A 112,954-nucleotide genomic window follows, 5' to 3' on the forward strand; every position below is an offset into this window, starting at 1 on the left:
TACCCGGAAGCTGGGTGTAGTGGTGGTGCCCAGCCCGCACCGCGCGCACGCAGGCCTCAACAGTTTCGGCCGGAGTATGGAAATCGTGGTCGCCGACAGACAGCATGATGATCGGCTCGCCGGCCTGATGGCGTGTCATCGCCTCGAAATGCACCTCCCAGCCATCCTTGCCGGAAGGTGTGATGCCGGAAACGCGCGATGAGGGTGTGGGCATGGGGAGTCCAGTCTATGTTTCAGTTTTTCAGGCGCAGGTTCTGTGGGTCCCAGAGCGGTCCGTCGCCATGCACGGTCGCAGCGAAGCGCTCGCCGAATATCTCGACCTCGATCGCCTGTCCCGGCACGGCAAGTTCGCTGCGCAGCATGCCGAGCGCAATCGACTTGTCCACCCTGTGGCCATAGCCTCCTGACAGCGTCTCCCCGACGATCTGCCCGTCATGCCACAACGTCGACATGTAAGGCACATCGCAGGGCCCCGGCGCGTCTAGGGTCAGCACCGCAAAGCGCTTCATCACGCCGACCTGCTTCTCCTTGAGAAGCGCCGCCTTGCCGATGAAATCCGGCTTGTCCCAGCGCACGAACCGCTCGAGCCCGCCTTGAAGCACGGTGTAGTCCGTCGAAAGCTCCGCCTTCCAGGCACGGTAGCCCTTTTCCAGCCGCAGCGAATCCAGCGCGAACATGCCGAACGGTTTCAGCCCGTGCTTCTGCCCGGCCTGCCAGATAGCATCGAAGATCGCGGCAGTGTCCTCCACCTTGGTGTGGATTTCCCAGCCGAGTTCACCCGCGAACGACACGCGCACGAGTTGGCACCAGCGCTCGCCGATCTGCTCCGACTGATGCGTCAGCCACGGTTGCGTCAGATCAGCTTGCGTCACCTCCCGCAGGATCGCGCGCGATGCCGGCCCGGTGAGGATCTGGCACGAAAACGCATCGGTGACGTTCTGAATCGAAATCTCAGCATCAGCCGGCAAGTGATTCTGCAGCCATTCGAAATCGTGCTGCTCGGCCACCGCGGCGGTGATAAGAAAAAGAAATCCTCGGCCAGCGCCATCACCGACATCTCGGTCTGGATGCGTCCCTTGTCGTCCGCGAAATAAGCGAGCCCGATCCGCCTCGGTTTCGGCACCGCGCCGGTAATCAGCGAGGAGAGCCAGTCGCGCGCGCCGTCGCCCTGCACCCTGAACCGCGAGAACCCCGGAAGGTCGAGGATGCCTGCCGCGTCGCGCACCGCATGGCATTCCTCGCGGATGCGGGCGAACCACGGCCCGTCGCGGTCGAATGTCTGGGTGGCCTCCTCCGAGATGTCGTCGCCCTCATGCGCATACCAGTTGGCGCGCTCCCAGCCATTGTAGGCCCCGAACTGCGCGCCGAGCGCGGCGATCCGGTCGTGGATCGGCGACAGCTTCCGCCCGCGTCCCGCCGGCCATGCGTGGCGCGGGAAGTGGATCGCATATTCGTGGCCATAAACCTCCATGCCCTTCGCCACCGCATAGTCGCGGTCGGCAGCAAAGGACGTGAAGCGGCGCGGGTCGCACGACCACATATCCCATTCGGTAGCACCTTCCGTCACCCATTCGGCCAGCACCTTGCCCGCGCCGCCCGCCTGCGCGATGCCGAAGGTGAAAACGCAAGCCTCGAACGCGTCCGGTACGCCGGGCATCGGCCCGATCAGCGGGTTGCCGTCCGGCGCGTAGGGGATCGGCCCGTTGATCACCTTCGACAGCCCGGCCGTGCCGAGGATCGGCACTCGCGCAACCGCGTCGTTCAGATACCATTCCAGCCGCTCCAGATCGTCCGGATAGAGCTGGAACGAAAAATCCTCCGGCATCGGGTCGTCGGGCGTTGCCCAGTGCGCGCGGCAGTTGCGCTCGTAGGGGCCGAGATTCATGCCGTATTTTTCCTGCCGCAGATAATACGACGTGTCGACGTCGCGCACCAGCGGCAGCTTGCGGCCGGCGCCTTCGGACCACGCCTTCAGCTCGGGGATCTCGTCGAACAGGATATACTGGTGGCTCATCACCATCATCGGCACGTCGCGGCCGAACAGCCTGCCGACCTCGGCTGCGCGGTAGCCGGCGGCGTTCACCACCTTCTCGCAGCGGATTTCGCCCTTTTCGGTGGTCACGACCCATTCGCCGCGCTCGCGCCGCACCGCCGTCACCGGGCAGAAGCGTACGATCGTCGCGCCCATGTCGCGCGCGCCTTTGGCCAGCGCTTGCGTGAGCTGCGCGGGGTCGATGTCGCCGTCATTCGGGTCGTAGAGCGCGCCTTCCAGCTCGTGCGTCTCTATGAACGGGTAGCGCGACCGGATCTCGTCAGGGCCGATAGTGTCGAGCTCCATGCCCTGATAGCGGCCCATACCTTTCGCGCGCTGGAACTCCCGCATCCGTTCGCGCCCATGCGCAAGGCGGATCGAGCCGGTCACGTGGTAGTTCATCGGGTAGCCGACTTCTTCCGCCAGCCCGCGATACAGCTCCGCCGAATAGCGCTGCATGTTCATCAGTGACCACGACGAGGAGAAGGTCGGGACGTTGCCGGCCGCGTGCCATGTCGAGCCGGAGGTCAGCTCGTTCTTCTCCAGAAGCACGCAGTCGGTCCACCCGGCCTTCGCCAGATGATAGAGCGACGAGACACCGACAGCGCCGCCACCAATGATCACCACGCGCGCCTGTCCCGGCAGTTCGGCCATCGTTTCCCCTCTTTTTGTTCTTTTCAGCGAGCTTTTCACGATGCAGGCCCGGGGTGGAGAGACAAACGGATGCACGCATTTGTGCCAAAGAATTTGATTGCGGGCCGCGATTCGCCTATTCCGGGCGAAAATTTGGCGGGCTCGCGCACGGTTCCGCCGCACCGCATACCGAAAGGCTGGGCATGCTGGCACCCGACAACAACAGGCAGGACATCGACGAGCAGGAAATCGTGGACGAGGCGCTGACGTCGCGCCGCTCGGTCCGCGCCTTCCTTCCGACCCCCGTAGACGACGAGACGGTCAAGGACATCCTGCGCGTCGCGGCACGCGCGCCGTCTGGTACCAACATGCAGCCCTGGAAGGTCTATGTCGTCACCGGCGACAAGAAGCAGGCGCTCAGCGACGCGATCCTGAACTCGGGCGTGCGTGCCGAAAAGGCCACATGGGACGAATACCGCTACTATCCTGACCAGTTCTTTGAGCCATACCTGACCCGTCGGCGCGCCGTTGGCTTCGCGCTCTATAGCCTGCTCGGCATCGGCCGCCGCGACACCGACCGGATGCGCGCCCAGCACGACCGCAACTTCGTCTTCTTCGATGCGCCCGTGGGCATGATCTTCACCATCGACCGCCGGCTCAACCAGGGCTCGTGGATCGACCACGGCATGTTCCTGCAGTCGATCATGATCGCGGCGCGGGGCAGGGGCCTGCACACCTGCCCGCAGGCGGCGTTCGCACCCTACCATCGTCAGATCAGGCCGCTTCTGGGCATTCCCGACGAGGAGATCGTCGTCTGCGGCATGGCGCTCGGCTACGAGGACGCCTCGAAGCCTGAAAATTCGCTGCGCAGCGAACGCGCGCCGCTGGACGAATTCGTCACCTTCGTCCGCTGACCCGCCTCAAACCTCCACGAAACGCTCCGGCGCCGCGCGCAGCCGATCGATGTCGCGCCGGGGCGGCGCGCCGAACAGGCGGCTGTATTCGCGGCTGAACTGCGACGGGCTGTCATAGCCGACCCGATGGCCGGCCGACGCCGCGTCCAGCGCCTCGGCGAGGATCAGCCGCCGCGCCTCCTGCAGCCGAAGCTGCTTCTGGTATTGCAGCGGGCTCAGCCCCGTCACCTCCTTGAAGTGGAAATGCAGCGACGACAGGCTCATGCGCGACTCGGTTGCCAGCACTTCCGCGCGGAATGGCTCGGTGAAATTGGCCTGCAGCCAGCCGATGGCGCGGCTCACCTGCTGCGCTCGGCTTTCGCCGGTTGCGATCTCGCGCAGCCTTCCCGCCTGCGGCCCGGTCAAAAGCCGGTAGAGGATTTCGCGCTCGATCAGAGGTGCCAGCATGGCGATGTCATCCGGCGCGCCCAGCAGCCTGACGAGGCGAAGCGCTGCGTCCGCGAGGCTCGGTGCGGCCTCCGACACGGCGATTGCCAACGGATCGCGCGAGCGGTCGACAGGCGGCAGCCTCATCTCGAAGATCAGGCTCGCCAGCATAGCCGGGTCGAGTTCCAGCTTGAAGCATAGATACGGCGCGTCCGGCGTCGCCTCGACCACCTGGCCTGCCATCGGCACGCCGACCGAGATCACCAGACACTGCCCGATGCCGTAGGTGAGCATGTCCTCGCCCAGCAGCACCTGCTTGCGGCCCTGTGCCACGATGCAGAGCGCGGGATGCTGCACGCCGTGCACCGGCGCGGTCGCCTGCGATGTCCTAAAAAGCGAAAGACGCGGCACCCGCGTTGTATGACAACCATCTACGGGCGCGAATCGGGCAATTTCTTTCGCCAGCTCACCGATCGGCGCAAAAGCATTTTCTTGCATGATGTGCCTCCTTTCCCATGAAGTACTAGCACTTTGTGTTGCCCGCTATGTATCAGCGGCCATCGCGCGTGAATAGACTCTTTCACGGACATTCGGAGGATCGTGCAATCATCGCGGAGAGCTGTTCTACCGTAATGGCGCCTTGATGCGGCATGTTGCACCCATCGCAGCGTCAGAGGCTGCGTCGAGCCGGAAAGGAGATCCACGATGACAAGAAGACACGACACCCGCCGCCGCCTGCCGCGGTCGCTCGACACCGGACCCCGCATCGTCGTCACCATGCCGCTGCTCGCCTCGCTGGCGCGACTGTTCCGTTCCTCGAAGCCCTCACGGTGGATGAATGGCTAGGTGCTGCAAGTCCGCCGCGCCCGCGCTGATCCTTTTGCGGCATCATTTCTTTCGATCGCCGCCATGACCGTCGGCGCCTTCGGCAATCCCGCAAACGAGACGAACATGACAACGCAAGAAACCACGCATCCCTATGTCGGCATGTGGGCGACGGAAGACGGCCGCATCCGCCACGAGCTTCTGCCCAACGGCCGCTATGACGAAGCCCGCGGCAATCGCGAAAGCGCCTATCAGGGGCAATACTGGGTAAAGGGCAACCGCATCGAATATCTCGACGACACCGGCTTCCGGGCCGATGGCGAGTTCCGCGATGGTGTGCTCTATCATGCCGGCATGGTCATGCGGCGCAGATAAGCCTCATGCGGCCAATCAGGCCGCACTGCGTGACAGCGCGGCCCAGCGGCCCGGCGTCATGCCGAATGCCTTCTTGAAATGGCGGTTCATGTGGCTCTGGTCGACGAAGCCCGAGGAGATGGCTGCGTCGGCCAGGCCTTGTCCTTCACCGATGAGGCGCTTTGCCCGGTCCAACCGGCGCATCACCAGATAGCGGTGCGGGCTCGTGCCGAGCGCACGGCGAAATTGCCGGGCGAGCGTGAAGCGGTCCAGCCCGCTCACGTGCTCCATCTCAGCCGAGCCGATCCCCGCCTCATGGTGTTCCGTCAGATAGGCGCAGCAGCGGGCGATGGCGTCCCGCGCGATGGTGCCCGCATGTGCGCGCTCCTGGCCGGCGTGAAGGGCCAACGCGTCGGCCAGCAGCACCATGCGGTCGTCGAGCGCCATGTCCACGATCTCGTTGTCGAGGTCGGCAAGCATCGATGCGACGATCGCGCTTAGCCGCGCATCCGCGACCACGCCGGCCGGCACGAAGGGCAAGCCCGCATGACTGCCGCCGGCCTCGAGCAGCCTCGCGGGGTCGAGATAGAGCATGCGATAGCGCAGCCCATGCGCCGTTCCCGCGCCGCCGTCATGGATTTCGTCCGGGTGCAGCACGACGACTTCGCCCGGCAGGCTGTGCCACGAGACCCCGCGATAGCGGAACGTCTGCACGCCCTCCATGGTTACGCCGATCGCGTAGGTGTCGTGCCGGTGCGGCTCATAGCCTTCGCCGGCAAAGCGCGCCTCAATCCGCTCGAGCCCCCGCACCGGTTGGCCGGAACGGATCCAGTCGCGCGCGCCGTCGCCGCACAAACGTCCAAGACCGAGCATCTCGCCGTCGGGTAGGGGGCGGATCATGAGGTTTCATCCGTTTGAGAGGTCAAAAGCATGTTCGACACCAAGATAGCGATCGTGGTCCGCGAGGATCTGGCAATGTGGCAGAAGCTCAACGTCACGGCCTTCCTGTCCACCGGCATCGCGTCGCAATCACCTGAGGTAATCGGCGAACCCTACCGCGACAAGGCGGGCAATGTCTTCAACGCGATGTCCATCCAGCCGATTGTCGTGATGGCGGCCGACCTCGCGACGATGGCGAGGATACATGGCCGCGCCATCGAGCGCGGCGTGCAGGCTTCGGCCTATGTGGACGCGATGTTTGCGACCGGCCACGACGCCGCCAATCGCGCGGTCTTCGCCGAAACCGGGCCGGACGACGCCCGTATCGCCGGTCTCGCGCTGCGCGCCGACAGGAAGCTGGTCGACAAGATCGTCAAGGGCGCGGAGCTGCATCCGTAGTGGAGCCGCGCGTGGACGTGCCGCCCGTCAGCCCGTCCCATGCGGCCATCGCGCCGTCCGCGACCGCTAGCAGCGTTTCGCGGCTTGCGCCGTCGCGGGCCTGGATCGACATGCCCTGTTGCACGGTCACGTAGAACGCGGCCACGCCGTCGCAGTCGGTGCCTGCCGGCAATTCTCCGTCGTCCACGGCCCGGCGTAGCCGCGCGGCAAGATCGGTGACGTTGTCCGCGCGCATCTTGCGCAGGGCCGCGCAGACGGCCTCGCTGCCGGTGTCGTCGGCATGCAGCGCGCCGAGCACGATCAGGCAACCGCGCGGCTTGTCTGGCTGTGTGAACGAAAACGCGGTCGCGCGCAGGAAACCATCGAAAGCTTCACGGGCGGTAGGCGCTTCTTCCATGGCAAGCCAGATCTCGGGCGACTCCGTGCGACCGTAAAGCGATACTGCCTCATGAAACAGTGCCTCCTTGGAGCCGAAGGCCGCATAAAGGCTTGGCGGATTGATGGCCATCGCCGCCGTCAGCTCCGAAAGCGACGCACCGGCAAAGCCCTTTTGCCAGAAAAGCTCCAGTGCGCGTCCAAGCGCTTCTTCGCGGTCGAACTTTCGCGGCCTGCCTCTCTCGGCCATGCCTCGCTCCTTTTTTATCGATCAATACATAAATCGCTTGACGCGTGACCGCAAGGTGAAGAGAGATATGTATCGATTGATACATAAAAGGAGATTCCAATGGCCAATCTGGCAGGCAAGAAAGCGTTCGTTACTGGCGGCAGCCGCGGCATCGGGGCTGCAATCGTCAAGCGGCTCGCTGCGGAAGGCGCCGACGTTGCCTTCACTTACGCGCGGTCAGGGGAAAGGGCGGGCGAAGTCGCGAGTGCAGTCGAAGCTGAAGGCCGCCGCGCCATGTCGATACAGGCCGACAACCGCGATCCGGATTCGGTGCGTACCGCCGTCGAAAAGGCAGCGAAGACGTTCGGCGGGCTCGACATCCTCGTCAACAGCGCCGGCATCTACGAGGAGGCCTCGATCGACGAACTCACGCTGGAGGATTTCGACCGCACGCTCGACGTCAATCTCCGCGCGGCTTTCATTGCCTCGCGCGCCGCCGTCGACCACATGCCCGATGGCGGCCGCATCGTCGCCATAGGCAGCAATCTTGCCGTTCGCGTGCCGTTTCCGGGCATCAGTCTCTACGCGATGAGCAAGTCGGCCCTGATCGGTCTCACCAAGGGTCTTGCCCGCGATCTCGGCTCGCGCGGCATCACCGCCAACGTGGTTCACCCCGGCTCGACCGACACCGACATGAACCCGGCGACCGGCGAGGGCGCGGATGTCCAGCGTTCGATCATGGCCATCCCGCGTTTCGGCGATCCGGCGGAAGTCGCAGGGCTTGTCGCCTGGCTGGCGGGGCCGCAGGCGAGGGGCGTTACAGGCGCCGAATTCACCATCGACGGTGGCGCGAACGCCTGATCGCGTGCTCGGTATAATCTTCATTGTCGACTAGCTGTCTGATCAGGGCTAGTGGACCGAACACGGCATGCCTCCGCAGTCTACTCTGACCCGAGCCTGTGCGCCAGCCTACAGGCTGCATTCGCAGATTATCGCTTAAGCCGGCTGGTGCGAGGCGTCCCGGATACGGGAGTCGTCGTTGGCGGCGTGTCTGTGCGCTACGAGTATGAGACGAAGCCGAAGAATTCGCTGTGCACCGAATGCGCACGGTGGATGGTTTCATCTTATGAAGTGATTGGTTGCGGAACCGCAGAAATTCAGTCGTTCATCAATATTGACTTGCCGCTTTCTTGAAGCCGCAAGGCTAATCTGTGATGAACATCCATGACTACGCCGCGAATTTTTCGGACGGATTTAGTGAATTCATTTATTTCAAAATCATCTAAAGACATGTCGGTGCTTCGTTCGATCCATTCACCTCTATTGAATGCAGGAGATAGTACAAATCCGTCAACCATCACGATTCCGTTTGTTTTCGAGCGGTGTCGGCTGCAATGCCCGTGCGCAATTTTGTTGCGTGCATCAACGAGACCGTGAAGTTCGCTTAGTGCCGTCATAAGTTTGTCGGCTTCATCAGCAAACAAAATGGAAGGACCCTTTATGAGGAGTGAATTCAGTGTTTTGGCTCGTCTAGCACGCGTTCCTTCAATGAATTTTGAACCGCTCCGGGTTTGCCGGAGGCTCCAACTCCTGAGAAGGTGGAGCCATCATGAGCAAGACGACGAACAAGTTTTCCCCGGAAGTGCGCCAGCGAGCCGTGCGGCTGGTGCTGGATCACGAACATGAACATCCCTCCCGGTGGGCTGCGGTCATGTCGATCGCGTCCAAGATCGGCTGCACGGGCCAGACGCTGAACGAGTGGGTGAAGAAGTCCGAGGTAGACGCCGGCAAGCGCGCCGGTGTGCCGACGGACATGGCGGCAAAGCTGAAGGCGCTAGAGAGGGAGAACCGGGAGCTTCGGCAGGCCAACGAGATCCTGCGCAAGGCTTCCGCTTATTTTGCCCAGGCGGAGCTCGACCGCCCGTTCAAACGATGATCGGGTTCATAGACGATCACCGCGGGGTCCATGGGGTCGAGCCGATCTGCAAGGTTCTGCCGATCGCCCCGTCGACCTACCACGACCACGTCGCCAAGCGCGTCGATCCGGAGAAGCTGTCGGCGCGGGCGAAGCGGGACGGTGTCCTGAGGCCTGAGATCGAGCGCGTCTTCGCCGAGAACTTCGAGGTCTATGGCGCGCGCAAGGTCTGGCGGCAGATGCTGCGTGAAGGCTTCGCCGTCGCGCGCTGCACGGTCGAGCGGCTGATGGCCGACCTCGGCCTTCAGGGCGTCATCCGCGGCAAGCCGATCCGCACCACGGTGCAGGACAAGGCCGCCCCGTGCCCGCTCGACCATGTGAACCGGGTCTTCCATGCCCCCGCGCCGAACAGGCTGTGGCTGTCGGACTTCACCTACGTCAGCACCTGGTCCGGCTTCGTTTACGTGGCCTTCGTCATCGATGCCTATGCCCGCCGCATCGTCGGCTGGCGGGTGAGCAGGACCGCCCATGCGGGCTTTGTCCTCGATGCTCTCGAACAGGCCCTGCACGAACGGCGGCCCATCCACCGCGGCGGCCTGGTGCACCATTCCGACAGGGGGTCTCAATATGTCAGCATCCGCTACACCGAGCGACTGGCCGAAGCCGGCATCGAACCCTCCGTCGGCAGTGTGGGCGATTCCTACGACAATGCTCTCGCCGAGACGATCAACGGCCTCTACAAGGCCGAGGTCATTCATCGGCGCGGGCCATGGCGTAGCTTCGAGGCCGTAGAGTTCGCCACGCTGACCTGGGTCGACTGGTTCAACAATCGCCGGCTGCTGGAGCCCATCGGCAACATCCCGCCGGCGGAAGCCGAGGAACGCTACTACGCCATGCTGGAAGAACCAGCCATGGCCGCGTGACTCAAAAGAAACGGCCTCCGGCAAACCCGGGGCGGTTCAGAGCGCTAAGCCGACAGCTAAATAAATTGCTTCGGCGGAGGATGCGCCCTTTGGAACCCGCAAAGGGTTTTCAATATCTGACATTTTCTCAAATCCTATTTCCATCGCCCATAGCAAAGAGTGACCCATAGCGAGCGCGCGACGGTGACGAATTCACCATCGACGGCGGCGCGAACGGCTGATCGCCCGCTACCTGATCTCGTAGCCGACCTCTTCGGCGCTGTGGCAGAGTACCTTCCAGAAACTGCGCGCGAACGAGCGGAAGACATAGATGTCGAAGCGCTGCGCATCCGTTCGCTGGATCGCGGCGGAGATGTCGTGATGCGCTGTGGCTCGCCCGTCGCCGACAGGAAAGCCGGCGAGGGAAAAGTCGATGGCGAAAAGCTTTGAGAGCACCCATTCCGCCCGCTCACCCTCGATGAGGATCGCCGTGCGCCCGTGCGACAGGTCGGTGACGGTCCCGGTTTCGATGCCGATCGCGGTGGCCAGCGTTTGCGCCAGGCCCTCGGCGCCGTCGGCAAGCAGGAAACGGCCGGGTCCGATGCCGAAGCCGCTCCGTCCTTCGTGCGTCGCTCCGGCCCCCGGCCTGTCCCCGAGGTCGAGCGAAACCGCAGCGCGGATCGCCTCGAGCAGCGCGGCTCGCTGCCCTGGCCACGCCGCCACTTCGACGAGCGAGCCGGGGCGTGTCTCGGTGATGACGACGCCGGCACCGTCGACGAAATTGCCGTGCGAGCCCGGACGATACGCGTCGCCCAGCGGTGAAGCCTGTTCAACCATGCATGCGGCTCCCTTCGGGATCGAACATGTGGTGACTGACGATCTCCACCGGCCCAAAGCTTTTCCTCAGGGGGTCGGAAAGCCAGGCGCGGCTGCCGTGCCGTGCCTTGCCGCCCTTCACCAGCGCCAGCCCGACATAGCGGCCGAGCGCCGGTGAAAAGCAGTTGGCGGTCACATGGCCGATCGAGCCGTGCGGGTCGGCCGGGTCCTGTTGCGCGTCCACGAGATGTGCGCCGTTGCCGAAGGCGCGATTGTCGAGCGCGACGACGCCGACGAGTTGCAGCCGTTCGGGCGCGGTCAGGCCCTCGCGATCCATCATCGCCGAGCCGACGAACGGCTTCTTCTTGGACAGCATCCAGTCAAGATGCAGGTCGCGCGCCGTTGTCCGCCCGTCTATCTCCGAGCCCGTGACGTGGCCTTTCTCGATCCGCAGCGTACCCAGCGCCTCCAGCCCGTAAGGCACGATGCCGAATGGCTTGCCGGCCTCCATCAGCGCTTCCCACGCCTGCAACCCGTGCCCGGCGCCGCAATAGACCTCGAAGGCCATCTCGCCGGAAAACGAGAGGCGGCAGATCGTCACCGGCGCGTCGTCGATCTCTCCGCGCACGATACCCATGAAGGGCAGCGTTTCGTTGTCCACCGCCGTTCCGGTCACGCAGGCCGCCAGTACCGCGCGCGCTTTCGGCCCCGCCACGGCCGCGCCGGCCCACTGGTCGGTGACGGAGGTCAGGTGCACGCGCAGCACCGGCCAGACGATGTCGAGCAGATACTCCAGATGCTGCATCACCTTGCCGGCGTTGGCCGTCGTCGTGGTCATCAGGAATTCGTGTTCGCCAAGCCGCCACGTCGTCCCGTCGTCGAAGGCAAGCCCGTCCTCGCGCAGCATCAGCCCGTAACGCGCCTTGCCTACCGGCAGTGTCGAGAACATGTTGGTATAGACGCGGTCGAGGAATTCGCCCGCATCCGGCCCTGTACGGCAATCTTGCCTAGTGTCGACACGTCCACGATGCCGACGCTGTCGCGCACGGCGGCTGCCTCGCGCACATAGGCCTGTTCCACCGTTTCGCCCGGCAGTCCGTAGATCTGCGGGCGGAACCACAGCCCGGCTGCAAGCATCCGCGCGCCGTGCTCGGCGTGCCAGTCGTGCATCGGGGTCAGCCGTTCCGGTCGGAGGTCGCCATGCCGTTCCGCCGCGAGCGAACCCAGCGACACAGGCGAGAAGGGCGGGCGGAACCGCGTCGTGCCCACCTCCGGGATCGCCTTGCCGGCAGCCTGCGCCATGATCGCAAGGCCGGGCACGTTGGAGGTCTTGCCCTGGTCTGTCGCCATGCCGAGCGTCGTGTAGCGCTTCAGATGCTCGACCGAGACGAACCCCTCACGATGCGCGAGCCGAACATCTTCGGAAGTTACGTCGTGCTGCAAATCGACGAAGGCCTTGCCCTTGGCGCCGATCTCGAACACGGGCGCCGGCGCCACGTCCAGATCGTCGGTCTCGACCTGCGGCGGCTTCCTGCGCGATGGCTTCTGCCCGGCCGCCGCGGCCCCGGCCGCCAGCCCCTCCACGATCGCCTCCTGCGTGGTAAAGGCGCCTGTGAACGCGCCGGCTCCAAGCCATGGCTGCAACGGCTCTGGCGGCAGGAATGCCTGCAAGCGGTCATCCCAGCGCGCCGCACCGCCGGCCTGGCTTGCGAGATGGATCGCCGGCGACCAGCCACCCGAAACGGCGAGGCAGTCGGCCTCGATGCGCCGCGTTTCGCCCGAAAGCGCGCCGGTAGCAGCGTCGAACCGCTGTACCGAAATGTCCTTCAGCGCGTTGCCACCCGAGGTCGCGACCACCGCATGGCCGGCTAGGTGCTCGGCTCCGGTCTCCCGCGCCAGCTCCAGTGCCGCCGCCGAGACTTCACGGCGCACGTCGACGATTGCCGCGATCCGCGCGCCCGCGCGATGAAGCGCTGCGGCTGCCCGGTAGGCGGTGTCGTTGTTGACGAAGATTGCGATCTTCTCGCCCGGCAGCACGCCGAAAGCGCCGGCATAGTGTTGCGCGGCACCGGCGAGCATGACACCGGGTCGGTCGTTGCCCGGAAACACCAGCGGCCGCTCGAATGCGCCGGTCGAAAGCACGACACGCCCCGCCCGGATCACCCAGTGCCGGTGGCGCGGCTCGCCTTTACCCGCCGGTCGGTGGTCTGCCACGCGTTCGAGCGCCGCCAGCACATTGCCATCGTAATAGCCCCAGACGGTGGTGCGCGGCAGGATGCGCACATTCTCCATCGTCGCCAGTTCGGCGACGGCCCGCTTGGCCCATTCGGCGGCGGGCATGCCGTCGATCGTCTCGCCGCTCCATCGTGCAGAGCCGCCCGGCAGCGCGTCCTGCTCGGCAAGCATTACCTGTTTGCCACTCGCCGCAGCCGCGCGCGCCGCCATCAGGCCTGCCGGGCCGGAGCCCACCACCAGCACGTCGCAGAATGCGTTCATGCGTTCGTAGCGTGCGTGGTCCGTCGCATGGCCGGCGCGGCCGAGGCCAGCCGCGCGGCGGATGAACCACTCACACAGCATCCAGAACCGCGTCCCCTTCAGCGGCCCGACCACCGGCCCCATGAAGGTCTTGTAGTAGAAGCCGGCAGAGAACAGCCCGCCGAACAGCCCGTTCACCGCACCGATGTCGAAGCCGAGCGAGGGAAACCGGTTCTGACTTTCCACGACCAGCCCGTCGAAAATCTCGATCGTCGTGGCCGGCACGTTCGGCTCGCGCACCGCGCCGTTGACGACGGTCACCAGCGCCGAGGGTTCGTCCACGCCGGCCGAAAAGATGCCGCGCGGCCGGTGGTATTTGAACGACCGGCCAACCACCGAGACACCGCGGGCGAGCAGCGCCGAGGCAAGCGTGTCGCCCGCATGGCCCGTCATCGGCTTCCCGTCAAAGGTGAAGCGGATCGTGCGTGTCCGGTCGACCTGCCCGCCGGCATTGGCGCGGCGCCCGCTCATGCGTCGTCCCCGCGCACCAGCGTCACCGAGGAGATGGCGTGCGTCACCGTGTTGCGTGTCACGACCAGATGCGCCCGGCACCCGCCGGAATGCTGCCAGTATTCGCGATGCTCCCCGGCGGCGTTGGTTCGGTCATAGACATAGCGCTCCCATTCCGCGCCGGCGGGCGAGGCAGGGTCCGGCCGCTTGCGGTTGGCGTCGCCCTGATAGGTGAACTCGCCGACATCGCGCGGGCCGCAATAGGGGCAGGCGATCAGCATATGCTGCTCCCTGAAGTGCGGAACCGCCGTGTTCCTTCGCGCCCCCTCTGTCCTGCCGGACATCTCCCCCACGAGGGGGAGATCACCTCTCGCAACGGTTTTCGCCCATCTCCAAAATCGCAAAAGGAGTGCCGGCAGCGGTGCAAGCCGATCTCCCCCTCGTGGGGAGATGTCCGGCAGGACAGAGGGGGCAACGTAGAGCGAAATCATCCGGAAGGTCCCTGCTAATGCAGCCGCGGTGTCGCGCCGACACCCTTTTCGTCGATCAATATACCGCGCCGGAACCGGTCGAGCGTGAACGCGGCACTGAGCGCATGCGGCTCGTCGCGGGCGATGGTGTGGGCAAAGCACCAGCCCGAAGCGGGCGTCGCCTTGAAGCCGCCGTAGCACCAGCCGCAATTGAGATACATGCCCGGCAGCGGCCCGGTGGTGATGATCGGCGAGCCGTCCATCGACATGTCCATGATGCCGCCCCACGAGCGCAGCAGCCGCACCCGCGAAAAGCCCGGAAACATTGCCACGAACTCGCTGGCGACATCCTCCACCACGGGCAGGTTGCCCCGCTGCGCATAGGAATTGTAGCCGTCGATGTCGCCGCCGAAGACCAGCCCGCCCTTGTCGGATTGCGAGGCGTAGAGATGGCCCGCGCCGAAGGTGACGACCGTGTGCAGCACCGGCTTGAGCGATTCCGACACGAAAGCCTGCAGCACATGGCTCTCGATCGGCATCTCGTCGACACCCGCGAGCTTCACCACCCGGCCCGTGGAGCCGGCAACGGCGACCGCCACCTTGCGCGCGCGAATGTCGCCACGCGTCGTCGTCACGCCCACCACGCGGTCGCCTTCGCGCAGGAAACCGGTCACCTCGCAATTTTCCAGTATGTCGACGCCGCGCCGGTCGGCCGCGCGCGCATAACCCCAGGCAACCGCGTCGTGCCGCGCGGTGCCTGCGCGCGGCTGCATCAGCCCGCCGACGATCGGAAACCGTGCATTGGCTGAAACGTCCAGTCCCGGCACCATGCGGCCCACGGCTTCCGCGCCGACCACAAGCTCGGCATCGATGCCCTCATGCCGCATTGCGTTGCCACGCCGGGCGAAATCGTCGAGCTGGCCGGGCGTGTGGGCAAGGTTGAGGATGCCGCGCTGCGAGAACATGACATTGTAGTTCAGGTCGTGGGAAAGCCCTTCCCACAGCTTCATCGAATGCTCGTAGAAGCGCGAGTTCTCAGGCAGCAGATAGTTCGAACGCACGATGGTCGTGTTGCGGCCGATATTGCCGGAGCCAAGCCATCCCTTTTCAAGAACGGCCACGTTGGTGAGCCCGTGTTCCTTGGCAAGGTAATAGGCCGTCGAGAGCCCATGTCCGCCGCCGCCGACGATCACCACGTCGTATTCCGGCTTCGGGTCTGGCTTGCGCCACGCCGGTTTCCAGTCGCGATTGCCGGAAAAACTGTTCTTGAGGAGAGAGAAGACGGAGTATTCAGCCATGGTCCCCAGCCGGGTCTGCAAGCCGCAGGTCTTGCCAAGCTATAGGCGGTTGCTCGGGTCCAAGGCAAATATTCCGCCATCGGCTTTCGTTCCGCCGACTCCACGGCGGGTGGCAAGCTTGCCGCTGCCGCGACGCTCGCCTATCAATGCCGCCCTGACTCCGTCTTTGGAACGCCGTTGCGCATGAAATTGCCGTCTCTCTTTTCCCGCCTGATCGCAATGCTTGCATTGCTGGTGGCGATGATGAGCTTCGCGCCTGCGGTTTTTGCGCAGAACGGGGCGGCGCCGGCGCAATCGGGCCAGACGGTTTCGGCCTCGCCGGCCGTCGGCCCCGGTGTCGTCGCCGAACAGCGCGACAAGCTCGACCGCTACGGAGCGACTGCCGACCAGTACCAGACGCAGATGCGGGCCAACGCCCACAACGACTCCGCCCTTGTCGACGTTCGCGGCGGGCTGGAGGAGCTGTCGCGCGACCTGATTGCAAGCGGCGTGGCGTTTCGGCCCCGGTTGAATACGATCAACACGAGGCTGGACGAGATCGGCCCGCCCGCGGTGAGGATGAACCGCCTGAGCCGCCGGCGTTGACGGCGGAGCGGCAGACGCTGATCGACGAGAAGGCCGAGATCAATGCGCTGATCGGCCGGGCGGAGTCGCTGTCGCTGCGCGTCAACGGCATGATAGAGGAAATCAACCAGACCCGGCGCGACCTGTTCACCAACACGCTGTCGCGCCGTTATGACATCTCGTCCGCGCTCAACGGCGAGGTGCTCGGCGATCTCGCGGCCGAAACCCGCAGGCTTTCCGCCGCCGTCTCCTCGTGGATGCGATTTGTCCTCAATTTCAAGCTGCAGGCGGTTCTGCTCGCGACCTTCTACGCGCTTGTAGCCGCCGGCATCCTGATGATCGGGGGCGGCGGCTCTTCGGCAATCTCTTCGATGCCGACCCGGCCATCGAGAATCCGTCCTATCTCAGTAGGCTCTCCGTCGCCTTCTGGTCGACGCTGCTGCCGTCTGCCGCGCTCGGCGTGTTCCTCGCAGGAACCTATTTTTTCTACAACTACTACGGGGTCCTGCGCTACGACATCGCGCAGCTCATGGTGACGCTTTTCAACGTCATCGCCATTGTCTTCTTCGTCTATCGCCTTGCGCGGGCGGTCTTCGCACCACGCCTTCCGAACTGGCGCCTGCTGCCCATGCAGACGGGCGCTGCCCGCGCGCTTTTCTGGGTCAGCCTTCTCGCCGCGATCGTCACCGGTGCGGACTTCTTCGCCAGCAAGATCAACGAGGTGATGCAGTCGCCGCTGTCGCTGACCGTCGCCAAGAGCCTGCTGGCGACCGTCATCGTCGGCCTGCTGGTGATCGTGTTTGGTCTGGTGCGGCCCTACGTCAATGAAGATGGCACGTCGCGCGGCTGGAACTCCTACTTCAAGGCGCTGATCCTGCTGCTGGGCGCCGGCACGATCCTCGCTGCGTTCCTGGGTTATATCGGGCTTGCGCGCTTCATCTCGCAGCAGGTGGTCATCACAGGCGCAATCCTGTCGACGATGTATATCGGCTATCTGTCCGCCGGTGCGATCTCTGAGATCGGCGGTTTCATGAACACGAGCTTCGGCCGCCGGCTCGATCGCAAGTATCACTTCGACGAAACGACGGAAGACCAGATCGGTCTTCTGCTTTCCGTCGTCATAAACGTGCTGGTGCTGGCCGTCGGCATCCCGCTGATCCTGCTGCAATGGGGTTTCCAGTGGGGCGATATCCGCCTCTGGACCTACAACATCGCCAACGAGATACGCATCGGCTCGATTTCCATCTCGCTGATCGGCATCCTGACGGGCTTCCTGCTTTTTCTCCTCGGATATCTCGGCACGCGCGGCTTTCAGCGCTGGCTCGATGGCAAGGTTATGGCGCGCGGCAAGGTCGATGCCGGCGTGCGCAACTCCATCAAGACGGCGGTGGGTTATGCCGGTATCGCCCTTGCGGCCCTGGTCGGCATATCGGCGGCGGGCATCGACCTTTCCAACCTCGCACTCGTTGCCGGTGCGCTGTCGCTGGGCATCGGTTTCGGCCTGCAGAACATCGTCAACAATTTCGTCTCAGGCCTGATCCTGCTTGCGGAGCGGCCCTTCAAGGTCGGCGACTGGATCGTGGCCGGCGGCATCTCCGGCACCGTCAAGAAGATCAGCGTCCGTGCCACCGAGATCGAAACGTTCCAGCGCCAGTCGGTGATCCTGCCCAATTCCGAACTCATCAACGCGGCGGTTGGCAACTGGACCCATCGCAACCGGCTCGGCCGCGTCGACATCGCGGTCGGCGTTGCCTATCAGAGTGACCCGCGTCAGGTTCAGCAGATCCTTTTGGAAATCATCCGCGCCCAGCCTCAGGCGATGAAGAATCCCGAGCCGATGGTGGTCTTCATAGGGTTCGGCGCATCCTCGCTGGATTTCGAAGTGCGCGCCTTCCTGTCCGACGTCACCACGCAGGTGGGCTTCATGAACGAGGTCCGCTTCCAGATTTTCGAGCGGTTCCGGGAAGAAGGCATCGAGATTCCGTTCCCGCAGCAGGATGTCTACATCAAGGAAATGCCGAAAGTGGCGGTGGAACAGGCTTTGCCACCCGCACCTGCGGAAGCTGCAAAACCTGCAAAACGCTCGACCCCGCAGGTGCGCCGCAAGGCCGCGCCAGAATAGCGTTCAGTTGGCGTTCAGCTTCAGGCCGCTATAAAGGAACGCGAAAAGGGCGAAAGCCCGAATGCGAACAGAGGCGGTGGACACACCGAAATGCCGATGAAGAACATGCTGATCATGACCGTGCTTGCTGGTGCACTCGTTGCCCCGACGGCAGCTTTCTCCGCGACGGTCACCAACCGAGACGGCTCCGCCCACACGCTGGTCGTCAGCGAAGGTGGCAGCCAGGTCGAGGTGAGCATCGGCGCAGGCGAGACGATCGAGATCTGTCCGCAGGGCTGCTTCGTCACCATGCCCAACGGTGACCGCGAGGTCCTCACAGGCCCCGAGACGCTGGAGATCGAGGGCGGTCGCGGCAAGATCCTCTAAGCCAAGCAATAGTGGTTGCGTGACGGCCGGGCCAGCCCCGGCCGTTTGCATTTTGCGATTGCGGCGGCAGGTCGTCGCGCCGCGTTTCGGCGATGTCGCAAACAGGCTGCAAACCGCCTGCTGCGCCGCCCTATAGTCTGCGCCGAAAACCATCTTGGAGTCGCGGGCAATGGCAGGGTTTCCGAAAAAGGCTAAGGTCGTCATCATCGGGCTCGGCGGCATCGTCGGCGCATCGATCGCGCACCACCTCATCGAGCGCGGCTGGGACGACATCGTCGGCATCGACAAGTCCGGCATCCCGACGGACATCGGCTCGACGGCGCACGCCTCGGACTTCTGCTACACGACCAGCCACGACTATCTCTCGGTCTGGACGACCCAGTATTCCATCGATTTCTTCGAAAAGATGGGTCACTACGCCCGCGTCGGCGGGCTGGAAGTTGCGCGCACCGGCGACGATACCTGGATGGACGAGATCAAGCGCAAGGTCTCGTCCGCCAAGGCTTTTGGCACCCGCGCGCACCTCGTCACGCCGGAAGAAATCAAGAAGCTGTTCCCCCTGATCGAGCAGGACCAGGTCATGGGCGGCATGTTCGATCCCGACGCCGGCCTCGTCGTGCCGCGGTCGCAGACGGTTGCCGGCAAGCTGGTCGACGCGGCGGAAAAGTCCGGCAAGCTTAAAGCCTTCGCCAACACGCCTGCCCAGTCGCTGATCGTCGAGAATGGCCGTATCAAGGGTGTGGTCACCCATCGAGGCACCATTTACGCCGATCACGTCGTCGTCTGTGCCGGCATCTGGGGCCGTCTCATCGCGGAAATGATCGGCGAGGATCTGCCGGTCATGCCGGTCGATCACCCGCTCACCTTCTTCGGTCCCTTCAACGAATTCGAGGGCACGGGCAAGGACATCGGCTATCCGCTGCTGCGCGACCAGGGCAATTCCGCCTACATGCGCGACACCGGCGACCCGAAGACCACCGAGGGCGGCCAGATCGAGTGGGGCTACTACGAGACCGACAATCCGCGCCTCTGCCATCCGCGCGACATCCTGGAGAAGGATCAGGCGCGCCTGTCGCCCTCCCAGCGCGACCTCGACATGGAGCAGATCATCGAGCCTCTGGAGCGCGCCATCGAGCTGACGCCCATCCTCGGCGAACTCGGCTACAACGAAAGCCATTCCTTCAACGGCCTGCTGCAGGTGTCGGCCGCCGGCGGCCCGTCCTGCGGCGAAAGCCAGAAGGTGAGGGGGCTCTGGTACTGCGTCGCCATCTGGGTCAAGGACGGCCCCGGCTACGGCAAGCTTATCGCCGACTGGATGACGGACGGCCGCACCGAGATCGACCACAATTCGATCGACTACGCCCGCTTCTATCCGCATCAGCTTGAGGAAGGCTTCATCGAGGGCCGCACCCGCGAGGCCGCGCAGAAGATCTATTTCCCCGCCATCCACCCGCGCGAGCCCTATGCGACGGGCCGCAACGTCAAGCGTTCGCCCTTCTACGAGCGCGAGGTCGAGCTTGGCGGCTATTTCATGGAACTCGGCGGCTGGGAGCGCGCGCACGGCTACGCCGCCAACGAGCACCTGCTCGAAAAGTATGGCAACCGCGTTCCGGTTCGCGCAAACGAGTGGGACAACCGCCATTTCTGGCGCGTCTCCAACGCCGAGCATCTGGCGATGAGCGAGGATTGCGGCATCGTCAATCTGTCGCATTTCCACATGGTCGACATAGAGGGCCCCGACCACGTCGCGCTGCTCGAATGGCTGTGCGCTGCCAAGATCGGCGGCGACGGCAATGTCGGCAAGGGCATCTACACCCACTTCCTCGATGACGAGGGCATGGTGCGCGCCGACTTCACCGTCTTCCGCATGGAAGACCGCTGCCGCCTTGTCAACGGCGCGGACGCCGGCCCGCGCGACTTCCACTACATGAAGCGCGTCGCCGAGGATCGCGGCCTCGACGTCACTATCACCGACGTCTCGGAGAAATTCGTGACCATCGGCATCTGGGGGCCCAACGCCCGCCAGACGCTGAAGAAGGTGGTTGCGGACCCGGCCAGCCTCGATCCAGGAAACTTCCCCTTCGCCGCCATCAAGCCCATCGAGATCGCCGGCAAGCGTGTGACCGCCTTCCGCATCTCCTATGTCGGCGAGCAGGGCTGGGAGCTGCACATGCGCTACGAGGATGGCCTTGCCGTCTGGGACGCGCTGCGCACCACCGGCGTCATGGCCTTCGGCGTCGAGACCTACGCCAATTCGCGCCGCATGGAAAAGTCGCTGCGCCTGCAGAACGCCGACCTTTTGACCCAGTATAATTTGCTGGAGGCCGACCTTGCCCGCCCGAAGGTCAAGGAGGCCGATTTCGCGGCAAGGCGAAGCATCTGGAATACAGGGCGCGTGACCACCAGCCGGCCATGCTCTGCACGCTGGTGATGAGGGAGAATACCGACAAGGCCGGCGTCGCCCGTTATCCCGTCGGCACCATGCCGGTGCTTGATCCCGAGACGGGCGAGACGCTGGTCGACGAAGTTGGCCGCCGCTCCTACACCACCTCGGTGGCCTATGGCCCGACCATCGGCAACAACATCGCGCTCGCTTATCTGCCCTGGGCGTACTGCCAGCAGGGCCGCAAGCTGGCGGTCGAATATTTCGGCGAGACCTACCCGGTCGAGGTCGCAGCCGTCGGTTACCGACCGCTCTACGACCCCGAAAACCTCAAGCCGCGGAGCTGACCGGTTCCTTAGCCGGTCGCGAAAACGTGAAGGGAAAAGGCCCGGCAGTCCGGGCCTTTTTCTTTCCAACGGCAACGCTTCACCTATCCTGTCGCTATGTCACATGCTGCGCGACTCAAGCTTGCGTTGCAGGCTTGTCTTCCTCTGGCGATGGCTTCCGCCGCACCCACGGCGGCCCGCGCCGACATCGTCGACGTCGAGCTGATCCTTGCGGTCGACGTCTCGCTCTCCATGTCTCCCGGCGAACTCGCCATCCAGCGTGACGGCTACGCGGCCGCGCTCACCAGTCAGCAGGTCATCGACGCCATCCGCGACGGCGTCCACGGCAAGATCGCGATCACCTATGTGGAGTGGGCGGGCGCCACCGTGCAGCACATCGTGGTTCCATGGACCATCGTCAGCAATCATGAGGAAGCGCAGGCCTTCGCCGAGAAGCTGACGCTGCACCCGCCAAACAGCGCACGGCGCACCTCGATCTCCGGCGCGCTGACTTTCGCCGGCGACATGTTCGCCGAAAGCCCCCATCGCGGCATGAAGCGCGTGGTCGACATCTCCGGCGACGGCCCCAACAATCAGGGCGGGCTGGTCGTCCCCGCCCGCGACGCGCTGGTCGAGCAGGGCATCACCATCAACGGCCTGCCGCTGATGACCACCGGCGGATATTCCAGCGTCTACGATCTCGCCAATCTCGATCTCTACTACGAGAACTGCGTCATCGGCGGCCCGGGCGCCTTCATGATCCCGGTCAACGACTGGGACCAGTTCCCCGAGGCCGTGCGCCGCAAGCTGGTTCTCGAGCTCGCAGGCGGCCAGCCGACTCACGCTCACATCGTCCCCGCCGTCACGCGGGATTCGACCGACTGCGAGGTCGGCGAGAAGATGTGGCGCGACCGCTCCTGGATGTGGGATAACCGCTAGCTTCGCGTCCGGCAGTGCGCGCCACCCGTCATTACCTTGACAAATCGCGCCTCCCATGCGCTTTTCCGCGCGAATTTCAGGGCGCGTGATGCGCCTGTTGCAAGCTTCTGACAATCGAAAGACTTTCCCCATGCATCGTTACCGCAGCCACACCTGCGCACAGTTGAGAAAGGCCGATGTCGGCCAGACCGTCCGCCTGTCGGGCTGGGTCCATCGCGTGCGCGACCACGGCGGCCTGCTGTTCATCGACCTGCGCGACCATTACGGCCTTACCCAGGTCGTCGCCGATCCGGATTCGCCGGCATTCTCGATTGCCGAGACCGTGCGCGGCGAGTGGGTCATCCGCGTCGACGGCGAGGTCAAGGCGCGCACCGCCGAGACCGTCAACGCCAACCTGCCGACCGGCGAGATCGAGATTTTCGCGCGCGACATGGAGGTCCTCTCCGGCGCCAAGGAGCTGCCGCTGCCGGTCTTCGGCGAGCCGGATTATCCGGAAGACATCCGCCTCAAATATCGCTTCCTCGACCTGCGCCGCGACACGCTGCACCGCAACCTCGTCCAGCGCACGAAGATCATCGCCGAGATGCGCAGGCGCATGGCCGATGTCGGCTTCACCGAATATTCGACGCCGATCCTCACGGCTTCCAGCCCCGAGGGCGCGCGCGACTTCCTGGTGCCGAGCCGCATCCACGAGGGCAAGTTCTACGCGCTGCCGCAGGCGCCGCAGATCTATAAGCAGCTCATCATGGTCTCAGGCTTCGACCGCTATTTCCAGATCGCGCCCTGCTTCCGCGACGAGGACCCGCGCGCCGACCGCCTGCCGGGCGAGTTCTACCAGCTCGACCTCGAGATGAGCTTCGTCGAGCAGGACGACGTTCTGGCAACCATGGAGCCGGTCCTGCGTGGCGTGTTCGAGACCTTCGCCAACGGCAAGCCGGTCACGCAGTCCTTCCCGCGCATCGCCTATGACGAGGCCATGCGCAAATACGGCTCCGACAAGCCGGACCTGCGCAACCCGATCGTCATGGAAGACGTGTCGGAGCATTTCCGCGGCTCGGGCTTCAAGGTCTTCGCCAACATCCTCGCCAACGATGCGAAGGCGCAAGTATGGGCGATCCCGGCGAAGACCGGCGGCAGCCGCGCCTTCTGCGACCGCATGAACTCGTGGGCGCAGGGCGAAGGCCAGCCGGGGCTGGGCTACATCTTCTGGCGCAAGGAAGGCGAGGCGCTGGAAGGGGCCGGCCCGCTGGCCAAGAACATCGGCGAGGAGCGCACCGAAGCGATCCGCCAGCAGCTCGGGCTCGATGACGGTGACGCCTGCTTCTTCGTTGCCGGCGACCCGAAGAAGTTCGTCGCATTTGCCGGTGCCGCGCGCACCCGGGCCGGCGAGGAGCTGAACCTTGTCGACCGCGACCGCTTCGAGCTCTGCTGGATCGTCGATTTCCCCTTCTACGAATGGAACGAGGACGAGAAGAAGGTCGATTTCGGCCACAATCCGTTCTCCATGCCTCAGGGCGGCATCGAAGCGCTGGAGGGGCAAGATCCGCTCACGATCAAGGCGTTCCAGTACGACATGGTCTGCAACGGCTTCGAGATCGCATCGGGCGGCATCCGCAACCATCTGCCGGAGACGATGGTGAAAGCGTTCGAGATCGTCGGCCTCGACAGGCAGACGGTCGAGGATCGCTTCGGCGGCCTCTACCGCGCCTTCCAGTACGGCGCACCGCCCCATGGCGGCATGGCGGCCGGCGTCGACCGCATCGTCATGTTGCTCACCGGGGCAAAGAACCTGCGCGAGATCACCATGTTCCCGATGAACCAGCAGGCGCAGGACCTGCTGATGAACGCACCGGCGGAAGCCTCACCCGCGCAGCTTCGCGAACTGCACCTGCGCACGGTCGTCTCGAAGAAAGACGAGTAGGTCTGTCGCGCCTAATCCGCTCTGGAGGCGTGTGATCGACCGCTCGCGCTGCTCCCTCATCCTGAGGTGCGAGCGAAGCGAGCCTCGAAGGACGCACGGCCACAGTCCGTTGTAGGTCGCGGAACGCTTTTGAGAATACGCTCCGGCGAAGTAGCCGGCGTGGCTTTCGAAAGCCGGTTATCACCGGCCCGCAGCAACGGGGGTGTTTTAGGTTCTCATGGTGGATTGGTGAAAAAGAAAATTTTGTTTCCGAGATTATCAACGCTGAGACTAGGGGCTTATTTGTAAGTTACGCAAAAAGATCCCCAGAATCCGGGTTCGTTATTTCTGCAGCAAATGGCCCTTCCGAGGATCCGGTATGGAAAATCAACGCCATCGCGGTCGATTGGATTTTCTACAAGGAGAAGTCGTTTGCCGGAGACTGTGATAGCGATAGAGTCAAAATAGACGATATAATGAACGATTTGCTCGGAAGTAAAATTATAGCATTTCGAGTATCGGATAATGGAAGGATTCGCATTATTTTCTCGGAAGATCGATATGTCGATATCACTATACCTAATGCAGATGATGATCTGTATTGGGTAATAGGACGTGTCGAGCGGTGGATTTTGCATTTGGCCGGGATGGCATGAGATTCACGGATCTCGGACGGGTGCGTGGGTTGTAGCCCGCGTGAGTTTTCTTGGGGCGCGCGAGGTTGTCAGTCCGGAAGCATGGAAAGCCGCGTCAGGTGTCCACCGCCACCCTTCTGCCCACCCCCGCACCGCGCTCGTCGGCGCGCAACGTCAGCACCGACACGCCGGAAGCTGTCACCGCCACGGTGTGCTCGAACTGCGCGGAGAGCGAGCCGTCCCGCGTCACCACCGTCCAGCCGTCGTCCTGCGTCTTCACGCTTCGCCGGCCGCGGTTGAGCATCGGCTCGATGGTGAAGACCATGCCCTCGCGCAGCACCGTGCCGGTTCCGGGCTTGCCGAAATGCGGCACCTGCGGTTCCTCGTGCATCTCCCGCCCGATACCGTGCCCGCAGAACTCGCGCACCACCGAATAGCCGTTTCGCTTGGCGTGCCGCTCGATCGCCCAGCCGACATCGCCGAGCGTCGCGCTCGGCCGCACCGCGCCGATGCCCAACCACAGCGCCTCGTAGGTGGTTTGCACCAGCCGTCTGGCCGCCGGGTTCACGTCGCCGACGAGGTATGTCTTGCTGGAATCGGCGATATAGCCGTCCTTTTCCAGCGTGATGTCGAGATTGACGATGTCACCATCCCGAAGCACGTCCGCCTGCGAAGGCACCCCGTGGCAGACCACCTCGTTGATCGAGGAATTCAGCACGAAGCCGTAGCCATATTGTCCCTTGCTCGCAGGGCGCGCCTTGAGGTCGTCGACGATGAAGTGCTCGACCATATCGTTGATATCGAGCGTCGATTTGCCGGCCAGCGGCGTGCGGTCCAGCAGCTCGAACACCGACGCCAGCAGCCGGCCGGACGCGGCCAGCAGCACCATTTCCTTCGGCGTCTTGATCACGCGTCACCCATAGCCAGCGCCGGCGCCGAAACGCCCGCCGAGTTCATCTCGCGCTGGATGATCTCCGAGAAGCTGAGCGTCGGGTTGGTCTCGCACAGCATGCCGATCTTGATCCAGAAAACGGCCTGCGCGTTGATCGACCGGCACGATACCTTGCTGGCCCTGCGCAATTGCTCATGCAGGTCGTCGTCAATGTTCACGATGCCCACTGAAGTCTCCATATATGATTCGTATATGAAGCATATATTAAATCCGGCCTGGAAAGCCAAGACCGCCGGCGGGTCTTCCGGCAGTAAATGGCGCCGGTCGCAGGCCGTTCGAACCCAGCGCAAATTTGATTGGCTTTGGTTGCGTGCAGGCTATAGTGGCTCGTGTTCACGCGCCCGCCACGCATCCTCGTCACAGGTTTCTCGGTGTTTCCCGGCGCGCCGGTCAACCCGACCGAGGCGCTTGCCGGCATTCTTAATGACGAGCCGCCGGCAGGCGTCGATGCGTTTCGCGCCGATGTGCTGGCCGTCGAGTACGCGACGATCGCGGACCGCCTGTCGGCGATCGGCCGCGAGTTCCTGCCGGACATCGCTATCCATTTCGGGCTCGCGCGGGAGTGCAGCGGTTTCCGGCTGGAGCGCGTTGCCCGCAACAGCCATGACGGCGCGCGCCCCGACCAGTCGGGTGCGCTGCCTTCGGCCGTGCGCGTCTGTGCCGGTCCGGACCGGCTCGCCTCGACCCTGCCGCTCGAGCTCATCGCCGAGCATCTCGAAGGGGCCGGCCTGCCTGTCGAATGGTCCGACGATGCCGGCGGCTATCTCTGCAACACCGTCTTCACGCTGTCTGCCGCCCACGCCTGCGATGGCCTGCGGCCCGTCATGGCGGGTTTCGTGCACGTGCCGCCGCTGAAGGAAGCGGAACCGGACCACGCGGCCGCAATGGCCATCGACGATCTCGTCGCTGGCGCCCACATCGTCATCGCCGCCTGCATCGACGAATGGAACGTCCGCGCCTGAAAATGAAAGGCCCGGTCTGAACCGGGCCTTTTTCGTCAGTCGTTGGCGGTGACGGTCACGCCCAGCGTCTTCGTCAGCTCTTTCGGCGCGCTCATGGCGCCGGCTGCGATCAGCGCGAAAGGCACCGGGGCAGGCGGGGCGGCGGTGATGCGCAGGCTCTGCGGGTCATCGAGGAAGGCGGAGACCGCCTGCGTGATCTTGGCCGTCAGGTCCGGGTCGCCGAGCTGGGCCAGCACGAAGGGCAGGATCGCCTTTGCCTGGTTGGCGACGTCGCTTGCGCTCATGTTCTGCTGCGCGGCGACAAAGTCCAGCACCTTGCCGGTGAGCGAGTCGTCGTCGAACGCGATCTCGGCGCGGTTGAACGAGAGCTGCTGCGCCAGCCCCAGCATGGCCATGCCCTGGGCCGATTTGTCGCCGTCGGGGTTGGCGAGCGTCTGCTGCTGGAGTTCGCGCAGCGACGCGATGAAATCGGGCGTGTAGCCGGCCAGGTCGAACGACAGGCCGAATGTGCCTGCACCGTCCACGGTTACGTCGTATTGCGAAAGCTCGATGCGGCCGTCCGTCGGCCGCCAGCTTCCCTCCATCTCCAGATAGCCCTGCAGTTCCTCGTAGCCTAGCGCCTGCATGATGGCGCGCTGCTGCGGCTCCAGGAACGAAAGGTTGACGGTGAACCCATCGGCCCCGCCGGTGAACGACATCGGCTCACCGGCCTCGCCCGCGGTGACTTCCGCCTGGAGGTCGGTGAGGCTGAAAATCTCGTTGCCCTGCGCGGCGACGCTCATCGAAGCGACGGCGATCGTCTCGTAGAACAGGAAACCGCCATAGGCGTCGCGGTCTTCCTCGCTGGGCAGCAGCAGGCCGGTCATCTCGACGCCTTCGACCGCCACCGAGCCGCCGTCGTTCGACATCGAATATTCGTCCGCCTCCAGGCGCTCGATCCTGTAGCCCGTATCGACTTCCGAGATGCCGCTGAGCGTGATGTCGCTGATCGGGGTCGACTTGCCGTCGACCGTGACCGTGACGCCCGAGAGCACGGCGTCGTCGCCGCTGATGTCGGCACTCGCCCAGTCGAGCGTCACGCCCTGGTCGGTCGGCGCTCAGCGCCTTCAGCCGGTCCAGCGCCTCCTCGACCGCCTGCGCGGATGCGCCGGTCACGGCGAGGCCGCCGAACAGGGTGGAGAGCGCAAGTGCCCGCAATTGCTTATGGATTATCGACATGGATCATTCCTTGAAAAAACCGTGTTGCCCGGCGCCGCACCCAACCGGGTGCCGCGAAGCGTGACATCGCGGCAAGATTGACTTATTTCGCCTGGAACGCAAATCAAAGCGGCCCGGCTCGCGTTTCTGTGTAAACGGTCGGTTTCGTCTCCTGCCGCCGCCTGCGGCGCGAGGCGATTGCGGCTTGCCCCGAATCACCCGCTCAAGTAACCGGATTTCATGGGAAAAGACCTTATTCCGCCCGGCTCCGACGGGGGCGATCACATCGAGCCGGTCGATCTGCGCAAGGCGCTCGAGGAACGCTACCTTGCCTATGCGCTCTCGACCATCATGCACCGTGCGTTGCCGGATGTGCGCGACGGGCTGAAGCCCGTCCATAGACGCATCATGCACGCCATGCGCCTGCTGCGCCTCAACCCCGAGCAGGGCTTCGCCAAGTGCGCCCGCATCGTCGGCGAGGTTATGGGCAAGTTCCACCCGCATGGCGACCAGTCGATCTACGACGCGCTGGTGCGTTTGGCGCAGTCCTTCTCCGTGCGTTACCCGCTGGTCGACGGGCAGGGGAATTTCGGCAATATCGACGGCGATAACGCGGCCGCCATGCGCTACACCGAGGCGCGCATGACCGAGGTCGCCACCCAGCTTCTGGAAGGCATCACCGAGGACGCGGTCGACTTCCGCCTCACCTACAACGAGGAGGACGAGGAGCCGGTCGTGCTCCCCGGCGCCTTCCCGAACCTGCTCGCCAATGGCTCGTCCGGCATCGCCGTCGGCATGGCGACCTCGATCCCGCCGCACAACGCCGCCGAACTCTGCAAGGCCGCCCTCCACCTGATCGACCACCCGGAGGCGGAGGTCGAGGACCTGATGACCCGCGATCCGGCCGACGATCCGGACGAGAACAAGGTCCGCGGCCCCGACTTCCCGACCGGCGGTATCGTGGTCGATTCCTTCGACGCGATCCTCGAGGCCTATAAGACCGGCCGCGGCTCGTTCCGTGTCCGCTCGAAATGGCACACGGAGGATCAGGGCAGGGGCGTCTGGCAGATCGTCGTCACCGAGATCCCCTATGGCGTCCAGAAATCGCGGATGATCGAGAAGATCGCCGAGCTGCTTCTGGCCCGCCGCCTGCCGCTGCTCGACGACGTGCGCGACGAGAGCGCCGAGGATATCCGCCTCGTGCTGGTGCCCAAGAGCCGTACGGTGGACCCGGCCATCCTGATGGAATCGCTGTTCAAGCTCACGGAGCTCGAAAGCCGCTTCCCGCTCAACATGAACGTGCTCTCGCGCGGCAAGGTGCCGGGCGTCATGTCGCTCAAGCAGGTGCTGCAGGAGTGGCTGGAGCACCGCAAGGACGTGCTCGTCCGCCGCTCCCGCCATCGCCTCGCCGAGATCGTCCGCCGGCTGGAAATCCTCGGCGGCTACCTGATCGCCTATCTCAATATCGACGAGGTCATCCGCATCATCCGCGAGGAGGATGAGCCCAAGCCGGTGATGATGGCCCGCTGGGACCTGACCGATCTGCAGGCCGAATCGATCCTCAACATGCGCCTGCGCTCGCTGCGCAAGCTGGAGGAATTCGAGATCCGCAAGGAGTTCGACGCGCTCACCGCCGAGAAAGAGCAGATCGAGGCGCTGCTCGCCTCCGACGCCAAGCAGTGGAAGACGATCCGCTGGCAGGTGGAGAAGCTGCGCGACCAGTTTGGCTCCCACACTGAGCTCGGCCGCCGCCGCACCCAGTTCGCCGACGCGCCCGAGCATGACGAGCAGCACATCGCCCACGCGATGATCGAGCGCGAGCCCGTTACCGTCATCGTGTCGGAAAAGGGCTGGCTGCGCGCGATGAAGGGGCATCTGGCCGATTTCGAGGGCCTGTCCTTCAAGGAGGGCGACAAGCTCAAGCTCGCCTTCCACGCCCAGACCACCGACAAGATCCTCGTCTTCACCACCGGCGGCAAGTTCTACACCATCGGTGCCGACCGGCTGCCCGGCGGGCGCGGCCATGGCGAGCCGATCCGCATCATGGTCGACATGGACAACGAGCAGGACATCGTCACCGCCTTCGTGCATGACCCGTCGCGCAAGCTTCTCCTCGTGTCGCATCAGGGCAACGGCTTCGTGGTGCCCGAGGGCGAGGTGGTGGCCAACACCCGCAAGGGCAAGCAGGTTATGAACGTCAAGTCGCCCGACGAGGCCAAGATCTGCGCGCCGGTTTCGGGCGACCATCTCGCCATCGTGGGCGAGAACCGCAAGCTCATTGTCTTTCCGCTCGCCGACGTACCGGAGATGACGCGCGGCAAGGGCGTGCGCCTGCAGAAATATAAGGACGGCGGCGTCTCCGACGCAAAGAGCTTCGCGATGGAAACCGGCCTGTCATGGACGGATTCCGCCGACCGCACCTTTGTGAAGACGCGCGAGGAGCTGGCCGAATGGATCGGCGCCCGCGCCGGCGCTGGCCGCATGGTGCCGAAGGGTTTCCCGAGGACGGGTCGGTTCTAGCGCGCCTCGCGCAGCAGCCGAAACGACCGCAAGAAAAAACCCCGCCGGCGCTAACCGGCGGGGTTTTTCGTATAACGCTGATATGTCTATCAGAACGTCATGATCTGCGAGCAGAGCGCCGTGCCTTCAGTGCCACGGTTCTCTTCCGCCTCGCACTGCGTGCGCAGCGTCTCGCGCTGCTCCTCGGTCAGTGCACCGTAGGCGGAGCGCATCTCGTCGACCGAGCGCATCTCGGTCATGGTGTCGTCGGTGTAGAAACCGCCAACCAGTTCGCGATCCATCATGATCGGGCTGTTGCCCTGGCTTTCAGTCGCTGCGTCCGTTGCAGTCTGTGCAAAGGCCGAACCGGCAAAGGCGGCACACAGGGCGGTGGCGAGAAGAATACGTTTCATCTTTAGGGCTCCTTCGTTGTTTTCATGATCGAGTCCTGACGATCGGTGAAGCAACGTATGCTTGCGGAAAATAGTTCCGCGCAATTTTGTTGCGAATCGCAACTGCGCGTTCACGGCTGAGTGATCGATGCACCGGAAGCGAGGTGGACTGCTGGGGAGCTGACGGCGCAGAGCACATGAATTTGCAGGCTTGGGCCTCGCGTGCATTTCGCTTCGGTATTTGCGATGCGGAATATTTGGTCCGCTGCTCATGGCACAAGCTGCGATTGTGCTCTAAATGAGGTTGACACTTTTCCCACGCCTGTAGCCGAGGTCGCTTGAAGCACCAAACTCGACTCAACGATGAATCGCGCCGTTCGGCAGCTCTTCACAGCTACAACGTGATGGATTCACCACGTGAGGCAGAGTTCGACGATATAGCCAGGCTGGCAGCGGAGGTTTGTGCAACACCGATTGCTGTCGTCAATCTCGTCGACACGCACCGGCAGTTTTTCAAGGCCGAAGTCGGTCTCGGTGTGCGGGAGACGCCGCTTGAGACATCATTCTGCGGGCACGCGATTCTCTCCGAAGACATGATGGTGGTGAACGACGCGTCCAAGGACCCGCGCTTCGACGGCAATCCACTGGTGCACTCCGAGGGTGGATTGCGCTTTTATGCGGGCGCACTCCTGAAAGCGCCTGGGGGACTCCCAATCGGTACGGTCTGCGTTCTTGATACCGTCCCCCGCGACCTCGATGCCCATCAGATACGCACGCTGAAGCTCCTTGCGCGCCAGGTGATGACGCAGTTGGAACTAAGGCGCTCAATAGCCGATCAGGCCTCGGCCGTGGAGCGCCTTTCGGCGCTGATGGAACTCGGAGATCGTCTGCGGCCGTTGGACACTTATGCCGACATGGCCAGGATTGCAGGCGAGATTGTCACGCGGACTCTCAGAATTTCGCGAGCTGGCTTCGGTCGTTTGAGCAATGGCTTTGAAACAATCACGATTGATGGCGATTGGGCGATCGAGGGCCAGGTGAGTGTCGCTGGCATACACAACCTCGACGATTATGGCCTGTTCAGTGCAGCTCTCAACGATGGTCGAAACATTATTCTGAATGACGTCAGAAGCGATGCCCTGACCAAGGACGACACGGCTCTGCTGGAAGCGATCGACGTAAGGTCGATGATCAACGTTCCCCTTGTCGTTCACGGGAAGGCCATTGCGTTGTTTTTTGCGCATGACCGGCTGCCGCGCCTCTGGAGCGACAGCGACATCGACTTTGTTCGATCCGTTGCGGACGGCGTTCAGGTAAATATGGACAGGCTGAGCGCCCAGAAAGAGCAGAAGATCCTCAATCAGGAACTGAGCCATCGCCTCAAGAACACGTTGGCTATGGTGCAGGCGATCGCAACGCAGACACTGCGACAGGTTACCGATCGACAGGCCGTGGAGGCATTCACCCAACGCATCGGCGCGCTCTCGCGCGCACACGATGTGCTGGTGAACCAGAGTTGGTCCGAGGCAATCGTGCGGGACATAGTCGTCGCGGTGCTCTCAACCTTTGATCGGATGGACCGGTTCGATCTTGTGGGTCCTAACCTGCGCATAGGCCCAAGAGCCACCCTGTCACTCTCGTTGATCCTCCACGAACTCGCGACCAACGCAATCAAATATGGCGCCCTCTCGGTTCCTGAAGGGCGTGTCGCTGTGGAATGGCGGGTCGAACGCGACGAGACCGGGGATATTTTGATTTTTAGCTGGATAGAGAGGGATGGCCCCCTGTCGTCGAGCCCTCAGGCCGTGGATTTGGGTCTCGGCTTATTAATATGGGTTTGATTGGAACCGGCGGTGTTGAGGCAAGTTACCGTCATTCAGGCCTGATGGTTCTCATGCAGGCAAAGCTGCAGCAGATGCAGCAGACATAGGCGGCATAGGTTTGTCCCAAATTTCAGGCGTCCGAACGATCGTCCTCGTTGTAGAGGACGAGCCGCTTCTTCGCATGGCCGCGGTGGACATGGTGGAAGACGCAGGCTTCGAGGCACTCGAGGCGTGCAACGCTGCCGAAGCAGTCGCGATTTTGGAAGGCCGCACCGACATACATATTGTTTTTACTGACATTGATATGCCGGGAGACATGGATGGCATGAGGTTGGCGGCGATTATCCGAGATCGTTGGCCGCCTATCCATCTTATCGTGACATCCGGACACGTAGCCTCTCGCGACCTTCGCCTGCCTCCCGACGCCGTATTTTTCGGAAAGCCTTACGACGAACGGCAGGTGACGAAGGAGATGCTCAAAAGGTCCTTGAACAGCGGGGCCGGTCCCACCGGCGCCTGACAAGGGACAGCAAGCGTCGGGTTCCTGAAAGCTCGAATCCGATAGTCGGTCTTGGCCGGTTGCCTACGGGCGGTTGCCGCTGCAACTCGATATGAAATCCGTAATCCGGCAACTTTTATCCATATCTTGGTCATCGCGGCGACGGTGCCGCGGGCACGGCGTCGATCTTTGCCAGAGGAGCGCAACCGCCCGGATCTATTCAGCACGCGACTGTAGTGGGGAGCCCGCTGCATTGGAGGTCCATCAACCCACCGCCCTCATCCCGAGGTGCGAGCGTAGCGAGCCTCGAAGGACGCACAGCCCCCAAAAATCCTACAAAAAACACGCCTTCGTGATGTAACATTTCATGTCGTTCGACCGAAACTATGTTCGTGTGCGCAACGTGACTGGTCATTGAAAAGCGGGCTCCGGCCCGCAGGCCGAAAGCAGGAGATCATGCCCATGGCTTCATATCGTTATCCGAATGTGGCGGCGTCCGAGATAACGCCGCGGTCCGTCTGGCTCGACCGTCGCCGTTTCCTGGCTGGTGTCGGCACGGCGGCTGCATTGCCGCTCATCGGCGGCGGTGTAGCTCATGCGGCGGCATTGAAGACCACCCCTGGTCCCTTCACCATCGACGAGGAGCCGACCGCCAAGTCGGACGTGACCAGCTACAACAATTTCTACGAGTTCGGCACCGGCAAGGCCGACCCTTCGGCCAACTCCGGCGACTTCAGGCCGGAACCGTGGACGCTTGAGGTCGACGGCCTTGTCGGCAAGCCGCAAAAGTTCGATCTCGACAGCCTGCACGCTTTCCCTCTGGAGGATCGCACCTATCGCATGCGCTGCGTGGAAGCATGGTCGATGGTCATCCCGTGGGTGGGCTTTCCGCTCGCAGCCCTGCTTGACCGCGTCGAGCCGCTGGGCAGCGCGAAATACGTTGCATTTGAAACGGTCGTGCGGCCGGAGGAGATGCCCGGTCAGCGCGGGCTGTTCCAGCCGCTGGAATGGCCCTATGTGGAGGGCCTGCGCCTCGACGAGGCGCGCCATCCGCTCACCATTCTTTCCGTCGGCCTTTATGGCGAGACCCTGCCGAAACAGAACGGCGCGCCGGTCCGCCTCGTCGTGCCGTGGAAATACGGCTTCAAGGGCATCAAGTCGATCGTGCGCATGACGCTGGTGGAAGAGGAACCGGTGACGAGCTGGTCGCGTCTTGCGCCGCAGGAATACGGTTTCTATGCAAACGTGAATCCTGAGGTCGACCATCCGCGCTGGAGCCAGGCGAGCGAGACGCGCGTCGGAGAGGGCGGGTTCTTCAACGCCGCCCGGCGCCCGACGCTGCCTTTCAACGGTTATGCCGATGAGGTTGCCAGCCTCTACGCCGGCATGGATCTCAGGAAGAATTACTGACCATGGCACAGGTAGAAGCCAGATCGGTGCAAGCGAAACCGGCCCAAGGCCGAACGGCGCGGGCGAAGCCCTGGAACTGGCGGCCCGCCAGCATATGGGCGCTCTACGCTGTGGGTTTCGTGCCTGCCGTCTGGTATTTCTACCTCGGCGCGACGGGGCAGATAGCGGGCAACGCGGTCAAGGAGTTCGAGCATCTGCTGGGCATCTGGGCGCTGCGCTTCCTCATTGCCGCGCTCACCGTCACGCCGCTGCGCGATCTCGCCGGCGTCAACCTGCTACGCTATAGGCGCGCGCTCGGCCTTCTCGCCTTCTGGTATGTGCTCATGCATTTCCTCACCTACATGGTGCTCGACCAGAACCTCAACCTTGGAACGATCCTGGCCGACATCGCCAAACGGCCGTTCATTACCATCGGCATGGCCTGCCTCGTGCTGCTCATACCGCTGGCGGCGACCTCGAATGCGTGGTCGATCCGCAGGCTCGGCCCCAACTGGCAGCGCCTGCACAAGCTCAGCTACCTGATCGTTCTTGGCGCTGCGACCCATTTCGCCATGTCGGTGAAGGTCGTCACGGCCGAGCCGTTCATCTACCTGCTGATCGCCTTCGTGCTCGTCGGCTACCGCGCCCTGCGGCCGCGCATCATGCGCTGGAAAAAGGCCCGCCGCCTCGCGGAGAGTGCCCGTTAACCCATTCGGATAAGCGCAATTTAACCGAATTCCTTGGTCGTTGCTCAACATACCCATGCTAGTCTGAGGATGGGGAAAACGATCGGCGGGGGCCGAGATGGATACGGCGAGCTTCGGAGCAATCCGGGCCAGAGGCGGCCGCAATACGCGGCCTCGGGGCAGGGCGCTCAACGTCCTCATTGGCATGGCGTTGGCCATCGTATCCTTCGCATTGCTGGCAAGCGTGCCCTGGCGGCAGGCGGCCACGCATATGGAGGCACGAGCCTGGCCAACGGCCGAGGCGACCATCGTCTCCGCAACGCTCTTCGAGGATCGACTGCCGCGCGGCGAAGGCTTCGTCAGTGAGCTCGTTCTGTCGGTCGCTTACGAATTCGAAGCCGATGGCGAGCGGCGCACCGGCCATTCGGCCAGCCTTTCCGACCGTGCCGAACCCGGCGACCGCCGCCTCCGCCGGCTCTACCATCGGCTGGTCTTCGCCAGCGTAACGGGCCGGACGGTGCCGGCCCATTACGATCCCGACAATCCGGACCGCGCCTATCTGGAGACCTCCTTCGCCTGGCGCCCGGCAATCCTGAAGGGTCTCCTGGGACTGGTGGGCATGATTGCTGGGCTGCTTCTCATGGCTGCGCCCCTGCGATTGCTCGGCCGGCCTGCGCCTCTCTTGTGAATTGCGACCGCCGACCCGCGCAATGTGTTGCCGGGGATGATATGCCTGCCGCATTGCAACACGCGTCGAGGCATGAATGAAGGTCGGTATCGATCTGGGAACGGGCGCGGGCGGCGCGCCGGCATCCGTCGACCTTGAGGAACTGCTCGCCACGCGCCTGCTCGTCCAGGGCAATTCGGGTTCTGGCAAGTCGCACCTGCTGCGCCGGCTGCTGGAGCAGTCGGCTCCCTGGGTGCAGCAATGCGTGATCGACCCCGAGGGCGATTTCGTGACGCTGGCCGACAGGTTCGGCCATGTGGTGGTCGACGCTGCGCGCACCGAGACGGAACTCACGCGCATCGCCGGCCGCATCCGCCAGCATCGCGTCTCCGTGGTGCTCAACCTCGAGGGGCTCGACGTCGAGCAGCAGATGCGGGCGGCCGCCGCCTTCCTCGGCGGCATGTTCGATGCCGAGCGCGACCACTGGTACCCGGTGCTTGTTGTGGTAGACGAGGCCCAGCTCTTCGCGCCCGCCGCAGCCGGGGAAGTCTCCGACGAGGCCCGCAAACTGTCTCTGGGCGCGATGACCAACCTGATGTGCCGCGGCCGCAAGCGCGGCCTCGCCGGCGTCATCGCTACCCAGCGCCTCGCCAAACTTGCGAAGAATGTCGCTGCGGAAGCTTCCAACTTCCTCATGGGGCGTACCTTTCTCGACATCGACATGGCGCGCGCAGCCGACCTGCTCGGCATGGATCGCCGTCAGGCGGAGCAATTCCGAGACCTCGATCGCGGTCGGTTCGTGGCGCTCGGCCCGGCGATCGCGCGCCGGCCTCTGCCGGTGGCGATCGGTGCGGTCGAGACGTCCGCGCGCTCCGTCAGCCCCAAGCTGATGCCGCTGCCGGAAACGGCGCCGGAGGATGCTGCCGAGCTGATCTTCAAGATGGACCCGATCGAGCTGCGCCAACCGGTTCGTCGACCACCACCGCCGCCTCCGCCCACACCCACGGCGGAAATCCTGGCCCAGCTCGTCCGGTCCAAGCCGGAGCCGGCCGCAGCCGACGCGGGGTCGCTTTTCCCCGAGATCGACGAGGCCGAACGAGACGCCGCTCTCGATGCCGTATTGCGCGAGATCGTGGCCGATGCCGACGCCGCGTTCCGCACGGTCGCCGTGCTCTACCAAGATTTTCTCGTCCGCTGCCGCATCCACAGGGTGCCGGGCCAGCCGCTGGACCTCGCTGCGTTCAAGCGCAGGCTGGCGATCGCGCGGGCCGGCGTCGACGAGGCAATGGCCGGCGACGATGCCTGGCAGGAGGCGCTGCGCATTTCGGAGAGCCTGACTGACGACATTCAGGGTGTTTTCCTGATCGTCGCGCAGGCGGCCCTGGCCGGCGCGCCGTGCCCGTCCGATGCGACGCTGGCGCGGGCCTACGGCACCCACTCGCTGTCGCGCGCGCGTCGGCTGCTCACCTATTTCGAGGAGCGGGGCCTGCTGGTGGTTCGCACGGATTTCCATGGCCAGCGCATCGTCGTCTTTCCTGACCTCGGCGCCGAGAGCGCACCAGGTGATCCCAACGCGCCGAACGACCTGGCGGAGAGCCGCGACGCTGCCGAGTAATCAGGGGGCGTGGCGGACCGCCTGTGCGGCCCGGCGTCGCCGGCCTTGATGAAGCTGCCATAGCGAATGAGAGAGCAGGGCGGTAATCAGGATTGCCCCGCCGATAAGCGTCTGCGGCGTTGGCGTCTCCAGGAAGATCAGCCACACCCAGATCGGCGCCAGAACGGTTTCCAGCAGGTAGAACATCGCGACCTCCGGCCCGGAGATGTATTTCGGGCCGGTCGCCAGCAGGAAAAAGGCGATCGGCATCACCACCGCGCCGTTAAGGACGATCCACCCCGGCGCCTCGATCCTGTAGCCAACCTGCGCGACCATGGCGACGGCGACCAGCAGCGGCAGACTGACCGCGACCAGCGAGGTGAATCCCATGTCTTGCCCGGTTGCCCTCGTGATCGTGATGGCCGAGGCGATGCACAGCGACGAGCACATCGCCAGCACATTGCCGAAAAGGCTGCCGGCGGAGATGCCGTCGCTGACGATGATGGCGACACCCACCAGCATGGCAGCCATGGCCGCCAGCGTCGCGGGACGCGGCCGCTCCTTCAGGAAGAGCCATGAAAGCACCGCCGCGAAGACCGTGTTGAAGGCCAGCAGGAATACGAGATTGGCCGTCGGGATATGGTAGACGGCGCTCAGAAAGCAGATCGAGCCGATGCCGTAGCATGCGGCAACCGCCAGGCCGGCCTTGCCGGGCAAAAGCGCGGGCGCGCGCGGCGAAAGCGCCCGCCAGACCGCCCACACTATGGCGGTGACCGCCAGCGTGGTGGCGCAGCGCACCATCAGCACCGACCAGACGTCGCCGTTGGCGAGCTTGATGAGCGGAATGTCGACGGTCAGCGTCAGCCCGCCGATGGCGGTCAGCAGCAGACCCTTGGAATGGTCGGAAATGGGTGCGGACATGGAAACTGGCTCCGGCGGAACGCCGAGGAAGGCAACGGGCGAAAGGCGGAAGAACCGGATACCGTCAGACGGATTCGTGGTCGTAGCGTTCCCAGCCCTTGGGACCGAGATGCTCCTGCGGTCCGAAGCGTACCTTATAAGCCATCTTGCGGGACCCGTTGACCCAGTAACCGAGATAGACGTGGGGCAGCCCCGCCGCGCGCGCGCGCGCGATGTGATCGAGGATCATGAAGGTGCCGAGCGAGCGATCCTCGAACTCAGGATTGAAGAACGAATAGACCATCGACAGCCCGTCGCCCATGCGATCGGTCAGCGCGACCGCGATGAGCTCGCCTTCGCCCCGGCCGGTGATGAAGGAGTCCGGGCCGCGCCTGCGATATTCGATGATCTTGGTATCAACATGTGTATCTTCGACCATCATCGCATAGTCGAGCACGGTCATGTCTGACATCCCGCCGCGGCGGTGACGCGCATCGAGATAGGTGCGGAAGAGGGAATATTGTTCGGTCGACGGCTCCGCGTCATGCTCCACGCCGATCAAGTCGGCATTGGTGGCCGCAACGCGCTTCATGCTGCGCGACGGCTTGAATTCGTCGACGAGGATGCGCACCGAAACACAGGCCCGGCAGGTTTCGCAGGCGGGGCGATAAGCGATGTTCTGCGAGCGGCGGAAGCCGCCCTGCGTCAGGAGGTCGTTGAGTTCGGCCGCGCGCTCGCCGACGAGATGCGTAAAAACCTTCCGCTCGAACTGTCCTTCGACATAAGGACAGGGCGAAGGCGCTGTCAGGAAGAACTGCGGCGATTGCGTCGGTTGGTGCTTCATGAGCCGTTGCTGCGATTCAGGTTTCTAGGCTTGTCACGCCCGCAGCAAACGTCAACTGTAAAATATTGAATATGACGTAACGCAAACCTTGGAGCACAAGGCGTTCAGCGGTCGTCGCGGGTCACCACCGTGCCGAGCAACAGATCGTGAACCGTGCGCTTGCGGTCCAGGAAGAGTGTCGCGAGCAGGATCAGGGGCGTCAGGATGACGTTTCCGGCCCAGAACAGCACCGTGTGGACCACGGCGATCAGGCCGTCGACGGGACGACCGTCTAGCCGGTCTAGGCGGATGCCCATCATCTTCATGCCGACCGTCGCCTGGTTGGCGCCGCCTAGCGTGTTCCACACGTAAAGCAGGGCAACTGCAGGACCGAGGATGGAAAAGAGCATCCATCCCAGCCCCAGCGTGAGGACGCCGAGGATCGCGACCAGGATGGCAAACGGGATCAGCAACAGCGCGATGATGCAGTAGTCGATGATGAAGGCGAATATGCGCCGTGTCCGCACACCCTCATAGACACGCGTGTCTTCGAGGCGTGACGAGATGATCTCACCGTCGAGAACCCGTGTGTTCATGATGCGCGCTGCTCCTTGTGCTTCGATTGATTGCTGTCCGTTGCAGATGGGAATTGTGCTACCGAATTCAAGATGGCACTTCCCTTCCAGTCGTGTATCCGATGCTGTATATACGGATAGATACAAGTCGCTAGATAGAGTGTGAGATGGCCTTTCATATCAGGAATTCTGAGACTGAGGCCTTGGCGCGGCGGCTCGCTGCCCTGAGGAAGGCGGGTTTGACAGAGGTGGTGCACGACGCGCTCCGCCACGAGCTCGATCGAGAACTGGGCAAACCGTCACTGGTCGAAAAGGGGCTTGCGTTCACCCGTGCTCTTCGGGCGAAGGGAAACCCTGAACATGGCCTGCCGGCCGACAAGGCATTTATCGACAGCCTTTATGAGAAAGACTGATGTTCATTGACGCTTCCGCGCTGACAGCGCTCCTCACCGACGAGGACGATGCGCGCGAGCTGCTGGCCCGCATGCAGGGGGCGACGACGCGCATCACTTCGCCGATGGCGGTGTGGGAGGCAGCCATCGCTGTCGCTCGCGAGCTCGACTTGAGTGTGAAGGAAGTCGCTTCTGCGCTGGAGGCGTATTTCGAAGAGATGGGAATCGAGGTCGTCGCCGTTCCGCCTTCGACCGCCAGAATTGCGATCGACGCCTATGAACGTTACGGCAAGGGACGGCACCCAGCGCGACTGAACTTCGGCGACTGCTTTGCCTATGCCTGTGCGAGGCATTTCGGCATGCCTTTGATGTTCAAGGGTGCGGATTTCCCCCTGACGGACATCGAAGCGGCCTAGGTACTATCCCTTCAGCAACTCCGCCACGCGCGGCGCGAAATAGGTCAGGATGCCGTCGCAGCCGGCCCTCTTGAAGGCCAGCAGGCTTTCCAGCATCGCCCTTTCGCCGTCGAGCCAGCCATTGGCGCTTGCGGCCTCGATCATCGCGTATTCGCCGGACACCTGATAGGCGAAGGTCGGCATCTGGAACTCGTCCTTTAGCCGCCGCACGATGTCGAGATAGGGCAGGCCGGGCTTGACCATGATCATGTCCGCACCCTCGGCGATGTCCTGCTCGGTCTCGCGTACTGCCTCGTCGGAATTGGCGTGGTCCAGATAATAGGTCTTCTTGTCCCCCTTCAGCAGGCCCTGCGTGCCGATCGCCTCGCGATAGGGGCCGTAGAATGCGGAAGCGAACTTCGTCGCATAGGACATGATCGCCACATCCTGAAAGCCCGCCGCATCCAGCGCATCGCGGATCGCGCCGATGCGTCCGTCCATCATGTCGGATGGCGCGATGATGTCCGAGCCGGCGGCCGCCTGAAGCACCGCGGCAGCCGCGACCTGATCGACGGTCTCGTCGTTGACGATGATGCCGTTGTCGAGAACGCCGTCATGGCCATGGCTGGTGAAGGGGTCGAGCGCGGCGTCGGTGATGATGCCGATTTCCGGCACTGCGGCCTTGATCGCCCGTGTGGCGCGGTTGATGAGATTGTCAGGGTTCAGAATCTCGGAGCCGGTGCGGTCGCGCAGCGCGAGATCCACATTGGGGAAGGTGGCGAGCGCCGGAATGCCAAGCTTCGCCGCCCGTTCGGCTTCCTTCACTGCCAGATCGACTGATAGGCGGAACACACCCGGCATGGCCGCGACTTCCTCGCGGCGGTTTTCGCCATCGACCAGGAAGATCGGCCAGATCAGGTCGTTCACCGTCAGGTGGTTTTCCTGAACCAGCCTGCGCGACCAATCTGCCTTGCGCATGCGGCGCAACCTGCGTGATCCGGTGATCTCGTCGACGCTGCGCGACGGCTTCAGGCGGGCAGGGCTGTTCATGGCATTCACTCCGGTTCGCCGGCTTCTATCACGGTCAGGGCGAGCGAACAAAGCATGCAATGGCAGGCCAAAATGCCGCTGGACAGTAATTTTAGAATGTGTATTTTAAAATGAGAATTCTAATTAGAGAGTCAGATGGGACGCAACCGCTCTTTCGATGAGACCCAAGTGCTGGAAAGCGCGATGCACGCCTTTCGCCGCCACGGTTACGCCGGCATCTCGATCAAGCAGTTGGAGGAAGCGACGGGTCTCAGTTCCGGCAGCCTCTACAACGCCTATGGCGACAAGGAGGGGTTGTTCCGCGCCGCGATGGCGTTTTACGTCGACGGTTATGTAGCTGGCCGCATCGAGGCGCATGCGGGGCCAGTGGCGACGCTCGAAGACCTTGAGCAACTGTTCCTCACCTTGTTCAGGGAGCCCATGACCGACGGCAATGGCTGCCTGGTCGTCAATTCCACGATGGAGTTTGGAACGCAGGGTTCCCCGGCCGAGGAGGCCATGGCGCGGTCGTTCGATCTGGTGACCGCAGGCATTCACGGGGTGCTGCGGCGCGAGATCGAGCCGGAGCGCTCCGCCGCCGAAGCCGACAAGCTGCTTCTTCTCTACCACGGCATCCTCGTCTTCTCCCGGGCAGGGCGGTTCGACGAAGGCTTCGAGGATGCGGTTCGATCACAGTTCGACATCCTGCGACAATCGCGAGACCGCTTCCGGTCCCGCCAGCAGACAACCCAGAAGGAGGAATGAGATATGACCAGGAAGTTCAACCCGGAAGGAATGACCCCGCCGCCTTTCTACAGCCACGGCGTTGAAGTGCAGGCCGGTGCGCGCATGGTATTCGTCTCCGGGCAGGTCGGTGTCCGGCGCGACGGGACGGTTGCCGAGGACATCGGGGCGCAGGCCGCCGTCGCGATCGAAAACCTCACCGCCGTGCTTGCCGCTGCCGGCATGACGCCCGCCGACATCGTGAAGTCCACGATCTACCTTACCGACGAGGCCAATTTCGAGGGGTTCACCGCCGCTGCGGCTCCGCTGCTCGTTCAGCCGCCGGCAGCGACTACGCTCGTCTATGTGAAGGCGCTGGCTTCGCCGTCGTTGTTGGTGGAGATCGAAGCCGTCGCGGCGAAGTAGGAAGTGCTCGATCCTGCCGTGCTGTGATTCCGTGTGCAAGGCGGCGCCGTTCAGTGGCTACGCTTTGCCCCGATCACCATCGCGGATGTCTTTGCCCAACCGCGCGGCAAAAACTATGCTTAACGAATCGCAACGATCCGGGAGCAGTCATCCGCAATGCAGCAGGTCTTTGAACGCGCGCCCCTGCACGCGACCACGCTGGAACTCATCTGGCAGTGGTTCCACAGGATCGTCGCCGTCTACTGCCTGCTGTTCGGGGTTCTCTACTGGGTGCGGCTGGTGGGTATATATGAAGGCGCCAACTGGCGCTTCGATCTGATGCCGGTTCACTGGCAGGTGGTTTCGGTGACGCTTGCGGTCTTGTTTCCGTTTGCCGCGAGCGGCCTCTGGATGCTGGCCTCCTGGGGCTTCGTCATCTGGTTCATCTGCGCGGTGATCGAGACGACGATGTATGCGGGCTTTCCCGATCTTTACGGCTGGCGCATCGAGGTGATCGTGTCCCATGCGCTCGTCGCCCTCATCTATGCCGCCTTCAGATTGGTCTTCTATATCCGCTCGCGCAAACAGGAGGATTAACCATTTTTAGGCCTCTTTGCAGCTCGGCCCCTGGTAAGCCCTTGTTAAGCCTGCGGTTTAAGTCGAATTTTATAGGCATTCGATAAGGTCGGGCCAAGGTGAGAACAAAAAACAAAATCACCGGGCGTCAAAACGAGAGGCTAGACCATGATGACTTCGCGCCAGGCGGCGAAGCCCGCTGAAAACAACGATCGCTATGACTCGATCCGTTCGCTTTATCTTGAATCGCTTCAGCTCGTCGAGCGGCTGCACCGCCGGTTGCTTGATGTGATCAAGGATGAATTTGACCGTGCGGGTCGCAGCGACATCAATTCCATCCAGGCACTGCTGCTCTTCAATATCGGTTCGGCTGAGCTGACCGCCGGCGAGCTGCGTTCGCGGGGCTACTATCTCGGCTCGAACGTGTCCTACAACCTCAAGAAGCTGGTCGATCTGGGCTTTATCAACCACCAGCGTTCGCGTGTCGACCGCCGCTCGGTGCGGGTGAGCCTCACGCCGAAGGGGCAGGAGGTCGCCGAGGTCGTCGCACGCCTCTATGACCGTCACGTCGGTTCGATCGAGCAGGTCGGTGGCATCAATTCGGAAGAGTTCCAGCAGATGAACCGCGCCCTGCAGCGCCTGGACCGCTTCTGGAATGACACCATCGCCTACCGCATGTAGGACCCACTCTCCGTATCGGGCCACCGGGGTCCGATTCTATCCGAACCGCAAGCGGCCCGCCGCTTGCGGTTCGCCGTTTTCAGAGTTCCGCGGCGCTGCGCCGCACCTTGGTCACGATCCTGCCATAAAGGAATGAAACCCAAACGGATAACTTCCGTTAAGGAGTGTGGCAGCCGGGCGGGTTTGGCGATTCTTAACGTTAACCGCTCACTATGCCGGATGAAGTCGCGACTTTTCGCGGCAGACGAGAACAATGTCGGGAAAATCCATGAAGACATCTCGCCGTATCTTCCTTGCCGGTGCGGGTGCGACAGCAGCCAGCGCCTTGTCTGGAAGCGCGTTCGCGCAAAGCGCCATCGATGACATCCTCGCGTCAACCCAGCGCGGCAACTGGGACGACCAGTTCGACGCGCGCGCCACGACGCAGCCGGGCACCGTGGTCTCGACGACGCCGGTGTTCAGCCCATTCACCGTTGCCTATATCGAGCAGACGCTCGGCCAGTATCGCGACATCGTCTCGCGCGGCGGCTGGCCGATGGTGCCGGACACCAAGGCCCTCAAGGTCGGCGTTGTCGACCCCGACGTGCAGGTGCTGCGCCGCCGCCTGATGATCTCGGGTGACCTTTCGGAACAGGCGGGCATCTCGTCTTCATTCGACACCTACGTTGACGCCGCGCTCAAACGCTTCCAGATCCGCCACGGCATTCCCGCCGACGGAGCCACCGGCCGCTTCACCTATGGCGCCATGAACGTTTCCGCGCAGGTGCGGCTCGGCCAGCTCGAGACCAATCTCGTGCGTCTGCGCTCGATGTCCGGTTTCCTCGGCGATCGTTACGTGATGGTGAACATTCCCGCCATTCAGATCGAGGCGGTCGAAGGGGACCGCGTTGTCTCGCGTCATGCCGCCGTGGTCGGCAAGATCGACCGCCAGACGCCGATCCTGAATTCCAAGATCCACGAGATCATCATCAATCCGTACTGGAACGCGCCTGAGTCGATCGTGCGCCGCGACATCATTCCGCTGATGCGCAAGAATCCGCAGTATCTGACCGAAAACAACATCCGCATCCTCGGGCCAAACGGCGAAGTCGATCCGATGAGCATCGACTGGTCGACGGAAGAGGCGGCAAAGCTGCGCTTCCGGCAGGATCCGGGCAAGATCAACGCCATGGCTTCGGTGAAGATCAACTTCCCCAACCCGCATGCCGTCTACATGCACGACACGCCGCAGCAGAGCCTGTTCAACCAGCTCGAACGCTTCCACTCGTCGGGCTGCGTGCGCGTCCAGAACGTGCGCGACCTCGTCACCTGGCTGCTTCGTGACACGCCCGGCTGGGACAGGCGCCATATCGAGCAGACGATCCAGAACGATTCGGACGTCCCGGTTGCTCTGACTAATCCGGTACCGGTGTATTTCACCTATATTTCGGCCTGGGCAAGCGACGGTGGTGTGGCGCATTTCCGCGACGACATCTACGGCCGCGACGGGGTGGAGGAGCTTCAGCTCTCCACGCTCTGATTGCCAGACACGCTGCAAAATTGAAGGCCGCCTCCAGGGCGGCCTTTTCTTTTTCGGAACGGCGCAAAAGGGCGATCAAAATTCGCGTGCCGAACATGGAAGGGCCTCGGGAAGTGTGTTAATGCGCCGCCATCTCCCGACGAGTAAAGGACTGAGCCATGGCCCTCGACCCCGCAGCAGCGACGGATGCGTCCGCATTCTTCACCGAGACGCTCGAATCGCGCGACCCGGAAATCTTTGGGGCCATCCGCAAGGAGCTCGGTCGCCAGCGTGATGAAATCGAGCTGATCGCCTCGGAGAACATCGTCTCCCGCGCCGTTCTCGAGGCGCAGGGCTCGATCATGACCAACAAATATGCGGAAGGGTATCCGGGCAAGCGCTACTATGGCGGCTGCCAGTTCGTGGACATCGCCGAGGAACTGGCCATTGAGCGCGCCAAGAAGCTGTTTTCCTGCAACTTCGCCAATGTGCAGCCGAATTCGGGCTCGCAGATGAACCAGGCGGTGTTCCTGGCGCTGCTGCAGCCGGGCGACACCTTCATGGGGCTGGACCTCAACTCGGGCGGCCACCTGACGCATGGATCGCCGGTCAACATGTCCGGCAAGTGGTTCAACGTCGTGTCTTACGGGGTGCGCGAGGACGATCATCTGCTCGACATGGACGCCATCGAAAAGCAGGCGCACGAGACGAAGCCGAAGCTGATCCTTGCCGGCGGCACCGCCTATTCGCGCATCTGGGACTGGAAACGCTTCCGCGAGATCGCGGACAGCGTCGGCGCATGGCTGATGGTCGATATGGCCCATATCGCAGGCCTCGTTGCCGGCGGCGTGCATCCGTCGCCGATCCCGCACGCCCACGTCGTCACCACCACGACCCACAAGTCGCTGCGCGGCCGCGCGGCGGCATGATCCTCACCAATGACGAGGATATCGCCAAGAAGATTAACTCCGCTGTCTTCCCCGGCCTCCAGGGAGGGCCGCTGATGCATGTCATCGCCGCCAAGGCGGTCGCCTTCCGTGAAGCGCTTCAGCCGGAGTTCCGCGCCTATGCGCAGAACGTCGTCACCAACGCCAAGGCGCTGGCCGCGAGCCTGCAGGAGACCGGGCTCGACATCGTCTCGGGTGGCACCGACAACCATTTGATGCTGGTCGACTTGAGGCCGAAGAACGCGACCGGCAAGCGCGCCGAGGCAGCACTCGGCCGTGCCCACGTCACCTGCAACAAGAACGGCATTCCGTTCGACCCCGAAAAGCCGTTCGTCACCTCGGGCGTGCGCCTCGGCACCCCGGCCGGCACCACGCGCGGTTTCGGCGCGGCCGAGTTCCGCGAGATCGGCAAGCTGATCGCCGAGGTGCTGGATGGGCTCAAGGTCGCAAACTCGGACGAGGGCAACGCCTCGGTCGAGGCCGCGGTGCGCAAGAAGGTGGAAGCACTGTGCGAGCGCTTCCCGCTCTACCCCTATCTGGGGTAAGCAGTCCGGCGAGACAGATTCGCCGGATCGATAAGCTATGCGCTGCCCCTACTGCCAGTCCGAAGATACGCAGGTGAAGGATTCCCGCCCCGCCGAAGACGGGGCGGCGATCCGCCGCCGCCGCGTCTGCCCGGATTGCGGCGGCCGTTTCACCACCTTCGAGCGCGTGCAGTTGCGCGATCTCGTGGTGCTGAAGAAATCGGGCCGCAAGGTCCCGTTCGACCGCGACAAGCTGCTGCGCTCCGTCGAAATCGCCGTGCGCAAGCGCAATGTCGACCCGGAGCGCATTGACCGGGCCGTCAGCGGCATCGTCCGCCAGCTCGAAAGTTCCGGCGAGAGCGAGGTGGTTTCCGGCGAGATCGGCCGTCTCGTCATGGAGGCCTTGAAGTCGATAGACGACGTTGCCTATGTGCGCTTCGCATCGGTCTACCGCAATTTCCGCGAGGCCAAGGATTTCCACGACGTGCTCGGCGAGTTGCGGGGCGACGAAGACGAGGAGTAGGTGGCGATGGCGGCACAGGACGCTGCCCGGCAGGCGGAGACTGACCGCCGCTTCATGGCCGCCGCCATCCGGCTTTCGCGCAGGCATCTTGGCCTGACGGCCACAAACCCTTCCGTGGCAACCCTCATCGTGCGCGACGGCGTGATCGTCGGGCGCGGTGTGACGGCCATCGGCGGCCGGCCGCATGCCGAGACGCAGGCGCTGGCCGAGGCCGGCGATCGCGCGCGCGGCGCGACCGCCTACGTCACCCTCGAACCCTGCGCCCATCATGGCCGCACGCCGCCTTGCGCCGACGCGCTCGTCACCGCGGGCGTGGCGCGGGTGGTGGGCGCTGCCAGCGATCCGGACGAACGCGTTTCGGGCAAGGGATATGCAATCCTGCGTGCCGGCGGCATCGAGGTTACGGAGGGCGTGCTGGCCGAAGCCGCCGCCGATATGCTGGCCGGCTACCTGAATCGGTCCCTGAAAAAACGGCCGGAAGTGATTCTCAAGCTTGCGATTTCGGCCGACGGCATGATCGGCCGGCGGGGAGAAGGCCAGGTCGCAATTACCGGCACGCAGTCGAGGCTTCAGGTGCATATGATGCGCGCCGAATGCGATGCAATCCTGATTGGTGTTGGCACTGCCGTTGACGACGACCCAGAGCTGACATGCCGGCTTCCGGGGCTGGAAGCGCGCTCCCCGACGCGCATCGTGCTCGACCGGAGCCTGCGGCTGCCGCCTTCTTCAAAGCTTGCTCAAAGCGCTCGCGAGGTGCCGGTGCTGGTGGCCGCCGCCGGCGACGCGGATGCGGGCCGCCGCGCCGCGCTGGCAGCGCAAGGCGTCGGTTTCCTGGCAACCGAGATCGACGAGACCGGACGGATCGCGCTGCCCGAACTGCTTGAAGACCTTGCCGCGCAGGGCACGATGACGGTGATGGTCGAAGGCGGCGCGGAAACGGCCGCTCATTTCCTCGACGAGGGTCTCGTCGACCGCATTGCGCTCTATGTCGGGCCGGGCACGGTGGGACAGGGCGGCGTCGCTTCGCCGCTCGATCCGGCCGGACCGCCGGAAGGTTTCCGTCTCGTGCGGGAAGCCACGTTCGGAAAGGACCTCTATCGCGAATATGTAAGGACACGCTGATGTTTACCGGGATTGTCACCGACGTTGGCAGCGTCGCATCCGTCTCGCCGCTGCCGGAAGGGATCCGGCTCCGGATCGAGACGGCCTATGATCCAGAGACGATCGCGATCGGGGCGTCGATCGCGTGTGCCGGCGTCTGCCTGACGGTCGTGGCGCTTCCCGAGCAGGGCTCGAACCAGCGCTGGTTCGAGGTCGAGGCTTGGGAGGAAGCGCTGCGCCTGACGACGGCGGCGAACTGGGGTGAGGGCACCGCGATCAACCTCGAACGCGCGCTGAAGATCGGCGATGAACTGGGCGGCCACATCGTCTCCGGCCATGTCGACGGCACGGCCGAGATCGTCGAGCGCAAGGAGGAGGGCGACGCCGTGCGCTTCACCATCGAGGCGCCGAAGGAACTGGCCCGCTTCATCGCCCCGAAAGGGTCGGTGGCGCTGGACGGCACGTCGCTGACCGTCAATCACGTCGAAGGCAGGCGTTTCGACGTGCTCCTGATCCACCACTCGCTTTCCGTGACGACGTGGGGCGAGCGCCAGCCCGGCGACCGCGTCAACCTCGAAGTCGACACCATGGCCCGCTATGCCGCGCGACTGAGCGAGGCTGCTGCGGAGGGGTTGTAGCTCCATTTTGCAAGCCTTGCGTCCCGCGCAGGGCCGCTACCCGCAACGAACCGCTTGCTAAGGTGTCGGCTTCGGCCTAAGTCACCGGCGACTTCGGAGACGACCATGGCAAGCAAAAACAACTCAAACTTCTCATCGTCGAGGCGCGTTTCTACGACGACCTTTCCGATGCGCTGCTTGCTGGCGCCAAGGCTGCGCTGGATGCCGCCGGCGCGCGTTACGACGTGGTGACCGTGCCTGGCGCGCTTGAAGTGCCGGCCGCAATCTCGTTTGCGCTCGACGGCGGCGAGGCCGACGGGACGGAGTATGACGGCTTCGTCGCGCTCGGCTGCGTGATCCGTGGCGAGACTTATCATTTCGACATCGTGGCCAACGAATCCTGCCGTGCGCTGATGGACCTCGCCGTCGATGAATCGGCTGCGATCGGCAACGGCATCCTGACCGTCGAGAACGAGGCGCAGGCCTGGGCGCGCGCCAAGGTGGACGAGGGCGACAAGGGCGGTTTCGCCGCGCGCGCCGCGCTCACCATGATCGAACTGCGCGACCGTCTGGGAGCGTGATCGTGTCGGAGAAATCCCCAGCGGGCAAAGCGGCAGGACCGCGCCAGGCCAACAAGCGCGGTGCCGCGCGCCTCGCCGCTGTGCAGGCGCTGTACCAGATGGACGTCGCCGGCAGCGGCATTCTGGAGATCACCGCGGAGTACGAGCAGTTCCGCCTCGGCAAGGAGGTGGACGGCGCGCAATATCGCGAGGCCGACGCACAGTGGTTCCGCGCGATCCTTTCGGGCGTAGTGGAGAACCAGAAGAACGTCGACCCAATCATTCGTCAGGCACTGACGGACGACTGGCCGCTCTCGCGGCTCGATTCGACGCTGCGCGCGATCCTGCGCGCCGGCGTCTACGAACTGATGCAGCGCGGCGACGTGCCGGTTGCCGTGATCGTTTCCGAATATGTCGACATCGCCAAGGCGTTCTACGAGGACGACGAGCCCAAGCTGGTGAACGCCGTGCTCGATCGCGTATCGCGGCGTGTGCGAGGCGAAGGCAAGGGCAGGGATCCCGCATGAGCATGCCCGGCGAATCGCAGGCGCGGCGCACGGCGATCGTCCTCGCTGCCTCGCAGGCGATTGTCGGTTCCGCAGCGCCCATCTCCTTCTCCGTCGGCGGGCTCGCCGGCTACTATCTGCTCGATGCCGACAAGTCGCTGGCGACGATTCCCGTCACCGCGTTCACGGTCGGCGTGGCCGTGGGCGCGATTCCTGCAGCAGGCATCATCAAGAAGGTTGGCCAGCGCGCCGGCTTCATGACCGGCACCGGTATCACCGCCGCTGGCGGGGCCGTGGCGACGCTCGGGCTTTTCCAGGCCTCGTTCCTGCTGTTCAGCTTCGGCTTGCTTGTGCTCGGCTTCGGCGGCGCCTTCGTGCAGCAGTTCCGCTTTGCCGCTGCCGACAACGCACCGCCGGCCTTCAAGGCGCGGGCGATCTCGTTCGTGCTCGCAGGGGGCATTATAACGGCCATACTGGGGCCGCAGGTGGTGATCTTCACACGCGAAATGCTTGCGCCAGTGATGTTTGCCGGCTCGTTTGCCGCCATCATTGGCTTGGCGGCAGTCGGCGCGATGATCCTCGCTTTCCTGCCGGCGCGCCAGGCCGGCTCGTCGCACGTATCCGGCGCGGAAGAACCTGCCCGGCCGCTCGGCGAAATTCTCCGCCAGCCGCTCTTCGCCATCGGCCTCCTGTGCGCCGTAGGCTCCTACGCGCTGATGAGCTTCGTGATGACCGGCGCGCCGCTGGCCATGGTCGGCTGCGGTTTCTCGCCCGACGAAGCCGCGCTCGGCATCTCGTGGCACGTGATGGCGATGTTCGGACCGAGCTTCATCACCGGCAGGCTGATCTCGCGATTTGGCCGCGAAACCATGGTCGGCGTCGGCCTTCTGCTTCTCGTCGGCTGCGCGCTGGTCGGCTTGTCCGGCATCGATTTGTGGCAGTTCTGGACGGCGCTGATCCTGCTCGGCCTCGGCTGGAATTTCGCCTTCATAGGCGCGACCGCAATGGTGGCCGATGCCTACCGTCCCTCGGAGAAGGGCAAGGTGCAGGGCTTCCACGATTTCGTGCTGTTCGGCTCGGTCGCGCTCGCCTCGTTCCTCTCCGGTGTGGTCTACAACGAATGGGGCTGGGACATGCTCAACTGGGTGATCTTCCCGGTTGTGGTGCTGTGCCTTGCAGGCTTGGGAGCGCTGGTCGTGCTTCGTCGCAACACGGCCGTCGCATCTTCCTGATCATCTGCGCCCGAAGGCGGGGTGGTCGATCGTGAGTTCGAGCCGACGCGTCTCTCCGTCGATTATCCAGCGGCGCTGCGCCACCGCGAAGTCGTGGACGCTTCCTCCGGTCGTTAGCGACAGGATGTCGCCAACCGCCGCCATTGGTCCCGGATTGGCCGCTTCGAAGACCTCCATCAGCCCATGGTGCCTGGCATAACGTTCAGCCGATGCTGTCAGCCGGATACCCACATGCATGTCGCCGACCGCAATACCGCTTCCCGGATTTGTGGGAGTATGTTTGCGGGAATCAGATGGAGGTTTCGTCATGACCATGCGCCTTTCCAAGATCGTCATGTGCCTGTGCCTTGCGGCGTTCTGCTTTCTCGTCGCTTTCGGCAACATAACCGACTACGGCTCGAACTACGCGTTCGTACAGCACGTATTGAGCATGGACACGACCTTTCCCGGCAATGCGCTGATGTATCGGGCGATCACCAACCCTGCACTTTGGACGGCAGGCTATTGGCTGATCATCGCTGGCGAAGCCATTACCTGCATTCTGTTCCTGGTGGCTGCATGGCGTCTGTGGAGCGCGCGCAGCGGCACCGCCGCGCAGTTCAACGGCGCCAAGGGTGGCGTGGCCCTGGCCGCCACGATGGGTTTCCTGGTATGGTTCCTGGGATTCATGGTCATCGGCGGCGAATGGTTCGCCATGTGGCAGTCGAGCACCTGGAACGGGCAGGACGCGGCGTTCAAGTTCTACATCACCATTCTCGCCGTGCTGATCTACGTGAACCAGCCCGACGGTGAGCTGGCGTAGGCCGCAAGGGCCGCAACCGCTGAAAGGCGGGACAAAACATCAACTGAACCTTGACGTTCGCCGGACCGTTTCGCAAGCTGCTGCGGAAGGGTGAAGGCCGCTCGGCTTCCACCCTGTTTCTAACTGGTCCGGGGAGGGGTCTTTCGGACCGCAATCGAGGAAATCCGTGAAATGACCATACTTTATGTCGTCATTCTCTGCGGCGTCCTGTCTGTCGTCTATGCATTCTGGGCGACACAGTCGGTCCTTGCGGCCGATCAGGGCAATGCACGCATGCAGGAAATTGCAGGCGCGATCCGGGAGGGAGCGCAGGCCTATCTGAACCGCCAGTACACAACCATCGCCATTGTCGGCATCGTCGTCTTCGTACTCGCCTGGCTTCTTTTGTCGGGTGCGGCGGCCGTCGGCTTCCTGATCGGCGCCGTGCTCTCGGGCGCGGCCGGCTATATCGGCATGCACGTGTCGGTACGCGCCAATGTGCGCACCGCGCAGGCAGCGTCGAACAGCCTCGCAGCCGGCCTCGACGTCGCCTTCAGGCGGGCGCCATCACCGGCATGCTGGTCGCCGGCCTCGCGCTGCTGGGCGTGGCCGTCTACTACTGGGTCCTGATCGGTCCCATGGGCTATTCGCCGGCGGACCGTGCGGTGATCGATGCGCTGGTCGCGCTCGGCTTCGGCGCCTCACTGATCTCGATCTTCGCGCGTCTCGGCGGCGGCATCTTCACCAAGGGTGCGGACGTCGGCGGCGATCTCGTCGGCAAGGTGGAAGCAGGCATTCCGGAGGATGATCCGCGCAACCCGGCTACGATCGCCGACAACGTGGGCGACAATGTCGGCGACTGCGCCGGCATGGCGGCCGACCTTTTCGAGACATATGCGGTGACCGTCGTCGCCACCATGGTTCTAGGCGCGATCTTCTTTGCCGGCACGGACGTGCTCGGCTCGGTGATGATCTATCCGCTCGCCATCTGTGCGGCCTGCATCATTACGTCGATCATCGGCACTTTCTTCGTCAAGCTCGGCGCCAATGGCTCGATCATGGGCGCGCTGTACAAGGGCCTCATCGTCACCGGCCTGCTGACCATCGTCGGCGTGGGCGCCGCGACTTCGCTGACCATCGGCTGGGGTTCGATCGGCACGGTCGCCGGGATGGATATCACCGGTTCGGCACTGTTCGCCTGCGGCGTAATCGGACTGGTGGTCACCGGCCTGATCGTCGTGATCACTGAATACTACACCGGCACAGACAAGCGTCCCGTCAATTCAATCGCGCAGGCATCCGTGACAGGTCACGGCACCAACGTGATCCAGGGCCTTGCCGTTTCGCTGGAATCGACGGCGCTGCCGGCGATCGTCATCGTCGGCGGTATTCTCGCGACCTTCCAGCTTGCCGGCCTGTTTGGAACAGCGATCGCGGTGACGACCATGCTCGGCCTCGCCGGCATGATCGTGGCGCTGGATGCGTTCGGCCCGGTCACCGACAATGCAGGCGGCATCGCCGAAATGTCGGGTCTGCCGCCGGAAGTGCGCCAGTCCACCGACGCGCTCGACGCCGTCGGCAACACCACCAAGGCCGTTACCAAGGGGTACGCGATCGGCTCGGCCGGTCTCGGCGCGCTGGTTCTGTTTGCGGCCTATTCCTACGATCTGGAGTTCTTTATCGCCAACAGCGAGACATACCCCTACTTCCAGGGCATGGAGAACGTCTCGTTCTCGCTATCCAATCCGTACGTCGTAGCGGGCCTGATCTTCGGCGGCCTCATCCCCTACCTGTTCGGCGGCATCGCCATGACGGCGGTGGGTCGTGCGGCGGGCTCGATCGTGGAGGAGGTGCGCCGTCAGTTCCGCGAGGACCCCGGCATCATGGCTGGCACATCCAAGCCGAACTACGCCCGTGCGGTCGACCTGCTGACGCGGGCGGCGATCAAGGAGATGATCTTGCCCTCGCTGCTGCCGGTTCTGGCGCCGCTCGTCGTCTATTTCGGCGTGCTGCTGATCTCGGGCTCAAAAGCGTCCGCGTTCGCAGCGCTGGGTGCAATGCTCCTCGGCGTGATCGTCAACGGCCTGTTCGTTGCTATCTCGATGACCTCGGGCGGCGGCGCATGGGACAACGCCAAGAAGTCTTTCGAGGACGGCTTCACGGACAAGGACGGCGTCAAGCACCTGAAGGGTTCGGAGGCGCACAAGGCTTCCGTGACCGGTGATACGGTCGGCGATCCCTACAAGGACACTGCCGGCCCGGCGGTGAACCCTGCCATCAAGATCACCAACATCATGGCGCTTCTGCTTCTGGCCGTTCTCGCGCACTGACGCGCCAGCTAGGCACCAACAAGAAGGCCGCGGGAGTGATCCCGCGGCCTTCTTCGTTTCCGGAATTCGAAGGCGGCGACTACCTGACAGGGAAGGAGCTAGGACGTCCTGCTACGCCGGTCAGCATCTGCGAGACGAAACTCTGGTCGCGACCGCCTGTCGGCGTGGTGCGGGTGATGAAGTCGAAGACCTTACCGTCCTGCAGGCCATAATTGGCGAGATTGCTGACGCGGCCGTCCTCGCCGAGATAGACTGCAAGCACGCGCTGGTCGGTCACCCGCGGGTTCATGAAGGCAACGGGCGCACGCGCGTCTGCGAAATGTAATAAAGCACTTCGTTGTCGAATGTGGCGGTGGTGGAAGGCGTGCCGAGCGCCAGCAGCACCTGCTCGCGGCTGGAGCCAACCGGCACCATTTCCAGCGTTTCCTCGTCCACCACGTAACCATGCGTCAGCGTTTCTCTGGCCGTCAACGCACCTTCCGTGTTGCAGCCCGCCAGCAGCACCGATGTGCCAAGAACAACGAGCGCGGCATATGCCGGCCGGATTGCGACCGCCGTCGAGAACCGCGTTTTCGTCTTCATTTCCATGATAATCCTGTCCCCTGTGCGGCTTGCGCCGAGCGGCAAAAGCGGTAAACCAGCTTGCGCGGCGATGCAACCGCATCGCCACCGAAACCGGTTTCGAAAGCCCTTGCCATGTTCAAGTCCATCCTGAGCCTCGGTCGGCGTCCCAATCAACGGATCACCGATGCGCTCTACGGCGAAATCGTGGCATCCGCGCGGCAGCCGACTTTCTATTCTGAATGGGGCGTATCGGATACGCCGCTCGGGCGATTTGAGATGCTTTGCGTTCACATGTTCCTGTTTCTCGACAGGGCAAAGGGCAGCACGACGGCGCTGGGCGATGTCGCGCAGGACATGACGGACGAGTTCTTCAAGGATGTCGAGCATTCGCTGCGCGAACTGGGGATAGGCGATCTTGGCGTTCCCAAGCGCATGAAGAAGCTCGCCAAGATGTTCTACGGCCGCGCTGAAGCCTATCGCGAGGCGCTGGCTGCGGGCGACACGCCGGCCCTGACGGCAGCACTCGCCCGCAATATCGGACCCGAACGCGAGGTCTGGCCGGAAGCCGCGCATATCGCAACCTATGTCGAGCGGTCCTCTGCGCTGCTTGCGACGCAGCCGGACGACGAACTGCTCGCAGGCCGGGTCGTCTTTCCAAATGCGGGGGAAGGAGCAGGCAAGGCATGAGCGACCAGACGAAAAGCCCGATTTCATTCCCCGTCAACGTTGCGCGCCTGCCGAAGAAGGGCATGGAGGTCGTGATCGAGGCCGACGCGGAGCAGCGCGGTGCACTTGCCGCTGCACATGACCTTAGCGCCGTCGAGCGGTTCACGGCCAGGCTGGAGGTCAATAGCTGGAAAAGGGGTGGCGTGAAGGTTGCCGGCCATGTTCGCGCCGACATCGTGCAGGCGTGCATCGTCACGCTCGACCCGGTCGCCGAAAACGTCGACGAGGAGGTCTCGGCACTGTTCCTACCGGAGAACTCGAAGCTGATGGTGCCCAGGCGCTCGGCAGAAGGCGAGATCCTGCTCGATGCAGAGGGTGACGATGCGCCCGAGCCATTTACGGGCGACACGGTCGATGTCGGCCAGCTTGCCGAGGAATTTTTCGCGCTGGGCATCAATCCCTATCCGCGCAAAGCGGGGGTGGCTGTGGAGCCTCGCCGACGGGTCCGACGATGAAAAGCGCGGACCGCTTTATGAAAAGCTGCAGGCTCTGAAAGAGAAGCCTTGAGGCTCGTCAGCCGGCCTCTGCGGCCAGCGGGCTGCCGGTCAGCAGCTCGATGATACGCCGGTTGACGGCATCTTCCGTGAATTCGCCTTGCTGGAAATGCGCGTAGGCGGCTGAGCCGTGGCTGCGCAAAAGCGCCGGATCATCGAGATAATGCCGGATCGCTGCTTCCAGCCGGTCGGCCATACCCGCCGGCGGTGACACCGGAATGATGGCACCGCTGACGCCGTCCTCGACGATATGGGTGCAGCCGGGCACGTCGCTCGCTATACTCGGTAGGCCGCTGGCCGCTGCCTCGATGAGAATGCGGGGAATACCCTCGCCATAGCGCGTCGGTAGGCAGACAAGATCGACGTCGCGCAAGAGCGAGGGCATGTCGCCGCTTTCGCCCAGAAAGCTGATAGACGGCTCTGCGGCAAGCTGCGCGGGCGAATAGCCGTCGGGATCGTGCGGCTCGACCATCCCGGCCACCAGGAACTCCACCTTTCCCGTGCTCGACAGGCGCCGTGCCACGTCCACAAAGGCGTCCAGGCCCTTCGCGCGCAGCAGGCGTGAGGCGAACAGCACGCGCACGGCTTCCCGCTTCTGTCGCGCTTCGCCCGGATGGAAGCGGGAGGGATCGACGCCCGCGCCGGCGATGGCCATTGACGTTTCGGGCCTGATGTAGCCGAGAGACAGCCAGTGATCGCGGTCGGTCGGCGTCTCGAAAGTGAAAAATACGTTCCTGCGCCGCGACAGGAAACGGATCACCGCTCCGACAACCTTGCGCGTTGCACCCGCGCCCGCGCCGTTGTGCTCGCTTCCGGGCGACATCAGCCGCCCGAGGCCGGGGATTGTGACGACGATGCGTTCAGGCCCGCGTCCGACGAGCCGTGCCGCAATTGCTGCGAGCCCGGAAAATACCGCCGGCTTCAAGGTGATGAGCTGGATATAGCCGGGCCGGTTGACTGCGATCTCGCGCAGGCTGGCGAAAAACAGCCGGAGGTCGGACAGCGGATGAAAGGTGAAGCGGTCGACCGGCACGTTGACGTGCCGCCATTGACCCAGGCGCTCCGGCGAAAGCGGCGGCCCGCCGACGAGCACCGTTACGTCGTGGCCGGCAGTGGCAAGCACATCGGCTACCTGCCGTCGATGGCGGAGAAAATACTCTCCATCGTTGCAGATGAAGGTCGTGCGAATGGATTTCACCTTGATGCCGAAGTTCAGGAGGGAAGGCCTATCGTTTCGTCGTTGCATCCCTTATGTCACGCGGCGGGGCTGCGACAAGGGCTTGCGGCCAGCGGAGCGAAGATGGCCGGCACGCCGCCTCTACCGATCTCGATCGTAATTCCGGCCTATGGAAGGCAGGATACGCTTTTGCGCGCGCTGAAAAGTGTCGTGGCCCAGGACGCTCCGCCAGCCGAGATTATCGTCGTGGACGATGGGTCGGAACCGCCGATCGACGTAAGCGGATGCGATACCGGGACGATCCCGCTGACCGTGCTGCGCCACGAAACGAATCGCGGTGCGGCAGCCGCGCGCAATACTGGCATTCGGGCGGCGAAGTCGGAGTGGATTTCGTTCCTGGACAGTGACGACCATCTGTTGCCGTCGTCGCTCGCAAAGCGATGGGAGCTCATATCCCCGCAGGCCGGCGAGGGCTTGACCGTGTTCGCATGCGGATGGGTCGTTCAGGACAAGGCGGGAAGGACACTCGGCACACGGCTGCCACGCGAGGCGAACCGGCCGGACCAGTTCGCCTCCGGCTGCTGGTTCTCGCCGGGCTCCTGTATCGTCATGAACAGGAAGGCGGTGCTCGACACCGGCATATGGCAGGACGAAGAACTGAAGCGTTTCGAGGACCTGGACTGGTTTCTATCGCTTTCGCTGCGGGGCGCCACACTGCGGACCTTGCCTTTGATCGCCGTGGCGATCGAGCGGCACCGCAGCCAGTCGCCTGAAAAGGTGGAGCGGACCGCTAGGGCCATCATGGAAAAGTGGCGCCGGACCAGCTCCGACAGGCGATTGCTAAGACGCCTGCGCGCCTATCTCGACGTCGAGTGCGCTGCAGCCAATCACTTTGCCGGGCGGCGCTTTCGAGCTCTGGCGTTCTGGGCTCGCTCCCTGCTGGCCGTACCGCGCCTGTCTCTGCACCTGTCGCCGGCGTGGGAGACTGACACTGAAACCCCGCAACGCTTCGTATCGGGGCCGAAAACGTCGTAGGGCTGGCGCGCCGAGGCGCTGTAATCAATTGTGAACGCGCCCGCTTCACGCCATCTCGCTATGAACATCTTTCAATGCGATGATCTGAATATCGTCAGCCATTGATAAGGGCGCTGACGACAGTCAGCGAATATCGTGCTTTCGCCCTACCTCCCCGAGAGGAAGCATACATATGGGCAGTCGCATGAAGTGTGGCGGTATCTTTACGCCTGAACAAATCGATGAGCTGCGTGAGGAATTGAAGCGCGGTGATCGTCCCGACGAGTCGACGGACGAGCGGGAAGACCGCGCTATCGAAATTCTTAATCGCCGGAATGTAGAGCGTGTGGACAGCGACGTCAGGGTTCGCGCGATGAGAAGCCGCGTTCGTTCAAGCAGCGAGACGCGTTACAGCGCTCACTGACAGCACCCGATGATAGAACTCTACAGTGGATCGGCTCCTGCAAAGCCGGTCCCTTGGGTGTTTTGCGCGTTCATCGCGCATTGTCGGCATCGGGCGTGAAATAGGGCTTGCATGCCTACCGTCCAGTCTATAGGGCTGTGCGCGGTTCGGAGCGTAGCGCAGCCCGGTAGCGCACTTGACTGGGGGTCAAGGGGTCGTAGGTTCGAATCCTATCGCTCCGACCATTATTCTCTCCGAGGCGAATGCCGCTGCTGCCCGGCCGCCCTCGCAAGTAAAGCCATCAAGATCTCGATCGGCTTTAGCTCAGCCCTCTGCCGCGCAGTTCCACCAGTTCCTCCAGTGTCGCCTGCAGCGCGGCCGCGCGCGCGTCGGGCAGGAAGTGCCGCTTGCGAATATCCATCTGACGCCGCGCTTCCGCCACGATGTCGGGATCGTGGATCACTTCGCGGATGCGCTGGCAGCACTCTTCCTCGTTCTCGTAGTAGAGCGGGTAGTAGTCGCCGAGCTGCTCGGTGCGCGTTAGCGTCTTGTAGGCGATCACCGGGACGCCGCACGCCATCGAATCGAGCACCTTGCCAGAGCCGAGGAAGGCTGCGTCGTTGCCTTCGTCCGTTGCCGTCGCCACGCAGGCTTTAACCATGGCAGGCATCTTTTCGTAGGCGATGCGGGTGGTCTTGACGATGGTCGGGTCCAGCGGAATGCGCACCGTGCCGCCGACCACGAATTTCACCTGCGGCAGTTCCTTGATGATCTGCTTGTAGGCGCGCACGAACATATAGGGGAAGGTGTTCGAATCGATGCGGCCGAAGAAGCCGATGGCCTTGGCGCCGGTGGTCTTCGCACGGGCCTCGATGAGCCGGGCGCGCGATGGCTCCTCCAGAAAGTACGGATCGATGGTCTGCTTGATATTGATGACGCGTTTGGGCGCGACGACATCGTCGCCGTACCAGTCGCGCATCGGGCGGGTGAACATGTTCTCGTCGGAATAGGGGTGAGCCCGCGCTCCCAGGCCTCCGTCGTGACCACAACGGCGTCGGCCGCGCGAAAAACCTCTTCCACGTAGGGATAGGCCATCACGATCTTGGGGTTCGGAAGCTGCACGAACAGCTCCGGGTTGTTACGCACGTAATAGAGGTCGTAGCCGCCTTGCGGCACTACGATTTCCTTGTCCTCCAGCCCGTAGCCGGGAACGCCGGGCTGGAAGAGCTGGCCATTATAGTAGACATAAGCGAAGCGGGAGAGGGCGGTCAGAAAACGCGCTTCGTTGATCATGTCGCCACCGGTTGCCGGCAGCGTCCTGCGCGTCGTGTGGAGCGCGAATATCTTCAGTCTCTTGCGCACGCGTCTTCTCTTTCGCTTGTTCCGTTCTTCGGCGCCGGCACCAGCAAGCCCTATCTCGACACAACCTGCCGTATGAAGTCCTGGAATTTCGGGAACACCGCCTCAATGTCAAATCGCGCCATGGCGTATGCCGCAGCATCGCGGGATGCCTTTGCGAACGTCTCGGGCTCCGCGGATGCCTTCACGATCGCAACGGCCTCGTCGACGGTATCGAAACACGGAATCCCGGGATAGCCGGATTCAGGTGCTCCGTACTGCTTCACCATGGGCCACCGCCGCAGCACGGGCACGCAGCCCGTCGCCATGCCTTCCAGGACGGCCTCGTGCGTTCCTTCGCGCCAACTGCAGGAGACGATGAAGCCCACATCCTGGAGCGCGGTGGCGACATCCGTCGTGTAGGGCATCACCTCGATGGCGGTTTCGAGCTTTGCCTCGCGGACGAAGGCCCAGAAGCGGTCGTAATAGGCACGCTCGGTTTCGTTGAGCGTTTCCGGCGACCATGGGTGCCCGTAGAGGCGCAGTTTCCACTGCGGATCGTCCTTGCGCAGCCCCGCCAGGATCTCGGCTGCCATAAGCGGGTGCTTATTGAGATTGGCATAGCCGACCATGGCAAGCGTACGCGACGCCTGCGGCCCCTTGGGTCGCGCGAAATTCTCGAGTGGAATGAAATTGGGCAGGACAGTCGTCGCCAGATCGTGGCCGCTGAGCCGATACTGGAGGTCGGTGAAGCGCCGGATATGGTCGGCCACGAAGATCATGCCGTCGATGCCGCCAAAGTCGATGAAGAACGGCCACTGCGAGAACGCCTCGAAGCTGTGCAGGCGCACCACCAGCCTCTTGTCCGCCGGCAGGAACCGCGACAGCCAGATCGCATGGGTGCCCGCCCATTCGCAAACGACCACATCGCACCAGTCGACGAGTTCGCCGAGTGTCGTGTCGTCGGCGATCGCCCGCTTCCAGACCTTTTCCTGCGTTAGGCCCATGCTGACGGGCGCGAAGAGTTCGTGGAGATGGTCCTTGGACCAATGCTGTTCCAGAAAGGCGAAATCGAAAGTTCGAACCTCGAAGCCAGTATCGTGGGTTTCGACCCGATCCAGGAGGTTGACGAGAAACTGCCAGTTGTCTGAGGTCAGCACCAGCATCCGGATCGGCCGGTCAGCGGGTACGGCGGGTGCCGCTGCCTTGCGGGCCGCTCTTCGAGCCTGCGCATCCTCCTCAAGCTTCTGCGCGAACGGCGTAGCGTGCCAGCGCGCGGCGAAGCGTTCGGGATCGCTGTTATAGGCGTTGGCCACTTCAGGCAGGAGCAGGGGCTGCGGGTGGCGGGTCTCGATGCCCGCACGTTGGCATTCCTGAGCGTATGTCCTGAGTATGACTGCCATCGTGCGGCGCAACGAAGGCGTGATAACCGGCAGTCCCTGTGCCTCGTGCCACAGCATCTCTATCGCACGATCCGGCTCGCCCTCGGCCGCACAGAGAAGCGCGTCCTGCAGGCGCACGGCCAGCGAATCGGGCATCGATTGGCGGCCTTCCGCAACGATCTTGCGGGCAAGTTCGAACTTCCCGGCAACGCGAAGATGCGCCATTGCCTCGTATGCGTATTTTTCCTCCAACGGCTCCAGGCGATGCATCGCCAGGCGGAGCATGGCCGCTGCATCCTGTTCACCGGCCTTTTCGAGCCTCACCGCATTTGCGGCCAGATTGGAGATGAGCGGGCGGAGCCAGGCTGACGCGGCAAGAAATTCCGGGGACGAGCGATCGGTCTGCTCGATAGCTTCCGCCGCGCGAACCCATTGCCCGGCAAGCAACATATCGGTCAGTTCCGGCATGGCGCGTCTTGCGGCCGCGAACGTCTCGTCTCGCCCGAGCGCCAGCCACATATATCTCGGGCCCTCGACCACGGTGCCAGCTACGGGTGCGGCCGCAAGCAGTCGCAATGGCGTCAACGCTAGACCGTGCTGAATGTCGTTGAAGCCCGGGCGTTCCGAGCCGAAACGCTCGATGAAACGCTTCTCCCAACCCTCGTTCTGTCCCGCTACCGTCAGAGGCGTCGCGATCAGCACCCGGCCGCCTTCGGCCAGCAGGTCGTTCAGAACTCCACTATTAAGGAGCGGCCAATCCCATTCGTCCTGGGCCGGCGCTGCTGTGATCAAGGCGTATTCGCCAGTGCCGGGCAGGGGGAGGAAAGTTGTTCGACCCGGTCGATCCGGCTGGTCTTGTTCCACAGTCGTCCGGAAGGCGGGAACAACCCGGCCAGCGTTGCAGCCTGGCTTTCGCTCCGCAGCGCACCGATTACCAGCGCTTTTGCCCCGGCAGGCGGCGAGGCAGGGAACAAGTGGCTGGCAGCCCAATGGAAAGTCGATTCGTCGGGCAGGCTCGCCGGTTCGACGCCGAAGCGAGTCAGCGAATACTGCGCGGCCGTTCCGGCCTTCCAGAGCACGAGCTCGACTTCGATTGAATCAACCGGCCCGTCGACCTTGATCTCGCGCTTGAAAGCGCCACGCTGAACGAATTTGAGCGGGTAAAAGTATGGACCGGCTCTTTCGGACCAGCTGAGCCCCTCGACCTCGCCCTTGAAGTCTTCACCGGAGGCGAGCTTCAGGCGGACTTTCAGAACGAGATCGTTCGGCTCGCCCTCGCCCTGGATGTCGATATGACCCGTGATCGCGAGACGGCCGTTGTCTGGAATACATCTGCACGCGTAAGTCCAGCTTGACGCGCGTGAAATTCCAACCGGGGGTCTAGGACAAAGGTGACCGCGCCTGCTTGTGTCGATGCTTTCATGCCTTCGGCCAACTCCTCGGGCACAAGGCTTTCCCCTTAGGCGATCATCTTGCCCGAGGCAACGTGCGACACCGCTACAGTTGACACCATGTCGGCCCATGCGCGAAGTCGCCACCCGTCAGTGGAGTTTCAGATGACCCCGGAAGAAGAAGAGCAATATCTGCGGACCCATCCGGCGTTTGCGCCGGTCGAGGATGATGCCACTCTGCCGCGGGTGCTTCTGGTCGGTGATTCGATCTCTGTCGGATACACGATACCTGTACGCGCGTTGCTTGCGGGACGTGCAAACCTCCACAGGGTTCCTGCCAATGCCGAAGGTACAGCCAAGAGCATCGGTTTGCTGGAAGGTTGGCTTGGCACGGCCAAATGGGACCTTATCGTCTTCAATTTCGGCCTCCACGACGTGCTGATATTGCGCGGGGAACCACGTATCTCGATGGGGCTTTATCTAGCCAGGCTTGGCGCCATGATCGACATGATGCAGGCGCAGGCACGTCGGCTGATCTGGGTAAGTTCGACGCCTGTGACGCCTGAATGCGAAAAGCACACGGCAAAGCGATGGCAGACCGATCGCACACAGCCCTATCGTCGCAACAAGGACATCGTTCGCTACAACGCGGCTGCGCAACGCCTTATGGACCAACGGGGGATTCCTGTCGTCGACCTTTATACCTTTGCGCTGGCGCGGCTCGAGGAGATCCAGCTTCCACGCAACGTGCATTTTACCGACGACGGTTATTCCGTGCTGGCGCGTCCGGTTGCCGAGGCGATTTCGGAGGCGCTGTTTGAACTCAAGGAAGAAGGCTAACGACAGCCGGAATAGCGGTCAGCCTCAGCGTACCTTGCGCAGTGCTTCAATAAAGCGATCATGGGCAATCGCGAAGTTGCCACTCACGCGATGGCCAGGCGGCACGTCATGCGTAACGACGGAGCCAAGCGAGACGTGGCAGCGATCCCCGAGCGTCAGACCATTCGTGATCGTCACCTGCGGCCCAATCACGACGTGGTTGCCGATGCGCACTCGTCCGCCTATCCATCCCTGGCCGCCGATCCGCGTATTTTCCCCAACCTCCGTGTCGTGCGAGACGACTACGTTGTGATCGATCACCGTCGCTTCGCCTATCGAGGTGAAGCCGCCGAACGCCGTACGGGAAATCGAAACGCCGGGCAGAAGTTCGACGCCGTCGCCAAGCGTGACGCCGCCTGCCTGCGGCCGCAGAACCTGCCGGCCGCCGATCCTGACGATCTCGTAGGCGGCGGAGCCGACCACACAGCGCTCGCGAACTCCAACATTGTCCCCGATGATTGAGCGAGGATGAACAACTGCGCCATGTGCGATGACGCAGCCGGCACCGATGCGCACGTCGCGAGGCGGGATAATGGCCGTCTCGGCAATGCTGCAGCCCGGTCCGATCTCTGTTTCGAAGCTTTCCCACAACAGGCCGGGTATGGCACAGATGCGGGCGTGGAGCGCGGCATGTGCTTCGCCGGGCGTGTCCGACAGGGCGAGGCCGAGATCGGCGGCACCAGATCGGCGAAAGCCTTGCTCGTTATGACGGCGGCGAAACGGTCCGATTGGCCGAGTGCATTGGCAAAGGCAGCGTCGGTCAGCGGCACGACCATTGCATCGAGGCGCGTGGCGATCTTCGCGACATGGCGAAAGGATGCGTCACGAACGATTTCGTATCCGATCTCCGACGCGAAATCGCTCAGCCGAACCGTCTTGGCGGCGCTCATGTCAGCGCCTGCGTCGGATCGCAACGTCGTTGTACATCATCGTCTGGAAAGCGAGGTAGACGAGTTCCCAATCGTCCTCGATGCAGAACTCGTTGACCGCCCGAGCGACCCCGCAATGGCTCATCGAGGTGGGCGACCATGTTGCATAGTCGTTGAAGACCAGCAGCCCGCCTTCCTTGACCTTGGGTGCGGCGGCCAGGATGTCGCGCTTGACCCCTTCGTAGAGGTGGTCGCCGTCGATGTAGATCCAGTCGAAATAGCCGTCGGGCATGGATCCGATGAGCTCGGACGAGTCGCCCTCGTGAACGGTAACGATGCCCTTCTCGCGCCCCTGCCGCAGGTTGTCGGGCTTGATGCGCGCCACATCGATCTCGAAGATATGCAGTTCTTTCGGCGTACATGTGTCGAGAAGATAGCGGGCGAAGTTGCCTTCATCGGTGCCGATTTCCGCCACGACAGCGTCGGCTGGCAGCAACTTCACCATTTCGAGGCGATTCTGGACCAGGCGGCAGGAATCGATGAGCGACTGCGGAAGCTCGCTGGTGCGGTCCAGATAGGGGATCTTGCCTTCCCGCAGTGCGCGCACGCTCTCGCCGAAGGCACGACGCTTTTCTTCCGCGTCCCTGATCAATTTTTGCCGCGTCGGGCCAACGACCTTCAAGCGTGTCTCTCCTGCGTTGTCGCTGCCTGCCTTGCCGCGGCAAGGTCAGCAGAACCGCTCTGTCGCAAACAATGCCGGCGAAATCAAGCATAGCAGCAACCGGCCCAAGGGTCCGCGGTTTACCGATCGTTAATCTTGTTGGGTTCTATTGATGCCGGCTTCCGTTGCGGAAGCCACTGCGATGAGACGGACCCCGGCGGCGCTGAGCCCCCAATGCGCCCCGGGCGCCGGCTCCCAGGTGACGATGCCTAGCGCACTTGGTCCAGAAGCCTCTTGCACTCCAGCAGATCGAAAAGCGCCTCCTGAAGCAGCGCCCGGTTGTCGCGTGAGAGGCGACCTTCCTCGCCTGAAGCTGAACCCTCGTCTTCGCCCTTGCCGAGGCCGAAGAAGCGCCGGCCGGGTTTCGCTTTCGGCTGCCCGACGAGCATCTCGTCATCGTTGCGCGGCCGCGCCGCGGATTGTTGCTCTTCCGCTTCCAGAGCCGCCTGCTTGCGCTGGGCGATGACCTCGACGGCGGCAAGGTCACCGTTGCCGATCGCAACGAGAAACTGGTTGCCATTGTCGCGCAGCAATTTCTGCACGCCCTTGATCGTGTAGCCCTGGTCGTAGAGCATGTGGCGGATGCCCTTGATCAGGTCCACGTCCTGCGGGCGGTAATAGCGGCGGCCACCGCCGCGCTTCATCGGCTTGATCTGCGTGAAGCGCGTCTCCCAGAAGCGCAGGACGTGCTGCGGCAGGTCCAGCAGTTCTGCGACTTCGCTGATTGTGCGGAAGGCGTCGGGGCTCTTGTCCATGGCAGTACAGGCTCCCATGCTGCGATTCGAACGCCATTGCAGCGGTTTGTCAGGCGCATTTCAAGCGGCGGACGGATGCCATGCGCAACTTTTATTGCGCGAAGAACGGGACGAGCGTGTTCGGTACGGCCGGACTACTTGTCCCGCTTTGCCTTGGCGTTCTGGTGCGAACGCAGGATACGCTGCTTGAGGACGTTCGACGCCTTGAAAGTCATCACCCGGCGCGGAAGGATCGGCACTTCTTCGCCGGTCTTCGGGTTGCGGCCGACACGTTCGTTCTTGCCGCGGACGTGGAAGGTGGCAAACGAGGAAAGCTTCACGGTTTCGCCGCGCACAATCGCTTCGCAGATTTCGTCCAGCACCATTTCGACCAGTTGAGCGGATTCCGTGCGCGACAGCCCCACCTTGCGGTAAACGGCTTCCGCCAGGTCAGCGCGCGTAAGTGTCTTTCCCCCATTGGGCTGTCCAACCGTGTCGAAATAACTGAAAATCCGCAATATTTCGAGACGTTAAGGAATTGGTCCAGCGAGGTCAAGGACTCTACCCGCAAACCCCGTCGACTTGCCGGTTTGGTTGACGCGCGGTTTACCAGCGCAGCAAAACCGCACCCCAGGTGAAGCCGCCGCCCATGGCTTCGAGCAGGACGAGATCGCCCTGCTTGATGCGGCCGTCGGCCACGGCGGCACCCAGCGCCAGCGGAACCGAGGCCGCGGACGTGTTGCCGTGCAGGTGAACGGTGATGACGACCTTGTCCTCGGCGATGCCAAGCTTTTTGGCGGAGGCGTCGATGATGCGCTTGTTGGCCTGGTGCGGCACGAACCAGTCGAGATCGTCGGCGCTGACGCCGCCACGGGAGAGCGCGTCTTCCACCACATCGGTAATCATACCGACGGCATGCTTGAAGACCTCCCGCCCTTCCATGCGCAGGTGCCCGACCGTCTGCGTGGTGGACGGCCCGCCATCGACGTAGAGCTTTTCGCGGTGGCTGCCGTCCGAGCGCAGGCTCGATGCGATGATGCCCCGGTCGGTGAGGGCGCCTGCGCTCTCGACCGCCTCAAGCACCATTGCACCGGCGCCATCGCCGAACAGGACGCAGGTCGTGCGATCGGTCCAGTCGAGGAGGCGGGAGAACGTCTCAGACCCGATCACAAGAACGCGCCGCGCCATGCCGGCGCGGATATGCGCGTCGGCGGCAGTCACCGCATAGACGAAACCGCTGCAGACCGCCTGCATGTCGAACGCGAAGCCGTGGCTCATGCCCAGTCGTTCCTGGATCTCCACGGAAGTGGCCGGAAACGTGTTGTTCGGCGTCGACGTCGCGAGAATGATCAGGTCGATATCGTCGGGCGTCAGGCCGGCATTGGCCAGCGCCGCGCGTGCCGCCGCTTCGCCCAGCGATGCGGTCGTCTCGTCATCGGCAGCGATATGGCGTTGGGTGATGCCGGTGCGCTGGACGATCCACTCGCCGGAGGTGTCGACGAGAGTTTCGAATTCCGCATTCTTCATAATGCGGCGCGGCAGGGCGGTCCCCACGCCGCGCACTACGGATCTGATCATTCCTGCTTGCCCTATTCTTCGCTGGCGGAATCGTCCTGCGCCGCGCCCCGTTTTTCCGGCATCCGGCCGTGGAAAGATTCCAACTCGCGGCGAATCCCGTCGATGAGGCGACTGCGCCCCATGTCATAGCCGAGTTCCACTGCCGCCGCGAAGCCTTCGTCGTCGGTCCCGCCGTGGCTTTTCACCACAATGCCGTTGAGGCCCAGGAAGACACCGCCATTAATCTTGCGAACATCCATCTTCTCGCGCAGGCGATTGAACGCGTCGCGCGCGAACACGTAGCCGATCTTCGACATAAGCGTCCGACTCATCGCCGCGCGCAGATATTCGCCGATCTGTTTTGCCGTGCCTTCGGCTGTCTTCAGCGCAATATTGCCGGCGAAACCCTCGGTAACGACGACGTCGACCGAGCCGAGGCCGATATCGTCGCCTTCGACAAAGCCGTGATAGTCCATGGTCTTGAGGTTGGATTCGCGCAGCAGGCGTCCAGCTTCCTTGACCTCTTCCTGTCCCTTGATCTCTTCGACGCCGACGTTGAGCAGACCGACGGACGGTCGCTCAATGGCGAATATGGCGCGCGCCATGGCAGAGCCGAGGATCGCAAAGTCGATGAGCTGATGGGCATCGGCGCCGATCGTCGCGCCGACATCGAGCACCACGCTTTCACCGCGCACGGTTGGCCATATCGCCGCAATGGCAGGGCGTTCGATCGACACCATGGTGCGCAGGCAGAATTTGGACATTGCCATCAACGCGCCTGTATTGCCCGCGGAAACGCAGACATCGGCATCGTCGTTCTTGACCGCCTCGATTGCCTTCCACATGGACGACTTCCAGCGGCCCTGGCGCAGGGCCTGGCTTGGCTTGTCGTCCATGCGCACGGCGATCTCGCAATGCGTGAACTCGCTGACACCGGCAACGCGGGGGAATTTTGCGAGCAATGGCCGGACGAGGTCGTCTCGCCCGAAGATCAGGAAGCGCACGTCTGGGCGGCGTTCGGCCACCTTGTCCAGGCCGGGGATGACGACCTCTGGCCCGTGGTCTCCACCCATTGCGTCAATGGCGATGCGTATCAATCGGCAATCGTTTCTTCTGGTCCCGGGAAGGGAGGCTGGAAAGTTTCGGCGAAAATAGCGTTTTTGCGCAGCCGCACAACCGGATTCAAGCGCGCAGGCCTGTGGACAGGCCACATGCGGACCATGTCAGGCGCTTGGGAAGGGCTGCTCTCCGGCCTGCAAGGCTCGCTGATAGCGGGTTTCGAGTGCCATCGCGCCCCATATCAGTCCGATAAGCAGGTAAAAGTGCCGCCAGTGGTCCATGTCGATCACCGTCCCGAGCGCGATGTGACCGAGAAACGTCACATAGGCGCATAGCAGATAGGGTTGCCATGGCCTGTCGCGGAAGAGAATGCGGAAGCCGCCTGCCACGGTCGCCAGAACCAATGTGAAGAAGGAGGCAAACCCCAGCCAGCCATAGTTCATCAGTGAGGACAGCCACACATTGTGCGTGTCTTCTCCAAGGGTGCGGCCGAAGTTCAGCGGGCCGATGCCAAGCGGGTTCTCCGTCGCCATGCCGAACCCGATGGGGAAACGCGCGAAGCGGCCGAGCTGGCCGCCATCGTAGTCCTGCACCAGCTTGGCTCTTGTGGAAAAAAGATCCGACACGCCGGGCAACTGCATGGCGACGAGGATGGCGCCTGCGAGAATGATGACGGCAAGCCCCGCCATCAGCGCCACACGCAGCCTGAACAGGCCACTGTTGCTTTGCAGGAAGAGTGCGGCCGTCAGCATCATCGATGCGGCAGCAAACAGGCCCCACGCGCCGCGCGAGAACGACAGGAAAATCGCGGTCACGATGACGACGAAGCTGATGGCATAAAGCGGCAGCCGCAATGGGTTACCGGTCAGCAGCCGGTAAAGCACGTAGACGCCGGGCAGAACCAGGAAGGGACCGAAGACGTTGGGATCCTGGAATGCTCCGGTCGCGCGGTTGAACTTCGTGAAGACCTCCGCTCCGGGAAACAAGCCGAAATAGCCCGCGATGCCGAGCATTCCGGTTGCCAGCGCCGCGGCGACCCAAGCGATGAAGATCAGCTTGTAGCGCCGGTGGTCCGCTTCAAGAATCGCCGTGAAGAATACAGCCGTGAAGGCGAGAAAAAGCGAAACGGCCAGAAAGAGGGGCGTCGTGTAGAGATCGCCCATGGTCGTCATCGACAGAAGGCCGCCGATGTTGAAAGCGGCTAGCAGTCCAAGCAACGCGACCGCATGGCGGGACAGCCGCAGTCCGAACAGGAACCACACGCCGATGAGGCCCGCCATGAAGAGCTCGTAGGGTGCGGGCTCGCGGATGACGAAGCCGAGCAGGAAAACCGCAAGCGCGACCGCCGACGATGCGACAAGCGAGAGCGCCTTGGCATGAACGAGCGTGCGCGGCAGGCCGTTGGCGGTGACCGTGCTCAATAGGCGTTCTCGGTGTTAAGCAGGCGAATCGGGGTCAACAGCAGTATCTTGAGGTCGAACCAGAGAGACCAGTTCTCGATGTAGTAGAGATCGTACTCGGTACGCATCTTGATCTTGTCGTCGTGATCGATCTCGCCGCGCCAGCCGTTGATCTGCGCCCATCCTGTGACGCCGGGCTTGACCCGATGGCGCGCGAAATAGCCATCGACCACCTCATGATAGAGGCGATTGTGCGACTGGGCGGAGACGGCGTGCGGGCGTGGGCCGACCAGCGACAGGTTGCCGATCAGCGAATTGAAGAACTGAGGCAGTTCGTCGATGGAGGTCTTGCGGATGATGCGGCCGACGCGGGTCACGCGCGGATCGTTCTTGGTAACGGCGTTGCGCGCTGTAGGGTCGCATTGATCGACATACATCGAGCGGAACTTGTAGACGTCGATGACCTCGTTGTTGAAGCCGTGCCGCTTCTGCTTGAAGAACACCGGCCCCTTGCTCTCCAGCTTGATGGCGATGGCCGTCGCGATCATGATCGGCGAAAAGACGACGATGCCGAACAGGCTGAAGACGATGTCGAAGGCCCGCTTGGCAACGGAATCCCAGTCGTTGATCGGCCTGTCGAGCACATCGAGCATCGGCAGGGAGCCGATGAACGAATAGGAGCGCGGCCGGAAGCGAAGCTGGTTGGAATGCGCAGACAGGCGAATGTCGACCGGCAGCACCCACAGCTTCTTGAGCAGCGAAAGCACGCGCGCCTCGGCGGTGAGCGGCAGCGCGACGATCAGCATGTCGATCCGGGCGATGCGCGCGAATTCTATCAGCGCGCCGATATTGCCGAGCTTGGGGTAGCCGGCCACGATCGGCGGCGATCGGCGGTCGTCGCGGTCGTCGAAAATGCCGCAGATACGGATGTCGTTGTGAGGTTGCTGTTCGATAGAGCGGATAAGGGTCTCGGCGGTCTGACCGCCGCCCACGATGACGGCGCGGCGCTCCATCGCCCCGTTTCTCGCCCAGCGGCGGACCATCCGCGCCATGACGAACCGCAGGATAAGCAAGAGCCCGAGCCCCGTGAAGAACCAGGACGCGAGCCAGAAGCGCGAGAAATCGGCCGAAACCTTGAGGAAGAAGCCGACCACGGTGGTCAATGCCAGCGTGCCGCCCCACACGAGGATGATGGTGCCGAGATTGTTCATCGGCTGGCGTAGGCGCGCGATCTGGTAGTTGTCGGTGATCTCGAGCAGGATCACGGCGACAGCCGATGTGCCCAGGATCAGCAGCGGATATTGCCACAGGAACGCATGGTGGACGTCGACATAGACCGCGTAGATCGCAAGCCCCGAAAGGGCGAGCAGGATAAACTCGACGAAGCGCAGCACACCGCTGACCATCACCGGCGACATGCTGTCTCGTCGATACTGGGTCGCGATCTGGCGCGCCGTCGGGTTCAGTTCGGCTGCGGCCGTGGGCGCTTCGCCCTCCTTGAAGGTGCGTATCGCCTGGCTGCTAAAGCGCATGGCGGGATCGTTCTCGGCCATCTTGTCTGCTCCCGGATCGCCGTTTCCCTATCAGAAAGCCGCTAAGGAAACATTGACGCGGGAGAGCGAGCCGCCGCGGACAGTTTTTAGGAGAGGCTGGCGCGATAGGCGTCTTCGACCTGTTGCGCCATCACGGCGGCCCCGAAGCGCGACCTCAGTTCCGTCTGGCTGGGCATTGCCGCAGCGAAGCAATGCTCGTCGCCGATTGCGCCGGCCATGCCCGCCGTCACACCCTCGACCGTGGGTGAAACCAGGGCGGGGGAGGCGGGATCGAAGATTTCCGGAATGCCGCCTACGGTCGTGGCGATCATCGTCTTGCCGGCCGCCAGCGCTTCCAGCACGATATAGGGCATGGCTTCGGCGCGGGACGGGACCACGATGATCCGCCCGAGCGCAAACGCCTTGCGCGCCGGCATTGGCGGCAGAAACTGGACATGCTCTGCAAGACCGCGCTCGACCACCTGTGTCTTGTAGGATGGGAGGTCTGCACCGTCGCCGACCATGACCGCCGAAAGCGGGCGGCCGACCTTGCCGGAAGCCGCGGCAAGCGCATCGATGAATATGTCGGGGCCCTTCAGGTCGCGCATCATGCCGATGTAGAGGAAATCGGCGGCGTCCGGATTGGCGGGTACCGGCTCGAATTCTTTGTCGTTGAGACCGTTGTAGACCAGGCTGGCCGCGGACTTCGGTTCGCCGATCTTTTCGACAAAGGTGCGCCGCTCATAATCCGATACGAACAGCACATGGTCCGTGAAGCGGCCCAGCAGCCGCTCGATCGCAAACAGTATGCGCCCCTTCGGCGTTCCCGCGTCGTAATGGAGAACGCCGCCATGCGGAGAATAGAGGCGGGCTACGCGAAACCTGGAAACCCGCAGAAGTGAGCCGAAAACCCGCGCGAGCGCGCCGCCCTTGGCGCCATGCCCGTGCAGCACGTCCGGCCGCAATTCCTTGATAAGCTTGTAGGTGCGCCAACCGGCGGCGATGTCGCCCGGTCCGATATGGCGGTGAATGGTGATGCGCGAGACGCCAAGCGCCAGCATTCCGCGAATCTCGTCGAAATAGTGCTCTTCCAGTTCCCCGCCGGTGGAGGAATCGCAGATGATGCCGACCTGATGCCCCGCCGCCGCCTGGGCCGCGACCAGATCGCGCACATGGCGGAATATGCCGCCGACTGGCGAGCGAAAGCAGTGAATGATGCGCAGGCCGTTGGCCACGTTCTGGTCTTCCCGGCCTAGAAGAAGCGTTCGCGTACGTAGATCGTGTCACCCGGCATCAGCGGGTCGGAGGTCGTAACGCGTCCTGTCATGACCTTGCCGTTGATGTCGCGGGTTATGTCGACATTGTTCTGGTTGGCGCGCGGCGTGTAGCCGCCGGCAGCCGCCACCGCCTTGTGCACTGTCATACCGGGCACGTAGGAATACTGGCCGGCCGCACCCACTTCACCCATCACGAAGACAGGGTAGCGATCGACTTCGACGGACACGTCGGGATCGCGCAGATATCCGTTGCGTAGCTTCTGCGCGATCTGGCCCTCGATCTGCTGGACGGTGTAGCCGCGGGCAGCGATCGCGCCGACAAGCGGAAAGGCGATATAGCCCGACTGGTCGACGGCATAGGTGTTGGTCAGCGTTTCCTGCTCGAAGACCGTCACGCGGATCCGGTCGCCCGCATCGACGATATAGGGCTCGTTGATCGCTTCGTGAAACGCTGCGGGGGCAGGGCGGTAGCCGGAACATCCCGCTAGAAATATCGAAATGGCTATCGCGGCTGCGAGATGACTTTTCATGACCTGCTGACGACCTTCCTGATGCCGCGATGAGCCGCGGCCGTGGATCGAACGAGGCATTTATCGTCTCGTTAAGGTTAATGGCCGGTAAAGCGGATGAGCTTTTCGGTGAATGTGGGGGGATGAATTAACGGTCCATTAGCAAAGAAGAATGGACCGTTACCGCACGCTTAACTCGCCGGTTACCATGCGTCTTTACCATGCTGCCAAACGCGTAACCGGGGTTGATGTAAATGTCTGAAGTACGACCGGCCGTCAGCGACGTCGATGTGGATCTGGCCCAGCTGTTCGGCAGCCTGCTGCGCAACTGGTTGCGCATTCTCGTGGTCGCCGTTGTGGTCGCGGCCGGCGCTTTCCTGCTGATGTCCATGGCAACCCCGCTTTACCGCGCCGAGACGCGAATACTCATCGAGAGCAGGGAATCCGTTTACACGCGACCCAGCACCGGCAATGCCGACGCTGACCGTCCGCTTCTCGACGAGGAGGGGATTGCCAGCCAGGTCGAGGTGATTTCGTCCGCGGACATCCTGCGCGACGTGGCGCGCAAGCTCGACCTTGCAAGTCTCGAAGAATTCGGCGGCACGGGGCAACGTTCGACGCTCGGCAATCTTCTGGTGCTTGTTGGTCTGCGCAGCGACGCTTCGCAGGCGCCGACCGAGGAGCGCGTGCTGCAGGCCATGAACGAGAAGCTCGTCGTCTATCGCGTCGAGCGGTCGCGCGTCATCGTCGTTCAGTTCTCCTCGGAAGACCCCAAGCTGGCCGCGGCCGTCCCCAATGCGATCGCCGACGCCTATATCGCGGTCCAGGAGGCTGCCAAGCGGGCATCCAATTCGGAAGCGACCGACTGGCTGGAGCCGGAGATTGCCGATCTGCGGCAGCGCGTGAGAGAAGCTGAAGCGCGCGTGGCCGATTATCGTGCGACGGCCGATCTGATGGTCGTGGGTCAGGGCAATTCGCTGCTCGCCACGCAGCAGCTTTCGGAGCTGTCGACGGAACTGAGCCGCGTTCGTGCGAACCGGTCTGCCGCCGAGGGCCGCGCCAGCGCCATTCGCGCCGCGCTCGATTCCGGGGAACGTGTCGATACCGTTGCCGACGTGCTCAACGCTCCGCTGGTGCAGCGCCTTCGCGAGCGCCAGGTGCAGATCGAGGCGGACCTTGCCAACCTTTCCGCCTCCCTGCTGAACAATCATCCGCGTATCCGCGCGCTCAACGCGCAGCTTGCCGAGACCGACCAGCAGCTTCGCCAGGAAGTGCAGAAGGTTCTGGCAAGTCTCGAAACGGAGGTTTCGACCGCGCAGGCGCGCGAGCAGCAGCTCATTGCGGATCTGAACACGCTGAAGGCGGAGTCGGCCCGAGCTGGCGAGGACGAAGTGGAACTGCGCGCGCTGGAGCGCGAGGCTACGGCGCAGCGGGCCCTGCTCGAATCGTACCTGACCCGGTACCGGGAAGCGGCTTCGCGCGCCGACCGCAACTATTTGCCGGCAGATGCGCGTATTTTCTCGCGCGCCACGCCGCCCTTCAAGGCCTACTTCCCGAAGCCGCTGCCGATCATGATCGCGGCATTCGTGGCGACTATCCTCGTCGTGGCGGTGGTGCTGATGCTGCGTGAGCTGTTCAGCGGCCGTGCGATGCGTCCGGCGACGGGTTCGTTCGAGCCCGTCGAGCAGGTGGTCATGCCGGTTGTAGAACCGGAACTTTCGGACGAGGCGGAAGCCGAAACGGCCGAGGAAGTGATGGACGAAGACGCGCCCGAGGAAGTGAGGGCCGAGCGCCCGGCCGACGAGCTTTCGATCGATGCGGCCGCGGACCGCCTCGTTGCCAGCGGCGCCGTGCGCGCGATCTTCGTCTCGCCCGAGGGGGACGAGGCGGCGGCGACGTCGGTGATGGTCGCGCGCGCGGTCTGTGATGCGGGTTTGCGGGTGCTGTTCCTAGATCTGACCGCTTCGGGCGCGCCATCGTCGTCGATGCTCGAAAGCAGCCGTTATCCGGGTATCACCAATCTGCTGGCTTCGGAGGCACAGTTCGCCGACGTCATCCGCGGCGATCTCTATTCGGATTGCCATGTCATTCCAGTCGGCACCGCCGATGCGGAAAAGGCGATGCGCGCCGCCGACCGGCTGCCGATCATCATGGCCTCGCTGACGACGGCCTATGACATGGTCGTGGTCGAATGCGGCCCTACCAACGCGCACGGCATCAGCCGCGTGGTGGACGACGGTGCCGAGGTGCTGGTCAGCGTCATAGAGCCCGAGGATGAGGCAGTAGCCGACATTGCGGCCGACCTTGCCGCCAATGGCTACGAGCATGTCCACATGGTGACGCCGGTCGGGCATATCCTGCCGCCGGCGCCGGAAGGCCGGTCGGCAGCGTAAGGTCAGTCGTCGGACGCGGCCGGCTTCGCGCCGCCCGCGACGCCGGCGCGCAGACGCTTCGTTAGCGCCCAGAGGGTCGCATTGGACTTGACCGCGCGCACTACCCGGCTGCGCGCCATCTTCCAGCCGCGCAGCATTCGCCCCTTCGCGGTCAGAGGCATCAGGGTGTCGAACTGGCGGGTTTCGAGATCGCACCAGCTTCTTTTGTAATCCTCGTCGCCGACGCTGAAATCGAAGAACGTCATGCCCTTGGCGCAGGCTTCTTCCATCGCGGCGTAGTCGAGGAAGAAGCCGGGGCTGATCTGCAGTTCGTCTTCCAGCATGGCGCTGAACTCGCAAACGACACCGTCGTCGACCACGCTCATGCCGTGAATGCCGCGGAGCACGCCGGCCACTTCGATACCCGTCAGTACAAAGGGCGGTGACGGCTGGCGAACCGCCTCGGTGAACAGCTTACGGAAGAACGCCTGCACGTCGGCGGGCTCGAAGACATTGGTTATGCCCTGCTTGCCGAAGCGCGCGGCCTTCAGTTCGAAAAATGCGGTCATCAGGCGATCGACGTCCTCGACGGTGCGCGCCTCGATAAGCCGATGGCCGCCCGCTTCTTCGAAGCGTCGGAGCTGAAGCCGGAACTTCTTGCGCTTGCGCTTGCCGTTGTGACGGGAAAGCATTTCGTCGAAGCCGCCCGATAGATCGACGGCCAGCGAGACGTTGGGGCTTTCCATGGTGGCAAGGCTCTGCAGCGGGTTTTCATGCCCTGCCCATCGCGGGTTCTGCCGTTCGAGTAGCACGAGGTCGATGTCCGACCGGGCCGCGTGCAGGGCGTCCGACAGCGCCTTCGCTTCCGATGCCGTGAGTAGTTGAGTGGTTGTAGCCGCCACTGCGGCGAAATTGCCGTTGGCATGACTGCCGCCGATGAAGCGCGCGATGCCGAAGCCGCCGGCGCGGACAACCTCCAGCGCCAGCGAAATCGCAGGCCTGCCGTCGCGGCTCACCGTTGCAATCAGAGCATCGGCGCCTGTGGCATCGATCCAGGATTGCACCCAGAGCGGATGCTGGGCCTGTGCGTGAACAGCGCTCGCGCAGAAGGCGTCGTAGTCCGAAAGTGCTGCTTCGTTTGCCGAGCGCACGTCGACGCTGAAACCAGCGCGCGTTGGCGCGGCCTTCCCGTCGCTTCTGGATGTTTCCGCTGCTCTTGTCGTCGCGCCGATGTCAACCATACCGCAATCCTTCGGCCCTAGAGTGGCCTCAACATCGAATGTCGCTGCCGAAATGTGCCATGCGGGCGGGAAGACTAGGCTGAAAAGGTGAATCAATGATCGACGCGCGCGAGAAAGCCCGAAAGCTGGTGCTCGGCGCGGGCTGGTGGTCGGGCCTCGCGGCGCTTTCGACGCCGTTGCTGGCTGGTGCCGGCGCGATACTGATGCTTCATCGGGTCCATAGGCATGCAACCTCGCCACTGGGGCTCAACAGCCATCTGTCGATCGAACCCGACTTTCTGGACCGTTTGCTCGCCGATCTGAAACGGCGCGGGCTGGCGCTGGTGTCTCTCGACGAGTTGCTCGAGCGGCTGCCGGCGGGTGGCCGGCGAGCCGTCGCGATCACGCTGGACGACGGCTGGCTCGACAATCTGACCGATGCGCTGCCCGTCTTCGAAACGCACGATGCGCCGTTCACCGTTTACGTGGCCCCCGGGCTTACCAGCGGCGCGGTGGCGCCATGGTGGGAGGTCGTGGAGGAGAAGGTGGCCCGCTCCGACGCGATCTATCTGCCTGAGGGCGAGGGTGGGGCAGCGCTCGCTTGCGCGGACCCCTCAGACAAACTTTCCGTTGCCCGCTCGTTGATGGAGCGGCTGACCAACGATGTGCCGGAGGCGGGACAGCAGGACTTTCTCCGGCAGATCGGCGCGCTGCCGGAAAGCACCGCGGATGGCCGGCGTTTTATGGATTGGGATGAAATCCGGGGACTTTCGGCGCATCCGCTTGCAACGATCGGTGCGCACACGATGCACCACTACAATCTGCGGCGGCTCGAGGAGCAGGTGGCGCTATGGGAAATGTCCGCCTCGGCCGCCGGCATAGAGGCCGAGACCGGCATGCGGCCTTCGCATTTCGCCTATCCCTACGGCTACGAACGAGCCGTGGGGGCACGTGAGGTGGCGCTTGCGCGGGAAGCAGGCTTTGCCTCGGCGGTGACGACGCGGCACGGCGTTTTGCATAAGGAACACGCGCATCACCTGCACGCGCTGCCGCGCATCTCGATCAATGGCAATTTCCAGCGTCTGAGCTATGTGCGTACGCTGCTGTCCGGTCTGACCACCCCGCTCAGCAACCGTGGGCGCCGGGTGGTAACGGTCTAGGTTAAAGCTGCGGGCCGGCTTTTGCGCGCGGCGGCTTCACCATCCACTTGATGATGAGCATGGCGGGCAACACCCACAAAAGCCCGGTGAAGAAGAAATAGGCGAGGTGGACCAGCGGGCCGGATTCGGCAAGCTGCGCCACTGCGAAGATCGTGGCGACGATCGCATAGACGGCGACCAGCAGCACCAGCAGCACGGTTCCGATCAGTTTCTTCAGGCGCACGGGCATTGGCATTTCCTTTGCGCGATCACATAGTCCGATCGGCCGGGCGGCGCAAATGCTTTGGTCGCGTGGGCTTTGCAGGCGCGACTGCGTGTCGCGTACGCCTTCCTTGCCTTGCAGACGGCGATGAGCCACGACACAACCGCCAAATTCCCTTGAGGACCAGCCGTATGGCCGACCACGCGCTTTCCGCAGACGAACCGCTCCGGACGAAAGACCGCGAGCAGCGCAACCGCCTCTATGTGCGCGTCTGGCTCTACGTCGTGCTGGTCGTGCTGCTGGCGCTGTTCCTCGTCGGCGGAGCGACGCGGCTCACGGGTTCGGGCCTCTCGATCACCGAGTGGAAGCCGATCCACGGCGTCATCCCGCCGCTCAACGAAGCCGAATGGCAGGAAGAGTTCGAGAAGTACCGGCAGATCCCGCAATACGAGCAGATCAACAAGGGCATGAGCCTTGGCGAATTCCAGACCATCTTCTGGTGGGAATGGGCACACAGGCTGCTTGCGCGGGGTGTCGGCTTCCTGGTCGCGATCCCGCTCGCCTTCTTCTGGTTGACCGGGCGACTCGAGAGCCGTCTGAAGCCCAGGCTGCTCGGGCTGCTGGCGCTCGGCGGCCTGCAAGGCTTCATCGGCTGGTGGATGGTGGCCTCGGGCCTTTCGGAGCGCGTCTCCGTCAGCCAGTACCGGCTGGCCACGCACCTGATGCTGGCCTGTCTGATCTTTGCCGCGACGATGCTGATCGCGCGCGGGCTCGCGCCGCATTCGGCAGGGCCGGCGCGCCGGGAAACGCAGCGCTTCGCCGGCTGGATGCTGGTGCTGGTGTTCCTGCAGATCTATCTCGGAGCGCTGGTCGCCGGGCTCCATGCCGGGATGACTTTCAATACCTGGCCGCTAATGGACGGCAGGCTGTGGCCGGACCAGCTTGTGACGATGCAGCCGCTCTGGGCGAATTTCTTCGAGAACCCGAAGACGGTGCAGTTCATGCATCGGCTGGGCGCCTATATCGTCTTTGCGGCTGCTGCCTGGCACGCGGTCGCCACATGGCGGGCCGAGCCCGGCTCGACGCATGCGCGGCGCGCCATCGTGCTTTTCCTGCTCGTGTCGTTGCAGGCGGTCATCGGCATCGTCACGCTGCTCTCGGTCGTGAACCTCCACGCCGCGCTGACGCATCATGGTCTTGCGATCGTCGTGCTGGGTTTCGCAGCCGCGCATTGGCGAGGGACGAGGGGCGCGTATCCTCCCCAGACGGAGATTGCCGTCAGGACCTGACCTGCCGTCGTGCGGCCCCGACAGCGCGACCAACGGCGAGGCTGCGACTGGCCTCCTCGTTATTCCCGTCTTCCAGATGCCACGAGGCGGAAAGGGCCGGGAACGCGAAGGCGTAGTCGAGCACCTTGCCGATGTCGCAGCGCAATCTTTCGGCAAGGATCGTCGCCATCGACACGGCCCGCGCTTCGCTCGTTCGGAACTCCGATTCGACGGGGTTGTAGAACAGGTTAGCGATGTCGAAGGCCGGATCGCCGAGCACGCCTTTCGGATCGATGGCGAGCCAGCCGCGCGCGCCGTAAAGAATGTTCTCGTGATGAATGTCGCCATGAAGCGGGCGTACGTCACGCTGGTTGGCCAGCAGCTGGGCGGCCACGTCCGCCGCCTCGACGAACTGGCTGCGCCGGCCTTCGCGGCGGTCTTCCTCGGCCTTCGCGAACAGGCTGGCGAAGTTGTCGGTCAGCGTCGTCAGCGAGGGCGGGGCAGGCAAGTCTCGCGTCGCATGAAGCCGCGCGACCACATCGGCCGCGATTGCCGTGGCCGCGTCGTCGCCATGGTCTTCAAGATGCGCGAGCAGTGTCCGCTCGCCGGCCCATTCCATTAGCGACAGGTCGCCATGCTCATTAAGGAGGCGCACCGCCCCGTCGCCGTCGAGCCAGCGCAGGTAGTCGTTGCCGCCGGGCACTTCCTTCTGCGCGAGCAGGCTCGCCTGCTTCAGCGCAGCCGGCTGTCCATCGGTCAGCGTGACACGCCAGACGCGGCCACCGATCCCGTCGGAGAGGAGTGTGGGGCTATCGATCTCCCATCCGGTGGGCAGGGCAGGCAGCACTCAGGCCGCCTTGCCGAGCATCAGATCCATGTTCTGGACGGCAGCGCCCGACGCGCCCTTGCCGAGATTGTCGAGCACGGCGACGAGATTGGCCTGTCCACCGCCTTCCGTGCCGAAGACAAAGAGCTTCATGCGATCCGTATCGTTGAGCTCGGTCGGGTCGATGCGCGCCAGCTTGGCGCTCGTTTCGAGCGGCACGACCTCTATGATGTCCTGCCCGGCATAGTGCGCCGCAAGCGCCGCATGCAGGTCGGCAAGCGTGGGCTGGCCGGCCATGTCCGCAAGGTGCAGCGGCACCTGGACGATCATGCCCTGCGCGAAGCGGCCGACGCTCGGCGAAAACAGCGGCCGGCGATCGAGCAGGCCGTGCATCTGCAGTTCGGGCACGTGCTTGTGGCCGAGCGTGAGCCCGTACAGGAAGTGCGGCGCGGCGATGTGGTCGGCCGCCTCCTCGTTCTCCATCTGCGCGATCATCTGCTTGCCGCCGCCCGTGTAGCCCGAGACGGCGTTGACGGTGACGGGATAGTCGGCCGGCAGCAGTCCCGCCTGCCGCAGCGGCCGGATCAGCCCGATCGCACCGGTCGGATAGCACCCCGGATTGGCGACGAAGCGTGCTTCGGCGATCTTCGTCTTCTGCCCGGCATCCATCTCGGCAAAACCGTAGGCCCAGTCGGGATTGACGCGGTTGGCGGTGGAGGTGTCGATGACGCGGGTGGAATTGTTGCCGTCGAGCATCGAGACGGATTCGCGCGCCGCATCGTCCGGCAGGCACAGGATCGCGATGTCCGCCGTCTGCAGCATTTCCTGCCGCAGAGCCGGATTGCGCCGCTCGGCTTCGGGGATCGAAAGCATGTCGAGGTCGCCGCGGTCGGCGAGCCGCTGCCGGATCTGCAGGCCGGTGGTGCCGTGTTCGCCGTCGATGAAGATTTTGGGTTTCATGGCTCGGTGTTCCAAAGTTCAGGAAAAACAGATGGTTGTGTTGGCGTCCGGAATCAATCCGGCAAGCGCTTGAATCGGTTTGTCATCGTCGCGCGTGTCGCTCTGCCAGAAGACCGAGATAGTGCATGGCCACTGTCGCACCGGCAATCGCCGTTACATCCGCATGGTCATAGGCAGGCGCGACCTCGACGATGTCGGCACCGACGATGTCGATGCCGCCCATCTGGCGCAGGATGGAAAGCGCCTTGGCGGTGGACGGGCCGCCGGCGACCGGCGTTCCGGTACCCGGCGCGTAGGCGGGGTCGAGACAGTCGATGTCGAAGGTGACGTAGGATTTCTTGCCGCCCGTGCGCTCGTGAATCGCATATGCGACGTCGGCCGCTTTCATGTCCTCCAACTCGTAGCCGTGGATGATCTTGATGCCGCAATCCTCCGGTGCGTGGGTGCGGATGCCGATCTGGATCGACCGCGCAGGGTCGATGATGCCCGCCCGTACGGCGCGCGCGACGAAGGAGCCGTGGTCGATGCGCTTGTCGTCGTCGAACCATGTGTCCTGATGCGCGTCGAACTGCACCAGCGCCAGCGGCCCGTGCTTGGCGGCATGCGCCTTGAGGAGCGGCCATGTCACGAAATGGTCGCCGCCCAGCGACAGCAGGAAATCCGCGTGCTTGAGGATCTTCGCCGCCTCGCGCTCGATTGTCGCCGGCGTCTTCTGGTGATTGCCGTAGTCGAGCAGGCAGTCGCCATAGTCGACCACCGCCATCGCCTCGAACAGGTCGATGCCGAACGGATATTGCGGGTCGACGTCGAAGATCGCCGATGCGCGCCGGATCGCCTGCGGGCCGAAGCGCGCGCCCGGCCGATTGGAGACCGCTGCGTCGAAGGGGATGCCCCACACCACGGCGTCGGCACCCTTCACATCCTTGGTGAAGCGGCGGCGCATGAACGACAGTGCGCCGGCATAGGTCGGCTCGGGCTCGCTCCCCACGGATTTGCGTGCGGTAAAGGCGCGGTCGATGGCATTCGAGGGCATTGATGCGTCTCCAGTCTCTCCGGCGCGGCAAGGTATTGGCCGAATGCGACGTTCTGGCAACAAAAAGCGGGCCCGAAGGCCCGCTTTCCGTCTGTCCGATAATCGAGCGGCTTAGCGCTTCGAGAACTGGAACGAGCGGCGGGCCTTCGCCTTGCCGTACTTCTTTCGCTCGACCGTGCGGCTGTCGCGGGTCAGGAAGCCGCCCTTCTTGAGCACGCCGCCGCGCAGCGTCGGCTCGTAGTAGGTGAGCGCCTTGGAGATGCCGTGACGCACCGCACCGGCCTGGCCGGACAGCCCGCCGCCGACAACGGTGGCGATGACGTCGTACTGGCCATTGCGGTTGGTCGCGACGATCGGCTGCTGCAGGATCATCTGCAGGACCGGACGGGCGAAGTACTTGTCGTACTCCTTGTCGTTGACGACGATCTTGCCGGTGCCCGGCTTCACCCAGACGCGCGCGATGGCGTCCTTGCGCTTGCCGGTCGCATAGGCGCGGCCGTGGGCGTCGAGCTTCTGGACGTGTACGGGCGCTGCCGTCTCGGCCGTCTCGGTCGCCTGGCCGAGCTGCTCGGCGAGAGTGGAAAGGTCAGCCATTATGCGGCCCTCTTGTTCTTGGGATTGAGCGCTGCGACGTCGAGCGTCTCGGGCTGCTGGGCCTCGTGCGGATGCTCGGCGCCGGCATAGACGCGCAGGTTCTTCATCTGGCGACGGCCGAGCGGGCCACGCGGGATCATGCGTTCAATGGCCTTCTCGACCACGCGCTCGGGGAAGCGGCCTTCGAGCAGGTCGCGCGCGGTGCGCTCCTTGATGCCGCCCGGATGGCCGGTGTGCCAGTAATACATCTTGTCGGTGTACTTCTTGCCGGTCAGCACCACCTTGTCGGCATTGATGATGATGACGTTGTCGCCATCGTCGACGTGAGGAGTGAAGGTCGGCTTGTGCTTGCCGCGGAGACGGTTGGCGACGATGGAGGCGAGACGGCCGACGACGAGACCCTCGGCGTCAATCAGCACCCACTTCTTCACCACGTCCGCAGGCTTCTGCGAAAAGGTTGTCATGGTCTTTGCTTTCGGTTCAGACCTTCCGTCCGGGGACGGAAAGGCGTTTCTTGTTGCTTGTGTTGGGTCGGACAAAGGCGTCCAGCCAACATGAAAGAAGCGGCCCGTGGACGGACCGCGACCTTCGCGGTGGCTTATAGGCGCAGCCGAAAGACCCGTCAAGCGCATGTTTTTGTAGGCGGGGTCAGAAAATAAAACAAAAACAAAAGGTTATAAATAAGGTATTATAATACCGTATCCAAAATCGTACAGTTCATGGCGTCAGCGCTTCGGCGGGATCGAATAGGTGCCCGTAGCATGGGCGACGACCAGCTTTTCCGGCCCCGTCGTCATGGCGATGTCGAAGACCATCAGGCTGCGGCCGAGCTTGAGAATGCGGCAGTGCCCGTCGATTGGTCCGGCTTCCGCCTTGCGCATGAAATTGATGTTGAGGTTGGTCGTGACCGACAGCGCATCCGGGCCTGCATGGGAGAGCACGCAGACATAGCCCCCGATGTCGGCCAGCGTGAAGAGGGAAGGGCCCGAAACCGTGTTGCCGGGGCGCAGGTGGCGTTCCCCGGCATTGAGCCGCACCGTGCAGCCGCCAGGAAAGACGTCGGTTGCGAGATAATCGGAAAAGTCGTCGTTGAGCTGCGGGTAGACCTGTTTGAGGAAGGTGTTGACCTCATCCGCCGTCATCACCGGGTTCATGGCGTTCATCGTCGGGCTCCTCCCCGTGGCTTCCGTTTGCGTAAACGTCAAACCGGACTTTCCTCATTTCTCCGCTTTCCTTCAACCCGCCCCGTGCTAGTTTCCCGAGCAAAGTGCGGGCTCGGCCCCGCGACCGATGATGGAGGATGAAATGGCGGAAGTCGTTGCGATGCGCAGGGACGAGCAGCAGGACGGGCCGGTACGGGCGGCATTCGCCGACGGCATCCTGAGGCTGACGCTCTCCAACCCTCCGGCGAACGCCCTTTCGCTGGCGACGATCGCCGCAATGCGCAGCGAACTTGACGCCGCCCGCGAGGACAAGGCGGTGCGCGTGGTCATCATCGCCGCCGCCGGCAAGGTGTTCTGCGCCGGGCACGACTTGAAGGAACTGACCGCGCATCGCGCCGACGCCGACAGGGGACGCGAGTTCTACCAGCGCACGATGGAGGATTGTGCCCAGCTCATGCAGGCGATCGTGCGGCTGCCCAAGCCGGTGATCGCCGAGGTGGACGGCACGGCCACGGCCGCCGGCTGCCAGCTCGTCGCGAGCTGCGACCTCGCGATCGCGTCCGACCACGCGACCTTCGCCACGCCAGGTGTCAATATCGGCCTTTTCTGCTCGACGCCGATGGTGGCTCTGTCGCGCAATGTCTCGCGCAAGCATGCGATGGAGATGCTGCTGACGGGCGAGACGATCGACGCCTCGTCGGCCCGCGAATTCGGGCTTATCAACCGCGTGGTTCCGCGCGAGTACCTGAATCAGGTTGTGACGAAATACGCTCAAACCATTGCTTCCAAATCGCCTTTGACACTGAAGATCGGCAAGGAAGCGTTCTACGAACAGGCCGAGATGGGCCTCGCCGACGCCTATGACTACGCCGCCAAGGTGATGGTCGAGAACATGCTCGCCCGTGACGCCGAAGAAGGCATCGGCGCCTTCGTGGAGAAGCGCAAGCCGCAGTGGACCGGCGAATAGGATGGCAAGGATCAGTCGTTTCGAAGAAGCCGACCGAGAGAGGATGGCGCTTCATGATCCTGTTGAGGCCACACTATATAGGTACGAATTGGATGGGCGTCGATTAATCCAGATCGATACGTTTGGGCGTAGGGAGCGGGAACTGCCTGGAAAGTTAAGCCAGTCAATTCAGCTTGACGAAGATTCCGCGCGTCAACTGTTCGAGATATTGAAGGACCATTTCGCTTTCCGATGAAGATGGAGCCGCGCATATCGATCGTGACGCTCGGCGTCACCGATCTCGACCGTGCCGTCGCCTTTTACGAGGCGATGGGGCTGGAGCGGCACGAGAAATTCACCGAAGGGGTGGCCTTCTTCCAGATGGGCGGCGTTATCCTGGCGCTGTGGCCGCGCGAGGAACTGGCGCGGGATGCCGGTGTGCCGTACCGGAGCGCGCCGGGTGTCGCTGTTCAGGAAGGAAAAGCAGCGCCGTTCGAACCTCCGGAGCAGATATTCTCGGGCGTTGCCCTGGCCTACAACACCCGCAGGCCCGAAGAGGTGCTGGAAGTGCTGGCACGGGCCGAGAAGGCCGGTGGCCGCGTTCTCAAGCAGGCAGGGCGCGCTTTCTGGGGCGGTGTGCAGGGCTATTTTGAGGATACCGAAGGCAATCTCTGGGAGGTCGCCTTCAATCCGGATTTTTCCATTGACGAGGAAGGGCGAATTTCGCTGCCTGCATGAACCACGATTCCTACGACAACGCTTACATCGCCGAAATCCTCAACACAGTAAAGACGATCGCCGTGGTGGGCGCCTCGGCCAATGACGTGCGGCCGTCCTTCTTCGTCACCAAGTACCTGATCGACAAGGGCTACACGGTCTTCCCGATCAATCCCGGCCATGCCGGCAAGGAAATCCTCGGTCGGATGACCTATGCGCGTCTCGCCGACGTGCCGGAGCCGATCGACATGGTCGACATCTTCCGCGCCTCCGCGGCGGTGCCGGCGATCGTCGACGAGGTGCTGGCGCTCGATCCGTTGCCCAAGGTCATCTGGATGCAGCTCACCGTGCGCCATGACGAGGCAGCGGCCCGCGCCGAAGCGGCCGGCATCAAGGTGGTGATGAACCGCTGCCCCAAGATCGAATATGGCCGGCTTTCGGGCGAAATCGGCTGGAACGGCGTCAACAGCCGCGTCATCTCGTCGAAGAAGCCCGTCATGCGGCAGGGCTTCCAGAGCTTCGGCATTCGCCAGCGGTAAGCGGAAAGGAATTTCCCTTTTCCAGGCTTTCCATCCCGGAATCTGCGCCGCGATCGCTTAAGGCGGAAAAATCGTCTTTGCCTTTGTTCGCAGGCTTTGCGATCAATGCGGCCGGTTTGTAAATTGTCAGGAGGAACTCATGTCCCAGCGCACGCCCGGCTTCAACACGCTTGCAATCCACGCGGGAGCCCAGCCGGACCCGGCGACCGGCGCGCGCGCCACGCCCATCTACCAGACGACGGCCTACGTCTTCGACGACGTCGATCATGCCGCGTCGCTGTTCGGGCTCAAGGCCTTCGGCAACATCTATACCCGCATCATGAATCCGACTCAGGCGGTGCTCGAGGAGCGCGTCGCCGCGCTCGAGGGCGGCACCGCGGCGGTTGCCACGGCTTCCGGCCATGCGGCGCAGCTTCTGGTCTTCCATACGCTGATGCGGCCGGGCGACAACTTCGTCGCCGCAAACAAGCTCTATGGCGGCTCGATCAACCAGTTCGGCCATGCCTTCAAGAATTTCGGCTGGGAGGTGCGCTGGGCCGACCCGGCGGATCCGCAGAGCTTTGAAAAGCACATCGACGGCAACACGCGCGCGATCTTCATCGAGAGCCTCGCCAATCCGGGCGGCACCTTCGTCGACATCGAGAAGATCGGCGATGTCGCGCGCAAGCATGGCCTGCCGCTGATCGTCGACAACACCATGGCAAGCCCGTACCTGCTGCGGCCGATCGAGCACGGCGCCGACATCGTCGTGCACTCGCTGACCAAGTTCATTGGCGGTCATGGCAATTCGATGGGCGGCATCATTGTCGATGGCGGTACCTTCGACTGGTCGAAGTCCGGCAACTACCCGATGCTGTCCGAGCCGCGCCCCGAATATGCCGGGCTGGTGCTGCACGAGACCTTCGGCAATTTTGCCTTCGCCATCGCCTGCCGGGTGCTGGGGCTGCGCGATTTCGGCCCCGCGATTTCGCCGTTCAACGCCTTCATGATCGCAACCGGGCTGGAAACGCTGCCGCTGCGCATGCAGCGCCACTGCGACAACGCGCTGAAGGTGGCCGAATGGCTGACGAAGCACGACAAGGTCGCCTGGGTATCCTATCCCGGCCTGCCGTCGGACCCGAACCACGCGCTGATGAAGAAATATTCGCCCAACGGTGCCGGTGCGGTCTTCACCTTTGGCCTGAAGGGCGGCTTCGAGGCGGGCGTGAAGGTGGTGGAAGGCGTGGAGCTGTTCTCCCACCTTGCCAATATCGGCGACACCAAGTCCCTCGTCATCCATCCGGCATCCACCACCCACCGCCAGCTCAGCGACGAGCAGAAGACGGCGGCCGGTGCCGGCAACGACGTGATCCGCCTGTCCGTGGGCATCGAGGACGTCGCCGACATCATCGCCGATCTGGAGCAGGCTCTCGCCAAGGCATAACACCATGTATGTCAGCCATTTCCTGGCGGTCTCGACCGCCGGTGCGGAACCGGAAGAGGGGGCTCCGGCCCCCGACCGGGTCCTCGTGGGCAATCCACGGTTCAAGACCTGGAACGTGGAGGAGGCCGATGGCGGTCTCCATGCCGGCATCTGGGAAGCGACGCCGGGCAAGTGGCGCATAGAGTACGAGGAGTGGGAGTTCTGCCACATCCTCTCCGGCGTCTCGATCGTCACCGAGGATGGCGGCGAGGCCCACACGCTGAAGGCCGGCGACAGCTTCATCCTCAGGCCCGGCTTCAAGGGAACGTGGGAAGTCGTTGAAACGACGCGCAAGGAATATGTGATCCGGGCATAGACGGCGCACATCGCGCTTTCCCCAGCGTAATCCCCCATATCCACGCTTTCCACAGGCGGACGCGCATTGCCCGGCATGCCGCAGCGTCATACCCTCAGGACATCTCAGAGCCCAACGGCCCCGCCCGGACAGCGGGAACAAGCTGAAGGGTCCAACTGGGACCGCTCCGGCAGAGAGACGGCAACGGCGTTAAAACCGTCGCAAGATCGAGCCCGGAAAGTCCAGCGGAACCGCTGAAGGCGGTCTGGAACGCTACAGGCGGACCGATGCTGCCATGAAGGCCGGGAAAGTCCTTTGATGGTGTCTCGAACGACCTTTCGGGCGTGAGAGAACGGTCCGGACAGGCATGTCCCTAAGGGATGCGCAAGTACGCGACCACCGTCAGAAACAGGTTTCGATGCGGCATCGTCTCTTCGAGGCGTAACCATATCGAGAGTCTGATCTGAACAGGGAGGCACTGGGAGCAATCTCAGTGCTTTCCTTGTTTCGGCGTCTGGAATGGCCGTCACCAGCGGCAGACAAGCCGCTCCAGCCCGTGAAAATGGTAGATATCGCGATAGTGCGGCTCTTCTGAGATTTTGAGGCTTGGCAGCCGCTCGAAAAGCACCTTTAGCGCTGCCTGCATCTCCAGCCGTGCCAGAGGTGCCCCGATGCAGAAGTGGATGCCGGCGCCGAACGAGACGTTCTTCTGGTCCTGCCGGGATGGATTGAAACCGCGCGGAGCATCGAATGCTGCCGGGTCGTTGTTGGCCGCGCCAAGCAGCAAAGCGACCTGCTCGCCGGGCTGGAGGGAGATCCCGGGCACAAGCTCGACCTCTTCGTAAGCATAGCGGGTGAACATGTGCAGCGGCGCGTCGTAGCGCAGGCATTCCTCAACCGTCGCGGCAGCCCTTTCGTCGCCGGCCAGCAATGCTGCCGGGTTCTCTAAAGAGAGCAGGGCGCGGATTGCGTTGCCGGTCTGATGCACTGTCGCCTCGTGGCCGGCATTCAGCAGCAGGATCGCCGAGGAAACCAGTTCGTCTTCCGAGAGCTTCTCGCCGCTTTCGTGCGCTGCGGTCAGCACGCTCAGAAGGTCGTCGCCGGGCTTGCGCCGCCGCTCCTCGGCATGGTGGCGGATGAAGGCGGCGAAGTCCCCGGCAGACCGATTTGCCTGTTCTTCGATCGCGCGCGTGGGCGCATGCATGTACATGCGCACCATGTCGTTGGACCAAGCCACCAGTTGCGGCCCCGTCTCCGCCGGCACGCCCATCATCTCGGCGATGATGGTGGCCGGTATCGGCGTGGCGAAGGCGGCTACGAGATCGGCCTCACGGTTGGCTTCAAAACCGTCGATGAGTTCGTGGGCGAGGCGTTCGACGCGCGGGCGCAGGCGCTCGACCTGCCTGGAGACGAAGGCGCGGTTGACCAGCGTGCGCAGCGCGTGTGGACGGGCGGCTCGAGTTCCAGCATCGAGCCTGCCTCGGCCCGGTCGAAGTCGGCGAGGTGGCTGCGGTCGCCCTTTGCAGCGACGCTGGCCATGTAGCCGCCCGGCCGCTCGCGGCCGAAACGCCGGTCGCGGAAGGTGCGGTTGACCGCCTCGTAGCTCGCCAGACACCAGAGGCCGAAGTCCTCCCAGAAGAAGACCGGGCATTGCGCGTGGAAGAAGGCATAGGCGGGGTAGGGATCCTGCACGAATGCTGGCTCGTGCGGGTCAAGCCGGACGTGGCGGCTGGCTGGGTCGAAATCGACATAGTCTGGCTTTTGCATGCCGCTTCCTTAGCGCGGCTTGCTTCGCATGGGCCAGTCCCTATGGTTGCGACGGAATTGCCGGTGCGGCTGTATCTGAGGGACAGGAAACATGAAAACGATCGTGGTCGGCGCAGGCATCGCCGGGCTTTCGACGGCGTGGGAGCTGACGCGGCGCGGTCATGCCGTGACACTTCTGGAGCAGGGACCTATCCCCAACCCGCTTGCGGCGTCCGGTGACCACCACCGCATCATTCGTCGCGCTTATGGACCCGGGAGCGGATACGGCAAGGCCATCAGCGAGGCCTATGATGCGTGGGGCGCACTCTGGAGCGATCTCGGGCAGAGTCATTATGACGCCCGTGGTTTCCTCTGCGTGTCGCGCGCGGTGGGCGACGACACCGACCTCTATCGCGAAGGAATGGAAAAGGGCGGCTGGCCGATCGAGCTGTTCTCCGCCGACGAAGCGGCCCGCCGCTGGCCGTTTCTCGAAGCCGGGAGCTTCCGCTACGCATTCCACTCGCCCGAAGGCGGCGCGCTGCATTGCCGGCGCATCGCCGCCGGCATCGGGGAATGGCTGCGTGCCAACGGCGCGGATGTGCGCGAGCACATGCAAGTCGTCGCAGTCGACTGCGAGGCGGGCAGCGTAAAGCTGGCGGACGGCGACAGCCTGACGGCAGATCATATCGTGGTCACGGCGGGCGCCTGGGTGACCAAACTCTTCCCCGACCTCGTCTCTGAACTGACCACCTACCGCACAGCCGTCGCCTATCTGGAGCCGCCAACCGACCTGAAGCAGGCGTGGGAGGCAGCGCCGGTGATTCTCGATGTCGGCGGCGACACTGACGGCTACATCATCCCGCGTTCCGGCGATGGCGGGCTAAAGTTCGGTTCGGGACTTCACAAGCGGCAGCAGGACGACGCCAGTGCCGCACGCGAGCCCGAAGACGGGGAGGGCGAAGCGATCCTGCGTCTGTTTTCGCCGCCGATCGCGCGTGTGGACGAGTACACGGTGAGCAATGTCGTGACCTGCGCCTATACCTTCACCGAGGACCAGCGCTTCTTCGCGACGCGCAAAGGAAAGTGCCTCGTCGTCTCCGCCTGCTCGGGCCATGGCTACAAGTTCGGCACCGCTGTCGGCCGCCGTGTTGCTGCCGCGGTCGAGAACGGCGATATGCAAGACCTGATTCGCTGGCTGCGGGCCGAGAACATGTGACGCAGCGACAGGCCCGGTCCGGCTTTCGAGGCATTTACCTTCGTCAGTCGTCGGGCTTGCGCAAGGCAAAGCCGGCATCCTATCTAACGGGTAACGCCAATCCTCGATTCCGGCCGTCTACGCGCCGATTTCCATCCGAAAAGGGACACCCATGAGAGACCCGATCGAAACCTACATGAATCTCGTTCCGATGGTGGTCGAGCAGACCAACCGTGGCGAGCGGGCCTATGACATCTTCTCGCGGCTTCTCAAGGAGCGCATCATCTTCATCACCGGTCCGGTCGAGGACGGCATGGCGACGCTGGTCTGCGCGCAGCTCCTGTTCCTCGAAGCCGAGAACCCGAAGAAAGAGATCAATCTCTACATCAATTCGCCCGGCGGCGTGGTGACGAGCGGCATGGCGATCTATGACACCATGCAGTTCATCAAGCCCGCGGTTTCCACGCTGTGCATCGGCCAGGCCGCTTCGATGGGTTCGCTGCTGCTGACGGCAGGCCATGCCGACATGCGTTTTGCGACGCCGAATGCGCGCATCATGGTGCACCAGCCTTCCGGCGGCTTCTCAGGCCAAGCTTCGGATATCGAGCGCCACGCGCAGGACATCATCAAGCTGAAGCGGCGCCTCAACGAGGTCTATGTCAAGCACACCGGTAAGGACTACGAGACGATCGAAAAGACGCTCGACCGCGACCATTTCATGACCGCCGACGAGGCGAAGGATTTTGGCCTCATCGACAAGGTCATCTCCAGCCGCGAAGCTGTCGAGGGTCCGGCGGACGCTTGATCCGGCGCATGGGGAACGGCTCTGACGCATTTTTGACGTGCTCTGCGCCATTTCGGTCACAATTTGCTGTTCCCACGGCGCAGGTGGCATCCTACGTTAAGCCAATGTTGAGTTTCGGCGGCTTAGCTTTTCCAAGGGATTCGCGTACCGTCGCCGCCGTTTTCGGATTGTCTCGAGTACGAAGCGGCTTGATTGAGCCAATGGCATTGGCGGGAACGCGCTCCCGTCATAGAGTTGTGTCTGCGGACGGTGCGTTGCGCCGCGGCCGGGACAGAGCCGAAAGGGTTTGGATAGCATGAGCAAGGTCAGCAATGGTGGTGGCGGCGGCGACTCGAAGAACACGCTGTATTGCTCGTTCTGCGGCAAAAGCCAGCATGAGGTCCGCAAGCTGATCGCCGGTCCGACGGTCTTCATCTGCGATGAATGCGTCGAACTGTGCATGGACATCATCCGCGAGGAGAACAAATCCTCGATGGTGAAGTCGCGCGAGGGTGTGCCCACCCCGCAGGAGATCCTCACGGTTCTCGACGACTATGTGATCGGCCAGCCCTACGCCAAGCGCGTGCTGTCGGTTGCCGTCCACAACCACTACAAGCGGCTGGCGCATGCCGGCAAGAACGCCGACGTTGAACTGGCGAAGTCGAACATCCTGCTGATTGGCCCGACGGGCTGCGGCAAGACGCTGCTGGCCCAGACGCTGGCGCGCATCATCGACGTGCCGTTCACGATGGCCGATGCGACCACGCTGACGGAAGCGGGCTATGTCGGTGAGGACGTCGAGAACATCATCCTGAAGCTCCTGCAGTCGGCCGACTACAATGTCGAGCGCGCCCAGCGCGGCATCGTCTACATCGACGAGATCGACAAGATTTCGCGCAAGTCCGACAACCCTTCGATCACGCGCGACGTGTCGGGCGAGGGCGTGCAGCAGGCACTGCTGAAGATCATGGAAGGCACCGTTGCTTCGGTTCCGCCGCAGGGCGGCCGCAAGCATCCCCAGCAGGAGTTCCTGCAGGTGGATACGGCCAATATCCTGTTCATCTGCGGCGGCGCATTCGCCGGCCTCGACAAGATCATCTCCGACCGTGGCCGCAAGACCTCTATCGGCTTTGGCGCAACGGTCGCCTCGCCGGAGGATCGCCGCACCGGCGACCTGTTCCGCCAGGTGGAGCCCGAGGATCTGCTCAAGTTCGGCCTCATCCCCGAATTCGTCGGTCGTCTGCCGGTGCTGGCAACGCTCGAGGATCTCGACGAGCCGGCGCTGATCCAGATCCTGACCGAGCCGAAGAACGCACTGGTCAAGCAGTACCAGCGCCTTTTCGAGATGGAGAATGTGGAACTGACCTTCCACGAAAGCGCGCTGTCGGCGATCGCAAAGAAGGCGATCGAGCGCAAGACCGGCGCGCGTGGTCTCCGCTCGATCATGGAAGCGATCCTGCTCGACACCATGTTCGAGCTTCCGGCGCTGGAAGGCGTGCAGGAGGTCGTTATCTCCGATGAGGTCGTCTCCGGCAATGCGCGCCCGCTCTACATCTACGCCGAGCGCGAGAAGGAAAAGGGCAACGCCAGCGCATAGGCTGGCGTTCCTCCCCCGCAACGGCTGGCATAGTTGACCGGATGCGGCCTCGTGGCGCTTGCCATCGGGCCGCATGAGCGCCATAAGCGGCGGACGGCACAGCATCCTGCCAGAGGAATCGATGAAGACCTTTTTCACGCAGTTCTTTACGTGGTGGAACGGCCAGACGCTCGGCACGCGCTTTCACACATGGCGCCACGGCACCAAGGTCGGCACGGACGAACTCGGCAATACCTATTACGAGGGCGGCAAGGATTCCGAGGGCCGCACGCGTCGCTGGGTGATCTACAACGGCTACTCCGAGGCCTCGGCGATCCCGCCCGGCTGGCATGGCTGGATGCACCACCGTACCGATGTCGCGCCGAGCAGTGAAGACTACAAGCCGCGCGAGTGGGAGAAGGGGCACAAGCCGAACCTGACGGGTTCCGCGGCCGCCTACCGTCCGCGCGGCTCGGTGCTCACGCCGCAGGAGCGCCCGCGCGTGACCGGCGACTACGACGCCTGGACGCCGGGTTCCTGAGTTTATGCGGCGGGAGAGGGCACTTTTCTCGCCACATTCTTCTCATATCGAATGGCCTCTTCCCGAAACCGGATCGCGCGCCGCATGGGCAACGACAGCATGATAGAGAATGGCCGCAAACGCTTTCCTGCGAGGATGCATAGCATCCTGCTGACCGGACTGACCGCTGCTCTGCTGGCAACCAGCGGGCCTGCGCTGGCGGAACGTGTCAGCAATCCGGTCGCCGAGTTCACCGGCGTCGACAAGATTACCGGCCGCATCATCACTTTCGACGTCTATGTCGACGAGACGGTGCAGTTCGGCGCGCTTCAGGTGACACCCCGCGTCTGCTACTCGGCGCCCGACACCGAGGAGCCGAAGACCGATTCCTTCGTCGAAGTCGACGAGATCACGCTCGACCGCAAGATCCGGCGCATCTTCACCGGCTGGATGTTCGCCGAAAGCCCCGGCCTCAATGCCGTGGAGCACGCCGTCTATGACGTATGGCTGAAGGCCTGCAAGCAGGAATCGGACGTGCCGGCACCGGAAGAAGCCAAGAGCTGACGTCAATCGTTGAAGCGGGCCTCGCCGGCCAGCGCTTCCTCGAGCAGCGTTTCGTATTTCGCACGTGGCACGTCGATCGCGCCGAAGCGCTTCAGGTGCTCGGTGGTGAACTGCGTGTCCAGCAGAATGAAGCCGCGCTCCCGCAGCCGTTCCACCAGATGCATGAGGCAGATTTTCGAGGCATCCGTCTCGCGCGAGAACATGCTTTCGCCGAAGAAGGCGCGTCCGAGCGTCACGCCGTAGAGCCCCCGACAAGCCGCCCCTCGCGCCAGGCCTCGACGGTGTGGCAATTGCCACGCGCGAAGAGTTCGGCATAGGCCTCGCGTATCGGCTGGTTTATCCAGGTCGACATGCGGCCTGCGCGTGCCTCCGCGCAACCCTCTATGACGCCCTTGAAGTCCGTGTCGAAACGCATGTCGAAATCGCCGCGCCGCGCCGTCTTCATAAGGCTCCGGGGCGCGTGGAAGGCGTCCAGCGGTATGATGCCCCGGCTCTCGGGCCGCACCCAGAAGATCTCCGGATCGTCGGCGTTCTCGGCCATGGGGAAGACGCCGACGCATAGGCGCGCAGCAACAGGTCGGGCGGGATGCGTTGGCCGGGTGCGAACGGGCGGGTCATCGCAGTGTGGACGGTTCTCTACTCCGCCTTCGCGAGATACTTTTCCAGCCAGTGGATGTCGTAGTCGCCATTGGCGATGTCGATGTTGCCGATCAGGTCGCGGAACAGCGGTAGCGTCGTGTTGATGCCGTCGACCACGAACTCGTCGAGCGCGCGGCGCAGCCGCATCATGCATTCGACGCGATTGCGGCCATGCACGATCAGCTTGCCGATCAGGCTGTCGTAATAGGGCGGGATCTTGTAGCCGGAATAGGCGCCTGAATCGACGCGGATGCCGAGGCCGCCTGGCGTATGGAAATGGGTGATCCTGCCGGGCGAGGGGACGAAGGTCTTCGGGTCCTCGGCGTTGATGCGGCATTCGATGGCATGGCCCTCGAACCGCACTTCGTCCTGCGTCACGGAAAGCCCGCCGCCGGAAGCGACGCGAATCTGTTCGTGGACGAGGTCGATGCCGGTGATCGCTTCCGTCACCGGATGCTCCACCTGCAGGCGGGTATTCATCTCGATGAAATAGAACTCACCGTTCTCATAGAGGAACTCGATGGTGCCGGCGCCCGAATAGCCGAGGTCGGCGACTGCCTTTGCGCAAATCCCGCCGATCTTTTCGCGTTCGATCGCGTTGAGCGCCGGCGAATTCGCCTCTTCCCAGACCTTCTGGTGACGGCGCTGCAGCGAACAGTCGCGCTCGCCGAGATGGATCGCCTGTCCGGCACCGTCACCAACGACCTGCACCTCGATATGGCGCGGCTTCTCGAGATATTTCTCGATATAGACGGCATCGTCGCCGAAGGCGGCACCCGCTTCCGTGCGCGCGGTATTCAGTGCGACCAGCAGGTCGTCTTCGGACCGCGCCACCTTCATGCCGCGTCCGCCGCCACCGGCCGAAGCCTTGATGATGACCGGGTAGCCGATCTCGGCCGCGATGCGGAGCGCTTCCTTCTCATCGGAAACCGCGCCCTCGGAGCCCGGCACGACCGGAATGCCGAGCCGCTTGGCGGTGCGCTTTGCCTCGATCTTGTCGCCCATCACGCGAATATGGTCCCCCGAAGGGCCGATGAAGGTTATGTTGTGGGCGGCGAGAATGTCGGCGAACTTGGCGTTCTCCGACAGGAAGCCGTAGCCCGGATGGATCGCATCGGCGCCGGTGATCTCGCAGGCGGCAACGATCTGGTGAATGTTGAGATAGGAATCGCGCGAGGCGGGCGGGCCGATGCAGACGCTCTCGTCGGCGAGACCGACATGCATCGCATCCGCGTCCGCGGTGGAGTGCACGGCCACCGTCTGGATGCCGAGCTCCTTGCAGGCGCGCAGCACCCTCAGTGCGATCTCGCCGCGATTGGCGATCAGGATTTTCTGGAACATTCTCCTTGCCCCGGCCTACTCGATGACGACCAGCGGCTCACCGTACTCGACCGGCTGCGCATCCTCGAACAGGATCGCGGTGACGGTGCCGGAGCGCGGCGAGGGGATCTGGTTCATCGTCTTCATCGCTTCGATGATCAGCAGCGTCTGGCCTTCCTTGATCTGCTGGCCAACCTCGATGAAGGGCTTGGCGCCCGGCGCGGCTGCCAGATAGGCGGTGCCGACCATGGGCGACGGAACGGCATTCTTGCTGTTGTCGGCCGGTGCGGCGGGCTGGGCGGCAGTAGTGGCGGCAGACGCCGACTGCGCAGCAGGTGCCGGCGCCGGGGCGGCAAAGGGTGCCGAGTAGGCCTGAACGGCTGCCGGCGTGCGCGACACGCGGATGCGCAGATCTTCCTGCTCGACCTCGATCTCGGTCAGGTTCGTTTCGTCGAGAATGCTTGCGAGATCGCGGATGAGCTGCTGGTCAACACCGGTTTTCTTCGTCGACATCGGAGGTTTATCCTTGCCCTTTTTGCTGGGCCGCCCCGAGCCGGGCGGCGAGCGCGTGCAGTGCCATGACATAGCCCTGCGAGCCGAAGCCGCAGATCATGCCGGTCGCGACCGACGACACCCATGAATGGTGCCGGAACTCTTCGCGCGCGTGAATATTGGAGAGATGCACTTCGGCGACCGGCAGCGGCGAGACCGCGCGGATCGCGTCGTGGATTGCGATGGAGGTGTGGCTGTAGGCGCCGGGATTGATGACGATGCCTTTCGCCTTGGAGCCCGCTTCCTGGATCCAGTCGACAAGAACGCCCTCGTGGTTGGACTGACGAAAGTCGATCTCAAGGCCGAGCTTCGTTCCCGCCGCGCGGCAGTCCTCGCCGATCGTCTCCAGCGTTTCCCCGCCATAGATGCCGGGCTCGCGTTTGCCGAGCATATTGAGGTTGGGACCGTTGAGGACGAAAATGATGTTGGACATATAAAGATGGGTTCCTGCGCCGGCACCTCTATAAAGGGCATAACCAGCCTCGAAAAGAGCGCAAGTGCGTTCTTTTCATGTCCACAGCAGCCTGAAACGACGAGATCGCCCCTCAGGATGCGCTCTCGTCAGTTGGTGGCCCGCACCTGCTCGACCTTCTCCTGCAGAACCGCGCGGCCGAGCGCGCCGAAAACGACCTCTTCGCCGACCACGTAGGAAGGCGTGCCGGTGATCGAGAGCCTGCTCGCCAGCTCGTAGGTCTGGTTGAAGGCTTCCAGGATCGCCGGGTTCTTCATTTCCTCGCGCAGTGCCGCCTCGTCGACACCCTGTGCAAGTGCCGCGCGTATGGCCGATTCCTCAGTCGCGCGCTCGCCGGAGAAGAGTTCGCGGTGGAAGTCGGCGTATTTTTCCGGTGCTAGCGCCCGAAACGCCATCGAAACGACATGCGCCTTCTGCGAATCCGGGCCGAGGATGGGGAATTCCTTGAGCACGAAACGCAGATCCGGATTGGCTTCGACCATCGCGTCCATGTCGTCCATGGCGCGGCGGCAGAAGCCGCAATTGTAGTCGAAGAACTCGACGATGGTCACGCTGCCCTCGGGATTGCCGATGACGCCGTCGTGCTCCGCGTCGAAAATCGCGTCCGAAGACGAGGCGATCGTCTCGACCTGCGCGACGCGCTGCAACTCGCGCTCCTTCTCCTCCAGGGCGACCTGCATGTCGCTGAGGATTTCGGGATTGGAAAGCAGGTAGTCGCGCACCACGGTCTCGATTTCGCCCCGCGTTGCCGCCGCTGGCTCGACAATTGCCGCCGTCTGCTGAGGCGCAGCGGCCACATCCGTGCGGCTGCCTGCCGCGAAGCCGAGGGCGAGCATTGCCACTGAAATCGTGACGCCTGCGATGCCGAGTGCGACCGTCTTGCCCATTGTCTTCGTCCTTGTTGCTCAGTTGGCGGACCCTAGCGGCCCACCGGTCTGTAGTTGATGATGTCCTGCGCCCGAAGCCAGCCCGGCGAACCGTTTGGCATCTTCTGCTGCGCCCGCGCGGCAAAGATCTTCGCGTCGCGGTAGTTGCCGGAATAGAAATGACCGTCCGCGGTGGCCAGTTCAGCCTGCGGCACGTCGCCGAGCTGGCCGTATGCCTGGGCAAGGTACCGATAGCCGGCGGCGTATTCGCGGTCGCGCGAAAGACCAGCCTGCAGCTCGTTGACGGCCTTGCGCAGGTCTTCCTGCTTGCCGGTCGCCATCAGCGCCTGTCCGTAGCCGATCTGGATGATACCCGACCTGTGCGGGTCGAGCCGCATCGCTGTGGCAAAGGATGTCGCAGCTTCCGCCGGCCTGCCGGCCTTCATCAGGATTTCGCCGCGCATCTCGTGGAAGTACGGGTTCTTGGGCGCCGCGCGCACGAGCGTGTCGATCTTGCTGACGGCGGCTCGCGCGTTGCCTGAAAGGAAAGTGCCGATCGCATCGGCGTAGATCGCGGGCACCCCGCCCGGATTGTCGCGGAAGAGACGGCCAGCCGCGGCATGCCCCTGTGTGAAGGCTGCGATCTTCGCGCGCACCATGTCGTGGCGCTGCTGCAGTGCCGGCGGGTCCTTGCGGTCGAAATGGCGGCTTGCACGCGCCAGCGTCTCGAGGTTGGCGATGCGCTCGCGCGGAACCGGGTGGCTGAGCTGGTAGGGGTCGACCCGCACGCCGGCGAGCGTCATGGAATCCGCCAGCCGCTCGAAGGTCGCCAGCATGCCCTTGGCCGACTGTCCGGTGCGTTCGAGATAGGTGATCGCGGACCGATCGGCGGTGGCTTCCTCGGTGCGCTGGTAGCTGAGCACGGAGCGCCGAGCCGCCTCCATGCCGCCCGTGAAGATGCCGGCTGCCGATTGGCCGAGCCCACGGGCGCCAGACGCGGAACCGGCGACCGCCGCACCGACTCCAAGGACAGTTGCCACGACCGCCAGCGTCTGCGCGCGGGCAAGCTGTTCACGCAGGCGCTGCTGGTGGCCGCCAGCGATATGGCCGGCCTCGTGGGCAAGCACCCCGATCACCTCGTTCGGCGTTTGCGACATCAGCAGCGTGCCGGTGTTGATGAAGATGCGGCGGCCGGTAACGAACGCATTGAACGATGGGTCGTTGACCAGCACGATCTCGATGCCGGAACGGCCGAGCCCGGCCGCCTCGAGCACAGGCCGCGCATATTCGCGCACCAGTGCCTCGATCTCCGCATCGCGCACCAGCGAGATGTTGCGCGCCTGGGCAAATGCCGGCGGTGGCGCAGGCAGGATCATCGGCGCTGCCAAGGCAGCGGCCGCGAGCAGGCGAACGGCGAATGCGCGTGAAAGAAGCGACGACATGGCAACCACAGGTAACCGACCTCGCATTCGGTGAAAAGGCGAGGCGAATGAAATCATGAACTTGTGATCCCTGTACTTTCCGGCAATTGTGCGGCGCATTCAGCCTGCCAGAAAAGGAGCCATGATGGTCGTCGCCATTTCCAGACGCAGCGAGGTCGAGCCGTTCCACGCGATGGACGTGCTGGCCGAGGCCAACAGGCTCAGGGCGCAAGGGCATCCGGTCGTCTCCCTGGCGGTCGGACAGCCGTCGGATCCCGCGCCGGCGGTGGTTCGCCAGGCGGCTGCCGATGCGATCGCGGCTGGCAAGATCGGCTATACCGATTCGCTGGGATTGCCAGCGCTGCGCGAGGCGATCGCAGCACATTATGCGGACCACTACGGCATCGAGGTGCCGGCCGCGCGCATTGCGGTGACCACCGGCTCGTCCGCAGGCTTCAATCTCGCCTTTCTCGCGATGTTCGATCCGGGCGACCGCGTCGCGATCACCGCGCCCGGCTATCCGGCCTACCGCAACGTGCTCACGGCGCTTGGGCTGGAGGTCGTCGAGATCAGGCTCGACGGGGAGGGCGCGCTCACGGCGGACCATCTCGAACGGGCGCATCGCGAAAAGCCGCTGAAGGGCGTCTTGTTTGCGAGCCCCGCTAATCCGACGGGTGCGGTGATTCCGCCTGAAACCTTGCGGGGCATCGTCGAAGCCGCACGCGCCATGGGCATCGCGGTGATCTCGGACGAAATCTATCACCGCCTGGCTTATACAGCGCCCGATGCGACGGCGCTGGCCTTCGGCGACGACGTGACGGTCATCAACTCCTTTTCCAAGTATTATTGCATGACCGGCTGGCGCATCGGCTGGATGGTGCTGCCCGAGGCTCTCGTGCGGCCTGTCGAGCGCGTGGCGCAAAGCCTCTACATTTCCGCGCCTGAGATTTCCCAGGCTGCCGCGATCCGCGCCTTCGAGGCGGGCGCCGAACTGGACAGGGTCAAGGAGCGCTATCGCGTCAACCGCGCTTTGCTGGCCGACGCGCTGCCGCAGATCGGCCTGCCGCTGGCTGCCCCGATGGATGGCGCGTTCTATGCCTATTGCGACGTGTCGCGCCACAGCAATGACAGCATGGATTTTGCGCAGCGCTTGCTGAAGGAATGCCATGTCGCGGCCACGCCGGGGCTCGACTTCGACCTTGCCGAAGGGCACCGCTTCCTGCGCCTGTCGTATGCCGGCAGCGAAGCCGAGATTTCGACCGCGATCGAGCGGCTGCGCGCCTGGCTCTAAAGAAGAAGCCGGCGCAAGCGCCGGCTTCTCAGGTGCGTGTCAGATGAGGCGAGGGATCAGAAGAAGCCCTTGCGCTGCCACCAGCCGCCTTTGCGCGGCTTGGTTTCGTCATTTGCGGGCGTCGACGACGTGACCACCGGCTCGGCAGGTTTCGTCTCCACCTTGGCTACGACCGGCATTTCGCGGGCGCCACCGGCTCGGAAGGTGCTTCCGGCGCGGTTTCGGCAACGACTTCGCTTGCCGCCTCCTCAGCCACTGCCTCGGCGGCAGCAGCCTTGCGGCGGGGCGCGCGTTTCGCCTTCGGCTTGGCTGGCTTTTCCGCCGCCGCTTCGGCTCCCTCGTCGGTCGTCGGCGCTGCAAGATCGGCTGCCGCATCGGCGACTTCCGGTTCTTCGGCCTTTGCCTTCTTCGAAGTGCGGCGCGGCGCCTTCTTTTTCGGCTTCTCGGCTGCCTCAGCCTCGGCGACTGGCACAGCCGGTGCCGCGGCTTCCACGGCGTCCATCGCTGCCTGATCGGCCATCTCGGGCGCTACGTCGGCGGGGGCTTCGGCTTCCGTTGCCGCCGACACCGCGTCGTCTCCAGCCTCGGCTGCAGCCTCGTCGTCGCGACGGTTACGCTTGCCGCCACGCTTGCCGCGCCGGCGCTTCTTGGACTGGCCCTCGCCATCGGCGTCGGCCTGAACGGTCTGCTCGGCCGCACCCTCGTTGTCCGTGTCGGCCTCATCCGCCTGTTCAGCAGCGCCGCCGGTATCCGCGGCTTCACCTTCAGCATTGTCACCGGCAGCTTCCGCATTGCGATCGCGGTCACGACCGCCGCGCCGCCGCCTGCGCCGCTTGCGCTTGCGCTGGCCTTCGCCGTTTTCGTCCTGGTTCCGCTGCTCCGCGGGTGCGGCGGCTTCCGCCTCTTCTTCCTCGTCAACGACATCGATGATGTCGTCCTCAGGCTCTTCGGGATACACGACTGGTGCCGGCGGCGTGAAGCCTGCGGGCCGTTCGGCCGGCGCACCCTTGATGATCGCATAATGCTGCGACCGCACGCCTTCGTCCGCCTCCACCGAGATCGTCAGCCCGAAACGGAGCTCCAGCTCGGTCAGGGTCGAACGCTTGTGGTTCAGCACGTAGATGGCCGTCGAGGTTGGCGTGCGCACCGTGATGTGATTGCGCAGATCCTTGAGCAGGAATTCCTCGATGGCGCGCACCACATGAAGCGCAACCGAGGATTCGGAGCGCACATGGCCGGCGCCGCCACAATGCGGGCAGGGCTGCATGGTCGATTCGAGCACCGAAGCGCGGATGCGCTGCCGAGACATTTCGAGCAGGCCGAAATGCGAGATGCGGCCGACCTGGATGCGCGCGCGGTCGTTCTTCAGGTGATCCTTGAGGCGCTTTTCGACCGCACGATTGTTGCGGTTCTCTTCCATGTCGATGAAGTCGATCACGATCAGGCCGGCGAGGTCGCGCAGGCGAAGCTGACGCGCGACTTCCTCGGCCGCTTCCAGATTGGTCTGGAGCGCCGTATCCTCGATCGAGTGCTCCTTGGTCGAGCGCCCGGAGTTGACGTCGATCGCGACCAGCGCCTCCGTCTGGTTGATGATGATGTAGCCGCCGGATTTCAGCGTCACCTGCGGCTGCAGCATCTTGTCGAGCTGCCCTTCGATCCCGTTGCGCGCGAAGATCGGCGAGGTGTCGCGGTAAGGCTGCACGACCTTCGCGTGGCTCGGCATCAGCATGCGCATGAAGTCCTTGGCCTCGCGATAGCCGTCTTCGCCGGCGACCAGGATTTCGTCGATGTCCTTGTTGTAGAGGTCGCGCACCGAACGCTTGATGAGCGAGCCTTCCTCGTAGACGAGGGCCGGCGCCGAAGACGAAAGCGTCAGCGTGCGCACATTGTCCCACAGCCGCATCAGATATTCGTAGTCGCGCTTGATCTCGGCCTTGGTGCGGCTTTCGCCGGCCGTGCGCAGGATGACGCCCATGCCCTGAGGCACGTCGAGATCCTTGACCACGTCCTTCAGGCGCTTGCGGTCCTGCGCGTTGGTGATCTTGCGGGAGATGCCGCCGCCGCGCGCCGTGTTGGGCATCAGCACCGAATAGCGGCCGGCCAGCGACAGGTACGTGGTGAGCGCCGCGCCCTTGTTGCCGCGCTCTTCCTTGACCACTTGCACCAGCAGGATCTGCCGGCGCTTGATGACTTCCTGGATCTTGTACTGGCGGCGGCTGGGCCGGCGACGTTCGCGGATTTCCTCCAGCGCGTCCTCTGCACCAACCGACTCGACTTCGCCGTCATCGTTGTTGCCGCCATTGCTGGCGTGATCGTCGTCGGCGTTGTTGTTGCGGTCGTCGCTTTCGACGTCTTCCGAGACTGAGTCGGCCTCGACGGCCTCGGCGATGGCACGAGGCGTATCGTCGTTGCCGCTCTCCTCGCGCTCCGCTCCGTTTTCCTCGGCAGTCTCGTCATCCGACGACGATCGTCGGCCTGATTCTCGCCGTCGTCGGAAGCTTTACGCTCGTCGGTGGCGCGCCCGCGGTGGCGCCCACCACGACGACGGCGGCGATTGCGACCGCGCTCCTCGTTTTCGTCCTCGTCGTCCTCGGACTCAGCTTCCTCGGCCTCGGCGCGCAGCAGCGCCTGCCGGTCGGCCATCGGAATCTGATAGTAGTCGGGATGGATTTCGGAGAAGGCCAGGAAACCGTGCCGGTTGCCGCCATACTCGACGAAAGCAGCCTGCAGCGACGGCTCCACCCGCGTCACGCGGGCCAGATAGATATTTCCCTTGAGCTGCTTCTTGTCCTGGGACTCGAAATCGAATTCTTCGATGCGGTTACCGCGAACGACGACAACCCGCGTTTCCTCCGGGTGGGAGGCATCTATAAGCATTTTGTTGGGCATTATGTCTTGTCTCCCCGGCGCGGGCAGACGACGGCAACCGCGAAAACACGCGGCTCCTTTGCGACGTTCTGGGGGACGCGCCGGACAATAGTGTGTCCGCATAGCGCATCCGTAGCCGACCATCCGCTCCGGCCGCGGCCGGGACGGCGCGGTTTCTTCCGGGCTGGAACATGGTCAGGCTTTCGATCATCGCGTTACATGCGGAACCATTTTTGAACCAAGGTCCGACAGGACGGACCAGCTAATGTGCTCGTACAGAGCCGACAGGGCGCACAGCCCCGCCGTTTTCCTCACGCCAGGGGGCCCGCGTCACCGGACCCACCCTGCAGAAAAAATCCTTCGGAAACGCTGCGCCGGGACCGGTCGGGCCTTGTAAGCCGCCAAAATGCCGTTGCTGCCAAAGCAAGGGTGGGCGGCAGGCTGGAACGATCACGAGCATTGCAGTGATCCAAGCCCGCTTTTATGATTTGCGGCAGGTCATGGCAACCCCGATTTCGCAGCCCGATTCGTATCCGAGTATCGGGGCTTGCGGGCTAAAGGGTTGCTTAACCATACGCCGCTACCAATCGTTAAGATTACGAATTCCGGGCCTTCAGGAAGCACAGGACTCAATGCAGCCGCAGCCTTATCGATCAGCATTCGAAGGCAGGCGCAGCCGGCTCGCTGCAGGTTTTTGCGCATGGCTGTTGCTTGTCGTGGCTATGCTGTGCGCGGCTTCCGGCGCATCGGCGGACGAAGTGCTTCAGGCGCACGGCTACAAGATGGCCGGCGATGCCGCGCGCACGCGCATCGTTGCACATTTCGACCGCGAGCCGGAAATGCGCTGGTTTCTGCTGCGCAGCCCGCATCGCATGGTGATCGACCTGCCTGAGGCTGGTTTCGCCTTCGACGACGCGGAACTGGAGCCGCGCGGGTTGGTCACCGAGGTTCGCTACGGCAACCTCGATGAAGGACGCTCCCGCATCATCCTCTCGTTCGACGGGCCTTTCGCCGTCGAACGGATGGACATCCTCGAAAACGAGATCGAATCACGGTTTCCGCCTCGTTGCAGATATCGTCGCGGGCTCCGAGAAGGCCTTCGAAACGGCGATGGCCGAACAGATCGAGGCAACCGGTTCCACTCAGGTTACACCCAAAGGCGACCGGGTCGGCCATGCCGGCAATGAAGGCCCGCGGCCGTTCCGGATCGTCATCGACGCTGGCCATGGTGGCATCGACACCGGTGCGAAGGGTGTCACCGGCACGCTGGAAAAGACCATAACGCTCGCATTTGCGCTCGAACTGCAGAAGGCGCTCCGCGATCTGGGCGAGTACGACGTCTTTCTAACCCGCGACCGTGACCTGTTTCTCCGTCTCGACGAGCGCGTTCGCATCGCGCGCCAGCACGAAGCCGACCTTCTGATCTCGATCCATGCAGACGCGATCCGGCTGAAGGGCGTTCGGGGGCAACCGTTTACACCGTGGCCGACAAGGCATCCGACGCCGAGGCTGCCGCCAAGGCGATCCGAGAGAACCTGGCCGACGAGGTTGCAGGCATCACCGTCGAGGAAGAGAGCCAGGAAGTGGCCGACATCCTCGCCGATCTTATTCGGCGCGAAACGCAGAGCTTTTCGATCCGTTTCGCCCGCTCGCTGGTTGGGGAACTGTCATCGTCGATCCAGATGATCAACAAGAACCCGCACCGCTTCGCCGGCTTCCGGGTGCTTCGTGCACCGGATGTGCCTTCGGTGCTGCTCGAGCTTGGCTATCTGTCCAATCCGGACGACGAAAAGCTGCTGCGCGATCCCGATTGGCGCGCCAAGGCCGTCTCGAGCATCTCCTCTGCGATAGGCCTTTTCGAGTCCGCGCGGCAGGGAGCTGGCGGGTGAGACCGCTGCGCGGCCGGTTTCACATTCGTTGCAACGACACAACACACTGTGATTTAATCGAAGAATCGCGCAAATGCGCTTCCCAGCCGCCGCAATTTCCCCACAAGGGGGAATAAGAAGGGGGCGAACGGAGCGGAGCGCGACTTCACCCCGCAGGGCGTGGCGATGGCGTAGTACCCTTCGATCCGCAGACTGGAGTGGGCATGATACGTCTTATCGGATATTTCTTCGGCGTCGGCGTCGCACTTGCGCTCGTGGCAGCGGCGGGTGTGGCGATCTATATCGGCGCTGTCACCAAGGACTTGCCCGACTACGAAGTGCTTGCGCGCTACGAGCCGCCGGTGACGACGCGCGTTCATGCCTCCGATGGTGCGTTGATGGGTGAGTTCGCTCGCGAGCGCCGCCTCTATTTGCCGATCCAGGCAGTGCCCGACCGCGTCAAGGCAGCCTTCCTCTCGGCCGAAGACAAGAATTTCTACTCGCACCCGGGTGTCGACATCACCGGCCTGGTACGGGCCGTTGTCACGAACGTGCAGAATGTCGGCTCGGGCCGCAGGCCGGTCGGCGCGTCGACGATCACGCAGCAGGTCGCGAAGAACTTCCTGCTGGATTCGAGCGTGACCTACGACCGCAAGATCCGCGAGATGATCCTGTCGTTCCGCATCGAGCAGGCTTACTCCAAGGACCGCATCCTCGAACTCTATCTCAACGAGATTTTCTTCGGCCTCGGCGCCTATGGCATCGCAGGCGCCGCGCTGACCTATTTCGACAAGTCGGTCAACGAACTCACCGTCGCCGAATCCGCGTATCTCGCAGCGCTGCCCAAGGGGCCGTCCAACTATCATCCGTTCCGTAACACCGAGCGGGCGATCGAGCGCCGCAACTGGGTCATCGACCAGATGGTCGCCAACGGCTACGTCGAACCCGACGAGGCTGAAAAGGCGAAGGCATCGTCGCTGGGCGTGACGCCGCGTCGCGGTGGCACCTATCTCTTCGCCGGCGAATACTTCACCGAAGAGGTGCGCCGCGCGATCATCTCGCGCTACGGCGAGGACGCGCTTTATGAGGGCGGGCTGTCGGTCCGCACGACGCTCGATCCGAAAATGCAGGTCGTGGCGCGCAAGGCGTTGCAGAACGGCCTGATCAAATACGATACGCTGCGCGGCTATCGTGGCCCTGTGACCTCCATCGACGTTTCGGGCGACTGGGGCGTGCCGCTCGGGGAGGTCGAGCGCCTTTCGGACGTGCCCGAGTGGCGGCTAGCCGTGGTGCTGGCCTCGTCCGATCAGGGCCTTGATGTCGGCCTCCAGCCCTCCCGCGAGGCATCGGGCGCGCTGAGCGATGAGCGTGAAACGGTTTCCGTCTCCAAGGACAACATGAGCTGGGCACTGCGCTACACCGCAGACGGCAAACGCCTGAAGGCCGACTCGCCGGCCGAGGTGCTCAAGCCCGGCGACGTCGTCTTCGTCGAAAAGATGGAAGCCGGCGGTGAGGACGCGGAATCCGGCTGGATCCTCCGTCAGATTCCGGAGGTGTCCGGCGGTATGGTGGCGATGGATCCCCATACCGGCCGCGTGCTGGCCATGGTCGGTGGCTTCTCCTACGCGCAGTCCGAATTCAACCGGGCAACACAGGCCTATCGCCAGCCCGGTTCGTCCTTCAAGCCGTTCGTCTATGCCGCCGCGCTCGACAATGGCTACACGCCGGCCTCGGTGGTTCTCGACGCGCCGATCTCGATCCGCATCGGCAATGAGGTCTGGGAGCCGAAAAACTATGGCGGCGGCTCTGCCGGTCCGTCGACGCTTCGCGCCGGCATCGAGCGTTCGCGCAACCTGATGACGGTGCGGCTTGCCAACGACATGGGCATGAACCTGGTCGCCGAATATGCCGAGCGCTTCGGCGTCTACGACAAGATGCTTCCGGTGCTGGCCATGTCGCTGGGCTCGGGCGAGACCACCGTGATGCGCATGGTCTCGGCCTATTCGATCATGGCCAATGGCGGCAAGCACATCGTTCCCTCGCTGATCGACCGCATCCAGGACCGCTATGGCAAGACTGTGTTCAAGCACGACCAGCGCGAGTGCGAGGGCTGCAACGCCACGGCATGGGATGGCCAGGCAGAGCCCGAGCTGGTCGACAATGCCGATCAGGTTCTCGACCCGATGACCGCCTACCAGATCACCTCCATGATGGAGGGCGTGGTGCAGCGCGGTACGGCAACGACCATCGCCGAGCTCGGCTACCCGATCGCCGGCAAGACCGGCACCACGAACGACGAAAAGGACGCCTGGTTCGTAGGCTATACGCCGGATCTCGTGGTCGGCGTCTATATGGGCTACGACCAGCCCCGCCACATGGGCAAGGGCTCGACAGGCGGCGGGCTTGCGGCTCCGATCTTCAAGGAATTCATGGCCGATGTGCTGAAGGACACGCGTCCGGTCGATTTCCGCGTGCCTGAGGGCATGAAGATGATCGCCGTCGATCGCAAGAGCGGCATGCGTGCTTCGGAAGGAGCGAGCGGCGCGATCATGGAAGCCTTCAAGCCGGGCACCGGCCCTGCCGACAGCTACTGGGTCATCGGCATGGACGATTTCCAGGCCGCCGAGCGCGCCCGTGAGCTTTCGCCACAGGCGAGCGAAGCGATCAGTTCCGGCGGCGGCGGCCTTTACTGAACCGTCCGGGCGGGCTCGGAGGTCCGGCCCGCTGGCGGCTGAAGACGGCCCCGTGCGGGAAGACCGTGTCCGGTGTCTTGCCGCGATGCCCCGGGCTCTCGGGACCAGCTTGAACGACGTGCTCGCCGTGGCTGCCTCAGGGCAGCCGGGCGCTCTTTACAGCCGTGAGCGCGGTCCCTATGGTCCGCGCCGATTCAGATAGAAGAACAACAGGATCACACGCGGCAATGCGCGCAGAAACCGAATATCTTGTCGACGAAATCAAGCAGGCCATAACCCTGCTGAGGAGGCATCTTTGACTGGGATCAGGCCGTAAAACGACTTGATTACCTGAATATGCGCGCCGAGGACGCCGATCTCTGGAACGATCCTCAGGAAGCGCAGAAGTTGATGCGCGAGCGCCAGATGCTGGATGACGGCATCAAGGGCATCACAGGTCTCACCCAGTCGCTCAACGACAATGTCGAGCTGATCGCTCTTGGCGAGGAGGAGGGCGACCAGTCCGTGATCTCCGAAGCCGAGGCTGCCATCCGCGCCTTGCGCGGCGAGGTGCAGGCACGCCAGATCGAGACGCTTCTGTCGGGCGAAGCCGATTCCAACGACACCTATCTCGAAGTCCACGCAGGCGCCGGCGGCACCGAAAGCCAGGACTGGGCCAACATGCTCTTGCGCATGTACACCCGCTGGGCCGAGCGGCGCGGCTTCAAGGTGGAGGTGCTGGAAGTCCATGACGGCGAGGAAGCGGGCATCAAGTCTGCCACCGTGCTCATCAAGGGCCACAATGCCTATGGCTGGCTGAAGACGGAATCGGGCGTGCACCGGCTGGTGCGCATTTCGCCATACGATTCCAACGCACGGCGGCACACATCTTTTGCGAGCTGCTGGGTCTATCCCGTCATCGACGACACGATCCAGATCGACGTGTCGGAGTCCGATGTGCGTATCGACACCTATCGCGCTTCGGGCGCGGGCGGCCAGCACGTCAACACGACGGATTCGGCGGTTCGCATCACGCACCTTGCGACCGGCATCGTGGTTGCCTGTCAGGCCGAGCGCTCGCAGCACAACAAGAACCGCGCCAAAGCTTGGGAGATGCTGCGTTCACGCCTTTACGAGGACGAGCTCAAGAAGCGCGAAGCCGTCGCCAACGCCACCGAAGCCTCTAAGACCGACATTGGCTGGGGCCATCAGATCCGCTCCTATGTTCTGCAGCCCTACCAGCTCGTGAAAGACCTGCGCACCGGTGTCGAAAGCACCAGCCCGCAGGACGTGTTGGACGGCGACCTCGACGAATTCATGGAAGCGGCACTGTCACAGCGCATCGAGGGTGCAAGCGGCGAGCCGGTCGAGGACATCGACTGAGGCTCGGCCTGTGGGCTAAAGCAGGTTGCTGACCTTCTTGCCCGCCTTGAGAAACCGCAACGGGTCGATCGCGTCCCCGTTGCGGCGAACCTCGTAGTGAAGATGCGGACCGGTCGAACGACCGCTTGATCCGACCTCGCCGACGACGTCACCGGTTTCTACCGTCTGGCCCTTTTGACACGGAGCTTGCTCATATGCGCATAGCGTGTAGTCAGCCCGTTGCCGTGGTCGATCTCGACCATTCTGCCATATCCACCGTTCCAGCCGGACTTGACCACCGTGCCGGCGCCCGCACTGCGGATGTCTGTGCCGGACGGCGCACGAAAATCGATGCCGGCATGCATCGCAGGGCGCCTGATGATCGGGTCGCGCCTCACGCCGAAGCTGCTCGAAACGGGCCGGCCCGGCACGGGATTGTGGATCGGCATCTCGCGCGCCAGCGCCTTTACGGCCTCCAGCTTGCTCAACGCCTCGTCGAGTTCACGCACACGTGCCTCGAACTGGATGCCGGCCTCGACCGGCAGCAGCGGCCCGCCGACGGCCTCGTCACTGGTATCGACTTCGACAGGCAGACCGGCCGCCTCCAGCGCTCCGGCGATTTCGTCCGCGGCCAGGAACGCGGTTTCGGTGGCGTTACCTATACCGTCGATCTGTTCCGACTCGATCGCACGCAGCGACCGGTTGATCGAGACGAATAGGCGGTCGGCCCTGTCGGCGGCGCTCTCGTAGCCCTGGCTCACCGGCTTTGTCGACCAGAACGAACTGGCCGAGCTGTCGGCGATGACCACCGGCGCCTTCTCGTTCAACGCCCGCAATTCGGGCTTGGTGGAGGGCAGGGGCGCGGTTTCCGGCAGTTTGCCGCCGGTGCCGTTCACGCGCTCGAGGATCGGCCCGATGCGTCCATGGCGCTGGGTGAGCTGGGATTGGCGGGCGAGCAGTTCCGAGACTTTGCTTTCGACAAGCTGCTGGTCGAGAATCTGCCGGCTCGTGATGCGGTCGACCTGCGCGCGCAGGGCCGAGATGCGGTCCTCATAGGCCTGCTGCATGCGGGCCTGCCGCGCAGCCGTGGCGCCAAGTAGATCGTCGCGCAACACCAGATACGATGTGGCAAGCAGATAGCCGACCGCCATGGCCGCCACGGTGGACCCGATAAAGGCGGCAAGCCACGGCCTCACGACGAAGTGTCGTATATGGTCGCCTCGGGCGATGATTACGGTGTGCGGTTCTTTACGTCTGCCGAAGACCGAAGTCTGCCGATTCTCTTTCACGGACACATACCCAACGGTAGGAGGATCGTGTGTCGCATTACACCTTGTTAGGGTTAACAAAGCTTTGCTAGCCGGCATCCCACAGCTGAAACGGAAACGCCCCGGCGGGGCCGGGGCGTTGAAATCAGACTCTGTGACCCTTCTCGGCGCGAGGCGCCATCAAAAGAAGAAGAGCCAAAGCAGAATGATGATGGGGATAGGAATACCGATCATCCAAAGCAAAAGACCGCGCAGCATGTTCATCTCCATGATAGGGAATTACTCGCTTCACGAAGAGAACGGTACGCGGCCGTTTTCGTTCCCTGGAGTTTAAGTGGCAAGCTCGCGTGCCGCTTGGAGCACTTCCGAGGCGTGGTCCCGTACCTTGACCTTGTTCCATATGCAGGCGATGCGCCCCTCGCGATCGATCAGCAGCGTCGTGCGTTCCACGCCCATATATTTGCGGCCGTACATCGACTTCTCGACCCACACGCCATAGGCCTCGAGTGCAGCACGCTCCTCGTCCGCTGCAAGCGTTACGGTCAACGCGTGCTTTGCCTTGAACTTGTCGTGCTTTTTGGCGCTGTCGGGAGAAATGCCGATCAGGGCGACGCCGAGCGCATCGAATTGCGGCTTGAGCCCGCTGAAGTCTATCGCTTCCGTGGTGCAGGCCGTTGTGTCGTCCTTCGGGTAGAAGAACAGCACCACAATGTCGCCGCGATGGGCGGCTAGCGACACACGCGTTCCGCCATCGCCGGGAAGATCGAAGTTCGGTGCCGGGTCGCCGACCTTGATGTTTGTCATGCCCTCACTCTTGTTTGTGGTTACGCCGGTAGGCTGACGGGTATAGTGGTTTCGGCAGATTCGTCCAACGTAGGAAACAGGCTCGGCGGCGTGCATCACGAGGCACCTCCTCATGAAAAATCCGTTTTCGCCGCGGCGACATAACGAGTCTCGACCAGTTCCCCTCTGCTCAACCGCTGCCAACGACGCCACCCTGGCTACGTATATGCCGTCGCGGCGCCAGGATCGCGCTTGCCGCCACGATGGCGATAGCCTTGATCGTGGCTGTCGGGGCCGTGACACTGTTTTCGGGCCTCGGAGACGAAAGGCTGCGACTTCAGGCGCAGCAGGCCGTTTCCACCCTGGCGGGCGAGGACTTCAACGCCGAGATCGGTAGGGTCGGCATTTCGTTTGCCGGGTTGAAGCTGATAGGGCTGAGCGTGGAAAACGCGCGGCTCACGGCTTCGGCCGATGGCCGGGAAGTCATGCAGATCGGCTCGGCGCGCTTCGGCCTGCGCCTGCTGCCTTTGCTCCGAGGCCAGATCGAGCTTTCCAGCGCAAGGCTTGCCGACGCGCGGATAAACCCCGCCGCAATACGCGTGGAGGGCGGGGGCCAGCAATTACCGGTCTTCGACGACAAGGGCCTACTCGACACGGACGCTGCCCTGGCCCAGCTTTTCGGCGGCGCCAGACGGCTTATCGGCCTGTTTGATCGGGAGGATATCGACGGCATAGAGCTCTCCGACATCCAGATAGCGCTTGGTGATGACGACAACGCCCTGCTGCTCGTCCGAAGTGCCAGCCTTGAAGGTGATGCGCACGGTGCTCTTGCTCTCGCCGGCGAGCTCGAATTCCGTGATCGCGTGTCCACGGTGGAAG

The 112,954-nt window shown here is 63.5% G+C and carries 102 protein-coding genes, 1 tRNA gene, 11 pseudogenes and 1 other annotated feature (2 of these 115 cut by a window edge); of the genes and pseudogenes, 62 read left to right on the top strand and 52 right to left on the bottom strand.

The window, feature by feature from the left end; translation table 11 throughout:
* A protein-coding gene (locus tag HK436_RS14000) for a pyridoxal phosphate-dependent aminotransferase (RefSeq protein ID WP_173190691.1) crosses the window boundary here: on the bottom strand, positions 1-214 show its 5' end (the start). It extends 971 nt beyond the left edge of the window; only the first 214 of its 1,185 coding nucleotides appear in the window; the start codon lies at positions 212-214; its stop codon lies off the left edge, out of view.
* Positions 215-233: 19 nt separating this feature from the next.
* Positions 234-2,686, bottom strand: a pseudogene (locus tag HK436_RS14005) (GcvT family protein).
* A gap of 182 nt (positions 2,687-2,868) precedes the next feature.
* On the opposite strand from HK436_RS14005, the gene HK436_RS14010 reads away from it, so the two are divergent.
* Positions 2,869-3,579 carry a nitroreductase gene (locus tag HK436_RS14010; protein WP_173190693.1) on the top strand — a complete coding sequence of 237 codons (711 nt, stop codon included), beginning with the start codon at positions 2,869-2,871 and terminating at the stop codon, positions 3,577-3,579.
* A gap of 6 nt (positions 3,580-3,585) precedes the next feature.
* Here HK436_RS14010 and HK436_RS14015 read toward each other — a convergent pair whose 3' ends face one another.
* Positions 3,586-4,503 (bottom strand): AraC family transcriptional regulator, encoded by a 918-nt coding sequence (locus tag HK436_RS14015; protein ID WP_173190695.1) that lies wholly within the window; start codon positions 4,501-4,503, stop codon positions 3,586-3,588.
* Between the two features lie 207 nt (positions 4,504-4,710).
* On the opposite strand from HK436_RS14015, the gene HK436_RS14020 reads away from it, so the two are divergent.
* Both HK436_RS14020 and HK436_RS14025 read left to right on the top strand, forming a co-directional pair.
* On the top strand, positions 4,711-4,851 hold the full coding sequence (locus HK436_RS14020; protein WP_173190697.1) for a hypothetical protein: 141 nt from the start codon (positions 4,711-4,713) through the stop codon (positions 4,849-4,851).
* A 105-nt stretch (positions 4,852-4,956) separates the two neighbouring features.
* A complete protein-coding gene (locus tag HK436_RS14025) occupies positions 4,957-5,205 on the top strand; it encodes an Atu4866 domain-containing protein (protein ID WP_173190699.1) in 249 nt (82 codons plus the stop codon).
* 15 nt (positions 5,206-5,220) lie between these two features.
* On the opposite strand, the gene HK436_RS14030 is transcribed toward HK436_RS14025, so the two are convergent.
* Complete coding sequence (locus HK436_RS14030) at positions 5,221-6,084, bottom strand: AraC family transcriptional regulator (RefSeq protein WP_173190701.1); 864 nt, start codon at positions 6,082-6,084, stop codon at positions 5,221-5,223.
* 30 nt (positions 6,085-6,114) lie between these two features.
* On the opposite strand from HK436_RS14030, the gene HK436_RS14035 reads away from it, so the two are divergent.
* Entirely contained in the window at positions 6,115-6,522 is a 408-nt protein-coding gene (locus HK436_RS14035) for a PTH2-like family protein (RefSeq protein WP_173190703.1), read from the top strand.
* Here HK436_RS14035 and HK436_RS14040 read toward each other — a convergent pair.
* Positions 6,497-7,147: a TetR/AcrR family transcriptional regulator gene (locus HK436_RS14040; protein WP_173190705.1), complete on the bottom strand. Its 651-nt coding sequence runs from the start codon at positions 7,145-7,147 to the stop codon at positions 6,497-6,499. The two genes, HK436_RS14035 and HK436_RS14040, sit on opposite strands and share 26 nt — an antisense overlap.
* A 93-nt stretch (positions 7,148-7,240) precedes the next feature.
* On the opposite strand from HK436_RS14040, the gene HK436_RS14045 reads away from it, so the two are divergent.
* Entirely contained in the window at positions 7,241-7,987 is a 747-nt protein-coding gene (locus tag HK436_RS14045; RefSeq protein ID WP_312860676.1) for an SDR family NAD(P)-dependent oxidoreductase, read from the top strand.
* A gap of 296 nt (positions 7,988-8,283) precedes the next feature.
* Here the strand turns inward: HK436_RS14045 and HK436_RS14050 are convergent, their stop codons facing one another.
* The gene (locus tag HK436_RS14050; protein ID WP_173190709.1) at positions 8,284-8,610 is read right to left on the bottom strand and encodes a hypothetical protein; all 327 of its coding nucleotides are present in this window, start codon (positions 8,608-8,610) and stop codon (positions 8,284-8,286) included.
* 125 nt (positions 8,611-8,735) lie between these two features.
* Between HK436_RS14050 and HK436_RS14055 the strand changes: the two genes are divergently transcribed.
* Positions 8,736-9,964, top strand: a protein-coding gene (locus HK436_RS14055) for an IS3 family transposase (RefSeq protein ID WP_173187516.1) whose coding sequence is annotated in 2 segments (ribosomal slippage) — positions 8,736-9,024 and positions 9,024-9,964 — 1,230 coding nt in all. Because the reading frame shifts where the segments join, the coding sequence is not laid out codon by codon here.
* Positions 9,017-9,133: a sequence feature (AL1L pseudoknot), on the top strand. It overlaps the preceding gene by 117 nt.
* Positions 9,965-10,192: 228 nt before the next feature.
* Here HK436_RS14055 and soxG read toward each other — a convergent pair.
* From soxG to HK436_RS14075, 4 genes and pseudogenes are all read right to left on the bottom strand, one after another.
* On the bottom strand, positions 10,193-10,780 hold the full coding sequence (gene soxG / locus HK436_RS14060) for a sarcosine oxidase subunit gamma family protein (RefSeq protein ID WP_173190711.1): 588 nt from the start codon (positions 10,778-10,780) through the stop codon (positions 10,193-10,195).
* A pseudogene (locus HK436_RS14065) lies at positions 10,773-13,765 on the bottom strand (sarcosine oxidase subunit alpha family protein). The gene soxG and the pseudogene HK436_RS14065 overlap by 8 nt, the downstream one beginning before the upstream one ends.
* The gene (locus HK436_RS14070) at positions 13,762-14,025 is read right to left on the bottom strand and encodes a sarcosine oxidase subunit delta (protein ID WP_173190713.1); all 264 of its coding nucleotides are present in this window, start codon (positions 14,023-14,025) and stop codon (positions 13,762-13,764) included. The pseudogene HK436_RS14065 and the gene HK436_RS14070 overlap by 4 nt, the downstream one beginning before the upstream one ends.
* Positions 14,026-14,249: 224 nt before the next feature.
* Positions 14,250-15,512: a sarcosine oxidase subunit beta family protein gene (locus HK436_RS14075; protein WP_173190715.1), complete on the bottom strand. Its 1,263-nt coding sequence runs from the start codon at positions 15,510-15,512 to the stop codon at positions 14,250-14,252.
* A gap of 183 nt (positions 15,513-15,695) precedes the next feature.
* On the opposite strand from HK436_RS14075, the gene HK436_RS31430 reads away from it, so the two are divergent.
* From HK436_RS31430 to aspS, 7 genes and pseudogenes are all read left to right on the top strand, one after another.
* Complete coding sequence (locus tag HK436_RS31430) at positions 15,696-16,097, top strand: hypothetical protein (protein ID WP_244648968.1); 402 nt, start codon at positions 15,696-15,698, stop codon at positions 16,095-16,097.
* Positions 16,094-16,612: a DUF3772 domain-containing protein gene (locus HK436_RS31435; protein WP_244648969.1), complete on the top strand. Its 519-nt coding sequence runs from the start codon at positions 16,094-16,096 to the stop codon at positions 16,610-16,612. The genes HK436_RS31430 and HK436_RS31435 overlap by 4 nt, the downstream gene beginning before the upstream one ends.
* A complete protein-coding gene (locus HK436_RS33015) occupies positions 16,537-18,198 on the top strand; it encodes a mechanosensitive ion channel domain-containing protein (RefSeq protein ID WP_312860610.1) in 1,662 nt (553 codons plus the stop codon). Before HK436_RS31435 ends, HK436_RS33015 begins: the two co-directional genes overlap by 76 nt.
* Before the next feature lie 96 nt (positions 18,199-18,294).
* Complete coding sequence (locus HK436_RS14085) at positions 18,295-18,564, top strand: hypothetical protein (protein WP_173193467.1); 270 nt, start codon at positions 18,295-18,297, stop codon at positions 18,562-18,564.
* A 169-nt stretch (positions 18,565-18,733) separates the two neighbouring features.
* Positions 18,734-21,294, top strand: a pseudogene (locus HK436_RS14090) (GcvT family protein).
* A 150-nt stretch (positions 21,295-21,444) separates the two neighbouring features.
* Complete coding sequence (locus HK436_RS14095; protein ID WP_244648971.1) at positions 21,445-22,212, top strand: DUF1194 domain-containing protein; 768 nt, start codon at positions 21,445-21,447, stop codon at positions 22,210-22,212.
* 130 nt (positions 22,213-22,342) lie between these two features.
* Positions 22,343-24,133 (top strand): aspartate--tRNA ligase, encoded by a 1,791-nt coding sequence (aspS, locus tag HK436_RS14100; protein WP_173190719.1) that lies wholly within the window; start codon positions 22,343-22,345, stop codon positions 24,131-24,133.
* Positions 24,134-24,862: 729 nt separating this feature from the next.
* Here the strand turns inward: aspS and map are convergent.
* Positions 24,863-25,657 (bottom strand): type I methionyl aminopeptidase, encoded by a 795-nt coding sequence (gene map / locus HK436_RS14105; protein ID WP_173190721.1) that lies wholly within the window; start codon positions 25,655-25,657, stop codon positions 24,863-24,865.
* Positions 25,654-25,866 (bottom strand): ParD-like family protein, encoded by a 213-nt coding sequence (locus HK436_RS14110; RefSeq protein ID WP_173190723.1) that lies wholly within the window; start codon positions 25,864-25,866, stop codon positions 25,654-25,656. Before HK436_RS14110 ends, map begins: the two co-directional genes overlap by 4 nt.
* Positions 25,867-26,028: 162 nt before the next feature.
* On the opposite strand from HK436_RS14110, the gene HK436_RS14115 reads away from it, so the two are divergent.
* On the top strand, positions 26,029-26,661 hold the full coding sequence (locus HK436_RS14115) for a pyroglutamyl-peptidase I (protein ID WP_173190725.1): 633 nt from the start codon (positions 26,029-26,031) through the stop codon (positions 26,659-26,661).
* A 35-nt stretch (positions 26,662-26,696) separates the two neighbouring features.
* Here HK436_RS14115 and HK436_RS14120 read toward each other — a convergent pair whose 3' ends face one another.
* A complete protein-coding gene (locus tag HK436_RS14120) occupies positions 26,697-27,740 on the bottom strand; it encodes an aq_1923 C-terminal domain (protein ID WP_173190726.1) in 1,044 nt (347 codons plus the stop codon).
* A gap of 358 nt (positions 27,741-28,098) precedes the next feature.
* Between HK436_RS14120 and parC the strand changes: the two genes are divergently transcribed.
* Entirely contained in the window at positions 28,099-30,378 is a 2,280-nt protein-coding gene (parC, locus tag HK436_RS14125; RefSeq protein WP_173190728.1) for a DNA topoisomerase IV subunit A, read from the top strand.
* 89 nt (positions 30,379-30,467) lie between these two features.
* Here the strand turns inward: parC and HK436_RS14130 are convergent, their stop codons facing one another.
* Complete coding sequence (locus HK436_RS14130) at positions 30,468-30,770, bottom strand: hypothetical protein (protein ID WP_173190730.1); 303 nt, start codon at positions 30,768-30,770, stop codon at positions 30,468-30,470.
* A gap of 317 nt (positions 30,771-31,087) precedes the next feature.
* Here HK436_RS14130 and HK436_RS14135 point away from each other — a divergent pair, with 317 nt between their 5' ends.
* The 6 genes from HK436_RS14135 to HK436_RS14160 all read left to right on the top strand — a co-directional run bounded on the left by HK436_RS14135 (position 31,088) and on the right by HK436_RS14160 (position 37,428).
* The gene (locus tag HK436_RS14135; protein WP_194248537.1) at positions 31,088-32,590 is read left to right on the top strand and encodes a sensor histidine kinase; all 1,503 of its coding nucleotides are present in this window, start codon (positions 31,088-31,090) and stop codon (positions 32,588-32,590) included.
* A 94-nt stretch (positions 32,591-32,684) separates the two neighbouring features.
* A complete protein-coding gene (locus HK436_RS14140) occupies positions 32,685-33,092 on the top strand; it encodes a response regulator (RefSeq protein ID WP_376769193.1) in 408 nt (135 codons plus the stop codon).
* A 441-nt stretch (positions 33,093-33,533) separates the two neighbouring features.
* Entirely contained in the window at positions 33,534-34,481 is a 948-nt protein-coding gene (gene msrP, locus HK436_RS14145) for a protein-methionine-sulfoxide reductase catalytic subunit MsrP (RefSeq protein ID WP_173190734.1), read from the top strand.
* 2 nt (positions 34,482-34,483) lie between these two features.
* Positions 34,484-35,167: a protein-methionine-sulfoxide reductase heme-binding subunit MsrQ gene (gene msrQ / locus HK436_RS14150; RefSeq protein ID WP_173190736.1), complete on the top strand. Its 684-nt coding sequence runs from the start codon at positions 34,484-34,486 to the stop codon at positions 35,165-35,167.
* Positions 35,168-35,264: 97 nt separating this feature from the next.
* A complete protein-coding gene (locus tag HK436_RS14155; RefSeq protein ID WP_173190738.1) occupies positions 35,265-35,834 on the top strand; it encodes a DUF3592 domain-containing protein in 570 nt (189 codons plus the stop codon).
* A 76-nt stretch (positions 35,835-35,910) separates the two neighbouring features.
* The gene (locus tag HK436_RS14160; RefSeq protein ID WP_173190740.1) at positions 35,911-37,428 is read left to right on the top strand and encodes a helicase HerA domain-containing protein; all 1,518 of its coding nucleotides are present in this window, start codon (positions 35,911-35,913) and stop codon (positions 37,426-37,428) included.
* On the opposite strand, the gene HK436_RS14165 is transcribed toward HK436_RS14160, so the two are convergent.
* The 3 genes from HK436_RS14165 to HK436_RS14175 all read right to left on the bottom strand — a co-directional run bounded on the left by HK436_RS14165 (position 37,429) and on the right by HK436_RS14175 (position 39,726).
* Positions 37,429-38,328, bottom strand: coding sequence for a DMT family transporter (locus HK436_RS14165; RefSeq protein ID WP_173190742.1), 900 nt, complete (start codon positions 38,326-38,328; stop codon positions 37,429-37,431).
* A gap of 64 nt (positions 38,329-38,392) precedes the next feature.
* On the bottom strand, positions 38,393-39,151 hold the full coding sequence (locus tag HK436_RS14170) for an arginyltransferase (RefSeq protein WP_173190744.1): 759 nt from the start codon (positions 39,149-39,151) through the stop codon (positions 38,393-38,395).
* A 104-nt stretch (positions 39,152-39,255) separates the two neighbouring features.
* The gene (locus HK436_RS14175) at positions 39,256-39,726 is read right to left on the bottom strand and encodes an RDD family protein (protein WP_173190746.1); all 471 of its coding nucleotides are present in this window, start codon (positions 39,724-39,726) and stop codon (positions 39,256-39,258) included.
* A gap of 146 nt (positions 39,727-39,872) precedes the next feature.
* Here HK436_RS14175 and HK436_RS14180 point away from each other — a divergent pair, with 146 nt between their 5' ends.
* Together HK436_RS14180 and HK436_RS14185 are read left to right on the top strand one after the other, a co-directional pair.
* Entirely contained in the window at positions 39,873-40,118 is a 246-nt protein-coding gene (locus tag HK436_RS14180) for a type II toxin-antitoxin system VapB family antitoxin (RefSeq protein ID WP_173190748.1), read from the top strand.
* Positions 40,118-40,513, top strand: coding sequence for a type II toxin-antitoxin system VapC family toxin (locus HK436_RS14185; protein ID WP_173190750.1), 396 nt, complete (start codon positions 40,118-40,120; stop codon positions 40,511-40,513). The genes HK436_RS14180 and HK436_RS14185 overlap by 1 nt, the downstream gene beginning before the upstream one ends.
* A 3-nt stretch (positions 40,514-40,516) precedes the next feature.
* On the opposite strand, the gene hemB is transcribed toward HK436_RS14185, so the two are convergent.
* Complete coding sequence (gene hemB / locus HK436_RS14190) at positions 40,517-41,542, bottom strand: porphobilinogen synthase (protein WP_173190752.1); 1,026 nt, start codon at positions 41,540-41,542, stop codon at positions 40,517-40,519.
* A gap of 135 nt (positions 41,543-41,677) precedes the next feature.
* Here hemB and HK436_RS14195 point away from each other — a divergent pair, with 135 nt between their 5' ends.
* From HK436_RS14195 to HK436_RS14250, 12 genes and pseudogenes are all read left to right on the top strand, one after another.
* Positions 41,678-42,286 carry a TetR/AcrR family transcriptional regulator gene (locus HK436_RS14195; protein ID WP_173190754.1) on the top strand — a complete coding sequence of 203 codons (609 nt, stop codon included), beginning with the start codon at positions 41,678-41,680 and terminating at the stop codon, positions 42,284-42,286.
* 3 nt (positions 42,287-42,289) lie between these two features.
* Positions 42,290-42,670, top strand: coding sequence for a RidA family protein (locus HK436_RS14200; RefSeq protein WP_173190756.1), 381 nt, complete (start codon positions 42,290-42,292; stop codon positions 42,668-42,670).
* A 156-nt stretch (positions 42,671-42,826) separates the two neighbouring features.
* Positions 42,827-43,246 carry a DUF6163 family protein gene (locus HK436_RS14205; protein WP_173190758.1) on the top strand — a complete coding sequence of 140 codons (420 nt, stop codon included), beginning with the start codon at positions 42,827-42,829 and terminating at the stop codon, positions 43,244-43,246.
* Between the two features lie 147 nt (positions 43,247-43,393).
* Positions 43,394-43,906 (top strand): transcriptional regulator LdtR, encoded by a 513-nt coding sequence (gene ldtR / locus HK436_RS14210; RefSeq protein WP_173190760.1) that lies wholly within the window; start codon positions 43,394-43,396, stop codon positions 43,904-43,906.
* Between the two features lie 268 nt (positions 43,907-44,174).
* On the top strand, positions 44,175-45,425 hold the full coding sequence (locus HK436_RS14215) for a L,D-transpeptidase family protein (RefSeq protein ID WP_173190762.1): 1,251 nt from the start codon (positions 44,175-44,177) through the stop codon (positions 45,423-45,425).
* 158 nt (positions 45,426-45,583) lie between these two features.
* A pseudogene (glyA, locus tag HK436_RS14220) lies at positions 45,584-46,896 on the top strand (serine hydroxymethyltransferase).
* 37 nt (positions 46,897-46,933) lie between these two features.
* Entirely contained in the window at positions 46,934-47,398 is a 465-nt protein-coding gene (gene nrdR / locus HK436_RS14225) for a transcriptional regulator NrdR (protein ID WP_173190764.1), read from the top strand.
* Between the two features lie 6 nt (positions 47,399-47,404).
* Positions 47,405-48,520 carry a bifunctional diaminohydroxyphosphoribosylaminopyrimidine deaminase/5-amino-6-(5-phosphoribosylamino)uracil reductase RibD gene (gene ribD / locus HK436_RS14230; protein WP_173190766.1) on the top strand — a complete coding sequence of 372 codons (1,116 nt, stop codon included), beginning with the start codon at positions 47,405-47,407 and terminating at the stop codon, positions 48,518-48,520.
* Positions 48,520-49,137, top strand: a complete 618-nt coding sequence (locus HK436_RS14235; RefSeq protein ID WP_173190768.1) for a riboflavin synthase — start codon at positions 48,520-48,522, stop codon at positions 49,135-49,137. The genes ribD and HK436_RS14235 overlap by 1 nt, the downstream gene beginning before the upstream one ends.
* Positions 49,138-49,271: 134 nt before the next feature.
* A complete protein-coding gene (ribH, locus tag HK436_RS14240) occupies positions 49,272-49,697 on the top strand; it encodes a 6,7-dimethyl-8-ribityllumazine synthase (RefSeq protein WP_173193471.1) in 426 nt (141 codons plus the stop codon).
* Entirely contained in the window at positions 49,694-50,203 is a 510-nt protein-coding gene (gene nusB, locus HK436_RS14245; RefSeq protein ID WP_376769164.1) for a transcription antitermination factor NusB, read from the top strand. Before ribH ends, nusB begins: the two co-directional genes overlap by 4 nt.
* A complete protein-coding gene (locus tag HK436_RS14250; RefSeq protein WP_173190772.1) occupies positions 50,200-51,414 on the top strand; it encodes an MFS transporter in 1,215 nt (404 codons plus the stop codon). The genes nusB and HK436_RS14250 overlap by 4 nt, the downstream gene beginning before the upstream one ends.
* Here the strand turns inward: HK436_RS14250 and HK436_RS14255 are convergent, their stop codons facing one another.
* Positions 51,415-51,723: a hypothetical protein gene (locus HK436_RS14255; RefSeq protein ID WP_173190774.1), complete on the bottom strand. Its 309-nt coding sequence runs from the start codon at positions 51,721-51,723 to the stop codon at positions 51,415-51,417.
* Between HK436_RS14255 and HK436_RS14260 the strand changes: the two genes are divergently transcribed.
* On the top strand, positions 51,722-52,216 hold the full coding sequence (locus tag HK436_RS14260) for a DUF2165 family protein (RefSeq protein WP_173190776.1): 495 nt from the start codon (positions 51,722-51,724) through the stop codon (positions 52,214-52,216). The genes HK436_RS14255 and HK436_RS14260 overlap by 2 nt on opposite strands.
* A gap of 171 nt (positions 52,217-52,387) precedes the next feature.
* Positions 52,388-54,525, top strand: a pseudogene (locus tag HK436_RS14265) (sodium-translocating pyrophosphatase).
* Between the two features lie 79 nt (positions 54,526-54,604).
* On the opposite strand, the pseudogene HK436_RS14270 reads toward HK436_RS14265, so the two are convergent.
* Positions 54,605-55,113 (bottom strand): annotated as a pseudogene (locus HK436_RS14270) (outer membrane protein assembly factor BamE).
* 108 nt (positions 55,114-55,221) lie between these two features.
* Here HK436_RS14270 and HK436_RS14275 point away from each other — a divergent pair.
* Both HK436_RS14275 and HK436_RS14280 read left to right on the top strand, forming a co-directional pair.
* Positions 55,222-55,776: a ubiquinol-cytochrome C chaperone family protein gene (locus HK436_RS14275; protein WP_173190778.1), complete on the top strand. Its 555-nt coding sequence runs from the start codon at positions 55,222-55,224 to the stop codon at positions 55,774-55,776.
* The gene (locus tag HK436_RS14280) at positions 55,773-56,270 is read left to right on the top strand and encodes a YceD family protein (RefSeq protein ID WP_173190779.1); all 498 of its coding nucleotides are present in this window, start codon (positions 55,773-55,775) and stop codon (positions 56,268-56,270) included. The genes HK436_RS14275 and HK436_RS14280 overlap by 4 nt, the downstream gene beginning before the upstream one ends.
* Positions 56,271-56,328: 58 nt before the next feature.
* On the opposite strand, the gene HK436_RS33020 is transcribed toward HK436_RS14280, so the two are convergent.
* Positions 56,329-57,507, bottom strand: a complete 1,179-nt coding sequence (locus HK436_RS33020) for a glycosyltransferase (RefSeq protein WP_173190782.1) — start codon at positions 57,505-57,507, stop codon at positions 56,329-56,331.
* 102 nt (positions 57,508-57,609) lie between these two features.
* Here HK436_RS33020 and HK436_RS14290 point away from each other — a divergent pair, with 102 nt between their 5' ends.
* The 3 genes from HK436_RS14290 (at position 57,610) to HK436_RS14300 (ending at position 59,148) form a co-directional block, all read left to right on the top strand.
* Positions 57,610-58,521, top strand: coding sequence for a glycosyltransferase family 2 protein (locus HK436_RS14290; RefSeq protein ID WP_173190784.1), 912 nt, complete (start codon positions 57,610-57,612; stop codon positions 58,519-58,521).
* A gap of 172 nt (positions 58,522-58,693) precedes the next feature.
* Positions 58,694-58,924: a hypothetical protein gene (locus HK436_RS14295; protein ID WP_173190786.1), complete on the top strand. Its 231-nt coding sequence runs from the start codon at positions 58,694-58,696 to the stop codon at positions 58,922-58,924.
* Between the two features lie 147 nt (positions 58,925-59,071).
* Positions 59,072-59,148, top strand: a tRNA-Pro gene (locus HK436_RS14300).
* A gap of 74 nt (positions 59,149-59,222) precedes the next feature.
* Here HK436_RS14300 and HK436_RS14305 read toward each other — a convergent pair.
* The 3 genes from HK436_RS14305 to HK436_RS14315 form a co-directional block, all read right to left on the bottom strand.
* Positions 59,223-59,897: a glycosyltransferase gene (locus HK436_RS14305; protein WP_173190788.1), complete on the bottom strand. Its 675-nt coding sequence runs from the start codon at positions 59,895-59,897 to the stop codon at positions 59,223-59,225.
* A gap of 418 nt (positions 59,898-60,315) precedes the next feature.
* Entirely contained in the window at positions 60,316-62,415 is a 2,100-nt protein-coding gene (locus HK436_RS14310; protein ID WP_173190790.1) for a glycosyltransferase family protein, read from the bottom strand.
* A complete protein-coding gene (locus tag HK436_RS14315; protein WP_173190792.1) occupies positions 62,412-63,146 on the bottom strand; it encodes a hypothetical protein in 735 nt (244 codons plus the stop codon). The genes HK436_RS14310 and HK436_RS14315 overlap by 4 nt, the downstream gene beginning before the upstream one ends.
* A gap of 33 nt (positions 63,147-63,179) precedes the next feature.
* Here HK436_RS14315 and HK436_RS14320 point away from each other — a divergent pair, with 33 nt between their 5' ends.
* Positions 63,180-63,854, top strand: a complete 675-nt coding sequence (locus HK436_RS14320) for an SGNH/GDSL hydrolase family protein (protein WP_173190794.1) — start codon at positions 63,180-63,182, stop codon at positions 63,852-63,854.
* A gap of 24 nt (positions 63,855-63,878) precedes the next feature.
* Here the strand turns inward: HK436_RS14320 and HK436_RS14325 are convergent, their stop codons facing one another.
* The 10 genes from HK436_RS14325 to HK436_RS14370 all read right to left on the bottom strand — a co-directional run bounded on the left by HK436_RS14325 (position 63,879) and on the right by HK436_RS14370 (position 73,572).
* Positions 63,879-64,316 carry a DapH/DapD/GlmU-related protein gene (locus HK436_RS14325; protein WP_312860611.1) on the bottom strand — a complete coding sequence of 146 codons (438 nt, stop codon included), beginning with the start codon at positions 64,314-64,316 and terminating at the stop codon, positions 63,879-63,881.
* A 468-nt stretch (positions 64,317-64,784) separates the two neighbouring features.
* Entirely contained in the window at positions 64,785-65,444 is a 660-nt protein-coding gene (locus tag HK436_RS14330) for a class I SAM-dependent methyltransferase (RefSeq protein ID WP_173190798.1), read from the bottom strand.
* Positions 65,445-65,692: 248 nt separating this feature from the next.
* Positions 65,693-66,238: a MerR family transcriptional regulator gene (locus HK436_RS14335; protein ID WP_173190800.1), complete on the bottom strand. Its 546-nt coding sequence runs from the start codon at positions 66,236-66,238 to the stop codon at positions 65,693-65,695.
* Positions 66,239-66,372: 134 nt separating this feature from the next.
* Positions 66,373-66,729, bottom strand: a complete 357-nt coding sequence (locus HK436_RS14340) for an integration host factor subunit alpha (protein ID WP_173193473.1) — start codon at positions 66,727-66,729, stop codon at positions 66,373-66,375.
* Positions 66,730-66,823: 94 nt separating this feature from the next.
* Complete coding sequence (locus tag HK436_RS14345; protein ID WP_173190802.1) at positions 66,824-67,795, bottom strand: beta-ketoacyl-ACP synthase III; 972 nt, start codon at positions 67,793-67,795, stop codon at positions 66,824-66,826.
* Positions 67,796-67,806: 11 nt separating this feature from the next.
* Entirely contained in the window at positions 67,807-68,871 is a 1,065-nt protein-coding gene (plsX, locus tag HK436_RS14350; protein ID WP_173190804.1) for a phosphate acyltransferase PlsX, read from the bottom strand.
* Between the two features lie 126 nt (positions 68,872-68,997).
* Complete coding sequence (locus HK436_RS14355; RefSeq protein WP_173190806.1) at positions 68,998-70,254, bottom strand: O-antigen ligase family protein; 1,257 nt, start codon at positions 70,252-70,254, stop codon at positions 68,998-69,000.
* Positions 70,251-71,786: an undecaprenyl-phosphate glucose phosphotransferase gene (locus HK436_RS14360; RefSeq protein ID WP_173190815.1), complete on the bottom strand. Its 1,536-nt coding sequence runs from the start codon at positions 71,784-71,786 to the stop codon at positions 70,251-70,253. Before HK436_RS14360 ends, HK436_RS14355 begins: the two co-directional genes overlap by 4 nt.
* An 86-nt stretch (positions 71,787-71,872) precedes the next feature.
* Positions 71,873-73,000 carry a glycosyltransferase family 4 protein gene (locus HK436_RS14365; protein WP_173190817.1) on the bottom strand — a complete coding sequence of 376 codons (1,128 nt, stop codon included), beginning with the start codon at positions 72,998-73,000 and terminating at the stop codon, positions 71,873-71,875.
* Between the two features lie 17 nt (positions 73,001-73,017).
* Complete coding sequence (locus tag HK436_RS14370; RefSeq protein ID WP_173193475.1) at positions 73,018-73,572, bottom strand: polysaccharide biosynthesis/export family protein; 555 nt, start codon at positions 73,570-73,572, stop codon at positions 73,018-73,020.
* Positions 73,573-73,805: 233 nt separating this feature from the next.
* Between HK436_RS14370 and HK436_RS14375 the strand changes: the two genes are divergently transcribed.
* Positions 73,806-75,944, top strand: a complete 2,139-nt coding sequence (locus HK436_RS14375) for a GumC family protein (protein WP_173190819.1) — start codon at positions 73,806-73,808, stop codon at positions 75,942-75,944.
* Between the two features lie 2 nt (positions 75,945-75,946).
* Here the strand turns inward: HK436_RS14375 and HK436_RS14380 are convergent, their stop codons facing one another.
* Complete coding sequence (locus tag HK436_RS14380; protein WP_173190821.1) at positions 75,947-77,164, bottom strand: GNAT family N-acetyltransferase; 1,218 nt, start codon at positions 77,162-77,164, stop codon at positions 75,947-75,949.
* Positions 77,165-77,259: 95 nt separating this feature from the next.
* Between HK436_RS14380 and HK436_RS14385 the strand changes: the two genes are divergently transcribed.
* Positions 77,260-78,303: a polysaccharide deacetylase family protein gene (locus HK436_RS14385; protein WP_173190823.1), complete on the top strand. Its 1,044-nt coding sequence runs from the start codon at positions 77,260-77,262 to the stop codon at positions 78,301-78,303.
* Between the two features lies 1 nt (position 78,304).
* On the opposite strand, the gene HK436_RS14390 is transcribed toward HK436_RS14385, so the two are convergent.
* A complete protein-coding gene (locus HK436_RS14390; protein ID WP_173190825.1) occupies positions 78,305-78,532 on the bottom strand; it encodes a DUF2842 domain-containing protein in 228 nt (75 codons plus the stop codon).
* A 164-nt stretch (positions 78,533-78,696) separates the two neighbouring features.
* On the opposite strand from HK436_RS14390, the gene HK436_RS14395 reads away from it, so the two are divergent.
* Positions 78,697-79,794 carry a COX15/CtaA family protein gene (locus HK436_RS14395; RefSeq protein ID WP_173190827.1) on the top strand — a complete coding sequence of 366 codons (1,098 nt, stop codon included), beginning with the start codon at positions 78,697-78,699 and terminating at the stop codon, positions 79,792-79,794.
* Here HK436_RS14395 and HK436_RS14400 read toward each other — a convergent pair.
* The 6 genes from HK436_RS14400 to HK436_RS14425 all read right to left on the bottom strand — a co-directional run bounded on the left by HK436_RS14400 (position 79,784) and on the right by HK436_RS14425 (position 84,349).
* A complete protein-coding gene (locus HK436_RS14400; protein ID WP_173190829.1) occupies positions 79,784-80,620 on the bottom strand; it encodes an aminoglycoside phosphotransferase family protein in 837 nt (278 codons plus the stop codon). The genes HK436_RS14395 and HK436_RS14400 overlap by 11 nt on opposite strands.
* Positions 80,621-81,559 (bottom strand): N-acetyl-gamma-glutamyl-phosphate reductase, encoded by a 939-nt coding sequence (argC, locus tag HK436_RS14405; RefSeq protein ID WP_173190831.1) that lies wholly within the window; start codon positions 81,557-81,559, stop codon positions 80,621-80,623.
* Between the two features lie 82 nt (positions 81,560-81,641).
* The gene (gene speB / locus HK436_RS14410) at positions 81,642-82,592 is read right to left on the bottom strand and encodes an agmatinase (protein WP_173190832.1); all 951 of its coding nucleotides are present in this window, start codon (positions 82,590-82,592) and stop codon (positions 81,642-81,644) included.
* A 111-nt stretch (positions 82,593-82,703) separates the two neighbouring features.
* Positions 82,704-83,186: a 30S ribosomal protein S9 gene (gene rpsI, locus HK436_RS14415; RefSeq protein WP_173190834.1), complete on the bottom strand. Its 483-nt coding sequence runs from the start codon at positions 83,184-83,186 to the stop codon at positions 82,704-82,706.
* Positions 83,186-83,650, bottom strand: a complete 465-nt coding sequence (gene rplM, locus HK436_RS14420; RefSeq protein WP_173190836.1) for a 50S ribosomal protein L13 — start codon at positions 83,648-83,650, stop codon at positions 83,186-83,188. The genes rpsI and rplM overlap by 1 nt, the downstream gene beginning before the upstream one ends.
* Positions 83,651-83,911: 261 nt before the next feature.
* The gene (locus HK436_RS14425) at positions 83,912-84,349 is read right to left on the bottom strand and encodes a PaaI family thioesterase (protein ID WP_039710419.1); all 438 of its coding nucleotides are present in this window, start codon (positions 84,347-84,349) and stop codon (positions 83,912-83,914) included.
* 142 nt (positions 84,350-84,491) lie between these two features.
* Between HK436_RS14425 and HK436_RS14430 the strand changes: the two genes are divergently transcribed.
* The 5 genes from HK436_RS14430 to HK436_RS14450 all read left to right on the top strand — a co-directional run bounded on the left by HK436_RS14430 (position 84,492) and on the right by HK436_RS14450 (position 88,329).
* Positions 84,492-85,316, top strand: a complete 825-nt coding sequence (locus tag HK436_RS14430) for an enoyl-CoA hydratase (RefSeq protein WP_173190838.1) — start codon at positions 84,492-84,494, stop codon at positions 85,314-85,316.
* A gap of 237 nt (positions 85,317-85,553) precedes the next feature.
* Positions 85,554-86,033, top strand: a complete 480-nt coding sequence (locus HK436_RS14435; protein ID WP_173193479.1) for a VOC family protein — start codon at positions 85,554-85,556, stop codon at positions 86,031-86,033.
* Positions 86,030-86,551, top strand: a complete 522-nt coding sequence (locus HK436_RS14440; protein ID WP_173190839.1) for a CoA-binding protein — start codon at positions 86,030-86,032, stop codon at positions 86,549-86,551. Before HK436_RS14435 ends, HK436_RS14440 begins: the two co-directional genes overlap by 4 nt.
* Positions 86,552-86,690: 139 nt before the next feature.
* The gene (locus tag HK436_RS14445) at positions 86,691-87,974 is read left to right on the top strand and encodes an O-acetylhomoserine aminocarboxypropyltransferase (protein WP_173190841.1); all 1,284 of its coding nucleotides are present in this window, start codon (positions 86,691-86,693) and stop codon (positions 87,972-87,974) included.
* Between the two features lie 4 nt (positions 87,975-87,978).
* Positions 87,979-88,329 carry a cupin domain-containing protein gene (locus tag HK436_RS14450; protein ID WP_173190843.1) on the top strand — a complete coding sequence of 117 codons (351 nt, stop codon included), beginning with the start codon at positions 87,979-87,981 and terminating at the stop codon, positions 88,327-88,329.
* Positions 88,330-88,834: 505 nt separating this feature from the next.
* Here HK436_RS14450 and HK436_RS14455 read toward each other — a convergent pair.
* A pseudogene (locus HK436_RS14455) lies at positions 88,835-90,075 on the bottom strand (cytochrome P450).
* A gap of 91 nt (positions 90,076-90,166) precedes the next feature.
* Between HK436_RS14455 and HK436_RS14460 the strand changes: the two are divergent.
* From HK436_RS14460 to HK436_RS14480, 5 genes are all read left to right on the top strand, one after another.
* Entirely contained in the window at positions 90,167-91,270 is a 1,104-nt protein-coding gene (locus HK436_RS14460) for an NAD(P)/FAD-dependent oxidoreductase (RefSeq protein WP_173190845.1), read from the top strand.
* 151 nt (positions 91,271-91,421) lie between these two features.
* On the top strand, positions 91,422-92,054 hold the full coding sequence (locus HK436_RS14465; protein ID WP_173190847.1) for an ATP-dependent Clp protease proteolytic subunit: 633 nt from the start codon (positions 91,422-91,424) through the stop codon (positions 92,052-92,054).
* A 295-nt stretch (positions 92,055-92,349) separates the two neighbouring features.
* The gene (gene clpX / locus HK436_RS14470) at positions 92,350-93,630 is read left to right on the top strand and encodes an ATP-dependent Clp protease ATP-binding subunit ClpX (RefSeq protein ID WP_173190849.1); all 1,281 of its coding nucleotides are present in this window, start codon (positions 92,350-92,352) and stop codon (positions 93,628-93,630) included.
* A 121-nt stretch (positions 93,631-93,751) separates the two neighbouring features.
* On the top strand, positions 93,752-94,150 hold the full coding sequence (locus HK436_RS14475) for an NADH:ubiquinone oxidoreductase subunit NDUFA12 (protein WP_173190851.1): 399 nt from the start codon (positions 93,752-93,754) through the stop codon (positions 94,148-94,150).
* A gap of 135 nt (positions 94,151-94,285) precedes the next feature.
* Entirely contained in the window at positions 94,286-94,693 is a 408-nt protein-coding gene (locus HK436_RS14480) for a DUF2155 domain-containing protein (protein ID WP_173193481.1), read from the top strand.
* Between the two features lie 2 nt (positions 94,694-94,695).
* On the opposite strand, the pseudogene aat reads toward HK436_RS14480, so the two are convergent.
* The 6 genes and pseudogenes from aat to HK436_RS14510 all read right to left on the bottom strand — a co-directional run bounded on the left by aat (position 94,696) and on the right by HK436_RS14510 (position 99,984).
* A pseudogene (aat, locus tag HK436_RS14485) lies at positions 94,696-95,311 on the bottom strand (leucyl/phenylalanyl-tRNA--protein transferase).
* Between the two features lie 18 nt (positions 95,312-95,329).
* A complete protein-coding gene (gene accC, locus HK436_RS14490) occupies positions 95,330-96,673 on the bottom strand; it encodes an acetyl-CoA carboxylase biotin carboxylase subunit (RefSeq protein ID WP_173190852.1) in 1,344 nt (447 codons plus the stop codon).
* A gap of 15 nt (positions 96,674-96,688) precedes the next feature.
* On the bottom strand, positions 96,689-97,165 hold the full coding sequence (gene accB / locus HK436_RS14495; protein WP_173190854.1) for an acetyl-CoA carboxylase biotin carboxyl carrier protein: 477 nt from the start codon (positions 97,163-97,165) through the stop codon (positions 96,689-96,691).
* A gap of 7 nt (positions 97,166-97,172) precedes the next feature.
* Positions 97,173-97,637 carry a type II 3-dehydroquinate dehydratase gene (aroQ, locus tag HK436_RS14500; RefSeq protein ID WP_173190856.1) on the bottom strand — a complete coding sequence of 155 codons (465 nt, stop codon included), beginning with the start codon at positions 97,635-97,637 and terminating at the stop codon, positions 97,173-97,175.
* Positions 97,638-97,765: 128 nt separating this feature from the next.
* Positions 97,766-98,563: a DsbA family protein gene (locus HK436_RS14505; RefSeq protein WP_173190858.1), complete on the bottom strand. Its 798-nt coding sequence runs from the start codon at positions 98,561-98,563 to the stop codon at positions 97,766-97,768.
* Positions 98,564-98,595: 32 nt separating this feature from the next.
* On the bottom strand, positions 98,596-99,984 hold the full coding sequence (locus HK436_RS14510; RefSeq protein ID WP_173190860.1) for a M48 family metalloprotease: 1,389 nt from the start codon (positions 99,982-99,984) through the stop codon (positions 98,596-98,598).
* A 124-nt stretch (positions 99,985-100,108) separates the two neighbouring features.
* Between HK436_RS14510 and HK436_RS14515 the strand changes: the two genes are divergently transcribed.
* On the top strand, positions 100,109-101,254 hold the full coding sequence (locus HK436_RS14515) for a pyridoxal phosphate-dependent aminotransferase (RefSeq protein WP_173193483.1): 1,146 nt from the start codon (positions 100,109-100,111) through the stop codon (positions 101,252-101,254).
* Positions 101,255-101,310: 56 nt separating this feature from the next.
* On the opposite strand, the pseudogene HK436_RS14520 reads toward HK436_RS14515, so the two are convergent.
* Positions 101,311-104,143: pseudogene (locus HK436_RS14520) on the bottom strand (Rne/Rng family ribonuclease).
* Between the two features lie 611 nt (positions 104,144-104,754).
* On the opposite strand from HK436_RS14520, the gene HK436_RS33025 reads away from it, so the two are divergent.
* The 4 genes and pseudogenes from HK436_RS33025 to prfB all read left to right on the top strand — a co-directional run bounded on the left by HK436_RS33025 (position 104,755) and on the right by prfB (position 110,045).
* Positions 104,755-105,309 (top strand): AMIN domain-containing protein, encoded by a 555-nt coding sequence (locus HK436_RS33025; protein ID WP_312860612.1) that lies wholly within the window; start codon positions 104,755-104,757, stop codon positions 105,307-105,309.
* Positions 105,233-106,011 (top strand): annotated as a pseudogene (locus HK436_RS14525) (N-acetylmuramoyl-L-alanine amidase family protein). The gene HK436_RS33025 and the pseudogene HK436_RS14525 overlap by 77 nt, the downstream one beginning before the upstream one ends.
* Before the next feature lie 203 nt (positions 106,012-106,214).
* The gene (locus tag HK436_RS14530; RefSeq protein ID WP_173190862.1) at positions 106,215-108,683 is read left to right on the top strand and encodes a penicillin-binding protein 1A; all 2,469 of its coding nucleotides are present in this window, start codon (positions 106,215-106,217) and stop codon (positions 108,681-108,683) included.
* A gap of 227 nt (positions 108,684-108,910) precedes the next feature.
* A protein-coding gene (gene prfB, locus HK436_RS14535; RefSeq protein ID WP_173190864.1) for a peptide chain release factor 2 occupies positions 108,911-110,045 on the top strand; the annotation gives its coding sequence in 2 pieces (ribosomal slippage) (positions 108,911-108,976 and positions 108,978-110,045; 1,134 coding nt in all).
* A gap of 15 nt (positions 110,046-110,060) precedes the next feature.
* Here prfB and HK436_RS14540 read toward each other — a convergent pair.
* Positions 110,061-111,313 (bottom strand): annotated as a pseudogene (locus HK436_RS14540) (M23 family metallopeptidase).
* A 309-nt stretch (positions 111,314-111,622) separates the two neighbouring features.
* Complete coding sequence (locus HK436_RS14545; RefSeq protein ID WP_173190865.1) at positions 111,623-112,096, bottom strand: peroxiredoxin; 474 nt, start codon at positions 112,094-112,096, stop codon at positions 111,623-111,625.
* Positions 112,097-112,350: 254 nt separating this feature from the next.
* On the opposite strand from HK436_RS14545, the gene HK436_RS14550 reads away from it, so the two are divergent.
* On the top strand, positions 112,351-112,954 hold the 5' end (the start) of the coding sequence (locus HK436_RS14550; RefSeq protein WP_173190867.1) for a DUF3971 domain-containing protein. It continues 1,418 nt past the right edge of the window; 604 of the gene's 2,022 nt are visible here — the first part of the coding sequence; it begins with the start codon at positions 112,351-112,353; the stop codon falls past the right edge of the window.

It is taken from the genome of Neoaquamicrobium sediminum (assembly GCF_013240295.1).
Classification (GTDB): Bacteria; Pseudomonadota; Alphaproteobacteria; order Rhizobiales; family Rhizobiaceae; genus Aerobium; species Aerobium sediminum.

Excerpts from the sequence above, each read along its gene's own strand:
- accC (WP_173190852.1), bottom strand. The coding sequence starts at position 96,673 with ATGTTCCAGAAAATCCTGATCGCCAATCGCGGCGAGATCGCACTGAGG.
- HK436_RS14385 (WP_173190823.1), top strand. The coding sequence starts at position 77,260 with ATGATCGACGCGCGCGAGAAAGCCCGAAAGCTGGTGCTCGGCGCGGGC.
- HK436_RS14320 (WP_173190794.1), top strand. The coding sequence starts at position 63,180 with ATGACCCCGGAAGAAGAAGAGCAATATCTGCGGACCCATCCGGCGTTT.
- HK436_RS14070 (WP_173190713.1), bottom strand. The coding sequence starts at position 14,025 with ATGCTGATCGCCTGCCCCTATTGCGGCCCGCGCGATGTCGGCGAGTTC.
- HK436_RS14345 (WP_173190802.1), bottom strand. The coding sequence starts at position 67,795 with ATGATCAGATCCGTAGTGCGCGGCGTGGGGACCGCCCTGCCGCGCCGC.
- HK436_RS14095 (WP_244648971.1), top strand. The coding sequence starts at position 21,445 with ATGGCTTCCGCCGCACCCACGGCGGCCCGCGCCGACATCGTCGACGTC.
- HK436_RS14335 (WP_173190800.1), bottom strand. The coding sequence starts at position 66,238 with ATGGACAAGAGCCCCGACGCCTTCCGCACAATCAGCGAAGTCGCAGAA.
- rpsI (WP_173190834.1), bottom strand. The coding sequence starts at position 83,186 with ATGGCTGACCTTTCCACTCTCGCCGAGCAGCTCGGCCAGGCGACCGAG.
- speB (WP_173190832.1), bottom strand. The coding sequence starts at position 82,592 with ATGCCCTCGAATGCCATCGACCGCGCCTTTACCGCACGCAAATCCGTG.
- HK436_RS14130 (WP_173190730.1), bottom strand. The coding sequence starts at position 30,770 with ATGAAACGTATTCTTCTCGCCACCGCCCTGTGTGCCGCCTTTGCCGGT.
- ldtR (WP_173190760.1), top strand. The coding sequence starts at position 43,394 with ATGATGACTTCGCGCCAGGCGGCGAAGCCCGCTGAAAACAACGATCGC.
- HK436_RS14375 (WP_173190819.1), top strand. The coding sequence starts at position 73,806 with ATGTCTGAAGTACGACCGGCCGTCAGCGACGTCGATGTGGATCTGGCC.
- rplM (WP_173190836.1), bottom strand. The coding sequence starts at position 83,650 with ATGACAACCTTTTCGCAGAAGCCTGCGGACGTGGTGAAGAAGTGGGTG.
- HK436_RS14370 (WP_173193475.1), bottom strand. The coding sequence starts at position 73,572 with ATGAAAAGTCATCTCGCAGCCGCGATAGCCATTTCGATATTTCTAGCG.
- aspS (WP_173190719.1), top strand. The coding sequence starts at position 22,343 with ATGCATCGTTACCGCAGCCACACCTGCGCACAGTTGAGAAAGGCCGAT.
- HK436_RS14395 (WP_173190827.1), top strand. The coding sequence starts at position 78,697 with ATGGCCGACCACGCGCTTTCCGCAGACGAACCGCTCCGGACGAAAGAC.
- HK436_RS14250 (WP_173190772.1), top strand. The coding sequence starts at position 50,200 with ATGAGCATGCCCGGCGAATCGCAGGCGCGGCGCACGGCGATCGTCCTC.
- HK436_RS14160 (WP_173190740.1), top strand. The coding sequence starts at position 35,911 with ATGAAGGTCGGTATCGATCTGGGAACGGGCGCGGGCGGCGCGCCGGCA.
- HK436_RS14015 (WP_173190695.1), bottom strand. The coding sequence starts at position 4,503 with ATGCAAGAAAATGCTTTTGCGCCGATCGGTGAGCTGGCGAAAGAAATT.
- HK436_RS14170 (WP_173190744.1), bottom strand. The coding sequence starts at position 39,151 with ATGAAGCACCAACCGACGCAATCGCCGCAGTTCTTCCTGACAGCGCCT.
- HK436_RS14075 (WP_173190715.1), bottom strand. The coding sequence starts at position 15,512 with ATGGCTGAATACTCCGTCTTCTCTCTCCTCAAGAACAGTTTTTCCGGC.
- HK436_RS14010 (WP_173190693.1), top strand. The coding sequence starts at position 2,869 with ATGCTGGCACCCGACAACAACAGGCAGGACATCGACGAGCAGGAAATC.
- HK436_RS14430 (WP_173190838.1), top strand. The coding sequence starts at position 84,492 with ATGGCGGAAGTCGTTGCGATGCGCAGGGACGAGCAGCAGGACGGGCCG.
- HK436_RS14155 (WP_173190738.1), top strand. The coding sequence starts at position 35,265 with ATGGATACGGCGAGCTTCGGAGCAATCCGGGCCAGAGGCGGCCGCAAT.
- HK436_RS14260 (WP_173190776.1), top strand. The coding sequence starts at position 51,722 with ATGACCATGCGCCTTTCCAAGATCGTCATGTGCCTGTGCCTTGCGGCG.
- HK436_RS14040 (WP_173190705.1), bottom strand. The coding sequence starts at position 7,147 with ATGGCCGAGAGAGGCAGGCCGCGAAAGTTCGACCGCGAAGAAGCGCTT.
- HK436_RS14380 (WP_173190821.1), bottom strand. The coding sequence starts at position 77,164 with ATGGTTGACATCGGCGCGACGACAAGAGCAGCGGAAACATCCAGAAGC.
- HK436_RS14035 (WP_173190703.1), top strand. The coding sequence starts at position 6,115 with ATGTTCGACACCAAGATAGCGATCGTGGTCCGCGAGGATCTGGCAATG.
- HK436_RS14510 (WP_173190860.1), bottom strand. The coding sequence starts at position 99,984 with ATGTCGTCGCTTCTTTCACGCGCATTCGCCGTTCGCCTGCTCGCGGCC.
- HK436_RS14295 (WP_173190786.1), top strand. The coding sequence starts at position 58,694 with ATGGGCAGTCGCATGAAGTGTGGCGGTATCTTTACGCCTGAACAAATC.
- HK436_RS14305 (WP_173190788.1), bottom strand. The coding sequence starts at position 59,897 with ATGTTCACCCGCCCGATGCGCGACTGGTACGGCGACGATGTCGTCGCG.
- soxG (WP_173190711.1), bottom strand. The coding sequence starts at position 10,780 with ATGGTTGAACAGGCTTCACCGCTGGGCGACGCGTATCGTCCGGGCTCG.
- HK436_RS14205 (WP_173190758.1), top strand. The coding sequence starts at position 42,827 with ATGCAGCAGGTCTTTGAACGCGCGCCCCTGCACGCGACCACGCTGGAA.
- clpX (WP_173190849.1), top strand. The coding sequence starts at position 92,350 with ATGAGCAAGGTCAGCAATGGTGGTGGCGGCGGCGACTCGAAGAACACG.
- HK436_RS14425 (WP_039710419.1), bottom strand. The coding sequence starts at position 84,349 with ATGAACGCCATGAACCCGGTGATGACGGCGGATGAGGTCAACACCTTC.
- HK436_RS14530 (WP_173190862.1), top strand. The coding sequence starts at position 106,215 with ATGATACGTCTTATCGGATATTTCTTCGGCGTCGGCGTCGCACTTGCG.
- HK436_RS14020 (WP_173190697.1), top strand. The coding sequence starts at position 4,711 with ATGACAAGAAGACACGACACCCGCCGCCGCCTGCCGCGGTCGCTCGAC.
- HK436_RS14440 (WP_173190839.1), top strand. The coding sequence starts at position 86,030 with ATGAACCACGATTCCTACGACAACGCTTACATCGCCGAAATCCTCAAC.
- msrQ (WP_173190736.1), top strand. The coding sequence starts at position 34,484 with ATGGCACAGGTAGAAGCCAGATCGGTGCAAGCGAAACCGGCCCAAGGC.
- HK436_RS14465 (WP_173190847.1), top strand. The coding sequence starts at position 91,422 with ATGAGAGACCCGATCGAAACCTACATGAATCTCGTTCCGATGGTGGTC.
- HK436_RS14235 (WP_173190768.1), top strand. The coding sequence starts at position 48,520 with ATGTTTACCGGGATTGTCACCGACGTTGGCAGCGTCGCATCCGTCTCG.
- HK436_RS14435 (WP_173193479.1), top strand. The coding sequence starts at position 85,554 with ATGGAGCCGCGCATATCGATCGTGACGCTCGGCGTCACCGATCTCGAC.
- HK436_RS14290 (WP_173190784.1), top strand. The coding sequence starts at position 57,610 with ATGGCCGGCACGCCGCCTCTACCGATCTCGATCGTAATTCCGGCCTAT.
- HK436_RS14200 (WP_173190756.1), top strand. The coding sequence starts at position 42,290 with ATGACCAGGAAGTTCAACCCGGAAGGAATGACCCCGCCGCCTTTCTAC.
- HK436_RS14185 (WP_173190750.1), top strand. The coding sequence starts at position 40,118 with ATGTTCATTGACGCTTCCGCGCTGACAGCGCTCCTCACCGACGAGGAC.
- HK436_RS14505 (WP_173190858.1), bottom strand. The coding sequence starts at position 98,563 with ATGGGCAAGACGGTCGCACTCGGCATCGCAGGCGTCACGATTTCAGTG.
- HK436_RS14180 (WP_173190748.1), top strand. The coding sequence starts at position 39,873 with ATGGCCTTTCATATCAGGAATTCTGAGACTGAGGCCTTGGCGCGGCGG.
- parC (WP_173190728.1), top strand. The coding sequence starts at position 28,099 with ATGGGAAAAGACCTTATTCCGCCCGGCTCCGACGGGGGCGATCACATC.
- HK436_RS14030 (WP_173190701.1), bottom strand. The coding sequence starts at position 6,084 with ATGATCCGCCCCCTACCCGACGGCGAGATGCTCGGTCTTGGACGTTTG.
- accB (WP_173190854.1), bottom strand. The coding sequence starts at position 97,165 with ATGTCGACGAAGAAAACCGGTGTTGACCAGCAGCTCATCCGCGATCTC.
- HK436_RS14390 (WP_173190825.1), bottom strand. The coding sequence starts at position 78,532 with ATGCCCGTGCGCCTGAAGAAACTGATCGGAACCGTGCTGCTGGTGCTG.
- HK436_RS14195 (WP_173190754.1), top strand. The coding sequence starts at position 41,678 with ATGGGACGCAACCGCTCTTTCGATGAGACCCAAGTGCTGGAAAGCGCG.
- HK436_RS14460 (WP_173190845.1), top strand. The coding sequence starts at position 90,167 with ATGAAAACGATCGTGGTCGGCGCAGGCATCGCCGGGCTTTCGACGGCG.
- HK436_RS31430 (WP_244648968.1), top strand. The coding sequence starts at position 15,696 with ATGAAATTGCCGTCTCTCTTTTCCCGCCTGATCGCAATGCTTGCATTG.
- msrP (WP_173190734.1), top strand. The coding sequence starts at position 33,534 with ATGGCTTCATATCGTTATCCGAATGTGGCGGCGTCCGAGATAACGCCG.
- HK436_RS14515 (WP_173193483.1), top strand. The coding sequence starts at position 100,109 with ATGGTCGTCGCCATTTCCAGACGCAGCGAGGTCGAGCCGTTCCACGCG.
- HK436_RS14175 (WP_173190746.1), bottom strand. The coding sequence starts at position 39,726 with ATGAACACACGGGTTCTCGACGGTGAGATCATCTCGTCACGCCTCGAA.
- argC (WP_173190831.1), bottom strand. The coding sequence starts at position 81,559 with ATGAAACCCAAAATCTTCATCGACGGCGAACACGGCACCACCGGCCTG.
- nrdR (WP_173190764.1), top strand. The coding sequence starts at position 46,934 with ATGCGCTGCCCCTACTGCCAGTCCGAAGATACGCAGGTGAAGGATTCC.
- HK436_RS14450 (WP_173190843.1), top strand. The coding sequence starts at position 87,979 with ATGTATGTCAGCCATTTCCTGGCGGTCTCGACCGCCGGTGCGGAACCG.
- HK436_RS14315 (WP_173190792.1), bottom strand. The coding sequence starts at position 63,146 with ATGGGCCGACATGGTGTCAACTGTAGCGGTGTCGCACGTTGCCTCGGG.
- HK436_RS14475 (WP_173190851.1), top strand. The coding sequence starts at position 93,752 with ATGAAGACCTTTTTCACGCAGTTCTTTACGTGGTGGAACGGCCAGACG.
- HK436_RS14025 (WP_173190699.1), top strand. The coding sequence starts at position 4,957 with ATGACAACGCAAGAAACCACGCATCCCTATGTCGGCATGTGGGCGACG.
- HK436_RS33025 (WP_312860612.1), top strand. The coding sequence starts at position 104,755 with ATGCAGCCGCAGCCTTATCGATCAGCATTCGAAGGCAGGCGCAGCCGG.
- HK436_RS14280 (WP_173190779.1), top strand. The coding sequence starts at position 55,773 with ATGAGCGACCAGACGAAAAGCCCGATTTCATTCCCCGTCAACGTTGCG.
- HK436_RS14165 (WP_173190742.1), bottom strand. The coding sequence starts at position 38,328 with ATGTCCGCACCCATTTCCGACCATTCCAAGGGTCTGCTGCTGACCGCC.
- HK436_RS14445 (WP_173190841.1), top strand. The coding sequence starts at position 86,691 with ATGTCCCAGCGCACGCCCGGCTTCAACACGCTTGCAATCCACGCGGGA.
- HK436_RS14085 (WP_173193467.1), top strand. The coding sequence starts at position 18,295 with ATGAAGAACATGCTGATCATGACCGTGCTTGCTGGTGCACTCGTTGCC.
- aroQ (WP_173190856.1), bottom strand. The coding sequence starts at position 97,637 with ATGTCCAACATCATTTTCGTCCTCAACGGTCCCAACCTCAATATGCTC.
- HK436_RS14360 (WP_173190815.1), bottom strand. The coding sequence starts at position 71,786 with ATGGCCGAGAACGATCCCGCCATGCGCTTTAGCAGCCAGGCGATACGC.
- HK436_RS14480 (WP_173193481.1), top strand. The coding sequence starts at position 94,286 with ATGCATAGCATCCTGCTGACCGGACTGACCGCTGCTCTGCTGGCAACC.
- ribD (WP_173190766.1), top strand. The coding sequence starts at position 47,405 with ATGGCGGCACAGGACGCTGCCCGGCAGGCGGAGACTGACCGCCGCTTC.
- hemB (WP_173190752.1), bottom strand. The coding sequence starts at position 41,542 with ATGAACAGCCCTGCCCGCCTGAAGCCGTCGCGCAGCGTCGACGAGATC.
- HK436_RS14545 (WP_173190865.1), bottom strand. The coding sequence starts at position 112,096 with ATGACAAACATCAAGGTCGGCGACCCGGCACCGAACTTCGATCTTCCC.
- HK436_RS14215 (WP_173190762.1), top strand. The coding sequence starts at position 44,175 with ATGAAGACATCTCGCCGTATCTTCCTTGCCGGTGCGGGTGCGACAGCA.
- HK436_RS14255 (WP_173190774.1), bottom strand. The coding sequence starts at position 51,723 with ATGACGAAACCTCCATCTGATTCCCGCAAACATACTCCCACAAATCCG.
- HK436_RS14275 (WP_173190778.1), top strand. The coding sequence starts at position 55,222 with ATGTTCAAGTCCATCCTGAGCCTCGGTCGGCGTCCCAATCAACGGATC.